This window comes from Maritalea sp. YIW29 (genome assembly GCF_057219265.1).
The window spans coordinates 286,160-401,502 of the sequence record NZ_JBXVVF010000001.1 but is presented as its reverse complement, the minus strand read 5'-3'; the positions used below and the strand labels follow the sequence as shown (position 1 = coordinate 401,502).

Sequence of the window (115,343 nt, the reverse complement as noted above, 5' to 3'; positions counted from 1 at the left end):
GCCCCATGGCGAGGCGTGTTGGAATGGAAAGACCAGCAGGCACACGCAACGCCCGCACCCGCACATCGGCAATATCCACTGTGGAAGCAAACACCTTGATGAGAACTTCTCCTGCTTCAGGTGTCGGCTTCGGCAGTTCTTCAACTTTGACATTTTCGGCGGGGCCGAATTTGCGATAAATAGCGGCTTTCATCTGATGTTCCTTTTGGTGCGGCATCCCCCAAAAGTAAGTGGCTTTGCCCTGGTTTCAAGCGCAAATACTCAATCTGGTCTCAATTGTGGAAATTCTTCGCAAGGATTGCGTGCACGCGCCCGCATTGAGGCAGCTTTGTTCGTCAACGCTTTTGCAAGTTTGGTTGTGGCAAGTGGTGAGCGCTGAGCATCTTTTTGGCTCAGCCGCACAAATGCATCAAGTGCCCAAACGCGCACGAGTGTTTTGTCATCAAATTCGCACGCATTGATAAATTGCGCCAATTGGAACGCATGATCATCAGTAACATCTAGAAACTGAACCGTTTGTAACAAATGGAGTTTTGGCTCCCACCCCGTCAGGAACATGGAACGAGCAATGAGCTGGTCCAACACTATTGAAGGCACTGCCCGATGCTGCTCAAGCGCAGCTTTCACCACCCAAGTAGAACTGGTTTGGTGTGCAACTTCCGCACTATCGAAATAGCTCCCAACTTGGTGCCATTCAGCATCCGAAATGCCAGCCTTAACCGCCTGTTTCAGCTCATTTACATGTTTGCCATCAAATGACAATATCGCATCAAGTGCCGACATTCCATGCATCTCCTAAATCCCAGCATGCACAAAACGTGAGCTGATCCAAGACCATCAGCCAACTCCCTTGTTCGACTTTATCAACTATTGAGGGCGCAACTTCACTTGGTGCGTTGCATATACAATTATTTGCTTGTGTCCTATAAAGAACAAAACAAGATTCGAGCGCGCGTAATGATAGCAAGACCTGGCAAAGCACCAAGTTCACAACCCGGCCCAATTACGTCCCAATTTGGCGGCTCTGCTCCCCGTTATCTAGAGGGCCTAAATGAAGAGCAACGTGACGCCGTAGAATCAATTGATGGTGCGCTGTTGGTGCTAGCAGGTGCTGGCACAGGCAAGACACGGGTGTTGACCACCCGCATTGCACACATTTTGGCAACTCGCCGCGCGCGGGGCCATGAGATATTGGCGGTGACGTTCACCAACAAAGCGGCCCGCGAGATGAAAGAGCGGATCGCCAAGTTCGTGGGCGGTTCGGTTGAAGGCATGCCGTGGCTTGGTACATTCCACTCGATTGGCGCAAAAATTTTACGCCGTCATGCCGAACTTGTCGGTCTTAAATCGGACTTCACCATTCTTGATACTGACGATCAGATCAGGCTGCTCAAACAATTGCTGCAAGCTGAAAATGTCGACGAGAAACGCTGGCCCGCCCGCCAACTCGCCCACATGATTGATGGCTGGAAGAATAAGGGCCTGCAACCCAAACAGTTAGACATGTCAGATGCTGGTGCGTTTGCCGATGGCAAAGGCGCAAAGCTATACGCAGCCTATCAAGCACGGCTGAAAACACTCAATGCTGCAGATTTTGGCGATCTATTGCTCGAATGTATACGTGTCTTGAAAGACAATCCAAGCGTTCTGCAAGAATATCACAAGCGCTTCAAATATATGCTGGTGGACGAGTATCAAGATACAAACGTCGCCCAATATTTGTGGCTGCGCCTGCTTGCACAAGGCAACTCAAACGTTTGTGTTGTTGGCGATGACGACCAGTCCATTTATGGCTGGCGCGGTGCCGAGGTCGACAATATTTTGCGCTTTGAGAAAGATTTTCCGGGCGCGAAAGTTATCCGACTGGAACGCAACTACCGTTCAACTTCAAAAATCTTGCGCGCCGCATCACACCTCATTTCGCACAATGAAGACCGTTTGGGCAAAACCCTACAAACAGATGTAGGTGAAGAAGGTGACCCTGTTTCAGTGACCTCAGTTTGGGATTCTGAAGAAGAAGCCCGCACGATAGGTGAAGAAATTGAGCAATTTCAACGCCAAGGTCATCATCTGAATTCAATGGCGATTTTGGTACGTGCGTCGTTCCAGATGCGTGAATTTGAGGAGCGCTTCATCAAACTCGGCCTCAGTTATCGGGTGATCGGCGGACCGCGCTTTTATGAACGCAAAGAAATTCGCGACGCCCTTGCCTATCTACGTGCGACAACGCAACAGGCAGATGATTTAGCATTTGAACGCATCGTCAATGTGCCAAAACGTGGGCTAGGCGACGCAACAGTTCGCTTGTTGCACGACGCTGCAAGAGCCGCCAATATTCCACTAATCCAAGCGACGCGGGACTTAATTGAAACAGACGAGCTGAAGCCCAAGCAACGTTCCACCTTGCGGTTTCTCATTTCCCAATTTGATGATTGGGCGTCACGGTTGAAAAATCTGCCCCACGCTGAAGTCGCAGAAGCCATTTTGGACGAAAGCGGCTACACTCAAATGTGGCAAAATGACCGTTCGGCCGACGCGCCGGGACGGCTGGAAAACCTGAAAGAACTCGTCCGCTCTATGGAAGAGTTTGAAACATTAGGTGGGTTCCTAGAACACGTCTCGTTGGTGATGGAACGCGATTCCGGTGATGGCGCGGACGATGCTGTGTCCATTATGACCTTGCACGCCGCCAAAGGCTTGGAATTCGACACCGTGTTTCTGCCAGGCTGGGAAGAAGGGCTTTTCCCACACCAGCGTTCGCTTGATGAAAGCGGAAAAACCGGATTGGAGGAAGAGCGCCGCCTCGCCTATGTCGGTATCACCCGCGCCAAAAAACGCGCCAAGCTCACCGTCGCACAAAACCGCCGTATTCATGGGCTGTGGCAAACCGCGCTGCCATCTCGCTTTTTGGACGAATTGCCCGCCGACGCAGTGGAAGTCAAAGACACAGGCTCAAGCTATGGCGGATACAATTATGGTGGGCGCAACACCGCTTCAAAGTTTGACAATAGCGACCCATTCGACAGTGTTTATGAAACCCCGGGGTGGCAACGTGCCCAAAAACAGCACAAAGCACGCGCCTATGACAGAGGCCCAACGATAGAAGGTGAGATGGTCGCCCGTTCCGGATCGACCACCCATTCTTCGTCGTCTTCATTCAGTCAAGGCGACAAAGCCTTGCACCTCAAGTTCGGTGAGGGCGTTGTCGCAAGCGTGGACGGCAATAAGCTAACGATTGATTTTCCGTCAGTCGGTCGAAAAAAGGTACTCGAAAGCTTCATCAAACGCGCTTAACTAGGCCTTGATGAGGCCGCCGAAATATTGAAGCTGATATGCGACGACATCACCAACGCGAATGATCTCTTTGCCTTGAAAAGATGAAACGTCTCCGGTCGAATTATCGACATAGTTTCCATGCGGTCCTGACCAATCAAATCCACCCAGAAAACGTCCCTGTGCATACATTTCGCTTAACGCAGCCAAAATTGTTTCGCCAGCACGTTCAGCATCGATCAAGTCTGGTCTCAAGATTTGCCCATAATAACACATTGACCAAGCAGGCTCGCCCTTGTGCCAAACAGTTTCCTGCCCAACAAAATCAGTGCCACCAAAATAGCTGTCCAAATAAGACCAATCCCCATTTTCATAGCTCAAATCATGTGATTTCAGCCGCGTTGAGGCACTCGCTGATCCACCTGATACATATGTGTGTGCTTTCGCCTCTACAATAAGCTTTTCCAGTTCCATAAATCCGACTCTCATTCACAAGAACAAACAAGGAACAACATAAATAGAGCCTTATTATTTGTCAGCAATTAAATTGACCAAACAGATCCAATAATTCATAACCGAGCTAAATTAGGAGCCTTTTGATGACCCTTGAGCAAATTACCGTCCCAATGTCCAAACAAGATGCGTTCGCCCTCGCGGACGCGGTGATGGAGGAATATGGATTGGCTTTGTCAACATCTGCATTTGAAAATGCTGATGGCGATTGGGTGTTTGAAGCAACCTGCGATCACAAACCAGATGTTGAACGCTTCAACGCGCTGGCAAAAACTGTTTTGAAAGGCGACGTGAAATTCACCCTTCAGCAGGTGCCGGATAAGGATTGGGTCGCCCACTCCCTAGAAGGATTGAGCGCCATTGATACGGGAGAGTTCTTCGTGCATGGCAGTCACGATGAGACGCCAATTCCCGTAGACAAAATTGCGATCAAGATCGACGCCGGGCAAGCCTTTGGTACCGGCCACCATGAAACGACGACCGGCTGCCTTCAAGCCATTTCTACCGTCGCAAATTCAGGCAAAATACCCACCAATATTTTGGATTTGGGAACCGGGAGCGGCATTCTCGCCATTGCTGCGGCGAAACGGTTTGAACAAACAATTCTTGCGACCGACATCGACAAGAAGGCAATCGAGGTTGCCCTAGAAAATGCAACGGACAATCATGTTGCTGATCAAATTGAAACGGCTGTTTCAACAGGAATGGATCATTCCATATTTGAGCAAAAAGGCCCATTTGACCTGGTGCTCGCCAACATTTTGGCTGGCCCGCTGGTCGAGCTTGCGCCAGACATCGCCAAGCACACGACCCAAGGCGGCATTGTCATATTGGCGGGTCTACTCACGCGACAGGCAGATACGGTGATTGAAGCCTACAAAACAAACAAAATCGCCCTTCTCGAACGCGTCGAAAAGGGCGATTGGACAATCCTTAGATTGCAACGTGAGGCTTAAGACGAAGTCTTAGATGCCGCCGTTTGAACGTTGCTCGTTCAACAAGTTGCGATAGCCGTGTGTTTCAACAAAGCGTGCAACTTCGCGTTCCGCATGCTTGCTGCGCGAAGTAACAATTGCGTCCATTACGTTGCGAAAGAAACCAGTTTTAGCCATTTTCATCATCCCAAAAGTGCGGCGTTAGCGCCTAAATCAAAATCCGTTCATACGATCATTGTTGATCGCATCATGTCCCTGCGTCTTCAAAAACTGAGCAACCTGGCGTTCGGCTTTCAACGTGCGAGAAGATATCATCGCATCAACAACACTACGGAAAAATCCAGCTGATTGTGTCATTTCAAAACTCCTTCACTTCCCACACATGTGGGTCCACAAATTGTGGGGTTGCTTTTTTGAATTTGTGAAATCAATGTAGCGCAGTAAAAAAATTTAGGTAGCCCTGAACGCGCACCACAGCCATGCGTTTTAGGTATGCCATACAGCATTCAAAAGGTAATTTCCGCATGTTCAATAATGACAGCACAACGCAATTGCAGCATTTCGACGACAAAACAGACCCGGCAACTGTTGCGCCTCGGCTGATCGCTTTGCGCAAGGCGATGGCGGACGCTCAAGTCGATGCGTTTCTCGTTCCGCGAGATGATGCCCATCGGGGCGAGTCGGTGCCCGCGGGCGACGAGCGCCTTGCCTACATGACAAGTTTTACCGGCTCAGCAGGCTACGCAATTGTAACTGACGATCGGGCAGCCCTTTGTGTTGATGGCAGATATACAATTCAAGCCCCCGCCCAAACCGATACCGACGTCGTAGAAGTTATCGAGATGAAGCCAAATGCCGCTTCTGCTTGGCTCACCGACGCACTATCTGCCGGGAGCAAAGTCGGATTCGATGGTTGGCTGCACACCCCAAACGCCATAAAGGCGCTTCGCAAGGCGCTTTCTGAGAGCGACATTGAGTTGGTTGAATGCGACAATTTGGTTGATCAGGTTTGGAGCGGCCGGCCAACGCCGCCAACTGACAAGATATTCACATTACCAATTGAGCAAACAGGTAAATCTGCCGCCGATAAAATCGCAGAGCTTGCTGGCCAAGTCAAAGAACGCGGTGCCGACGCCATCGTGCTGACACTGCCAGAAAGCTTTTGCTGGCTGTTCAATATTCGCGGCTCAGACATTCCCAACACACCTGTTACTTTAGGTTTTGCAATTATCGAGCAGTCCGGCGTTGCAAAGCTCTATGTGCAACCAGAAAAAATCACAGACCTGCTCAAAACTGAACTCGGTGACCCCATCTCGCTTCACCCAACTTCAGAACTCGCAACAGATCTAGCCGCACTCAGCCATGGCAAAACCATTTGGCTGGATGGCAATACCTGCCCGTCCAAGCTGTCAAATATCGTGCTGAAATCGGAGGGCAAACTGGTTCAAGAGTCTGACCCCGTGTTGCTCACAAAATCACGCAAAAATGCGGTGGAAGTTGAGGGCATGAAATCTGCCCAACGGCTTGATTCTGTAGCCATGGCGAAGTTCTTAGCATGGGTAGACGAGGAAGCCCCCAAGGGCGAATTGACCGAAATTGGCATTGTGAAACATCTCGAGCAAATTCGCCGCAATGCAAATTCCTTCGTCGATATCAGCTTTGAAACCATTTCCGGCTCAGGCGCGAACGGCGCGATGTGCCACTATCGCGTCACCGAAAGTTCAGATCGAAAACTGGTCCCGGGTGAATTGATGTTGGTGGATAGCGGCGGCCAATATCTTGACGGCACAACAGACATCACCCGCACTATGTTCACCGGCTCTGCAACCGCAGAGCAAAAGCGCCACTTTACTCTTGTCCTGAAAGGCATGATCGCGCTTAGTTTGGCCAACTTTCCGAAGGGAACGTCTGGCATTCAACTGGATGTTTTGGCTCGGCAGTTTCTTTGGGCTGAAGGCTTGGACTTTGACCATGGCACCGGCCACGGCGTCGGCGCATTTTTGAGCGTGCATGAAGGACCGATTGGCGTTTCGAAACGCAACACAGCGCCATTTGAACTGGGCAACATCATATCAAATGAGCCCGGTTATTATGTTGAAGGTGAATATGGCATTCGCATCGAAAATCTTCTTGTTGTCGTTGAAAGTGAACACAGCACAGATGAGACACCTTATTTCGCGTTTGAAACAATCACCTTCACACCCATTGATACGCGCTTGATCGACAAGGCCTTAATGACCGCATCCGAGATTTCTTGGTTGAATGAGTATCACCAAAAGTGTTTTGAGATGGCAGCGTCACAATTGGACGATAAAGCAAAGTCTTGGTTGGCCAGTGCAACAAAACCAATCTAAATTGATCGCGCGGCGTTTAAATTAGGATCATCTAGCAAATGTCGCGCCCAATATTTGAGATACTTGCAGCATTTGGCAAACTCGGCCTCACCTCTTTTGGGGGCCCGGTTGCGCATATGAGTTTTTTCCACGCTGAATTTGTGCAGAAGCGCAATTGGTTGACCGAGGCGGAATATGCCGACCTAGTAGGGCTTTGCCAGTTTCTCCCCGGCCCGTCCAGCTCGCAAGTTGGTTTTGCTTTAGGCTTGCAACGCGGCGGCATTGCGGGCGGCATAGCGGCCTTCACCGCGTTCACCATGCCATCTGTCTTGGCTTTGGTGCTGTTCGCACTCTACACAGACACGCTGACAGGCCTGTTCGGCGTTGGAATGATCCATGGTCTAAAGATTGTCGCAACTGCTGTTGTCGCGCAAGCGGTGATGGGCATGGCAACGTCACTGTGCAACACAAAGGTAACAGCGACTATTGCCATTATCGCCCTCCTCATTGTCACTTTCATCGCCGGGCCGTTTAGCCAAGTTGGTGCGATTTTGCTCGGTGCGGCAATCGGCGCAGCGTTAATCTCATCCCGAGATAAAACCGAGATCCCAAAACCCGACCCAATCAAAATCGCCAAACCGACGGCCCAATTTTCGTTTCTCCTATTCATCGTTCTGCTGCTGGGATTGCCCGTTTTCGCCCAAATGATGCAGAGCGACGGCATCGCGCTGTTTGATCGCTTCTATCGGGCGGGCGCATTGGTATTTGGCGGCGGACACGTAGTATTGCCGCTGCTGGAGGCAGAGATTGTTGGCAATGGATTGGTCAACAAAGATATTTTCCTCGCGGGCTATGGCATCACGCAAGCCATGCCTGGCCCCATATTCAGCTTCGCCGCATTCTTAGGTGCCGCAAGTGCACCAATCCCCTTGGCTTTCACCAATGCACTAATCGCCACTACCGCAATTTTCCTGCCGGGCTTCTTGCTGGTCTACGCCATCATGCCCTATTGGCAGCAATTGCGGACGGCAAGCAAAGCACGCTCGGTGCTGGCTGGGGCAAACGCTGCCGTTGTTGGACTGCTCGCTGCTGCGTTTTATGCCCCAATTTGGCAAAGTGCCATTCTTTCCGCGAGTGACTTTGCTTTAGCAGGTGCAGCGTTCTTGTTACTCACCATATGGAAAATGCCACCATGGATTGTTGTGATACTTGGTGCAATTGCAGGTAGTCTGTTTGGCTTGTTCTAAATTTCCCCAAGCACTGCCCGAAATGCCGCAGCGCTCACCACGCCGACCACTACAACCCCAAGCAATGGCAATCGAGTTGCCGCCAACATGGTCACAATCGCAGCCGCGGTTTCTGCAACGCCGGTGGCCAGCACCGTTGGCGCGATGACGGACATCAAAACAGCTACAGGCACTGCCTCAAGCGCCGCCCGCGTACGTCCACGGAGATCAACAAAACGCACCAAAACAAGGCCAGCAATACGGGTCAAGTAAGTGGCGATGCCCATCCCAAGAATGGCGAGCAGTACGGCGGGGTCTGTTTGAAAAAAAGACTGCATCTCTACACCCCCTCGGCTTCAGGGTCAGCAAGAAGCGCCGCCACTAGTACACCGGCTGCGGCGCCAGCGGCGATATACCAAGCGCCCGGAACTAGTGCCTTGCAAGCAATCGCACTAAGTCCACTTGCCGCCAAAATCATCCCGGTTTTTTTGCCTTGCCAAAATCCCATGATCAGGCCAATAAAAATAGCGGGGAAGGCAAAGTCCAAGCCCCATTTGGCAGGGTCCAAATCTGCCAGCAACGCGCCAAGGCTAGCCCCGACGCCAGTCATGACGACCCAATTGGTATAAAAGGGTAAGGCAAGCCCTATCATGAAGGCAAAGCTGGTTCCTTCTTTACGGGCACGGTGTTCAGACAAAGCCCACACCTCGTCGGCCAACAAACCAAAAGCAATCAGTTGTTTGCCAAACCCCATTTCTCGCGTTTTGCTGCCAAGCGACGCGCTCATCAAAATATGTCGAATATTCACCAGCAGCGCGCTGATGGTAATCGCTACCCAAGGCACAGGCGTTGACCAAAAATCGATTGCAACAAACTGTGAGCCGCCGGCAAATACAATGCCGCTCATCAACATGGTTTCAAACGGCGTAAGCCCTTTCTGCGCAGCAAGCGCACCAAAGACCAATGCAATTGGAAACGCTGCAACAACCAATGGTGCAATTGCCTTAAGCCCATCATAAAAATCGCCGCGAGATGATTGGCTGGTTTCAGATATACTCATAATTCTCCCCTACAGCGTCGACGCTATAGTAACTATTTGGATGTTCGCTTGGACAAAGGTGCGCCAGAATGGCTAGTGCGCACGCATATCTTTATATGCACCCGGCGTGATGCCAATTCGCCGCTTAAATTGTCGATTGAGGTGTGACTGATCAAAGAACCCACAATCTATCGCTACATTCATCGGGTCTCCGCCTTCATGCAGCATTTTTCGGGCAAAACGAATGCGGATGTCGGTGAGATAAGAATGTGGGGTTTGGTTCATGTGTTTCCTGAACACCCGCACAAAATATGCCCGGCTCATGCCCGCAATATTCGCCAACATTTCCAGATTTAGATCATCACCAAAATGCGCATGCATGTATTCGCAAACAAGTTCGATAGCCTTGGGTTCGCGCTTCTCCAAAATGTGGGTAGACCAACTACCATACTTGTCGATTAGCGCGCCAAATGAGTTGAAAATTGCATCGTCTTTTTCCAACTGATCGGGACTGCATTCAAGAATGTCGTGGGTATCGATAAGCGCCTTAGCAATTTGAGCGTCATTCAACATCAAATCCCGAAAGAACAGTGACCCTGATTGGCGAATGCCGGGCAAATCTGCTGCAATCTCATCCATCAGTTTGACGGAAGGATAAAACATCCGGTAGCTATAGCCCATCTCCAAGGGCCGCCCATCATGCACATCCTCGGGATTAAGCATAAAGACCGAACCTGGCCCGCCAACTGATTCTGACCCCTTTAGTTTATGGAGTTGATAACCAGAAACAACGGCACCAATCACAAACGTGTCGTGGGTGTGTGGAGAAAATTCGTGGCGCAAAAATGTGGCCTTCAAACATTCCAAACTGTCATAGCTTTCTTCGCGCCAAAACTTGGCCCGTTCTCCGCTAGATAGTTCGCTGCTCACAGCATCTTTTTGCGCAATCATCTCCATGATCAAAAGATTAGACGACTAAACTAAATTCGTCTTGGATAAAATTGCACATTTCGACTGAGTTGAGATCTGGGGTTAGCGCCCCACGAGATCAAACCAACCGTCTTCATCCATGGTTTCAACACCCAGATCTTGCGCTTTTTTCAGTTTTGAACCGGCGCCTGGTCCAGCAACCAACAAATCCGTTTTGGCTGAAACAGAGCCAGAAACTTTCGCGCCAAGCCGCTCAGCCATTGCTTTGGCTTCTGAACGTGACATCTGTTCCAATGAACCGGTGAACACGACGATCTTACCTGCAACCGGACTATCGCCATCCGACGCAACCACATATTCGACAGGTATCACTTGGTCCAACAATGCGTTCATAGCGTCCAAATTTTGCTCATTTGCAAAAAAGCCAACGACGGATTGAACTACGGTTTCGCCAATTCCATCAATGGTTAAAAGATTCTCGCGCGCCGCTGTGTCGCCAGATCCCGCATTGATGCAAGCCTGCATGAAATTTTCGAAAGTGCCAAAATTCTTCGCGAACATCGCGGCCGTTGTGCTGCCCACATGGCGAATGCCCAAGGCAAAAATGAATTTGTCCAACTCAGGCGCACGACACTCATCAATTGCATCAAACAGCTTACGCACAGACGTCGCGCCCCAGCCCTCTTGGTCCTTGAGCTTTTTAAAAGCCTCAGCATCCCGATCACGCAGCGTGAAAATATCAGCGGCGAACTTCACGCGCCCTTCTTCATAAAAGGCGGCGATTTGCTTTGATCCCAACCCATCAATATCCAACGCATCACGGGAAACGAAGTGCTTTAGCTGGTTCACCGCTTGCGCAGGGCAAATCAGTTCGCCAGTACAACGCCGCACCACATCGAGCTTACCCGTTTTCTCGTTCAACTCCCGCTCGGCAGGAGAATTGCAAATCGGGCAATGGGTAGGAAACTCAAATGCATACGCATCGGCTGGGCGTTTATCCAACACCGGGCCAAGCACTTGCGGGATCACGTCCCCTGCCCGCTGGATTGTCACCATGTCGCCAATCAATATGCCCTTGCGTTCAATTTCATCTTCATTGTGCAGCGTGGCGTTAGACACAACGACGCCGCCAACAGTAACCGGCTTCAATTTGGCAACTGGGGTCAACGCGCCCGTGCGGCCCACTTGAATTTCAATATCTTCCAGAATGGTCGTTGCTTGTTCGGCCGGGAACTTAAACGCTATTGCCCAGCGCGGCGCACGCGCCACAAATCCCCATCGCGCCTGCAAGTCGAGGCGATCAAGCTTAAAAACAACCCCGTCAATATCGTAGCCAAGCGTCGCCCGTTGTTCGCCAATCAAGCTGTGGTGCGCCACCATTTCTTCAACGCTATCAACGCGCTTCATCAAGGTGTTTACTTTAAAACCCCAACGCTCAAATGCTTCCACAACACCCATTTGGGTGTCGCTTGGCATCGCGGAATTGTCGCCCCAAGCATAGGCAAAGAATTTGAGGTTTCGACTGGCGGTGATGTTGGAATCTAACTGCCTTAAAGACCCGGCTGCCGTATTACGCGGATTGACGTAGGTTTGTTTGCCCTCTTCTTCCAACTTCTTGTTCAGCGCCTCAAAGTCAGCATGGGACATATAAACTTCGCCCCGCACTTCAAACACGTCAGGAACATCATCTCCGACAAGCTTTTGCGGAATATCTTTGATCGTTTTGAGGTTCTCGGTGATGTCCTCACCTTCTGTCCCATCACCCCGAGTTGCGCCTTGCACAAACACGCCATTTTCATAACGAAGACTTGCGGACAAGCCATCAATTTTGGGTTCTGCCGTGAACGAAAGCTTGAGGCCCTCATCTTTAGAAAAGAACTTTTGTGCCCGGCCCACAAAGTCAGATAGGTCATCATCCGAAAACGCATTGCCCAACGATAGCATTGGCACACGATGCGTGACTTTGGAGAAGCCATCTGCCACGGCAAATCCGACGCGTTTGGTTGGGCTGTCATCACGGATCAGTTTTGGAAACGCTGTTTCAATAGCTTCATTGCGGCGTCGCAAAGAATCATATTCAGCGTCGCTGACTTCGGGCGCATCCTTTTGATGATAAGCGGCGTCATGCTTTGCAATTTCACCAGCGAGTAAGGCGAGTTCATTCCGGGCTTCGTCTTCAGTCAAAGCCGCGACAGGTTTTGGGTCCGTCACGCTGATACCTCATCAATCAAGCGGTGCGCTGCTGCCCGCGCTTCTTCAGTTATGGTGGATCCCGCCAACATCCGCGCGACTTCTTCGCGTCTGCTTTTGTCGTCCAGCTCAGCCACATGGGTTCGGGTTAAGCTGCCTTCAGCAATCACTTGCTTTTCAATCAGCAAATGTTTCGTGGCCCTTGCCGCGACTTGGGGCGCATGGGTGACAGAAAGCACTTGCACCTTGGCCGACAATCGCGCCAAACGCTTGCCGATAGCGTCCGCAACAGCGCCACCAACCCCGGTGTCAATTTCATCGAAGATTAGAACTGGCGCTGAACCCTTATCCGCAAGCACCACCTTTAGCGCCAAAAGGAAACGCGACAGTTCGCCGCCGGATGCAACCTTCATCATCGGACCCGGATGGGTGCCCGGATTAGTTTGCACATGGAACTCAAGTACATCAAACCCATTGGCACTTTCTCGAGATTCGTCGATTTGGTGATCAACGATAAACCGGGCTTGCCCAAGCTTGAGGTCTGGTAGTTCGGCTTCCACTGCTTTCACAAGGGCGATTGACGCCTTTGCGCGTTGGTCTGAGAGTTTTTTCGCCGTGTTTTGATAATGTGCGCGTGCTTTATCTAAAGCCTCTTGTAGGGCGGTTAAATCATCTCCGCCTTTTTCAAGGTCAGCTATAGCTTGCTCATATTTTGCCAACAGTTCGGGTAGCTCGTCGCAAGACACCTGATGTTTTCGCGCTGCAGCACGAAGCGCAAACAAGCGTTCCTCTGTGCGCTCAAGTTCTAACGGGTCAAAGTCCATCTGTCGCTTGATCTCTTCAAGCGCCTCAGAACTTCGATCAAGCGCAATCAGCGATGCATCTAGGCTCTCAACGAGCGGCGTAAAGAGATTGCCATCGCTTTCGCCCTTGCGCATCAATTGCCGCATTAACCCAGCGAGCGCACTGGAGGCGGCATTTGGCCCATTCAGAACCTGATCAGCATCGCGCACCTCATCGGCAGCTTTTTCAAGAGCCATCAGGCTTTGGCGACAGGTGGAGAGTTCTTCTTCCTCACCCGCTTCAGTGTTGAGTTCTGCAAGTTCTGCAATTACATGCCGCGCAAAATCTTCGTCTTCCTGCGCTTTGTTTAGTTTTGCTTCCTGCCGGTTAAGCGCATTTTGTGCCTCACCCAACGCTTTGTAGCTGATGCCAACCCCATTTAGGGCTGGCTGGCAGTCACCAAAGGCGTCCAACAATGTCCGGTGGGTATTTGGGTCAACCAGTGCACGATCATCATGCTGACCATGAATTTCTATAAGATGCACGCCTAGCTGGCGCATGAACTTCGCAGAGACAGGTTGATCATTGATAAAGCCACGGGTGCGGCCATCAGCATATTGCACACGACGCAGTATGACTTCGTCGTCATCCTCAATCTCGTTTTCGCGCAACAGATTGCGTACCAAATGATCGTGGGGCAAATTTAGCACGGCCACGACTTGCCCGTGCCCGCAATTCTTGCGCACGAGCGACGCATCGCCCCGGCCACCAAGTGCAAGGGATAAAGAATCAAGCAGAATTGATTTACCTGCACCGGTCTCACCGGTGAGCGCGGTCATGCCGCGATCAAGCATAAGATCGAGCTGATCTATTAGAACAATATTGCGAATTGAAATGGCACTTAGCATGCCACGGAATCCATCACAAAATAGCGTCGCTGTCTAGCGATCTGATAGCCAATTCCCCTGTTGAACTTCAGGTGCTAGGCCCTGCTTTTGCAACAGTTTATAGGCATCATCATACCAGCGGCTTGATGGGAAGTTGTGCCCAAGCACAGCCGCAGCGGTTTTTGCCTCATTTACCAATCCCAATGCGAGATAGGATTCGGTTAAGCGAAGCAGCGCTTCTTCAACATGAGTTGAGGTTTCATGCTTCTCAACAACATTGCGGAAACGGTTGATTGCTGCCGTATATTGTTTGTTGCCCAAATAGTAGCGGCCAACTGAAATCTCTTTACCCGCAATCTGATCTCTCGCCACCAAAATTCTGTCTTTTGCATCTTTTGCATAACGTGAATTTGGATAGTTATTGATGATCAACTGGAACGTCGCAATTGCATCTTCTGCATTTTGCTGATCGCGGGTGATGTCTTTAATTTGGTTATATTGGGCGGCACCCTTCATATACATCGCATAAGGCGCGTCAGGCGATGAAGGGTAAAGCGCTAGGAAGCGATCTGCAGAAAGAATCGTTTTCTGATAATTTCCTGTGCGTGCGTGGATGAAAACGTTCATCAGGCGCGACCGCTCTGAATATTCAGAATAGGGGTGCTGGCGCTCAAGCTTTTCAAAAGTTTTCAGCGCAGAAATCAAACGGTCGCTTTCGACCTGCTCAATCGCCTTGTCATAAAGCGTTTCGGCTGGAATGATCTCTTCTTCGGTGATTTTTTGAGTGCCAAAAATGCTAAATCCGGAACAACCCGCAACAGAAATGGCCAAAACGCCAACCATTGACAGGCGTAGAAACGACTTTAATACACCAAACATTCGCTCAATTTCCTTACCCAAAACGCTAGCCAGCTCTGTAACCAATTTAAAACAAACTCTGTTCGCTCAGCGAGATATACCGCAAAACGATCAAAACTGTGGCACAAATTGTGATTTTATCCAACCGAACGAATATAGCCGTGAGAATCCATGCCTAGCGGCACATCTTCCAATGCATCGAATTCCAACGGCAGGTCTTTTGCATCAACGATTTCGTAGTTCTGCTCGCTCGCGAACAAGCCATTTAAAACGAGCGCATTCAACCCGTGACCGCCCTTATATGAACGGAACTTGCCATAAATCGGCAAACCGGCCAGTGCCAAATCGCCAACGGCATCAAGCAATTTATGACGAACAAATTCGTCTTCAAATCGCAATCCATCCGAATTCATGATTTTATCTTCATCAACTGCGATTGAATTTTCAAGCGAAGACCCAAGCGCATAACCAGCCTGGCGCAGAACTTTCGCATCGCGCAAAAAGCCAAATGTGCGGGCAGACGAAACTTCTGTCGCATATCGTGCTGGGGTCCAATCGAAAATCATGCGCTGGCGGCCGATTACGTCGCTTTCAAAATCGATCTCAACGTCAAATGCACGGCCGTTGTACGGCTCAAGCGCTGCAAACGCGTCATTCGAGCGAACGATAATTGAACGTTTGATTTTGATGAACTTCTTTTCCGCCGGTTGAACGGACAAACCGTTCTCAACAATGGCATCAACATATTTGCCTGCACTGCCGTCCAAAACGGGACATTCAGGACCATCAACGACCAACAAAGCATTATCAATGCCCAACCCAGATAGGGCGGAAACAACATGCTCGATCATAGAGATTGTGCCAGCATCACCAAGGTCCACAGCCGTGCACAAATAGGTACGCGCGACACGGTCATGCTCTAGGGGGAAAACTTCTGAAAGATGTCCGTCTTCAAACTTTCGACAAATCGAAAATCCTGAGTCGGGACCAGCTGGTTGAATTATGAGACTTGATGGCTGACCATTATGGACACCAATTCCGGTAAAACTCAGCGCAGCCGCAACGGTACACTGTTTTGTGGCAAGTTTCTTCATTCGTACTGTCCTGGCCTATGGCGCCCCGCGCGCTCCACCCTTTTTTTGGTACTATTAAACAAAAAGTACCCAGCGCGAAAGACGCACTGGGTACTTTTTTTATCAATTGCACAATTTGTTAGCCGTGCCGTTTCAAAAAGCTTGGAATTTCCAACTGCTCTTTTTTCGGTTGCTCCTTTGCAACCGGGCGACCGGTACGGTCCAAATCACCAGCGGCACCGGGCGTTTCAACGCGACGTTGAGGCGCACTCGCTTCAACGGCACTACGCGCAGCGGCGTCATCGGTAATCATATTTGGTGTTTCGTCTTCTTTTTTCTGCAACCCAACATTGCTGGCCAAGCGACGGAACAGTGCCCGCGCATTTCGCGGTTCATCGCTGGTGCCCGCCGCTTGAGAAACAGCTTCTCGCGTAGGCATAGGAAGCTCTTCAGCTTTTGGCATACGACGTGGGCCTGTTGGGCGTTGTGAAGATTGCGGAACATAAGTTTGTACCGGCTCAACATCCTTCACCCGAGGGCGCTCTTCAACTTGAGCACGCACTGGATCAGCCGTTGGGATATATGGCTCAACGGTCACTTCATTTTCTTCAGCAAGCTTGGTGTGTCCAACCTCAAGTGCCTCATTGACCGCCTGCTGCATTGCTGCATCCAAACCATCAATTGGGCTGGCCATTGTCGTTGGAGCCGCAATCTCGGCCTGTTCAACAGCAGTCGCTGTTGTTGAAGCTTTAACCGGCTCAGAAGCGCGAACTTCGCGTTTTACTTGAATAACGCGATCTGCATTCGGCTGAACTGGGTCCATAGCTTGAACCATGGCCGCCTCAGTACCTGTTGCAACAACAGACACCCGAATTTTGCCGTCAAGACTATCGTCAAACGTTGCGCCCAAGATGATGTTTGCATCAGAATCAACTTCTTCGCGAATACGGCTTGCAGCCTCATCAACTTCATAAAGGGTCAAGTCGCTACCGCCAGTGATGGAAATCAACAGACCGCGCGCGCCTTGCATTGAAACATCATCAAGCAATGGGTTGGCAATCGCAGCTTCAGCGGCGTGACGTGCACGATCTTCGCCTTCTGCTTCACCTGTGCCCATCATGGCTTTACCCATGCCACGCATAACAGCGCGAACATCAGCAAAATCAAGATTGATCAAACCTTCTTTGACCATCAAGTCTGTAATACAGGCAACGCCTGAGAACAGCACTTCGTCAGCCATCGAAAACGCATCAGCGAATGTCGTTTTGTCATTTGCGACGCGGAAAAGATTTTGGTTTGGAATAACGATCAGCGTATCAACGTGACGATGAAGTTCATCAATCCCGTCATCCGCTAGGCGCATACGTCGAGCGCCTTCGAACTGGAACGGTTTGGTGACAACGCCAACCGTTAAGATCCCCTGCTCACGTGCTGCGCGGGCAACAACCGGCGCTGCGCCAGTTCCCGTGCCACCGCCCATACCGGCGGTAATAAACGCCATGTGCGATCCGCTAAGGTGATCATTAATTTCGTCGATTGTTTCTTCGGCTGCTGCTCGCCCTACTTCTGGGTGCGAACCTGCGCCAAGACCTTCAGTCACTCCCACACCCAGCTGGACAACGCGCTGTGCTTTAGAAAGCGCAAGTGCTTGTGCATCGGTGTTAGCAACAACAAATTCCACACCCTCAAGGCCGGAATCGATCATGTTATTAACAGCGTTACCGCCTGCGCCGCCAACACCATATACAGTGATGCGTGGCTTGAGTTCGTGAATATCTGGAATTTGAAGTTTGATGCTCATTTCTGGCCCCATTGTTCTCCTGTACCCCAGAATTACGCCTAGATCGTTAAGCCATCCCTAACAATTGCATCATTTTCATTAACTTTGATGCAATTTGCATTCCAAATTAGCCTTGTTAAACAATATGTTTAGCTTAACGAAACGTTAAAAACTGGTGCGGAGCCAATTGCCAATGCGTGAGAAGTAGCCGTCCGTGCCTGTTAGTTTGCGCTGAACATTGGGCTCAACATATTCAAGCTCACAGACTTGCGGATAGATAAGCATGCCAACCACGGTGGAAAATGCTGGGCCCTTCGCAACGGCCGGCAAATTTGCCACACCCAAAGGTCGTCCCTGACGCACATTGCGGGCAAGAATACGTCGTGCGAGTTCAGACAGGCCAGTCAACTCGCTGCCGCCACCAGTCAAAACAAAGCGACGTCCGCAGACATCCATCATACCTGTTGCGACCATCCGGTCACGCAAGACGGTGAGGATTTCCTCGACACGTGGACGAACGATCCGGGTTAGAGCTGCACGCGGGATTTGAGTTGGTGCTTCATTTTGTTGAGATCCAACAGGCTGAATGGAAACCAAATCACGCTCGTCTGTTTGCCCAGGCAGAACGCTGGTATAAAGCGTCTTCAAACGCTCTGCATCTTCAATGCTAACTGAAAGCTGCCGCGCGATGTCCAACGTAATATTGTGACCGCCAATGGCCAACGCATCGGCATAAACCAAGTAACCGTCTTTAAAGACGCTCAGGGTGGTGGTCGCGCCACCGAAATCAATCGCAGCCACACCCAATGAGGCTTCATCATCCACCAAGGCAGAAAGTCCACTCGCATATGGCGTCGCCATGAAGGCCTGCACCTGAAGGTGGCAGCGGTTTAAAACAAGCTCCACATTGCGCATGGCGAGAGTTTCAGCTGTGATAACAGAAACATCAACGCCCAAGGTTTGGCCAACCATGCCGCGCGGATCACGAATACCGCTATGTCCGTCAAGTGCGTAACCAATGGGCAATGCATGCAATACGGAACGGTCATCGCGAATGGACCGGTCGTTGACAACGCGCAGAACCTTTTCAAGGTCTCGATCCTCTGCTTCGTGTCCATCAAGGGAAACACTGGCTGAGAAAGTTTCTGAGCCCAGACGACCCGACGAAATGTTCACGACAACCGACTGTACAGTCACCCCGGCATTGCGCTCGGCCATGCCGACTACAGATCGCACGGCCTGTTCGGCTTGTTCAATATCAGTGACCACGCCACCTTTAACGCCAGCCGATGGGCCATAGGCAAACCCAAGTACTTGGACACTATGTGTCCGCCCTTTGAGCGCTTGGCCTTCGTCACATGGACTAAGTCGTGCCACAACGCAGCAAATCTTCGTTGAACCGATATCCAAAACAGAAATCAAACTTGCCCGGCCCGGTTGGACTGGCTTCAGACGAGCTGTCATTGCTTCACTCATCATTGCGCGATTTCCTCTTCAACAGGTGTACGGTCAACGGCACGAACAGCAAAGTAGTCAGCAATCCGCATATCCAAAACTTCTATATCCCGCGCAAATAGCTGCTGTTCATTTTCGAGCTGCACAATTTTCGCCAAGGCTTGTTCGACGCCTGTTTCAGGCAACATAATGCGCAGACCAACATCATAAATGAGATCCCAGCGGCGATCACCGATCCGGCTCGACGCCAAAAGGCCCTCGTTCAAGGTCGGGAACTGATTGAGCATCTGGATGAAATTCGGCACATCGTCTGCGGCGCCATCACCGATAAACAGCGGCAGCCCTTCGATTGGTGTTTCAACCGGGGCGATACGGCTCCCATTTTGGTCAATCGCGAAATTGACCCCATCAACCGTCCAAATCGCAACCGGTGTTTTCTCGGTTAGTTCGACAATCAGCGAATTGGGATAAATCTTTCGGATTGTTGCCGTCTCAATGCTGGGCAGTGCTTCCAGCCGTTGCCGGGCCAATTCAGCGTCAAAATTGACGAGTGAAAGATTGGCTTCAAGTCCAACTGCCTCGAAAAGCAGTTCCTCATTGGTCAATGCATATCCGGAAAGCGAAAGTTCAGCGACAGACAGACCTGCTTGGGCAAACAAGGCAGATGTTCGCCCTGACATATCGCTCCAATAATTTGCAATATGGTTGCGACTGTAAAGCCCGACAGCACCAATTCCAGCAACAAGCAACAGTGCGATCAGGCGGACAAGCAATCGTTTGTGCAAAACCCACAAATTGCGCGAACGGGCAACAATTATGTTGGTTGCGCGCCGAACAACGAGATCGCCCCCGATTGGTTGGGCAATCGCGATGGATTTACCTGAACGATCCCGCTCTATCTGTTGCAACTCGCATCCTCCACAATCCAAGACACCAGTTCTTCAAAACTGTGTCCGGCATGTTCGGCCATCTCTGGCACCAAGGATGTCGGCGTCATCCCGGGCTGAGTATTGGTTTCTAGGCAAATCAACTCACCGTCTCCATTTGCCGTTTCCATGAAGCGAAAGTCCGTCCGCGAAATGCCGCGGCAGCCCAAAGTCTCATGCGCCTTTAGCGCTAGTTTTTGTACATTCTGGTAAATTTTCGGTGAAACTTGGGCTGGCAAAATATGCTCCGACCCACCTTCCGCGTATTTAGCTTCATAATTATAGAAATGAAGATCGGTCACAATCTCAGTGACACCAAGCGCCACGCCGCCCATAACCGCACATGTTAATTCGCGCCCCGGAATATAACATTCGACCATCAAATGGTCGCTGCCCTTCCAATCAGTACGCAGAATTTCTTGGGGCGGATGTGCTGTATCGTGTTTGACCAAAAACACCCCAACGCTAGAGCCATCATCGAACGGTTTCACCACATAAGGCGGTGGCATTTGGTGACGGGCAGCAATCTCTTCACGATGCGCAATAATATGATCGGTTACCGGAATACCGACGGCTTTAAACAGGATCTTTGATTGGTGCTTATCCATAGCCAACGAAGAAGCCAACACGCCCGAATGGGTATAAGGAATACCCATAATTTCGAGCATACCCTGAACCGTGCCGTCTTCGCCAAACTTGCCGTGCAACGCGTTAAACACAACGTCAGGTTTAGCCGCCTTTAGTTGGTCCGCCAAATTTCGATCCACATCAATTGTGGTGACATCATATCCGGCGCGTTCAAGCGCTGCGGCACAATCTCGGCCCGATGCAAGCGATACTTCGCGCTCGCTTGTCCAACCACCCATCAAAACGGTTACACGTTTGTCCATCGGACTACACCTGACCGGTGAAGACATCACCATCTAGAAACTCACGCACTTCTTGACCGGGCACAAAATGTCCCATTCGGCGAATTTCCCAACGAAACTCAATGCCGGAATTTTCCCGAACCCTATTGCGAACTGTTTCACCTAAAGTCTCGATATCGTGTGCCGTCGCATCGCCCAAATTTAGCAAGAAATTACAATGTTTTTCAGAAACCTGCGCATTGCCAAACTGCAATCCACGACAACCCGCCGCATCAACCAATTTCCAGCTGGAATGGCCTTCAGGGTTCTTAAATGTTGAACCACCGGTCCGCGCACGTGTCGGTTGCGACCCTTCGCGCGTTTCGGTGATCTCTTTCATTCTAACCTTAATATCATCCGTGTCGCCAGCAAATCCCTGATAGACAGCCGACGTAAATATCACACCGCGTGGGCCGTTATTTTTGCGATATTGATAGGCCATATCTTCGTTGGTCAAGGTGACAATTTCACCGTCACGATTTACGCCACGAAGTCCAACCACCCGGTCTTTGGTCTCTGTGCCATAACATCCTGCATTCATATAGAGTGCGCCACCAATGCCGCCCGGAATGCCGCGATAAAATGTCAGCCCATCAATGCCCGCATCCGCTGCTGCTGTCGCGACTTTAACGTCTGGCATGGCCGTACCGACGCGTATTTTGTGTTCTTCCAAAACTTCAGTGGTGCCAAAGCCTTTTGCCGAAAGGCGAATGACTACGCCATCCAAGCCACCATCACGAATGAGTAGGTTTGACCCCAAACCAATCACGGTAATTTTGATGTCTTTCGGCAAGTGTTTGAGGAAATATTGTAGATCTTCTTCGTCTTTGGGCTGGAAGAATAATTGTGCCGGGCCGCCGACACGAAACCAAGTGATTTCAGACATCAATTGGTTGGGCACCAAGCGCCCACGCACGCCGTCGATCCAGTCGGAAAATTGCGGCAAAAGATCTGAGAAACTCATTTATTTATCTCCAATAAGGGCTTCTAGTTCACTTGGCAGCTTTGCTGCCCATTGCGTAATTGAACCTGCCCCCAGGCACACAACATAATCCCCCTTCGAAACCCGCGACGCCAATATTGGCGCCAAGGCTTCTGGCCGATCCACAACGCGCGCATCTCGGTGTCCCTTCGCGCGCAATCGATCAACCAAACTTTCGTGGCTCACCCCATCAATCGGCTCTTCCCCAGCCGCAAAAACAGGCGCCACCAACACAGTGTCAGCATCGTTAAAGCTACTGGCAAAATCTTCAAAAAGATCATCCAACCTTGAATAACGGTGCGGTTGAACCACCGCCACAATGTCCCCCTTGGTCGCTGACCTTGCAGCACGAAGAACCGAAGAGATTTCGACTGGGTGGTGGGCGTAATCATCAATCACCCGAACACCCGCAACTTCACCCACAGTTGTAAATCGACGTTTAACGCCAGAAAACTCGTCCAAACCCTTACGGATATCATCCGGTTCAACATGCAATTGATGCGCCACAGCGATTGCGGCGGTCGCATTCAGAACATTGTAAATGCCCGGCATGGGTAAAACCAAATCATCAATCGAAATAGATGTTTCAGCCACACGATCGCGGATTTCTACCGAAAATACCGATTTACCATCTTCGTTGCGTACATCTTTGAGCAACACATCCGCCTGCGGGTTTTGCCCATAGGTGATGATCCGACGGTCGGTAACTTTGCCTACCAAATCCTGCACGGTTGGATGATCAAGACACATCACCGCAAAACCATAGAAAGGCACATTTTCCACAAAAGTCAAAAACGCGTTCTGCACGGCTTCAAAATCGCCATAGTGATCCAGATGCTCTGCATCAACATTGGTCACAATGGCCACATCTGCTGGCAGTTTGACGAATGTGCCGTCGCTTTCGTCTGCTTCAACCACCATCCAGTCGCCATCGCCTAATCGTGCGTTGGTACCGTAGGCATTGATGATACCGCCATTGATAACAGTTGGATCCACGCCACCCGCATCAAGCAGGCTTGCTACAAGAGAGGTGGTCGTTGTTTTCCCGTGCGTGCCGCCAATGGCCACCGCGTTCTTAAACCGCATAATTTCAGCCAGCATCTCAGCGCGACGCACAACCGGTAGCGAACGCTGGCGAGCGGCGATCAATTCTGGATTATCAGCACTAATTGCGGACGAAATCACCACGACGGCGGCATTGTCTAAATTCTCGGCGCGTTGACCAATGGCAACCTGGATGCCTTTATCTTGCAGACGTTGCACATTGGGGTTGAGCGACAGGTCGGAACCGCGCACCTCATAACCCTGATTGTGCAAAACCTCGGCAATACCGCTCATACCAATGCCGCCAATACCGACGAAATGAACTGGACCAATATTTTGTGGCATCTTCATCGCGATGCTCTCCTATTCTTCATTTGCCGCTTTTTCAGCAACTATCGCCAGCTGCTGCACGGCGTCGTCCATGCCAAGCGTTTTCGCGTTCACTGCCATATTGCGCAGCTTGTGCTCATCGCTCAGAATTATTGTGAGTTCTTTCGCCAACGAATGTGGCGACAATGCACTTTGCTCGACAATTATGCCTGCATCCGCTTCAACCATATTCTGCGCGTTATGCAATTGATCTTGATCTACAGACCCGGGAAATGGAACATAAATTCCAGGCCTGCCAATAACGGACATTTCCGCAATTGTGCTAGCGCCAGAACGACAAATTACCAGATGCGCATTGGCCATGCGGCGCGGCAGGTCTTTAAAGAAAGGCGCCAGTTCAACGTTCAATCGTGTCTCTGCGTAAACAGCGGTTGCACGTTTCATGTCTTCCTGTCGGCACTGCTGAACCAAGCGAATGCGGTTTTTCAACTCGTCCGGAATATTCATCATTGCACCGGGCAGCACATCCGAAAATATTTGTGCACCTTGCGAACCGCCGGTGACCAGCAAATGAATTGGCGATTCACTATCAATCGCCGGGTATGGTTTTTTCGCCGCCTCAAACACTTGATCGCGAACTGGATTGCCAGTCATTACGCATTTATCGGCGAACTTGTCAGCATATTTGGTTTTTGCAAATCCGAGCGCAACAATGTCGGCAAAGCGAGCAAGCGCTCTGTTGGCGCGGCCTAGCACGGAGTTCGCTTCATGCAAAACACTTGGAATGCCCAACAATGATGCGGTAAGCACAGGTGGAAATGTAGGGTATCCACCAAAGCCGATAATTGCGTCTGGGTCTTCCTTTTTCAGAATGCGATAGGCCTTGGCTAGACCCTGCACAATGGTCACGCCAGCTTGAAAGGTTTTGACTGGGCTGCGCAAGTTCGGCGTCGCGGCGGGGATAATGTGCATTTTGTCGGCAGGAAAGTCGTCGGCAAAATTGTTGGCACGTCGGTCGGTCATCAACTGGACTTTATGCCCGCGCCGGATCAACTCGTTTGCCAAGGCTTGGGCGGGGAACAAATGTCCACCAGTGCCACCAGCCACTAAGATAAACTTGCTCATGCAACCTCGTGGTTCATCGGTTGATGATTTGGCATTCCGCGAAACGCTGGAAGGCCTGATTGAATTGTCTGCTCAGGCTTACGACGCGATAGCCCCATCAAAATACCCATGCCAAATGCAATCGCCATCATGGACGTTCCGCCTGAGGAAACGAATGGCAATGTCATCCCTTTAGGAGGAATGAGATTGAGGTTTACCAGTAGATTTATTGAAGCTTGCATACCGAATTGAATTGCTATCGCACTAACCGCCAAACGCGAGAAGAGATTTTGTTGTTGTTGCGCCAGAAAAAGGCTTCTTGCAACTACAAACGCGATCAAAGCGACCAAACCAAGGCAAAATAAAATTCCAAATTCTCCAGCGGCGGCTGAAAATACGAAATCGGCATGCGCATCGGGCAAGGCGCGTTTTGCAACACCCTCACCCGGCCCCAAGCCGAACCACCCGCCCTCAAGCAAAGACTGAAGCGCCTTTTCCACCTGATAATTGTCGCCCGTCTCCGGGTTCAAAAACGCATCAAATCGGCGCGTAACGTGCGGAAACATAAAATAAGCGGCTGTGATCCCCGCAAGGGAAATCCCACCAAGCGCCAAGATAACCCACCATGAAATGCCAGAAATGAACAACAAACCGGCCCATGTCAGAACAACCAAGGCAGTTTGCCCAATATCTGGTTGCAACAGCAAAATTCCGACAATGCCACCCAAAATGACGACAGCCAAAATATGGCCTGGCACGCTTGGGGTTTTCATTTGCTCAGAGATAAGCCATGCCGAAATAATCGCAAATGCAGGTTTCACGAATTCTGAAGGCTGAATTGAAAATCCGAGCACTGAGATCCAACGTTGCGAACCCTTGATTTCTGTACCTATAAACAAGGTAAGCACCATCATGGCGCCCATAACCACTAGAACAGCTAGCGCTATGTGCCGGGCATGACGGGGCGTTAGAAAAGAGCCAACAACCAGAACAGCAATTGTCGGCACCAAAAAGATTATGTGACGAATGATAAAGTGCCATTCGCTTAACCCAATACGCACAGCAACGGCGGGGCTGGCGGCAAATGACATCATCACCCCGGCAGCAAGTAGGCCAATCAGTGCAGCCAGTAAGGGCCGATCAATCGTCCACCACCATTCAGCTAGGGGTGTTTTTCGTTCTCTTGAAAGCTCACGTAAAAACATGTGACAAATCGTGTTCCATCATTGGAGATCAACTTAGTGAATAAAAATACACTAAGATTGGTTACCAACTCGCAACGATTTGAAAGTTTGTTTCGGCTTTAGCGCAATTTGAGTGACGACAGACCGATCATCGCTAGCACGAATGAAATAATCCAAAACCGGATCACGATCTGGCTTTCGGTCCATCCCAAATGTTCAAAATGATGATGGATTGGCGCCATCTTGAAAATGCGCTTGCCCGTTGTTTTGAACGAAATCACTTGAACGATCACCGATACTGTTTCAAGCACGAACAGACCGCCAACAATCGCCAGAACAATTTCGTGCTTTGTAGCAACAGCAATTGCGCCCAGCATGCCCCCTAGTGCGAGCGAACCGGTATCGCCCATAAAAATAGAAGCTGGTGGCGCGTTAAACCACAAGAAACCAAGACCGCCACCGATTAGCGCGCCACAAAGAACGGCCAGCTCACCTGTTCCAGGCACAAAATTGATCAGCAAATAGCCAGAGAAAACTTCGTTACCCACCAAATAGGCAATAAGGCCAAACGAGCCTGCTGCGATCATAACTGGTACAATCGCAAGACCATCTAAACCATCAGTAAGGTTCACCGAATTGCCTGCGGCAACAATGATGAACCCGCCGAACACTACAAAGAAAATTCCCAAATCGATGGCAAAATCTTTGACAAATGGGAACGCGAGAGATGTTGAAAACGGCGCTTCCCCCAATTGGGAAACTACATAACACGCAATCGCAGCGATGAGAGATTCGAGCACCAAACGTTGCCGCCCGCCAAATCCAGAATTCGTCGCCTTGGTGACTTTTAGATAATCATCGTAAAAGCCAATAGCGCCAAAGCCAACAGTTACACCGAGCACAACCCAAACATAAGGGTTGGACAAATTTGCCCAGAGTAATGTGGAAACGATAACACTGAGCAAAATCATCAATCCGCCCATTGTTGGCGTGCCTTTTTTGGCAATCAGGTGACTTTGCGGGCCATCTTCCCGGATCGGCTGACCGTGTCCCTGGCGTGATTTCAGCTGAGAAATGAGCTGGGGGCCAAAAATGAAAACAATGAAAAGCGCCGTCATGGTCGCGCCGCCAGTTCTAAACGTTAGATAACGAAAAACGTTAAACGCAGCGAACTGATCGCCAAATTGCTGTAGAAAATAGAACATTCAGCTCTCAACCTTGTCTTCTAATGACGCTTGGAAAGCCCTAGATGCAGGTTTCCAGCGACCGGACCAAGTCCAATACCCTTAGACCCTTTGATCATAAGTATATCGCCGGGGGCAAGTGTCTCAACCAACAAATCTGTTAAGTTAGCCGCATCTTCAAAATGTTCAACGCTGAGTTTTGTGCTCAACCTGTCCCGTAAATGCTCCATCAATGGCCCAACAAGAATGACTCGATCTGCACTTGCCGCAACAACCGCATCGGTCAGCTCTTCGTGGAACTCCTGCGAGCGATCTCCAAGCTCAAGCATATCACCGAGCACCACAATTTTGCTTCCATCTGCGGTTCGCCGTGCAAATACCGCCAAAGCCGCCCGCATAGACAGCGGGTTGGCATTAAAGCTTTCATCCAAAAGGGTAATTTCACCAGTGGCCACTGCAATCTTTGTTACCGAACCGCGACCGATAGGCGCTGTAAATTTGGCAAGGCCTGCCGCAATTACGTCAGAGTGAACGCCGAGGCTCGATGCCACAGCAACTGCGGCGGCGGCATTTATCATTGCATGCTCACCATATTGCGGGACAGAAATAGGCAACGCAACATGACCTTTCACAATATCGGCAGATAAACCATCAGATCGGTGGCGCACATTCTGAACGCGAATATTTGACTGTTCAGCGGTACCAAATGTCAAAATATTGTTGATACCTAGTCCATCCGCTCGGATTTTCAGCGCCTCGAGATACGGATGATCCGCGCCTAAAACGACCAGACCATCGGGCTCCAGCCCTTCAAATATCTCTGCTTTGGCATCAACAATGCCATAAATGTCGTCAAAATGTTCGAGATGCACTTCGCCGACATTGGTAACCATGGCGATATGCGGACGGATCATTTTAACCAGTGGGCGAATTTCATCTGCATGGTTCATGCCGACCTCAAACACACCGAATTCGGTATCTTGCGGCATGCGTGCCAACATGAGCGGCACACCCCAGTGATTGTTGAACGACTTTATTGAAGCGTGAGTGCGCGCTGCACCCTCTAGCACCAAGCGGACAGCTTCCTTGGTTGACGTTTTGCCGACACTGCCGGTAATTGCGATGATCTTCGCATTTGTACGTGTGCGCGCAGCAACGCCCAGCTGTTCCAATGCCGCAAGCGGGTCGTCTACAATGATATGCGGGACTTTTGCTGAATTTGCATTTGCCCATTCAGCCGACACCAGCGCCGCAGCAGCGCCATTTTCTATCGCAATTTCAACAAATTGATGGCCGTCAAACCTGTCGCCCTTAATGGCAACAAATAGATCATTTTGGGCAAGATCGCGGCTATCGATGGATATACCACCAAAGTCCGTCGCCGCACAAAACCGTGCGTTGCCTTTTGTGGCCGCAAGGACTTCATCGAGCGTCCACAATGGCATGAGCTAGGCCCCCACCGCCTTCAGAACAACTTCATGGTCTGAAAAGTGATGCTTTGTTTCGCCAATAATTTGATAATCCTCATGGCCCTTACCAGCCACCAACAACACATCGCCGGCTTGCAACTGCCCGATGGCCTGCTGAATTGCATCTGCGCGACCAGCCACTTCAACAACACCCTTAGCTTCGGCCAACACTTCAGCACGGATTGCTGCGGCATCTTCTGTTCTTGGGTTATCGTCGGTTAAAATTGCAACATCTGAATATTGAACAGCGGCTTTACCCATTGGGCCGCGCTTGCCTTTATCCCGGTCACCGCCACAACCAAATACAGATATCAACTTGCCCTTGGCAAACGGACGCAATGCTTGCAGTGCCGTCTCTAGTGCATCTGGCGTATGTGCATAATCAACATAGATCGCAGCGCCGTTATGCTCTGCAACCAACTCAAGACGGCCCTTTGCGCCCTTGAGTTTTGAAAGGCTTTCCAATGCATCATCTTTATCAATGCCAGTGGAAACTGCCATCGCAAAAGCAACAAGCGCGTTGGTAACCTGAAATTTACCCGCAAGCGGCAGGTAAAACTCTGCAGGTTCCCCCACAAGACGCCCTGTCACACGTTGGCCATAGCCCTCGGGCTCAATATTTGTGACTTCAAAATAAGCGCCATTTTCGCCGACAGTGACAACCGTTGCGCCACGCTCAAGCCCAGCGAACATAAATGGCGTAGCTTCTTCGTCATCCATATTGATGACACAAGTGCCGCCGTCTTGCATGAGATCTTTGAACAAGCGCAGCTTCGCATCATGATACGCTTCCATGGTTTGATGGTAATCCAAATGGTCGCGCGAAAGGTTGGTAAAGCCAACGACTTTGAACTCCATCCCGTCTAGACGACGTTGGTCCAAACCATGGCTTGAGGCTTCCATTGCAATATGGTCCACATTGCCGCTTTTTAGCTGCTGAAGCGTTTGGTGCAGGCTCATTGCATCCGGCGTGGTTAGCTCGCCGCCCGTGGTCGTATCCCCGAGCGTTACACCGAGTGTGCCAATGCTCGCACCGCGCACCCCATTAAGCTCCCAAATCTGACGGATCATCGAAACGACAGAGGTTTTTCCGTTGGTACCGGTAACGGCGACGGCGGTTTCGGGATGCGGGTCATTTGCCATGCGTGCCGCTTTTGCAAAACAAGCGCGTACATCATTCACCAGAATAACAGGCACACCCAAATCCATGTTTAGACCACGGTCAGTAACAATTGCGACTGCACCAAGGCGAACAACATCACGCGCAAAATCATTGCCGTGAAATTTCGATCCGGGTAGTGCGAAAAAGGCAAAGCCAGGCGCAACCTTTTGAGAATTCGCAGTTATTCCAGTAACTGTTAATTCTTGATCACAATGGGCACCGTTTGTACCGCTAAGCAATTCCTGGAGGGAATACCCCATTTTATTGTCCCCTATCGCAATTCAGCTGGCACCAGCTGCGCATCTAGTTCTTCATCAAGATTAGGCACAATCCCTAGCATGGGTGCAACCCTCTCAACGATACGTCCGGTCACAGCGCCAGCATTCCATGCTGCGGTGTGACCACTCTGTGCATTTTCTTTTACTGGCTCATCAATCAAGATGACCATTGCATATTTTGGTGAATCCATTGGAAACGCCGACGCGAACACATTTAGGCGTTTATCAGACGAGTATTTGCCATCAACAACTTTTTCAGCCGTCCCCGTTTTCCCGCCAAGCCGATACCCATCTGGCGACGCTTTTCGGCCAGACCCTTCTAGCGCATTAAGGCGCAGCAAATACCTGATTTGGTCGCTTGTGCGGTCGCCAATGATCTTCTTGCTGTTGGCCAGCGCCCCAATTCGATCACGCGGCAACAATGTTGGGGTGATATAGTTCCCGCCATTGACCAATGCAGAATAAGCCGTCACCAATTGCAGTGGCGTGACCGAAAATCCGTGCCCAAAAGACGCCGTTGCTGCGCCCACTTCTGAGAATTTTGCAGCAATCTTACTCGATGTCTTTTCTGGCAATTCAACAACTGGCTTATTGTCCATGCCAACATCACTCAGAAATGCGCGGAAACGATCTTTGCCCATTGCCTGCATCATTTTGATCGTGCCGATGTTAGACGAGTATTTGATCACTTCCGGTAAGCTTAGAATACGCTTCTTGGCGTGGAAATCGCCAATAGAATGACGCCCAAACCGGACTGGATTTCTAGCATCAAATTCATCGGTGATCTGCACTAGCCCGGAATCCAACGCGGCGGCAGCGGTGATAATCTTAAGCGTAGAACCCAGTTCAAATTTGCCCGCTGTAATCCGATTGATCCGCCCTTCCTCAAGCGCACCTGAGGGCACATTGGGGTCAAAATCGGGTAAAGAAACCAACGCGACAATTTCACCCGTTCGGACATCCATCATGACGCCTGCGGCAGCAATCGCCTGATAACGGGTAAGCGCATCAACAAGTTCGCGGTGCATGGCGTGCTGCACCCGCAGGTCAATCGATAAATCCACCGATTGCAATGAGCGATCTCGGGCAAAACCCAAATCCTGCAACAGCGCCACTTCGCGGTTGTCCAAAAACCGTTCCATCCCCGCAATGCCGACATTATCGACATTAACCGCACCCAAAATGTGCGCGGCCACATTGCCGCCAGGGTAGAAACGACGAGATTCAGAGACAAAATCAATGCCCGGGATACCGAGGCGCAAAACACGTTCTTTTTGCTGCGGCGACAGCTCGCGTTTCAACCAAACGAACCCTTCGTCCCCGTCCAGCCGAGACCGCAGCCATTTGCGGTCCATATCAGGGAACTCTTTGCCAATTGCCTCAACCGCTTCATCAACATCAATTATGCGACGTGGTTCGGCAAATAACGAGGGAACTTGAATGTCGATGGCGAGCGGATTGCCATTTCTGTCCATTAGCGCAGGTCGAGTGGCGGTCAGCGCGGGTCGGGCTTGACCTTGATTGACCTGGTCAACTTCAACGGTCGCGAGCATCACCAAACGGCCAGCGACAATCGAAAATAAGACCATAGCCAAAATCATAGAAAGCCGAATTCGGCTTCTCGTCATATGGCCGCGAGACTTGCGCGCGCCATCAATGGCAATCGGGGTGCCCATGTCGTTGCTCACATCACTCATTGGCCAACCAATTCGTCTTGACCATTGGGGTCAATGCCAGCTTCTAACGACATTAAAAGCGCATCCAATCCGTCGCTATCCGGGAATTCTGGGCGCATTGGCGCGTCACTTAGTTGGCCATATTGGGCCACCACAATCGGCGCAATGCCAAGGGTTTCGGCATGCCGATCAACGATTGATTGAAGTCGTGCAGGCTGATTAAGATATGCCCAGTCCGCGTCCAATCCATTTAGCACCTGTTTTTGTGATGCTATTTCTCGTTGCAGTTCAATTACTTGAGACTGAACGTCCTCCGTGCGGTACTTTTGGCCATAGACCAAAATTAGCGCCACAAAACTTGTACAAAGCAATAGGAAATTAAAAGCGCGCATCAGGCAGAAAACTCCCGTCGCGCATATCCGGGCACACCCAATCCTTCAATGCTTAGTGGGCGTGCAGCTTCGCTATTTCGCGTCGCAAAACGCAAGGTTGCTGATCGCGCTCTAGGATTGTGCTCGAGCTCATTTTCACCTGATCGAATTGGTTTTGAAATATTATCCCAAGGCGACGCGGATTTGGCGTGCATAGGGGCGTGACGCGAGCCCTTTTCTTGCGGCTTGAAGAACCGCTTCACCATTCGATCTTCAACCGAATGAAAACTCACCACCGCCAACACACCACCTTCTGGCAACAGTTTTTCGGCGGCGAAAAGCCCACGAACCAATTGACCATATTCGGCATTCACCGCAATGCGCAATGCTTGAAAACTCTTTGTTGCTGGATGGCTTCCACCAGGCTTTCGACCAAGTTTGTCGCTGATCAGATCAGCGAGCTGCTTTGTCGAGGTAATGGGTTCGATTTCGCGCTGCGCAACGATTGCGCCGGCCACTTGGCGAGCACGTCGCTCTTCACCCAATTCAAACAAAATGTCAGAAATCTCACGCTCATCGCGTTCATTCACAATGTCGGATGCGCTCTCTCCGCTCTGCTCCATGCGCATATCCAACGGGCCGTCGCGCATAAAGGAAAAGCCGCGCTCGCCTTCATCCAGTTGCATTGAGCTCACCCCAATATCCAACACAATCGCATCTGGTGCGTTGAATTGATTCTCTTGCGCGAGCTCCTCCAGATCAGCGAACCTGCCTTGGACAAATTTGAACCGATCACCAAATTCATCCGAAAGGTTTTGAGCAAATGGCAAAACGTTTGGGTCTCGGTCGATGGCGGTAACACGAGCACCGGCTGCCAAGAATGTTCGCGAATACCCGCCGGCTCCGAATGTGCCGTCCACAATATGCTTGTTCTCTAGTGGAGAAATTGAGCGAACAACCTCATCCAAAAGAACTGAAATGTGTGGTGATTGATCCGCCAAACAAAATTACGCTGTGTGCAAAAAGCACGATCAGCTGTACTCCCTAGCGCCAATTTGGCGATACTACTCAAACAATAAACGCATCCAGACCTGATGCGAGACTTGTGCGCATTTTCCCCAATGAGCCTTAATTTTGTGTTGCTTTTGATGCAAATGAAGGAAAAAAGCCAGTTGGTCTATAAGCCGGATTTTGTAGGGCATAGTTAAACTATGCGTGGCAGCCATTCATCTGGGGCACCTGTTACCAGAATACCTCATGCAACCTACCCGGATGACTAACCTGAAAACCGATCGATCTTGCGATCACGCCATCCCTATTTGGTTTTGCTCTCGGTGGGGTTTACCTTGCCAAGCTCGTTACCGACCTCGCGGTGCGCTCTTACCGCACCTTTTCACCCTGACCACGCCGAAACGTGGCGGTTTGTTTTCTGTGGCACTTTCCCTGGGGTCGCCCCCGCCGGGCGTTACCCGGCACCGTGTTTCCTTAGAGTCCGGACTTTCCTCCATTGCATAAGCAACAGCGGCTGCCCGACCAACTGACTGCGGATGACTTATGGGGAGAACGCACAAACGTCAAGCAAGACGATTGGTTGTTACGCAGATCGCGAATCTAAAATTGCGTCATATGCCGAATTGATCGCGGCCATTTTTTTGTTGGTGACCTGCACCAATTCACTTGGCACGCCCTTGGCGATCAAGCGGTCCGGATGATGTTCGCTGACAAGTTTTCGATAGGCGATTTTCAATTCTTGATCACTGACAGAAGGATCAACGCCCAACAAAAAGTATGGGTCGCTATCTGAAAGCACCACATGTCGTGCTGCTAAACGGGAAAACTCTTCGTCACTCAGACCAAAAATTTCGCCAACCACCTGCAAATAGCGAAGTTCATCCTCATGGATCAACCCATCCGCTTCAGCAATGTGAAACAAGCCGTCCAAAACATGCTCGAGCGCGCCGTGATCATCCTGAAAAAGCCGAGCGATCCGCTTGGCGTAACTTTCAAAACCAGCGACGTCCTGCTGTGCTAGGTCAAAGATGCGTTCGACCTGATCTTCCGCACCGTAGGGTATTTGAACATTCTCGCGAAACGCACGAATTTCGTCTGCCGTTACAACGCCGTCAGCAGCTGCCATTTTGGCTGACAGAGCTACCAATGACAGTGTAAATGCAGCGTCTTTTCCGCCGAGCAACCAATTTTCGGGATCAAAAAGTTGGGCAAGCGATCCCGCAATGCCGGTTCCGCTTGAAAAGGAACCAATCTTTTCCGAAATGATTTGCCAAACTGACATGTATCGCCCCTCGCCAACCCAGCGCCGCGCTGGATTGGCATAGATATAGATGAAAATACGGCACTTTCTAGGGCGAAATCAAAATTTGCGACGATTTAGGCCGGGCGACGTCCTAGCAACCGCGCCAAAGCAAACACCAACGAAGACCGGTTCATGGTGTAAAAGTGAAACTCGGTCACCCCGCGGTCAACAAGCTCTGTAACCTGTTCCGCCGCGACTGCTGCTGCAACCAAAGCATGTGTTTCTGGATCGTCCTCCAACCCATCAAACCTGTCGGCCAACCAGTCTGGAACGCTCGTCCCACATCGTTTGGCAAAGTTAGCAACCTGTGTGAAATTATGGATCGGCTGAATACCGGCAACGATCGGTGCATGAATGCCCGCATTGCGCGCCCGATCTACAAACCGCAGATAGTCTTCATTGTTGAAAAACATCTGTGTAATCGCGCGGTCTGCGCCCGCCTCAAACTTGCGTTTTAAATTTGCAATATCTTCATGCCAATTTGGGCTTTGCGGGTGCATTTCTGGATAGCAAGCAACTGAGATATCAAAATTGCCTATCTCACGGATACCCGCAACAAGTTCAGCACCGCTTTTATACCCATCCGGATGCGCTTCAAAGGGCATACCAACACCTTCGGGTGGATCGCCACGCAAAGCAACAATTCGTGATATGCCCGCTTCTTGATAGCCACGAATAACATCGCCAACTTCTTCTTTGGACGCGCCAACGCACGTCAAATGCGCCGCAGCATTGACCCCAGTGTCTTTTTCAATCCGCGACACAATTCGTGTCGTCCGATCACGCGTGGTGCCGCCAGCGCCGTATGTCACTGAAACAAAACGCGGATTCATTGGCGCCAGCTTATCCATCGCTGTCCAAAAACGTTCTTCCATTTTGTCGGATTTTGGCGGGAAAAACTCAAACGACAATTGGAGTTTCTCAAACTCATAACCCGACTGGCGCGACAGGCGCTTGGGTTGGCTTGAAATTGGCGTATCACTCATAATTCTATTCCAGTCCGTTTCAGGATTGATCTGTTAAATGCCAAATGCATACCGTTAGTCCACCGCCCGGTTTGTTGTGCGGGATTTCTCGATGGTTTGACACGCGTAAATTTGAAGCGTTTGCCCATGCTTCGACTTGAGCGTGGGATAGGCCAAGTCGTCTATGGGCCTGTTCTTCACGCAAAAACTCAAGCTTATGCGGCATGAAATCGACAACGGCGATTTTCCCGCCAGGTCTTAAAGTTAGTCGTGCGTTTTGCAGCGCCTGCCCGGGATCATCAAAATGGTGCAACACTTGGTGCAGCATGACAAAGTCTGCGCTTTCACGATATTCATCCAATTGGCCAATATCGCCGAGTCGGACAAATACGTGCTGTTGGCCAGAATTTTCAAACTTCGAACGTGCGACCGAAATCATTTCGCGACTAGAGTCGATACCAACACCTTTTTTGAAATGGCCATCCAAAAGCTCCAGCATGCGACCGGTGCCCGTGCCCAAATCAATGAATAGTTCGGCCTGCTGCCCGTCCATCATCTCCAAGATCGCTTGCTCAACTGCAGATTCAGGCGCATGCAACGAGCGAACCCGGTCCCAATCTTTTGCGACTTTAGAAAAGTATGTCGCAGCGCGGGCACGATGATCTCGGCGAACGGCATCTAGCCGTCCAACATCTGCTTCAAGTACAGGATCAGTCCGATCCAATTGCTCTAACAAATGCTCAACCAAAATTGACGCACCGGGCTCATCTGAAAGCCGAAAAAAGGCCCAGGCGCCTTCAGCGTGCCGCGTGACTAGGCCCGATTCGGCTAAAAGTCTTAGGTGGCGTGAAACACGAGGCTGACTTTGATCCAGAATCTCGGTAAGATCTTTTACCGAAAGCTCACTTTCAGAAAGCAACGCGAGCAAGCGTAGCCGAGTGATTTCACCCGCCGCTCGCAAGATTTCTACAAATTCAATTAGCGCCGTCACAAGTTGCCCCAAGCAAAAATAAGATATAAAGCTATCTTTATATCCCAATTACAGAATTTGGCAACGAAATAGGTTAAACCAATCAAGTTGAGTTAAAACGACCACATTTCTAAAACCTCAATTAAATCAAAGATTAAGTAAGAGTCGTAAATTAGATGACAAAAAAAGGTCACGCAACGGTGCTGGAAAATGATGCCAATAAGCTCAGGCTTTGCGGCATCCTCAATGCCTTATCTGATCCAATTCGGATCTCTATTGTCGAACAACTTTCGTCAAAAGGGGAGCAGTCGGTTGGCGCGTTAAGCGAACCATATGCTATCACAGCCCCAGCAATATCAAGGCATTTGCGGGTTCTCGAAGCCGCAGGTGTGATTGAAAGAAGAATAGACAGGCAGTGGCGAATTTGTTCGCTAGATAAAACTGCCCTGTCCCAAATATCTGACTGGCTTCGGCTGAACGGTTAATCCGTTCAGCTACCAGTTCCTATCTCTGCCAAAAGCTAAGCAACATTTACTGACTGTTGCCGCTCAGGGTTACCCTTTTTCGTGAAGGAATGTGCCCGCCACATTTCAAAAATATCGTGCGCATCTTCTTGCGAAAGCAAATCATATTTGATTGCGGACTGTTCTGCATCTTCAGCTGTAACCTTGTCGCGCCACGGTAGCGTTGAAAAAATCTGCTTGAACAAATCTGGCTTAAAGTTCATTGCGCGAACCGCAATTGTGACTGCACCAGTATCTTGCATCGCAAGCCATTTAATCAAAACTTCAGGTTTTATCCGCAACAGGATCGCAAGTGAACTTGCGACATGGTGCCCATAACCAAACCTACAAAAACGTTCAATTGAGCTCAGATTGAATTGACGACGGTCTGCGAGTGCTTTCACCTGACCCCACGCCATTTTCCATTCCGTGGCGTTAAATCCAACATCGTTGCGCACTCTATTTAGAACAACCGACTGCGCTTCAACGATTTTTTCTTCATCCACCTCAACATCTGCTTCTGTGAGATTGCGCGCGGCACTTCGACCGGCGACAGACAAACGCGAGTGAATTTCTTTCCAATTAACGTCTTTTCGATTGCCCATACTGGCGGCGACCGTCTTGTCATTCGCCGCGCGAGCAATCAATCCAGAGCCAGTTTGATCGCCGATTTCAGCGTTTTCATTTTCAACTAAGCGCTGAATTACGTCGGTGTCGGCACATTCAACAATTTTTGATCCAACGCGATCCGTCACTGGATTACGTCCAGCAATCAACAATTGGTGCTCGCTTGACTGCCCTTTAACAATCTCGATCAAGTCATCATCAGAAAGTACGCTTGAAAACTCAAGCAGTGGCGCAGCAACTTCAATTTCATCATTCGCCAACTTCATAACCACGGCGCCCGGCGCCCGACTTAGAGGGGCCAACAATTTGGCCACATCTGCACGCGCCTCAGCTTCAACGATTTCCGCCAGCTTACACAATACTTCGTCATATTTCGCGATTTGTTCATCATCGCAACGGTCAACCACGTGGTTGAACAGTTTCGCCATATTGCGCATGAGTGCAGCGCATTCGATGCTATCTGAGCGGTTATTTAGAACATGAAAGTTCGAAAATGCCGACCCTTTGCCTGTAGTGCTTTCCACGATGCTACCTCCAAAAATCCCTGTAATTGAGGATCCAGTATGGGGAACAAGTGTGCGAGGGCGCTGAAACAATTAGTTCAATTTTATCTCTAACTGAACGAATGAAACGTGTTAATTGTTAACCATTGAGTTCGGCAACAACGTGCCGAACTCAGGTTTGATATTTGCCCTAGTTAAAGAGCGGCCTTAATTCCAGCGGCATAGTCTGGATGCACCTGCTCAAAAAGCGCGAGCTGCCGGTCGATTATTTCCTGCGGCACACCGGCCATTGCGCCTGCAATGTTTGCGCAAAGGCGCTGCCTCTCCCCAGCGTCAAACAATTCAAACAATGCCCGTGGCTGCGAAAAATCGTCATTGCCAACCCGATGGTTATATCGATCCGCATTGCCCTCAACAGGCAATGGAGGCTCCGCAACGTTCGGGTCTTCATGTGCACCGCCAAAACTATTCGGCTCATAATAGGCATCCACATTGCCCGTTTTCTGGCCAACGAAATTCATCTGCCCATCTTTGTGATAGTGATGAACTGGACTCTTAGGTTGATTGACCGGCAGCGCTTCATAGTGCGTTCCCAACCGATAACGGTGCGCATCGGCATAAGAGAATACACGCGCCTGCAACATTTTATCGGGGGAATAACCAATGCCCGGCACAACATTTGAAGGCGAAAATGCCGCTTGCTCGATCTGAGCGAAGTAATTGTCTGCGTTGCGGTTCAACTCCATCACCCCAACATCGATCAGCGGATAGTCACCATGCGGCCAGACCTTCGTTAGATCAAATGGATTGAACGGTGTGTTTTTCGCTTGCTCTTCGGTCATCACCTGAATGCAAACGCGCCACTTTGGAAACTCACCGCGATCAATAGTGCCGAAAAGCTCCTCTTGATAAGTCTCGCGGCTCTCACCCACAATCTTAGTGGCCTCTTCATTGGTGTAATGTTTATGGCCCTGATGGGTTTTGAAATGAAACTTCACCCAAACACGTTCGCCGTCCGCATTCCACATAGAATAGGTGTGAGAGCCATAGCCATTCATATACATTGGGGCCACAGGCAAACCACGATCCGACATCAATATAGTTACTTGGTGCAGACTTTCAGGTGACAAAGACCAGAAATCCCACATCGCCGTAGGAGAGCGTAAATTGGTTTTCGGGTGGCGCTTTTGCGTATGAATGAAGTCAGGAAACTTTAGTGGATCGCGTACAAAGAACACAGGTGTATTATTGCCAACCAAATCCCAATTGCCCTCTTCGGTGTAGAACTTGAGCGCAAAACCGCGAACATCACGCTCCGCATCCGCAGCACCCATTTCCCCCGCTACAGTGGAAAAGCGTGCTAACATATCGGTCTTCACGCCTTTTTGCAGCACTGCAGCGCGGGTGTATTTAGAGATATCTTCAGTGACCGTAAGCGTGCCAAACGCGCCCCAACCCTTGGCGTGAACTACGCGCTCAGGAATGCGTTCTCGGTTTTGGTGCGCCAATTTTTCGATGAGCTGATAGTCCTGCATCAAAACTGGACCGCGTTCTCCGGCGGTTTGAGAGTTCTGATTGTCTGAAACTGGTGCGCCACCTGTCGTCGTTAATCTAGGCGTTTTGGTCATGTTCAATCCCTTCCTTAAATTATGGACCCAGCCTAAATTTCAAAACCCGAACAATCAAATTGATTAATATTACCAAATCGATTAGAAAATCTAATTACCATGATGTCATTGAAACAAATGCGCTACGCGCTTGCGGTCGAGCAACACGCCCATTTTGGCAGAGCAGCCGCAAGCTGCTTTGTCACTCAACCTGCCCTTTCCCAACAAATTACATTGCTCGAAGAACATCTTGGATGGACAATATTTGAGCGCATGGGGAAAAGCGTTCTCCCCACCCCGAGAGGCAAACTCCTCCTAAAAGACATCAAACGTATTGTCGGTATGACCACTGAAATGGAAGAACAGTTCGCCCGAAACCCCAATCAAATGCAGATGACGGTCTCAATGGCGCTTATCCCAACCATCGCCCCATATTTGCTGCCCAAATTACTACCCGCTCTTATGACCCAAATGGATCCTATTCGGTTTTCGGCCAGTGAAAGAACGACTGACGATCTTGTACGTTCAGTGAAAAGTGGGGAATGCGACTTTGGCATTCTCGCAACGGATGTGGGCGACGATCGGCTCGTGCAGACTCAGCTTTTCGCAGATCCATTCGTTTTAGCGACACCCTCGACCAGCAAAATTATTGGACCTGTCGACTTGTCCCAAGTGGAACGCGAACAGATGCTTTTATTATCTGAGGGTCACTGCCTGCGGGATCAAACAGTTGACGCCTGTCGGCTGGGCGCAGACCTGGGGCAAAAGACATTCGCAGCGACATCACTCTCAACAATTGTGGAGCTCGTCGCGAACGGTCTGGGCATGACGCTGCTGCCTGCTATCAGTTTGCGACGTGAGGGACAGGGAAACCGGTTAAATCTTGTCACTCTGAAACAACCCGGAGCTGGCCGCACCATATCGATGATCTGGCGACGCTCTTCGCCGCTTTCGAACGTGTTTCAAGACATTGCAGAAATTGTAGGCGACGTCGGCAGGCAAACTCTCGTCGAAGAGAACGAACTACCCGCTAAACAACATAAAGTTCCTGCGGCCAAATACGCACTTTGATCTCATCGCCAACATTGATAATGCCGGGCCGCTCTACCCAACCCACGATACCGCGGGTTTTTTTAGCCGCTTTGACAAACCCAAACTCTATATCATGGCGATCTTCCTGCGCATCCTGCAGGCTTTTACCTGATATCTTACAAGGTGCATTGTAGCCATCGATGCGAACGACTGCACCAGAGGGGAAAAAGAACAATGTCCGAGCGGGCACCTTTGACAGGTTGGGAATGTCTTTTGTAACGAAATTTGCGCCTATCCGCCCCGCATCCAACTGGTCCAAATTCAGTGCTTCGCCAATCTCTGCTAACTCTTCTTCAGACAGAATTGAAATGTGACGCTCATTGCGCATCTCCGTGCCGCGTTCATACCACGGCTCCCGCCCGCCCGACTTGCGCGTAAGGCCATAATGGTGGTCACCAACAATACCGTTTAGCTCCAGCTCGACCCGATCGACAGGCCTCGACACAAAACTTTCCCCGTCGGCAATAAACAGCCCTTCGAGTTTTCCAACCAGTTTTTGTGCACCAATACTCGTCATGCTCGCTTCGCTTTTCTTTCTTTTGCCTGTTTAGAAACAGAATCATAGGTGAATACGGCCAACGATACCCAAATCAAAACAAAGCTCAACAAGCGGGATTGGCTAAGTGGCTCGCCAAGCAACCAAACAGCCATAATGAAATGAATTGACGGCGCAATATATTGAAAAATGCCAATGGTCGTCAGCCGCAATCGTCGAGCGCCGATTGAGAAAAGGACAAGCGGCACCGCAGTTACGGGGCCAAGCAACATCAACAATATCCAGTTTACAGGCGTGCTATCGCCAACAGGAATTGGATTGGTCGGGCCCAACCAAATCAGAAGTATCACCGCAAACGGCACCAACAATAGCGTTTCAATCAACAAGCCTGGCGCAGCTCCAACCGCCACTGTCTTTCGAAAATAGCTGTAAAATCCGAAACTGAACGCCAACGTTAGCGAAATCCAAGGCAATCCGCCAAGGCCAACGGCTTGAATTGCGACGGCGATTACCGCAATGCCGATCGCCAGTGCTTGCATTTTGTTTTGCCGTTCACCCAAAATCACCATCCCGATAGCCACATTGACCAGCGGATTGATGAAATATCCAAAGCTGACTGCGAGCAATTGGTCATTATCGACGGCCCAAACAAAGAGTCCCCAATTGACGGTGATCATAATGGTCGAAAAAACAAGCCAGACCATCGATTTTTTCGATTGGAAGACCGGGAAAATCTCCCTAATTCTGTTGACGATGATGAGGAACAAAGCGACGAAGAGTGCCGCCCAAATCACCCGGTGTGCGATGATTGTATAAACACTGATCTCGCCAACCAGCTTAAAATAAAGCGGCGCAACGCCCCACAAAACATAGGCCGACACAGCACTTATTCCGCCGAGTTTGATCTCGCGGGCTGCATTCTCATTTGTCATACAAGTTTCTTTTCATACGGTAGGAAAAGAAAGCTAGCACGCAAGCGAGGCGCAAACCAACAAAACAAATCAATGATGGTGATCACCAATATTGATCGCTCTGCTAATAGGAACCCAGAAACTGCGACAGAAATGGATTGAAAAGCTCAGGTTTTTCCATACTCAAAAGGTGTGCGCACCCTTCAATCATCACATCTGCCGAGTTGATCAACTCTTCGGCCAAAATGCTATGACGCTCAATTACATGTGCGAAATCATGTTCTCCACAGACCAACAATGTGGGTGCATTGACCTGAGACAACAACTCCCAAGCATCATTGCGATCTTCTTCTTGCGGCAAATCAGGATGACGTAGCGCTTGACCATTCATATCCAAGAACAGGTCCCGCATCGCACCCGTTACCCGCCCGTTTTGCTGCAAAGGTCCGTCCAGCCAAGCGTGGGCTTCAATCAGATTGATTTGGTTCACATCGTCAGTTTGATCTGCATGATCAAGCGCCAACATAATCGGATCATATTCTGGTGGAAAATCGGGCGATGGCGCGCCTGAAACGGCACTTGAGATCAACACCAAACCGGCTGTTCGATCAGGATGCCGTAACGCGAAATCAATCGCCAAGCGCCCACCCTGCGAGCAACCAACAAAAATCGCCGCGCCCACACCGAATTGGGAAAGCACAGCTTCAAGGTCGTCAATCTCGTTATATTCAACATCTTCGCTGGTGGTTTTGCCGAACCCACGCCGATCATAGGCAATCGCATGAATATCAACATCTAAATCGTCAAGCTGCGGCTGCCACATCCGGTGATCGGCAACACCTGCATGCAAGAATACGACAGGCAATCCTTCGCCATGCTCCACACCGAAAATGGTTCCACCATCGACCGATACTTGAAAATTCGCCATAAACTCATCCCGAACATTTCAATTAGACTATATGAGTCGCAAAAATTCGAAAGCAAACAATGCGTTCTTAAATCCGTTGCAAAAACGAGTTCAAAATTGGGTTAAAAGCCTCTGGTTTTTCAAACGCTGGCAGATGTGCACAATCTTCCAGGTAGTGGCTCTCAATGTTCAAAAACTGTTGCTCGAACCGTTGATGCAAAGCCACCACATAGGGAAGATCTAAAAGCCCACAGACAGACAGTACTGGCATTTTCAATTCACCCAACCGTTCAACCGCGCTGTCGGGCACAACTTCATTGCTCGGCTTGTCGTTGGTTTGGGCCAGACGGTCCATCGCCGCAAACAAGTCTCGCAACTCACCAACAACGCGACCTTCTTGGGAAAGCGGCCCATCAATCCAAACCTTCAAATCAGACTGGATCTTTTGTTCGAGTGTGCCCTCAGCCTGAACGCGCTTCCATTCCAGCCAAATATTTTTAAATTCAGTCGGATCATTGGCTTCGTCGTACCAGCTTCCATCGTCGCCCGTCACCGCGCTCCCGAGTAAGCAAATGGCGCGAACTCGATCCGGGAGCGCCAGTGCAAAATCTATCGAAAGACCGCCCCCCAGCGAATTACCGACCAAAGTGACTTTCTCATGACCAAAATGATCCATGATCGCTTTAAGATCATCAATTTCAGAGAACGCTCTATCGTCATGTTGGGTCTCACCATATCCCCGACGCGAAAATGAAATGCAGTGGTGGCTTGCTGAAAAAGCATCCAATTGGGCGCGCCATTGGCGATGATCGGCGACACCACAATGGAGAAAGACGAGCGCATCACCAGCACCCGCCTCTTCACCAACAAAATTGGCGCCGTCAAGTTCTAGACGAAACTCGCGCATCATCTCACCAACTAACGCGTCAGCGGTTTGTACGTCACACGTTTTGGGTTAACCGCATCGGCACCAAGACGACGGATTTTGTCTTCTTCATAATCCGCGAAGTTACCCTCAAACCATTCGACATGGCTATCGCCTTCAAACGCCAGCATGTGCGTCGCCAAGCGATCCAAGAACATCCGATCGTGAGAAATCACCACGGCGCAACCAGCAAATTCTTCCAATGCCTCTTCCAGCGCGGAAAGTGTTTCCGTGTCCAAATCGTTGGTTGGCTCATCGAGCAATAGAACGTTAGAACCCGACTTTAACATTTTTGCCAAATGTACTCGGTTGCGTTGTCCGCCAGACAGGGATCCAACTTTTTGCTGCTGATCGCCGCCCTTAAAGTTAAATGTCGACGTGTAGGCGCGGCTGTTCATTTCTCGCTTACCGAGCATGATAATGTCGTTGCCTTCAGAAATTTCTTCCCAAACGGTTTTGTTTGCATCAAGCGCATCACGGCTTTGATCAACATACCCAAGCTTCACAGTATCGCCGATTTTGATCGTGCCGCTATCTGGCTGCTCTTGACCTGTGAGCATTTTGAACAAGGTCGATTTACCCGCGCCGTTCGCGCCGATAATGCCAACGATACCACCAGCTGGTAGTTTGAAATTCAAATCTTCGATCAACAAACGGTCGCCAAAGCCTTTGTTCAGCCCCTCAACATCAATCACCTGATCACCCAAGCGCTCGCCGGGTGGAATGATGATTTGCGCATTATTGGACTGTGTCCGCGCTTCGTTGATTTTCACCAACTCGTCATAAGCTTTAACACGCGCTTTTGATTTGGTCTGACGTGCCTTGGGCGAAGCCGCAATCCACTCTTGCTCGCGGTTCAACACGCGTTCGCGGGCAGCGTCCTCACGACCCTCTTGTGCGAAGCGTTTTGCTTTTTGCCCGAGATAGGCTGAATAGTTACCTTCGTACGGAATGCCCCGACCACGGTCGAGTTCCAAAATCCAGCCAGTAACATTGTCCAAGAAGTAACGATCGTGAGTAATGATCAGCACTGATCCTGTATATTCGCGCAGGTGCTTTTCAAGCCACGATGTTGTTTCCGCATCCAAGTGGTTGGTTGGCTCATCGAGCAACAACAAGTCAGGCGCCGCCAACAACAATTGGCACAGCGCAACTCGACGTGCTTCACCACCGGAAAGATTTTCAACAGATGCGTCACCCGGAGGGCATCGGAGTGCTTCCATCGCCATTTCGACTTTACTGTCGAGATCCCAAAGGTTTTCCGCATCGATCTGATCCTGAAGCGCGGCACCTTCGTCGGCCGTCTCTTCAGAATAGTTCATCATCAATTCGTTATAGCGCTCAAGAATGTCTTGCTTCTCTTTAACGCCAAGCATCACGTTGCCTTTAACATCAAGGCTCGGATCAAGTTGCGGTTCCTGTGGCAAATAGCCAACCTTTGCGCCTTCCGCCACCCAAGCTTCGCCTTGAAATTCGGTGTCTAGGCCCGCCATGATTTTAAGAAGCGTTGATTTACCAGAACCGTTGGGCCCAAGCACACCAATCTTGGCGTCGGGGTAAAAACTTAGGTGAATGTTATCCAGAACCTTCTTGCCACCAGAATAGGTCTTGGACATGCCATGCATGTGATAGATGAATTGCCGTGCCATGAAATGTGCAGCTCCGAAAACAAGTAAAATTTGGTTTCCACTCTGTTATTCGATGTTGCCCATTTGAGCAATGGTTGAGCGATGAAAACTCGTTTCGAACAAACGCTAATTCATTACCACAACATTGCGGCACCATGAACAAAGCTTAAGTTGTTCCAGCTTTCCAACTTGCCTAGGTTTGCTGCCAAGGGGCGCGTAAAATCGTAAAAGGAAACAAAATGACATTCGCAAAAATTACACTGGGCGTCGCACTAGCTGCCATCATCTCCACAGGTGCATTCGCTGCCGGGTCAGGCAAGTTGGACAATGATCCAAAACGACCTGTCGCATCTATTGCAGCGGCGTTGGAAATTACCCCGCAAGAATTCGTTGCGTGTTTTAAGGACGTAAACCCTGCGCCAAAAGGCACGAAAGCCAGCGGCGCAAGAGAGCATGCAAACAAAGCAATCCTTTTGCCCTGCCTGCAGGAAGCAAATGCAGACATTACAAATGATTGGCTGGACCAAGTAATGGACGCCCATCGACCAGAAGGTCGAGTTGCTGGCAATTAATCCAATGAGGTGGTGCCTTTATGAAGGCACCAATCCACTTATCCGTTAGACCGGCAATCCGCTCAAAGGCTTCACAATTCGGATAGCGAGGTTAGATTGAATTTTTGCAACATGCGGCAAGCGAGACAAACGGGTCCTATGCACGCGCTCAAAGTCTTCAGCATCTTCGCAAACTAGACGCAATAAATAGTCCGCCGCACCTGCCACAAGAGCACATTCCAAAATCTCTGGGGCAGAACGCACCGCGCCTTCGAATTCTTTTAACGTCGTGTCGCTCTGGTCAGTCAGGCTAATCTCTACATAGAAGTTCATGCCGAAACCCAGTTTGTCAGAATTGAGGTGCGCATGATAACCAGAGATAAGCCCACGTTCTTCCAGAAGCTTCACCCGTCGGTGGCAAGCCGACGACGACAGGCCAACTTCATCTCCGAGTTCCTGCATCGGTGTTCGGCAGTCTTTTTGCAACGCACGCAAAATACGCCGATCCAACTGATCAAGCATGATCATCCTGAAATTCTCCAATTTTCTCGAACTGTATCCGAATATCGGACTAATTTACATGATACTTGCAATTTTCTCCATCCCAATTCGGCATAAACTCTTCCAAAATCAACATTTGAGGAGGTTCTGAAATGCGCATTGGTGTTCCCAAAGAAATCAAAAATCACGAATATCGTGTCGGCCTTACGCCAGAAAGCGTTGCTGAATTGGTGGCGCATGGCCACGAGCTTTTCGTACAAACACAAGCTGGTGCTGGCATTGGCGCAGCTGATGATGTTTACAAAGCAGCTGGCGCAAATATTCTGCCGACCGCGGCCGAGGTTTTCGATACCGCTGAAATGATTGTGAAGGTGAAAGAACCGCAAGCTGGCGAACGCGCTATGCTTAAACCTGGTCAAATCCTCTACACATACCTGCACTTGGCGCCCGATCCTGAGCAAACCAAAGACTTGGTCGATAGCGGCGCAGTATGTATCGCATACGAAACTGTGACCGACGATCAAGGCGGTTTGCCGCTTCTCAAGCCAATGAGCCAAGTCGCTGGGCGCATGTCCATTCAGGCAGGCGCGGCAGCATTGGAAAAAGCCCACGGCGGACGCGGCGTATTGATGGGTGGCGTACCCGGCGTTGCACCAGCGAAAGTTGTCGTTGTTGGCGGCGGGGTCGTCGGTTTCAACGCAGCACAAATGGCCGTTGGCATGCATGCTGATGTGACCATTTTGGATCGTAATCCAGCGCAACTAGAACGCTTGTCTAATCACTTTGAAGCCAGCGCGAAAGTTATCTACTCGACAAAGGCTGCTCTAGAAGAGCTTGTCACCACGGCTGACCTTGTGGTCGGCGCGGTGTTGGTTCCGGGCGCTGCCGCACCAAAACTTGTTAGTCGCGACATGTTGAAAACCATGCAGGCTGGCGCAGTACTTGTGGATGTTGCAATTGATCAGGGCGGCTGCTTTGAAACATCAAAAGCAACAACCCATGCCGAGCCAACTTATGTTGTTGATGATGTTGTCCACTATTGCGTGGCAAACATGCCCGGTGCCGTTGCCCGCACGTCAACATATGCGTTGAACAATTCAACCCTACATCACGCGGTTCAAATCGCGAACAAAGGTTGGAAAAAGGCACTTAGCGATGACGCACATCTGAAAAATGGACTAAATGTTTGCGAAGGAAAGATCACTTGCGAACCGGTAGCCAATGACCTTGGCTATGACTATGTCCCAGCGGATGCGTTTTTAAATTAAGACACTTCGCTGATCCAGACTTGAAGCCGGCCCCGTGTTGATACGCAGGCCGGCTTTTCAATGTCGAAAACAGAAATGGGCGCAATTGACGCCCAGGTTAACAAATCTAGTGGATTTTACTTACCTTTGGTGATACAGACCGTATGCAATTTAACAACAATCGAGCCAGATACGCACAACACACTATAAATTCTTAATAAAAAATTCAGTTCGGTTGTCGTCAGTTTTATTACCTAATTGACGATCGTTTATAAATTTGATGATAATAAAGTTAAAAGCGGAGGTTTGTTTGAAGGGGTGATAAAATGGATATGCTCAACGCGATGCAAACATTCGTGGCCGTTGCCGAAAATAGTGGAATCACTGCGGCAGCCGATAAATTAGGGTGTTCCAAGGCGATTGTATCGCGGACACTAAGTCTTTTAGAAGAGCGACTTGATGTTCGCCTTCTCAATAGAACAACACGAAGAGTTTCGCTGACGGAAGTTGGTGCCGAATATCTAGACCATTGTCGCGCTATCCTGGAACAGAACGCCGAAATCGAAAGCCGTTTTGCCGAAAAGGGACTTGAACCGCAAGGATTGTTGCGCATCAGTTCACCAATGACATTTGGCACACAGCGCATTACCCCCCTCCTGCCCGAATTCATGGAAAAACATCCAAAGGTTCAGGTGGATATTCAACTCAGTGACCGATTTGTCGATATTGTTGAACAGGGCATGGACCTCGCCATTCGCATCGGCGCCACAGGGTCAGACTCTCTCATCGTACGGAAATTTGCCGAGACGAAACACGTCATCGTTGCCGCCCCAAAACTAATTGAAAAGTTTGGTGGTGAACCTACGACCGTTGACGGGCTAAAGCACTGGCCGTCAATTGGATATAGCCTAAGAACAGCAACGCCAGTTTGGCAATCAATTCGTGCCAACTCCGAATATGAACGCGCTCGGTCTAACAATGGCGAAGCAATTTTACGCCTTGCAGAAGCTGGTGTCGGGATGGCTTATCTGCCACGCTTCATCGCCAGCGACTCTGTAAAATCTGGCAAGCTAAAAATTCTCTTACCCGGATTGGCAGAAGAAACGACGCCGCTCTATGTCCTATATCCGCATAGACGCCGCCTTGCCCTAAAGACCCGGGTTTTCATCGATTTCTTAGTGCAAAAATTCTCTAATATTTAGCCGTTTGATGCCAAGAAATACTTGGAAAATGCAAAAAAGACCCACCGTCCAGAGCAAGCCTTTTTCACTTCAATTCCAACACTTTTGAAAGACGATTTACTCAAAGAATGTTGAAATCTCCTGGAGAGGTTTCTTCTGCATGGCATGCTTGGGGATAGTGGCATCGGAAGCCGGATACCCTGCAACAAGCAGAATGTACGGTTTGTCCGTTGATGGTCGATTGCACAATTTCGTCAAAAAGCTCATTGGATTTGGCGTATGCGTCAGCGTAACCAAACCGGCTTCATGCAATGCCAGCAACAAAAATCCTGTCGCTATCGAAACCGATTCAGGTACATAATAATTCTTATACTTTTGCCCATCCGCACCGATTGATTTTCGTTGTCCAAAAATGGAAATCAGCCAAGGTGCAGTTTCCAAAAATGGCTTTTTAGGATCTGTGCCAATTGGCTTGAGCGCCCGCAACCATTCTTCCCCTGCCCGACCCTCGTAAAAGCTTGCCTCTTCTTCCTCAGCCGCAACACGAATTTTGGATTTCATTTCGGGGTTGGATATGGCGCTAAAATGCCACGGTTGGTGGTTGGCTCCGTTTGGAGCTGTTCCAGCCGCCAATAGACATTTTTCAATGATATCCCGCGGGACCGGCCGATCTGAAAATTCCCGAACAGTGTGACGCTCTTTCACCCGTAGGTAAAAAGCATCAGCTGCGGCACGCATTTGTGCCAGAGATTTTTCTTGATAATCTGGCAGCCCTATGGGCTCAAATTCTTTACCAAATTGATGTTCAATCACAACACTTCCCCATATTGTCTGATCACATTGTCAGACAATATTAAAGTTCGTCAATTGTCAAATTGATTCTACAACACCCATTTGGCGGGTACCAGAAATCAACAAGCCGTACTCGGCCACAGGAACGATCTAAATGTCAGGCATCAACGCGGAAATAGTCGTCATCCAACGCCTGCACAAGATCCCCGGCCTTTAGGATGTGCTGTATCATCGCTGCTTCGGCGGCCTCTGCATCCCCCCTAACCATCGCATCCACGATGATACGATGGTCATCGTTGGTGGTGAAAACGGCGTTTTGCCCAACGAGCACCCGGAATTGAAGCCAAAAAATTGATGTTTCGAAACGCTTGATTGCTTCAAGCAGATAGATATTGTCCGCCGATTGTGCGACCAAACTGTGAAATTGCGTGTTCAGGGTTGAAAACAGACTAAGGTCAGACTGCGCGACAGACGCATCAAGTTGCTCTTGAATTTTTACAAAAGGCCTTGGATTAACTGTCGCCTTTGTTGTTGCCAGCCGAACGGCCAACCCTTCAAGATTTGCCCGCACGCAATAAACATCCGCCGCCTGTTTGCGGGTCAACTTGCAAACCGAAACGCCTCGATGACGCTCAAAGGTCAGCAAGCCAGTTGAGATAAGGCGTTGAAACGCCTCGCGCACGGTGCTTCGACTGAAACCTAAATCCTTCGTATAGTCAGCCTCAACCAACCTTGTGCCCGGCACCAGCCGCCCTTTGCGGACAGACTCAGTTATGATTTCGACAACCGCCTCAACATTTGAACCCATGAATTCACGCCTTCCGTACCATTGCCCTGTCACGTTCTAGTTAATTAAGCAGTCGACCAAAAGCCGTATTTGGCCAAATTGGACCCGACAGACAATTTTGTCTGACAAAGTACGATTTACTTTGACTTGCACGCAACAATTTTTAATGCTCGCGGACACAGGAGGAAATATGGCTTGGATCAATACAATCAAATTTGCAGATGCAACTGGTAGACTAAAACAGCTTTACCAACGGGTTACAGGCCCGGACAACAATGTCGACAATATAATGATGATGCATTCGCTCCGCCCCCACACAATGGAGGGGCATATGGCGATTTACAAATATGTTTTGCACCATTCCAACAACACAATACCGAAATGGTTTTTAGAAACGATTGGCACCTATGTCAGTTATCTCAACAAATGCGATTATTGCTTTGAACATCATTATGTTGGACTGAAGCGCAACCTTGGTGACGATGAAGAAGCTGCACTAATCCGCACTGCAATCGTTCAAGACAATTTGGCCAACGCACCTCTTGATGAGAAACAATTGGCGGCCCTACAATATGCGCAAAAGCTCACCATTTCCCCAGCCGCAATGATCGAACAAGATGTAAAAACCTTACGAAAATCTGGGTTTGACGACGGCGAAATATTGGAAATCAACCAGGTCATTGCCTATTTTGCCTATGCGAACCGGACGGTACTTGGCCTTGGATGTTCAACGGATGGCGATGTAATCGGCTTGTCGCCCGGCAATTCAGAAAACCCTAACGACTGGTCGCATCAATAGTCGAACAAGCGAACAACGCCCTGCTTTGACCAGCAATAAAGCGAGATATTGGCTTCGTCCGCCTTATCTAGCGCAAATCCAGTTGGCGCAGAAATAGAAGCAACGGCGCGAACCCCATGTCGTGCCGCTTTCTCTATGATCTCATATGAGCAGCGGCTGCTGACGAGCAAAAATCCATCCTCCAAATCAGCCAAACGAGCACGAGCGCCCAGCAATTTGTCAACTGCATTATGCCGACCAATATCTTCGCGCGCCAAAACAATATCGCCATCAATTTTCACCCAAGCGGCGCCATGCACCGAAAATGTCTGCGCATTGAGTTGTTGATGGTTTGGCAAAGCCAGAATTGCGGCCTCTATTGAGCTTTCTGCAAGTTCGAGTTTGCCACTTGCTACTTTTGGCAGCGGGGCCAACAGGCTATCGGCATTTTCCATGCCGCACAGGCCACAACTTGCTGACCCAACCATGTTGCGGCGCTTTTGCCTAATATCCAACCGGTCCAGTCGGCGTTGATCAATCTCGATTTTCAGGTCGTGCCCAATGCCGACATCGTCCGACTTGATAGATTTAATCTCATCATGGGAATTGACAATATGCTCTGAGATTGAAAAGCCAACGGCGAAATCTTCTAGGTCACTTGGCGTGGCTAACATCACCGCATAGTTGCGTTGATTGAAAATCAAGGCAACAGGGCATTCCTCAGCAATTTGCCAAGTCGCGCCCTCGCCGCCAACCGAAACGTTCAGTTGGCGAGAGGTATTTGATTTGGATGGTCGATCTTTACTCACTCAGCAGGCTCTGCCGGTGTTTTCTCAACAATCTTGCGCAAAGACGGTGTCTCCAGCGCATAATGCTCCTGCCACTCAGACTTATGATTGGCCGGGGTCACTTCAACTGCCGTCACCTTATATTCAGGGCAATTTGTCGCCCAATCCGAGTTCTCGGTAGTGATCACGTTCGCACCGCTCTCCGGGTGGTGGAATGTTGTGTAAACAACGCCCGGCGCCATCCGCTCTGATATTTGCGCACGTAAAGTGGTTTCCCCTTTGCGCGAACGAATGGAAACCCAATGCCCTTCGCGGATACCTTTGGCTTCTGCGTCCGACGGGTGAATTTCCAACACATCTTCTTCCCACCAATCGACATTGTCCGTACGGCGGGTTTGAGCGCCCACATTGTACTGGCTCAATATCCGACCCGTTGTGAGGATAAGCGGGAACTTGCGGTTTGTTTTCTCGGTTGTTGGCACATACTCAGTGATGATGAAGGCACCCTTGCCACGAACAAACTCTTCCTCATGCATGATCGGCGTGCCGTCCGGCGCATCATCATTACATGGCCATTGCACTGAACCCGTTTCATCCAAACGCTTAAAGCTGACGCCAGAAAATGTCGGCGTGAGCGCTGCGATCTCATCCATGATTTGTGAGGCGTCGGTATAGCTCATTTCGTTATAGCCCATTGCATTGGCCAAACGCTGGGTGACTTCCCATTCTTCCAGCCCAGTTGCCGACTTCATCACCGGGCGCACTCGGTTGATCCGACGTTCCGCATTGATGAACGTACCGTCCTTCTCAAGGAAAGACGTACCAGGCAAGAACACATGGGCAAAGCGCGCGGTTTCGTTAAGGAAGAGATCTTGAACGATCAAAATGTCCAAGGCTTTAAGCGCTGCTTCCACATGAAGCGTATTAGGATCGGATTGAGCGATGTCCTCACCCTGCACATACATGCCTTTATAATTACCTGAAATGGCCTCATCAAACATGTTCGGAATGCGGTAGCCAGGAACACTATCCAGCTCACGCTGCCATGCCGTTTCAAACGTACCGCGCACCTCGTCGTCTCCAACTGGACGATAGCCAGGAAGCTCATGCGGGAACGACCCCATATCGCAAGAGCCTTGCACATTGTTCTGGCCCCGCAATGGATTTACACCCACGCCACGCCGCCCGATATTACCAGTGGCCATAGCAAGGTTTGCCATGCCCATCACCATGGTGGAGCCTTGGCTGTGCTCAGTCACGCCCAAACCGTAATAAATCGCTGCATTTCCACCGGTTGCGTAAAGACGTGCCGCTGCGCGAATTTCGTCAGCATCGACCCCACATTCCTCAGCGATGGTTTCAGGCGCATTCACATCATCAAGAATGAAATTGCGCCACTCCATAAAGCTTTGCAGGTCACAGCGCTCTTCAACGAATTTTTGATCGATCAAACCCTCTTTAGCGATCACATGTGCAATCGCATTGATCACCGCGACATTAGTGCCTGGCTTAAGCGGCAAATGATGTTCTGCCTCGATATGAGCAGACTTCACCAAGTCGATTTTGCGCGGATCAACAACGATCAGTTTAGCGCCTTCGCGAAGGCGGCGCTTCATTTGCGATGCGAACACAGGGTGCGCATCAGTTGGGTTCGCCCCAATCACGATCATCACATCGGCTTCTTCCACCGAGTCAAAATCTTGCGTACCAGCAGATGTGCCAAATGTTTGGTTCAATCCATATCCGGTTGGCGAATGGCAAACGCGGGCGCATGTATCCACATTATTGTTGCCAAATGCCGCGCGGATCATTTTTTGCACAACCCAAATCTCTTCCGCCGTGCAGCGAGAAGACGTGATGCCACCAATCGACTTCGGTCCATGGTCGGTTTGCGCTTTTTTCAATTTTTCAGCCGAAAACGAAATCGCCTCATCCCACGAAACTTCCCGCCATGGGTCAGTAATATTTTCACGGATCATCGGCTTAGTGATCCGATCATTATGGGTTGCATAGCCCCACGCGAAGCGGCCCTTAACGCATGAATGGCCATGGTTTGCCTTACCGTCCTTATACGGCACCATGCGGATGACTTGATCACCCTTCATTTCCGCTTTGAACGAACAACCAACGCCACAATAGGCACAAGTGGTCAAAACTGACCGGTCAGGCGTACCGTGCTCGATGACAGAGTTTTCCTGCAATGTTGCCGTTGGGCAAGCCTGAACACAGGCACCGCATGAAACGCATTCTGATGAGAAGAAATCTTCAGTACCAACCGCGACCTTGCTGCCAAATCCACGCCCATCAATGGTCAATGCTAACGTGCCTTGCACCTCGTCACATGCTCGCACACAACGCGAACAAACGATGCATTTTTCAGGATCGAAAGTGAAATAGGGATTGCTTTGGTCTTTAGGCGCGTCGAAATGGTTTGCCCCCTCATAGCCGTACCGAACATCACGCAAGCCAACTGACCCTGCCATATCCTGCAATTCACAATCACCATTGGCCGCACAAGTTAGGCAATCCAGTGGGTGATCCGAAATGTAAAGTTCCATCACTCCGCGGCGAAGCTTTTCAAGCCGTGGCGTTTGAGTTGAAATTTTCATGCCCGGCGCAACCGGTGTTGTACAACTCGCCGGGGTACCCTTGCGACCCTCAACTTCGATCAAGCAAAGCCGGCAAGAACCAAATGGGTTTAGAGCGTCGGTGGCGCAAAGTTTTGGAATATCAATGCCAATTTCAGACGCCGCGCGCATAACGCTGGTGCCTTCTGCAACCTCAACCTTAAACCCATCAATCTCGACCTGAACTTTTTGGCCAGATTTGGACTTTGGGGTGCCGAAATCTTTTTCTTTTAAGATAGCCATTGTCTATCTCCTATTCTGCTGCTTCGCGAGAAACACGCGGCGCAAAATCTTGAGGAAAATGTTTAACTGCACTCATAACCGGAATGGGAGTCATGCCACCCATCGCGCAAAGCGATCCATCAACCATCAATTCGCAAAGGTCTTCAAGCAAGACCATGTTTTCATCATAATCGTTATTGGAGGCGAGCTTGTCGATCACCTCTTCGCCGCGCACCGCGCCTACTCGGCATGGTGTGCACTTGCCGCAACTCTCTTCAGCACAAAATTCAAATGCATATCGAGCCTGCGCCATCAGATCGGCAGTGTCATCAAAGACCACAATACCACCATGGCCAACGCCCGCGCCGTTTTCGGCCATCACCTCATAATCCATAGGTAACTCGAGCATATCCTTTGGCAGATATGCGCCCAACGGGCCGCCAATTTGCACGGCCTTAAATGGTTGCCCAGATCGGGTCCCGCCGCCATATTTTTCAACGAGGTCACCTAATTTAACACCAAATGCGGTTTCAAACAAACCACCCTGCTTGATGTTGCCAGCAATTTGGAAGGCCAATGTGCCTTTGGATCGACCTTGTCCATAATTGGCATATGCATCACCGCCATGCGCCAAAATCCATGGCGCAGCACAAAGTGAAAGCACATTGTGCACGAGCGTTGGTTTGCCAAAAAGGCCTTCAAGCGCTGGAATGGGTGGCTTAGCCCGCACCACACCACGCTTGCCTTCTAGGCTTTCCAACAGCGACGTTTCTTCGCCGCAAATGTAAGCACCTGCGCCAATGAATACACTCAGTTCAAATGCCTTGCCGGAACCCAGTACGTTGTCGCCGAGCAACTGGTTTGAATTGGCAATCTCAATCGCCTCATTCAAGATGCGCGCCGCAATCGGATATTCAGACCTGAGATAGATGTAACCTTTGGTTGCACCGACGCCCAGTCCAGCAATAACCATGCCTTCAATCAGAAGGAACGGATCGCCCTCCATGATCATCCGGTCAGCAAATGTACCGCTATCACCCTCGTCCGCGTTGCAGACGATGTATTTTTGATCGGCCTGCGCCCGTTGAACTGTGTCCCACTTGATCCCAGCCGGGAACCCAGCGCCACCACGCCCACGAAGTCCCGAAGACTTCACCTCTTCAACAATATTCTCTTGGGTTGATGCCGCCGCCTTGCGTGCACCTTCAACCCCGCCATGTGCTTCATAGTCTGCAATAGAAAGCGGATCAGTCACACCGCACCGCGCAAATGTCAGCCGCTGCTGATCTTGCATAAACGGGTGTTCGTCCACTACGCCAATATTTTTGTCATGTGCACCACCGTCTAAAAAACCAGCATCGAAAAGCGAGGCAACATCTTCGGCAGCAACTGGGCCATAGCCCATGCGTTTTCCATCGACTTCGACTTCAACCAAAGGCTCTAGCCAATGCATGCCGCGCGAACCATTGCGCACCACTTCGATTTCTGCGCCGCGCTTTTCAGCTTCCGTTGATATTGCCAGCGCCAACTCGTCTGCCCCCAGCGCCACGGCAGCACTATCAAGCGGCACGTAAATGCGTTGTTTGCTCATGATGATACCTCATCAGCAATGCGCTGCCCGTCGACCCGAGCTATCAATTTCCCGTTGACTTCTGCGGCTGGCGCGCAGGAACAAAGTCCTAAGCAATATACAGGTTCAATGGTGACGAAATCACTGGCATCGGTTGTGCCCATTTTCGTGGCAAACCGCTGTTCCAAATCAGCTTCAATCGCGCGTGCGCCAACAGACTGGCACGCCTCCGCAACGCATAGACGAACATGATTTCCACCGGGCTTTTTGTCGCGAAAATCAGCATAAAAGCTAATAACGCCACGCACTTCTGCCTGGCTAATGTTAAAAAGTTCTGCCGCGATCCTAACGGTGTCGACTGGCACGAACCCGCATCTTTCCTGTACATGGCGTAAGCCGGTGATTAGACCACCTGTTTCTCCAACATGACCGGAAAGAGCCTCCTCGATAATCTTTTCCATACCCAATCGTTCCCTCAATGCGCTCCGAAGGTCAAGCACGTTGATGTAAATCTTTAGTCATAAACCAACTCAGCCGCGCAAACCTTGTGTAATTACTAAATGAGGATGCCGGGCGATCAAATGTAAAACAAATGAAATGCGCATCAATTAATTTGAATTTTGAGTGCAATCGCCAAGTAGCTTTCTCATCTGTTAACGCCACAAACTTCATCAGAAAACCAGTTGTCTTTCGTCACGCCGCCACTATGATCCGGGAAATGAAAAGCAAATATACAGGAAATTGCCTTTGCGGCGCGGTCACCTACGAAGCACAAGGGCAGCCAATTGTGGTGGCGCAATGCCACTGCGAAGAATGCCGCAAACTGAGCGGAACAGGCCACACAATTGGCGCCATGTTCCCGGTTGCTGCACTCACCATTAACGGTGATTTGGGTGAATATAGCTATCAGTCGAGCAAAGATTCTATCGTCACGAAAAAGTTCTGCGCACAATGTGCAAGCCCGATCTACGGCACAAATTCCCGCACACCAGAACATTTGACGCTAACGCTGGGGTCAATTGATGACGCAACTGGGCTTGCCGTTGAGGTGATTATATTCGATCGCGACAAACAGAGTTGGGACCAACTTGGGCCAGACGTCATGACCTTTGATACTCAACCCGACTGGAAACCCCAGAAGTAGGTACGCGGATTAGCCACGTACTACATTTATTGACTTACAAAATGTCGGCAATCGCATTTTTCTAAATTGAACGAATATTGACCCGTTTTGACAATTCCTCGGCGCTTTCAACCCGCTCAGAATATCGATCCACCAGATAGGCGGAACGCCCACGGGTAAGAATGGTGAATTTCATCAATTCTTCCATCACATCCACAACACGATTGTAAAACGGCGAAGATTTCATGCGCCCATCATCGTCAAATTCAGTAAATGCCTTTGGCACAGAAGATTGGTTGGGAATGGTGATCATGCGCATCCAGCGCCCGAGGATTCGCATTTGATTGAGTGTATTAAAGCTCTGAGAACCACCGCAAACCTGCATCAACGCCAAGGTACGGCCTTGGGTTGGGCGAAAACCGCCGATCGGTGCCAAAGGCAACCAATCAATTTGGGTTTTCATTACCCCGGTCATCGCCCCGTGGCGCTCTGGCGAACACCAAACTTGCGCCTCAGACCAAATCGAAAGCTTCCGTAATTCTTGGACCTTGGAGTGCGCTTGGTTTTCTTCGTCAACCAACGGCAAATCCCTAGGGTCGAATATCTTCACCTCGGCACCAAGGGATGTTAAAATTCGGGCCGCTTCTTCGGTGAGAAGTCTTGAATAAGATCGCTCACGCAAAGATCCATAAAGCATGAGAATTTTGGGCGCGTGATCAGGTTCTCCAGGAAGCCGCAAAGCCTCTTTATCAATGGGCTGGAGCTCCTCATCCACGAGATTGGGCATTCCGTCGTTCCGGTCGTAGCTCATGTCATCACTCATGGCGCTACAATCACTTCACCGTCTTCTTTTGTGTAAGATTGACCCGATGGCACATCTATCAGTTCAAACACGCGCTCCGATGGACGACACAGGGCGACACCCTTTTTGGTGCATACAATTGGGCGGTTGACCAGCACAGGATGCTCAACCATCGCGCTAAGCAATTCTTCATCCGTAACGTCATCGCGCGTCAATCCGAGCTCCACGGCTGGTGATTTTGACACCCGCAAGGCCTCTTTCGGCGACAAATCAGCAGCCGCGAAAAGGCCAAGCAATTGCCCGCGGGTCCAACCTGTTTGTTGATACTCAATAACAACTGGCTCTTCAGCAAACGCGCGAATGATTTCCAAAACATTGCGAGAGGTCCCACAACCCGGATTGTGGTGGATAACGATACTCATATTAGTCCTCTTGAGAAAGATCGTGTTCAGAATTTGGAATTTCATCCAACAGGTTTTGGCAAAGTTCAGGTCGTCCGCCACAGCAATCCTGCATCAGAAATGACAGAAGGCCGCGCACAGCTTCGAAGTCGGCAAAATAGCGAACGACACGCCCCTCCCGCTTATTATGCACAAGCCCAGAATTAAGAAGAATGGAGAGGTTGGCCGACATCGTGTTTTGGCGAACATCAAGTGCGTCGCCAATTTCACCCGCTGGCATGCCATTTCCGCCCGCCTTCACAAGCAGGCGAAAAACATCTAGCCGCGTTTGCTGGCTAAGGGCTGAAAAGGCACCAATTGCGTTTAATGAATCCATATATCATGATTAATTGATATATGGATTCAGATCAACAGTTGCTTCGAAAAATGGCTTCAATTAGTCAAGGTTCTTTTGTGGTTCCAAAAGGCCTAAACGCTCTCGACGGAAGAAGCGAATATTTAGAATTACGGCGACAATCGTCAGCCCCCCGGCCAAACCAAGCCAAATCCCCACGCCACGCAGATCAACAACAAACCCGAGCAAATATGCAATGGGCATACCCATAATCCAATATCCAAATATAGCAGCGTACATTGGCACTTTGGTGTCACTCAATCCGCGAAGTGAAGCCGCGGCCATAGCCTGTGCCCCATCAACCAACTGGAACAGACCTGCAACGGCAAGATACGAAGCCGCCAAGCCAAACACCGCAATGTTTTCAGGTTTTGCAGGGTCTAAGAATAGCGTCACAAACGCCGCCGGAAACAACACGAATAACATGCAAGTGATCGCCATAAAGCCGGTACCCAGTACAATTGACGTCCAGCCAGAAATGCCAACACCATCTCGCGATCCACGTCCATATTGCAGCCCGACACGTATGGTCGTCGCCTGCGATAAGCCAAGTGGCACCATGAATGAAATCGAGGCCAATTGAAGCGCAACAGCATGAGCCGCAAGCTCCTGAGTACCCAACCATCCCATCATTACCGTCGCCACACTGAACATGCCCACTTCGGCGGTCAGCATCAAACCAATCGGCGTACCCACTTTGATGATTTCGACAAAGCGCGGCCAGTCAGGACGCCAAAACCGGATCAGCAATTCGTAATGTCTATATTTCTGACGAACAAGCACATAACCCAACCCAAATAGGAAGGTCACAGAATGTACAAGGATGGTGGAAATGCCAGCACCGGCCAATTCAAGCCGCGGAAATCCGAAATTGCCAAACATAAGCGCATAATTGCCGATTCCGTTGACAACAATGCCGATAAGCGTGGCAATCAGCACGATTTTCGTGTCCTCATGTGCCGACAAAAAGCCACGCAAAACGGTGAACACCAAGAACGGATAAAACTGAAATGCAGCGAACTGAATATAGGTAGCAGCAAGCACACCCAAGTCGGGGTCCTGCCCCAGCATTTGAAAAATCCATTCAATCTGCAAAATGAACGGCACGAGAATTGACGCAAACAGAATCGAAACCCAAAAGCCCTGCCGAACCGTCCGTCGAACAGAACGAAAATCTTCACGCCCAATGGCCTGCGCCATCATCGGCGAAACTGCTGTGACAATGCCAATGCCGAACACTAAGAACAAAAACATGAGCGACGTTGTAAGCGTTCCGGCCGCCAAATATTCAGGGCCCAACCAGCCCATCATAATAACGTCCGTCGTGCTTAACCCAATTTGCGCGATTTGCGCAGCAATCAAGGGCCACGCGAGAATCAAAGTCGATTTTGTTTCGTGCTGCCAGCTTGGCTGCGTCGCCTGAACAGATTGTGCCCCAGACATTATCTCACCTCATAAGAATTTCCGGCAAGAGGCTATTCACCATTCAAACGCAAGTTCGTTAGAATTAACGAAGAAGAGCGAACAGAAAAACCACACATGCAATTGCCGACGCGAAGAAGTCGCGATTTACCAATATGGTTCGCACCACTTCACTGATTTGGCAAGATATTCTTATGGAGTTAGAAATTTCGATTTGGCGCTGTGACCAATTTGTCGATGTCACTATTTTTCGTTTTGAGGAAGGCCATCTGCGATTTCGTAGTAATCGCCTTTTTCAGACGTAAAAATATGCTTTTCCATTTTGGTATCCGTTGGCTTGTCGAATGCGCCCATGGATACACCAATCCAATCTTTAAAGATCGCGTCAAAAAACAATGTGGAACCACACATCAAACAAAACCCACGTCGCACTTTCTCAGACGATTGGAACCAGCTGATGTTTTCCTCGCCGCTAATCTTCAAATTGTCTTGCTGCACATCTGTTGAGACCAAATAATGGCCTGTTGATTTGCGACACGCATCACAATGACAACCATCCGGCGCCTCCAGCTCTGCGGTTACTTCAAACTCAACAGCACCACACAAACAACTTCCACTGTGCATAATTCTCTCCTAGCAGATCAGACAATAATTTCGCGACCGCTACATATTTGGGTAATTGGGTCCTTCACCACCTTGCGGTGTCGCCCAAGTTATGTTGCGCGCAGGATCTTTAATATCACACGTCTTGCAATGCACGCAGTTTTGGGAGTTGATCACAAATTTTGGCCCCAACCCATCAGATTGCTCCACAATCTCATAAACACCAGCAGGACAATATCTTTGTGCTGGCTCATCAAATTCGGCCAAATTTTGACTTATCGGCAAGTTCGGATCAGCCAATTTTAGGTGGCAAGGCTGTTCTTCGGCGTGGTTGGTGAAACTAAACGATACATTGGTCAAACGATCAAAAGACAGTTTTCCATCCGGTTTTGGATAATCGATCTTTTGATGTTGAGAAGCAGGTTCCGTTGCCATCGCATCAGACTTTGCATGACCCCAAGTACCAAAAAGCGGCGTACCAAACAACGAAGCAAACCACATGTCTGCACCAGCAAGTAATGTGCCCCAGACGGCCCCGAGCTTGGAACTCATCGGCTTGACGTTGCGCACTTTGTTTAGCTCTTTTGCGATTGCGCCGGTGCGAACATTGGTCTCATAATCGCTTAACTCATCGCCTTGTCGGCCAGCTTTCAGCGCTGCCGCTGCGGCCTCTGCTGCTTCAATGCCGCCTAGCATCGCATTGTGATTGCCTTTGAGGCGCGCAAAATTCAACGTGCCTGCAGCGCAACCTAAAAGCGCACCGCCCGGGAAAACCATTTTAGGAAGTGACTGAATGCCGCCACTTGCGATCACACGTGCGCCATAAGCGGTACGTCGGCCACCCTCTAACAGCTTGGCGACTTGTGGATGGTGCTTGAATTGTTGGAATACCATGTAAGGAAACACATATGGATTTTTATAATCCAAGTGCACAGTGAAGCCGACATAAACTTGATTGTCTTCAAGGTGATAGATGAAAGATCCACCACCTGCTTCGCTGCCCAAAGGCCACCCAAGGGAATGTTCAACATGCCCAAGCTTATGTTTGGACGGGTCAATTTCCCAAATTTCCTTCATGCCCAAACCGAATTTGGGATGATCGGCATCTTTGTCCAGCTCAAAGTTGGCAATGACTTGCTTGGACAACGACCCGCGCGCGCCTTCACTCAAAAAGACATATTTGCCGCGCAGTTCCATACCCGGCTCGTAGCCGTCACTTTGTGTGCCATCTGGGTTCAACCCAAACTCACCCGCGACAACGCCAACCAATTCGCCATCGTCACCATAAACAAGCTCAGAGGCTGCAAATCCAGGGAAAACCTCCACACCGAGTTCTTCAGCCTGTTCCGCTAGCCAACGACAGACATTACCCATCGAGACGATGAAGCAGCCCTTGTTGGACAAAAGCGGCGGCATCAAAATGTGCGGAATTGTGAAGCCGCCAGACTTAGAAAACACATTGAAATGATCGCTGGTCACTTCGGTTTTGATTGGGGCGCCCTTTTCTTTCCAGTCAGGGATCAACTTGTTGATGCCAGAAACATCAAGGATCGCACCGGAAAGAATATGCGCGCCAACTTCTGAGCCTTTTTCCAGCACAACGACAGAAATGTCATCGCCACCGATTTGCTTCAGGCGAATTGCTGCTGACAGGCCTGCTGGTCCCGCACCAACAATAACCACATCATATTCCATGGATTCGCGTGCGACTTCACTCATTCCAATTCCCCTTACAAATGCTCAAAAACGGCCCACTGGTAGCGGGCCGTTCAATTCATGTTAGCGATGTTCTAAACACAAAATAGCTAAGTGCAAAATCAGCATTTCGCATAATACGATCACCAAATCGTATCATCGAAAACTTACCGACTAGACTTTTGCAGCCGTAATCATGATTTCAACAAAGAAATCACTCGTTGCCAATTTGCTTTCGCCTGTCGCACGCGCTGGTGGGTTAGCTGGATCAATCCACGCATCCCAAACAGCATTCATCTCGCCGAAATACTGCATGCTTGATAGCCAAATTTCAGCCTTCAGAACATTCGATTTTGATGTCCCAGCTTCGGCCAATAGTTTGTCGATATTCGCCAAGATGGTTTTCGTTTGCTCCGCAGGATTATCGCCAGCGTTGCCAACTTGGCCTGAAAGATAAACCATATCGCCAAAAACGACAGCTTGGCTCATACGTGTGCCGGGGTTAATGCGTTGAATGCTCATAATCTTTTCCTATTGTGTAAGTGTTGCCCGGTCGGGCGACAAATCGTCTATCAATTCTTGATCAGCAAATGATGGCAAGCTTGTTCCAAGAACCATTTTCGCCGCCAACAAACTCAGTGCGGGCGACGTCTGGATGCCATATCCGCCCTGTCCTGCCAACCAGAAAAATCCTTCAACCGATGATGCATAGCCACATACCGGCGTTTTGTCGGGCGCAAAGACCCGAAGCCCTGCCCAACTGCCTTCGACATGGGCAACTTCGTATGTAGTCGCTTCAGAAAACCGGAATAGACCTTCGGCCAAAACCATATCATCCACAAATACATCATGGGGCGGAACAGGGTCTTCGTCCGCCGGCGAAACCAAAAAGCTGCCTGCATCCGGCTTCATGTACCAATCTTCGACCGCACTAAGCAGCATTGGCCATTTGTGTGACTGTTCAGGATGAGACGATGGCAAGGTCGCGATAGAACGTCGCTTGGCAACCAACCCGACCGGCGAAACCCCAAACATTTGCGCCACTTCATCTGCCCACGCACCGGCTGCATTAACAACAATCGGCGCTTCAAAAACACCCTGCGGCGTTTCAAGCTGCCAAACGCCGTCTGCGAATTCTGCTGTGGTAACGCCTGCATTGCAGATAACCAACGCGCCGTTCTTTTTGGCTTCCTTTAGCCAACCCTGATGCAGCGCAGCGACATCCAAGTCTTTTGCCTCGCGCTCAAACCCAACGCCAGCACATTCACTCTCATCAATAATTGGAACTAGTTTCTTGGCCTCAACCGAAGACAAAAACTCAATGTCATCAGCATTTGCAACCAACTCATCCAGATGCGGTTTGCTGTCCGCGTTGGCATAATACAGGACACCGCGATCCGACAAAACGGAGTGCGGGAAAAATGCAGCAGGCAAGTTTTGGAACATTTCCCAAGAGGCTTTATTGAGCTTCTTAATTGGATCATTGCCATAATTCATCGCGAACATCGCGGCGGATCGGCCTGTCGAATGATAGCCGGGCCGCTCTTCCATATCCAAAATGATCACGCGCTTTGACTTCGCCAATTGCGCTGCAACTCCAGCACCAGCGATGCCAGCACCAATCACCAAAATATCTGCTTGCTGATTCATATTTAGAGAAACCAATTCGAACTAGTGCAGCTATGATCGCTATCCATCAAGCAAAAAGCAAGTATGAATCATCAGATTAAGTCTTTGAATTTTGCTTTTCGCAACTCACGATAAACCACTGAAAACAAACTACCTTCCAACGGCATACCCTTGCATAAACCGTGCATTGGCACCGGCTCTTAAAAAACCATCTGTTTTTGAAGCAGCGGTCATGCGGCCCAAGGTCCAGTCTCCATCAACCTGCACCCGATGGCCTTTACGTTTGAGTTCATCCACTGTTGAACTCGGGAAACGCCCTTCAACAACAAGGTGCCCAGCATCTGCCTCGCGTGGATAAAATGAACTTGGAAAATGATTGGTATGGAAGCCCGGCGCGTCGATCGCTTCTTGTAGATTTTGCCCAAAATGCACATAGCGCAAAAAGTGGTGCAACGACCATTGATCCTGCTGATCTCCGCCTGGGGTTCCGAAAGTTGTTTCCGGTTTCCCGTCCTTCATCGCCATGGAAACTGACAATGTTGTGCGCGGACGTTTGCCCGGTGCAATGCACGTAGGTGAACGTTCATCCAGCCAGAACATTTGCGCACGGTTGGTCAAACAAAAACCGAGCCCCGGCACAACCGGAGAACTTTGCAACCACCCGCCCGATGGCGTTGCAGTGGCCATGTTTCCCCACTGATCGATAATGTCAAAGTGGCAAGTGTCGCCTTTTGTGCGACCGTCTGCGCCTGTCGGTAATTCATCAAATCGCGCCACGGTAGGCTCACCAATATCTTTGTTGTTTCGCCCCTCTTCCGTTTCACCCAAAGGACGATTGACCACTGGTCCACCAGCCCCCTCAATATGCCCTGGACGCAACTCCATTGAGGCTTCTTTGCCGATCAGTTTTCGGCGTTCATCATTGTAAGCATCACTCAACAAGGTTTCCATTGGCACATCTACAAAGTCTGGGTCGCCGTAAAACGCTTCCCTGTCTGCAAATGCTAATTTTGAAGCTTCAATAACAACATGAACAAATTCGGGATCATTAGGCGACATTGCGTCCAAATCAAGAGCTTTGAGCAATGCTAGTTGCTGCAAGAACGCAGGCCCCTGCCCCCAAGGGCCCGTTTTGAGCACATCATAGCCTTTATAGTGATAACTCAAGGGCTCTTCATACGAAGCACTCCAACTGGCCATGTCAGCGCCCGTTAAAAACCCGGGTTGAGGCCGGCCCGTCGTATCCATCACTTCATTCTGCGTAAAGAATGTGTCGACAGCTTCGGCAACAAACCCTTCGCGCCAGACGCGACGGGCCTTTTGAATCTGCTGCTCGCGATTTCCCCCAACAGCTTCTGCCTCTTCGATAATCCGCATGTAGGTTTTCGCAAGGATCGGGTTAGCAAACCGACTGCCAACTTTGGGTACATTCCCGCCGGGCAAAAACACTTCAGCAGAGCTAGGCCAGTGATCGTTAAACTGAGTTTGCACCTTTGATATGGTGCCCACGATATTTGGCACCAACGGCACACCGTTTTGCGCATAGCCTACGGCATATGAAAGAACGTCGCGCAAGTGCAACGTTCCATAGTCGAGCAGCAACATCATCCACGCGTCAAACGCGCCGGGCACAACGGTCGACAAAAATCCGGTGCCGGGGACAATATCGAGACCTAGGGATTTGTAGGCCTCAAAAGTCGCTTTTTGTGGCGCAACGCCCTGACCACAAACAACACGTGGCGCTTCACCTGCCTTCGCAATTAGCATCGGCACTTCACCGCCGGGGCCATTCAAATGAGGTTCAACAATTTGCAATGTAAACCCTGTGGCCACTGCCGCGTCAAACGCGTTGCCCCCGCGCTCCAAAACAGACATGCCGACCCCAGATGCAATCCAATGCGTCGATGCAACCACACCAAAATCGCCAACAATTTCTGGACGCGTTGTAAAATTAGTCATATTCCCCCCAAACACTTAAGCGGCATTTTAAGCTGTTTCTCCGATCATGCAACAAATGGTTGTACCAATTCAAAGATTGTTTCGCGGACCACCTCACCTTCAGGATATCAACCAATTTCTTGGCTCTCGCTTCAATTCACTGTTGATTTTACGGGCTTTTTCGCGCTTAAAATCACATCAGCAACAAGAATTGGTTGAACATGGCCGTAATTGATAAGAATACATCTAAGAATGCGCCCAAAAGCACGCTCGAGGGTGCTCCACTGGCGGACAAGCAAGCAAACGTCGCAAGCCAAGCCACCACCATGCGCGCTTATGAAACCGTGGTGGCAAAGATCCGCATTCTCATTGAAGAAGAAAAGCTTGGACCCGGCGATATGTTGCCGCCGGAGCGACAACTCGCGGAGCTATTTAAAGTTTCTCGACACTCGCTGCGCGAGGCTATACGGGTCATGCAGGAGCAAGGTGTACTTGCTGCACGTCAGGGCAGCGGCAACTATATTCAAGCGACCAGCAAGGCCGATTTGGTCCGCGCTCTCGGGTTTTCGACCAAAGGCAATACAAGAAAAGTATTTGACCTGTTCCAACTGCGCGACATGCTGGAGCCACAAATTGCAGGGCTTGCCGCAGAATTGGCGACCGAAGAACAGCTTGCTGTCATTAAGGATTTTGACGCTCGGCTGGAAGCAAATGAAGATTTCGACGAAGGACAGAAACTAGATCGTTCTTTCCACGAAGCAATTGCCGCTGCGACGGGAAATGAACTTCTTTTTGACGTCTTGCGCGAAATCAATTTGCATATTTTACCAACGGCATCTTCTGACACAGAAAAGGCACGGCGCAAGACCGTTTCCAACGAAGGCCATAAACGCATAATCGACGCGCTGGAAAAACGCGATGCTGACGCAGCGCGGCAAGCGATGCATCAGCATATTTCTGAAGTACGTTCTGAAGTGTTGTAGCGGCTAACATTTGAGCCGCTAACAGGATTAAACCACGACTCGCAAATTACGTAGCGGACGGCCTTCCACGAGGTTTTGCGCCACAGAAACAATAGTATCTGCATCAATGCCGAAGTGAGAATAGAGATCGCCAACCGTGCCAGTTTGTCCGAAGTGCTCGACGCCAAGTGGCACCGTTTGATGCCCAGCCACAGCACCTAGCCAGCTAAGGGTCGCTGGATGGCCATCTGTTACGGTTATGATTTTGCAATGTGGCGGCAAATCCGCCAACATGCGCTCAACATGTGACATTGCGCCTGCGTTTCCACGACGACGTGCCCGTTGTGCGGCAGTCCACCCCGCATTTAGCCGATCTGCTGATGTGCAGGCCAAAACGCCGATATCGCGGCGATCTTCGCCAATGCGGCCCGCAGCTTCCAATACTTCAGGACCAACGACGCCTTGATAGGCAATAACAACTTCACAATTTGCGCCGGGCTTGCGCCACCAATATGCACCATCGATTACGCCCTGCTTAAACGCGTCATCTTCTCGCCAAACAGGTTGTTCCAATGGACGCGTTGAAAGCCGCATATAGATCGAACCACCTGTTTCGTCACGCAACCACGTGCGCTCGTCAGGGTCGCCTTCACCATCGCGCTGCATATAGTCGAACGCCCAGTTCATAATCACTGACAATTCGTCCAAATAGGCAGGTTCAAACGCAGCCAAACCATCTTGGCTCATCCCGATCAGTTGAGAACCAATTGATTGGTGCGCGCCACCCTCAGGCGCAAGGGTCACCCCAGATGGTGTACCAACAATCATAAACCGGCTATCTTGATAACAGGCGTAGTTCAAAGCATCGAGACCACGTGCAATGAACGGATCATAAACCGTTCCAACCGGTAACAACCGCTCACCAAACAAGCCGTGGGAAAGGCCAGCAGCACCAAGCATCAGAAACAAGTTCATTTCCGCAATGCCGAGTTCAATATGCTGTCCGTCTGGTGAAAATGACCATTTTTGAGCTGACGGAATAGATTCGTCTTTAAACGTATCGCCCATCACTTCGCGCGCAAACAAACCTTTACGGTTTACCCAACCGCCAATATTGGTGGACACAGTAACGTCGGGAGACGTGGTGATAATACGTTCTGCAAGCTTGTCGTCCCGTTTGGCAATGGCATCAAGAATTTTACCGAAACCAGCCTGCGTTGATTGGTTGCGATCAGTGAGCTTAATGCCCTCGCCGACAGGAATGGCCTCCGCCTTATAGCGGCGCGTCCCCTTCGCAAAGAAGGGCACCTGATCCAGAAAGCTTTGGGTTTCTTCAACATTGTCAATTGCGCCGAATTTTTCCCATTCGTCGCCTGTTTTCACGCCAACATTATTGCGGAAAAATTCCATTTGAGTAGGTGTCATCAAGCCAGCATGATTGTCTTTATGGCCCGCAAGTGGCGTGCCCCAACCCTTAATTGTGTAAGAAAGGAACATGGTGGGTTTGTCGTGGTCAATACTATCGAACGCTTCTACCAACGTCTCCATACATTGGCCGCCAAGATTGTTCATCAGTGCTGACAATTCTTCGTCAGAGCGCTTTTCAACCAACGCGGTCACATCACCTTGATCACCGATTTCGTCCAGCAAACGTTTGCGCCACGCGCCACCGCCCTGGAATGTCAGTGCTGAATAAAGCTGGTTCGGGCAGCTATCGATCCAGTCGCGCAGCTTGTCGCCACCTGGCTCAGCAAATGCAGCGCGTTGCAGCGAACCATGTTTGATGCGCACAACTTCCCAGCCAAATGCTTTAAAAATGGTTTCAAGCCGTTCCCAAAGACCTTCTTTGATAACGCCATCCAAGCTTTGGCGGTTGTAATCGATAATCCACCAGACATTGCGCAGGTCGTGTTTCCAACCTTCTTGCAAACATTCAAAAATGTTACCTTCATCCATTTCTGCGTCGCCGATCAACGAGATCATGCGGCCCATTGGCTTGTCTTTTGCCCATTTCTTGGCCTGCAAGTAATCTTGGATCATCGAGGCAAACGCAGTTACCCCAACACCAAGGCCAACTGAACCAGTTGAAAAATCAACATCGTCAATATCTTTGGTGCGACTTGGATAGCTTTGCACCCCGCCAAAACCGCGGAAATTTTCCATTTTCTCACGCGTTTGGTTGCCCATCAAATATTGGATTGAGTGAAAAATTGGCGACGCATGCGGCTTTACGGCCACTCGGTCTTCAGGGCGAAGCACATGGAAATATAGCGCAGTCATGATCGAAACGATCGAAGCCGAAGAAGCCTGGTGTCCACCAACTTTAACGTCACCATCTTCTTTTTTGCGGAGATGGTTTGCGTTGTGGATCATCCAGCAGGCGAGCCATAACACTTGGTTTTCCAACTGCTTCAGCTGATCAATTTCGTTTTTCATCGCGCTTCTCCTCGCTTGCAAAGGTAGGTCTTTAAAACTTCTATATATCGCGTCGCTCACAAAGAGAAGACGTCAGACGTATGATGTATATGTTAGATGGCAATTTATTTCAACAAACAGATGCCTTGTTAGATCATGCTCAATTCTCAGGTTCGTCCAGCGTACAAAAGAAGAGAAACGTCCAGATTACAAGTTGTCCGACATCTTACACATCCAAAAACCGAAAACAAGTCGCATTCTGGCAAAACAGCACACCGCAGTCGTGGTCGCACCATTAAGATGCGACCGCCGTCTATCCCTATTAGGCGACTTTTTGGTTTGTAGTTGGCAATGCCTGCACAATATCAGCGATAATGTCATCAGGTTCTTCAAGGCCGACAGACATGCGAACCAAACCTTCGCTGATCAAATGTGCTGCTCGTTCTTCTGGCGTATATGTCGAGTGTGTCATGCTCGCCGGATGCTGAATTAATGTTTCAGCGTCACCCAAGCTCACTGCTCGCTTGATCATTTTCAAGCGGTTCATCGTTGCTTTTCCGGCTTCAATACCACCAATGACTTCAAAGGCGATCATGCCGCCAAAGTCTTTCATGGTGCGCTTCGCCAAGGCATGCTGGGGAAAGCTCTCAAGACCGGGGAAATGCACTTCGGAAACCATCGGATGTGCTTCTAGTGCTTGAGCCACTTTCATCGCACTCGAACAATGTCGATCCATCCGCAATTGCAAAGTTTTTAGGCCGCGTAAAATCAACATTGCATTGAAGGGCGCCATCACCGCGCCCGTCATGTCTTTCATGCCGACGAGGCGAATTTGACTTATGTCTTCTAGCGATCCCGCAACAAGACCTGCAATCACGTCGCCATGACCGCCCAAATATTTGGTCGCTGAATGCACAACAATGTCCGCGCCCAACTCAATCGGTCGCATCAAATATGGCGTAGTGTATGTGTTATCAACGACAACTTTTGCGCCCGCCTCATGGGCGATACCTGAAACAGCAGCAACGTCGACCAAACGCATGTTCGGGTTGGCTACAGTTTCAAAATACACAATTTTGGTTTTTTCACTGATCGCTGCCCGCACATTTTCGGGGTTGGTCATATCCACATGGGTGATCTTTATGCCAAACTTCGCCAAGCCATGCTGGAAGTAAGCAAACGTGCACCCATAAAGCGTTTCATCACAAATGACCTCGTCGCCCGGTGACAGAAACGTCCACATCACAGAAGTAATCGACCCCATGCCAGAAGCGTTTGCCAATCCGGCCTCAGCTCCTTCCAAAATCGCAATTCGGCGCTCCAAAAGATCACATGTCGGATTAGATATCCGGGAATAAACATGGCCCGGCTGCTCGCCAGCGAAGATATCACCACCATGTTCTGCAGACTCAAATGCGAATGTTGACGTGAGGTGAAGTGGCGGCGTCAATGCCCCCTCTTCGTCCAGAGGATCATATCCATGATGGATCGCATTTGTTGAAAAACCCAATGGGCGTCCTAGGGCGTCTTCTTTCATTTCGCATTCCTCCAAATGATAAGTGGCGAACATTGCGCCAAATCTGACACCATGATACTGCTTATTTGAAGGCATTTTATGACCAATATTGATCAAGAACTTGTCACTATTAGCATTTAATTGCGCGGTGGAGCCAAAAATGGATAAAACGGATCAAAAGATCATACGTGAATTGCAAGCGAATGGTCGCCTGACCAACCAGGAACTAGCAGAGCGTGTAAACCTGTCCCCGTCCCCATGTTTGCGTCGTTTGAAAAACCTTGAAAAATCCGGTGTGATAAAGGGCTATTGCGCAATCGTTGATCAAGGAAAATACGGATTGCCGGTCACCGTTTTCGTGAGAATCAAGCTGCAACATCACACTGAAAATGTTGTGAACGAATTCGAAACCGCGGTCCTTCGGATCGATGAAATTCTTGAATGCCATCTCATGACGGGTGACTGGGACTATCTATTGCGTGTTGTTGTTGGCAGTTTGGAAGACTATGAACGTTTCACGCGCCAACGCATCCATAAAATTTCAGGTGTCGCAGCGATTGAAACTAGCTTTGCTTATGGCGAAGTAAAACGCACCAACACCTACCCAGCCATTTAAAGCTGCTATCTAGTGATAAGACAAAGAACTGAACCATCAATTCCGGTGCGCGCGCGCGCGATCATCCAGAGCGCCAACGACGCAAGGAAATTCGCCGCCGCATAGCTGAGTGCAATGCCATAAATACCAAATTCAGCGTAGCTCAACCAGCTACCAACTATAGACAATAGAAGCGCTGCACCCATTATGATTGCGGTCGGCACTTGCTGCCCATTCATGGACAAAATCGCTGGTGCTGGCCCAAAAATGGCCCGAACGAAAATGGTAGACGATACTGCGAGTAGAATTGGTTTGGCGTTGCTGAATGCGTCACCAAAAAGCGCCAACAACAGATCGCCGATCAAGGCAAATCCCAACATCACCGCAACGCCATATCCGATGGCATAAACCGAAGTCCGCTTCAGTTTCGCCAGAACTCCAGCGCGGTCAGCGAGCGCGTTGGCGCTAACAATATCAGGCATCAGCAATGCGTATAGTGTGCGCATGCCGAACCCTGCAAGAACCCGAAAGCGGAAACATACATGCAACACTGCAACCTCAACTGGCGCAACCAGCAGCCCGGCCAGCAAAATATGGACTTCAATAAAGTAGTCCCAGACCAACGTCGTGATTGTCCAAGGATAAGCATTCTTGCGCCAGCGGGATTTTTCATCTTTGGGCACGTCAACAAGCTTGGACGCACCAATATCAAGAGACGCCAAAACCAGCACAATCAGCGCCATTCCGGCGCTCAATATTGCGACATAAAAGATCATCTCGCCATCAAACTGCACACCCATATAGGCAGCAATACCGAGCGCTAATAAGAACACGAAGGGTCGAATTATCGATTCTGGCAACATGCCAGCAACTTGCCGACCAAGCCCAATAAGCAAACCCGAATAAAGCGAAACAAGCGCAACGACTAAACCGAACGCGACAACAAGAAGCGGCAGCGTGAATGACTTGCCGACAAACAGGCCTGGATAAAATGCAAATGCACAGGCCGCCAAGGTGCCAACAAGCAAACTTGCGACCAAAATCTCCTGCCGCGCATTCATCACATATGCTGCGAGCAAGGATTTGACTTTGCCTTTGGCCTGATATTCAGCAGCAAAAATTGTCGCAACAGAACCAAACCCAAGCGACAACAATACGCCCAGCAGCGCCCCAATCGATAGAATAAAGGAAAATTCGCCAAGGCTCTTCGCACCGAACGATCGCGCAATCAAAATATTGGCAGCGAACGCCGCCAGTGCTCCAGCAAGCCGCGCAAGCGTGAGCAAGGAGAACTTAGCGAAGAAGCGCGAATATATTGGAGTGGCCACGACCCGACCGCCTTATCTGAATTTGAATTGAAACAGCGATTTGACCCGTCGTGTGATGCCGTCAAACGAGGGCAGTACAGCACCCAGCGCCATAAAGGCAGGTTTTGGGTCGCGCCACGAAAATACCATGTGTATGTCCGCAACAATTCCCCAAAAAACAGCACGCAACATCCAGCCAACGGCTTGCAACATATTCAAGTCGCCACGGATCCACCCAACTTTTGCCCCAACAAATGCGCCAGTCGTCCAAACATATCGCAAACCGGTACGTCCCTCGCGACGAACAAAATCTAGTGGCTGCTCAAACGCCAGTAACATTGGAATGTTTGTCAGGCTTAGACCTGCCGCTTCAGGTACTTTATGGTTGCCAGCAATCCGGGAATTAATTTCAAGGAAACTAATTTCGCCCGTTTCTGGGTCAACCAAATATTGCGCACAACCGATACCTGTATAGTTTAGATCACTGCAAAGGGCTTGGGTAAATTCACGCAATTGCTCATCAGGTTCAACCGTGATGCCTTCCGTCGCGAGCCCTGAGCCATCAGGGATATCGGTTTTGATGATACGCGCTTCCAAATATTGAAAAATTTGACCGCGATCAGCCGCAAAATAGATATTATGACGTGGTCCAGACGCATGGCGTTGACACAGCAAGGCTGTCTCTTCAGGCGCCCAATATTCAATAAACCACTTTAAGTCATCATCATCACGGATGGTGAAAACCTTCTTATTGTCAAATCGCCCGTTTGGACTTTCCGGCCGAATAACCAACGGCGTGCCAAGGCTCTTAAGGGTGGTTGTGAGCTGATCAACATTCTCCACACGTGAAAACAACAAGGTCGGCACGCCCACGCGTTGAGCCCGCTCATACATGCCAAATTTATCTAGACATGCACGAATTTGCTCAGGTGCATTCATTGCAACCGGCGGCAAGTTTTTCACCCATTCAGGATGATCCATAAATGCGGTGACGAAACTTTCGCTCACCGGATAGATCAACGAAATTTGCTGCTCTGCAACAAAATCTGACAAGCCTTCAAAAAATTCTACTTTATCCGTGGAGATAGAAGGATGCTGCCACATGCTATGTACCGCGCGGCTGAACTGAGCCCCGCCTTCCCAACCTTCATCGCCGGAAAACACCACATGCCCTTGGTTTGTCAAAATTCGAGCAAGTGTCAATGTCGGCCGATAATTGCCAAGTAACAAAATGCGCTGTTTCTGTGCTGGATCATAGGCATTTTTAGTGGATGGAGAGGTTGTAGTCTCGACTTGATCATCCGGCCTTGCCGCACTGACATTGTTCGATTGATGTTTAGGAACAGCGTTCATCAAAGCTCTCTGCAAAAGTAATCCCGGACTTTGTTGCCCGGCACAGTTAACTCAACTTTACGCAAATCTCGTTGCAGATAGGTTACTGCGCGGAACGAATGTTTAAACTCATGAATTTTCCTGCAGTCAGCGCGTGGAAACTAAACCAACAAAATATGCCAACAAATTTGGCACTGTCTTCGATGTAAACTAGTTGGGGTGCAAGGCTGTGAAAAAGACTATCGACACCAACAGAAGTCGCTAACGCGCCGCCGCCAATCAGCAATATCCAAAATTCACTTTTTGCGATTATCCGCCAGCTAGTAAGAACATATATTGCTGTCAGCCCGATATAGATCGCCATCACCACCAATTGCGGCACACCCAATGTGGGTAAAACCAACTCATGCAACAGATAGAGATCGTCGAGCGCCAGCCAACCGGAAAGCGCGCCGCCGGCGATTGCAAATCGGGTGTTTATTTTTCAGATTTGCTGGCGAACAGCACAAATCCTGTAAACATCATGATCGCAGCTGTTGCCGCCCAAAGCAAAATACCAAGGTTGGACACCGCGCCATAATATGAATGACAACAATCTTTCGACAACTGAGCAGCAGTCAACGCATCCAAAAACATCCATTTCGGCTCGTAAAATGGCTGCAGTAATACGATGAGCATCAATAAAGTCGGCAAACCAAATGTGCCAACATAAACCGCTACCCGTAATTTCCCTTGAAAATTTAAATTCTGTGACATCACGTTCCCCACTCGCTTTGGAATCTAGCAAAATGAGGTTGCGTTATGATTACCAATTTAAATGGTCAGCCAAACATCTCAGAACTAATTTCCGCATACCAGTCCAATGATTGGGCAAAAGTCTGGGCGCGTTCTTCTGGCGTTTCTTCTAACTGAGAAACATGGCTTGAAGTTGGCACAATCTTTTGCATTTCTGCCTTGAATGTCGCGCTAACGACCGCTCCATTATCATCCGAAATCAAACTGTAGCACGCATTGCCAAACTCGGCCGCACCGCGGTCACTACCCGATAGGTCCGCGACAACATTTCGAGCACACACTTTTGCTTGGCTATTTGCCGAAAAGGCCGATTTCGGCATTTTCCCTGCAATGCAGCTATCACCAATGACATAGATATTTGGGTCCATTTGCGAACGCATCGACGTCCCGTCAATTTCACAAAAACCTGTTTCGTTCACCAATTGGGCCGTGCTGGCGATCTTCCCGGCCAACTGACCGGGAATGATATTGAGCAGATCGCCTTCAAAATCATCGAAATCTGTTTCTACAATTCCAGATTTCGCATCAATATTGGTAATGCCACCATGAATATCTGGTCCCAACCATTCGATCATACCCGGATAATGCTGTTCCCAGCCTTGCGAAAACAAAGCTTGTTTGGAGAAGCTTGGCTTAGGGTCAAGAATAGTAATTCGGGAATTCGTATGCCCTTTTGCCGTCAGCAAATGCGCCATCATGGAAGCACGCTCATATGGGCCTGGTGGGCAACGATATGGGTAATCCGGCGGGACGATGATGATCTCTTGACCATCTTCAATGCCATCCAGCTTCCGCCTTAACAACTGGGTTTGTTCACCAGCCTGCCAGGCATGTGGTGCAATCTGAACATCCTCTTTCGAGTATCCAGGCGTCGTTTCAAAATCCAGTTCGATACCGGGAGAAAGAACAAGCCGATCATATTCGACAATGTTACCAGACGCAAAAATCACACGCTGCCGGTCGCGGTCAATCTGCGCTGCGTATTCGTGAACGACACTGATCCCATCAACTTCCTGTAGTGAAGAATATGAGTGTGTGATGGAAGAGAAGCTACGAAAATTAGCCAGATACAAATTGGAGAAAAAGCAGGTCGTATAAGTCTTTTTCGGCTCAACAAGCGTTATGTCTAACTCCCCATTTGCAAGCCCCGCCATAGAGCGAGCGGCGGACGCACCGCCTGCTCCCCCACCGATCACGACAACACGTGGCTTAACCTGTGCACGTGCAATTGCTGGCATTGCCAAAGTTGCAGCACTGGCGGCGCCCAACGCGATAAATCCCCGACGATCAAAACTCATTGTTTCCTCCGACATTTACCGCATAAATTGTGCGCGAGCTAACTACCCTCGTCTGGCGTCACATCCAAAACTTGTGCCCGTTTTGTAATCTCTACCGGGCCAGGTTTACATTCGCTCATACAGGGTTCTACACTTGTACCATAACTTGGCTCATCCGTCCGATCATCCGTATAAAAGCTCGCGCTATTCGGCATTTCAACGGACAAAAAGTTTTCATTTGAAAGCTCAAACTCTTCATCATCAACAATGTCGTTTAAATAAAGCAAATAGGCCGTGAGCGCATAGGTGTCATCGTCGGACAGACTGCCCACATCACCGAATGGCATCGCCCGTTGTACATAATCGTAAACCGTTGAAAGATAAGGCCAATATGACCCAATAGTTTTAACAGGCCTCTCGTCTTGCAATGTGTCTTGCCCGCCAGCAAGCACCGGCCATCTGCCAACGCCTTCGCCGAAATCACCGTGACAAGAAGCACATTTATCAATGAAGATTTCTTCGCCATCAAGAACATTACCACGCCCTGCTGGCAAACCCACGCCGTCCGGTCTCACGTCATGGTCCCATGCCAAAATTTCGTCGGCAGTTGCCACCCGCCCCAGATGAAAAATGCCGTGCGTTGGCACTTCCATTTCCATCGGAGTGGCCACGGTTGCGACTTCCTCGACAACCGGAGCTGTCGTCACTTCCTCGACCACAGCTTCTTCTTGTGGTCCAGAAAATGTTCGCAAATAGGCCAACAAGTTATCAGTGTCTTTTTGCTTTCGTAAACCAGCAAACGACATCTTCGTGCCTTTGATGAATGCTTTAGGTTTTTTGAGGAATTCCGCCATATTGGCGTCATCCCACACCAAACCCGCTTCACCTTTCCCAAGCATTGCTTTGGAATATTTGAACCCTTCAATCGAACCCGCAAGGCGGCCGAAAACCTCATTAAGATGAGGTCCAACTTTGTTCTTCGCACCATCACCCACCGCGTGGCAGGCCTTGCATTTTTTGAATACTTTCGCCCCAGCAGCCGCGTCGCCCTGTGCAAGCGCCGCGCCTGACAATGCAATAGCGGCAACAGCGCTGAGCGCGGCAAATTTAAGAAACTTCAACATTTTCCGTCACTCCGTCTTTTGCCACATACCATGTCTGAATACCGTTATTGTGATAGATCGAATTCACTCCGCGTACAGCACGCAATGCGTCTTTGGTTGGCTGTAGATTGCCATCTTCATCCATCGCTCGAGACTGCAAATAAAGCGGCTCACCGTTCCATTCATAATCAAGATAAAATCTGTGTACCGATCGAGAAAAACTAGGGCCATCAATCCGCGCAGGCAGCCAATTACGACCACCATCAACAGAAACATCCACGCGCGATATTTTACCCGCGCCAGACCAAGCGAGCCCAGTGATGACAGTGCGTCCTTTGCCATGTGTAATCGGCACTTGCGGACTAGGACTTGTAATCACAGACTTCACATCCATTTGCCAAGTAAACCGACGCGAACGGCCGTCTGGCATCAAATCTGTATATTTCGACGTCTCTTCGCGCTGCTGCCATGGCTGGTCACCAACTTCGATCCGTCGCAACCATTTGATCCACATGTTGCCTTCCCAACCCGGCACGACAAGCCGCATTGGATATCCCTGTTCCGGACGCAGCGCTTCACCATTCATTTTGAAGGCAATCATGCAATCGTCCAACGCTTTTTCCATCGGAATAGAGCGCGTCATTCCAGAAGCGTCGCCACCTTCAGCCAACAGCCATTTGCCGTTCGGCTTGATGCCTGCTTCTTCCAATACGTGCCGCAATTTCACACCGGTATACATTACATTGTGGATCATACCGTGGGTGAACTGCACGCCATTAAGTTGCGCGCCACGCCATTCCATCCCGGAATTGGCTGCACATTCAAGAAAGTGAACGCGGTTCTCGCGCGGGAAGCGCTTCAGGTCTTCGAGGGTAAAAACCAATGGCGTATCCACCAACCCATGGATCATCAACCGATGAGCCGTTGGGTCAATCTCGGCGATACCGCCATGATGCCGCTCAAAACAAACCCCGTTTGGTGTAATAATGCCGTCCAATTCATGCAATGGCGTAAAACTAACAGAGCTGATTGGGTCAGCCGTCAGCCATTCCACATTCCGGCGGATAACATGCTTTTCATGTTCGGACGGAAACCCATATGGCCGTTCACCAACACCGTCGCCCAATGTGGTGCGCCAATCTTGCTTTTGCAAAATGACATCTTCACCTGAAGCGTTGGCTACGCCAGCACTCGCTGCGCCAATTGCAGCAGCGCCGCCAACCATAAGACCATTCTTCAAGAAAGCACGCCGCCCTTGATTCAATTTCTTACCAGCTTCATTTGCGTTTTTCGGTTTTGCTATTTCACTCACCCCGATGACGCCTTTCTCTATTCATATGGTTTTTCATATGTATTTGAACAGATTCCTACGCATAAATCAAAACAATCTCTAAATCTTTGATTTATCAGGAAATTACTTTTACTGACCGGTTTGCTTCTAGCGCGACAACCGGGTTCTTTTTCAGATGATCTTCCACAACATCCCAAATTGCAGGACCCTCGACGTCCTCGCTAACCGACGCCCATCCGGCTACAATATAGGTACTGTCTGGAGCAATTCTCTCGCCCGTTTTCAGCATGGTCATGTCCGTAATGCGGTTGCCGATAGTCTTGGCCGGGTCAATCGTGTACCCCATGCCGCCCACACGCACCATGTCACCACCTTGCTGGTAATATGGGTCAACATTGAACAGATTGTCCGCGACGTCTTCCAAAATGTCGTGAATGGTTTTGCCGGTCATTTCTGAGCGATAAGCGGACGGATATGTCATCGCACACGCATTGTGTAAATCTTCAACCGTGATCGCTTGACCGGGCAACACACTCGTACCCCATCTAAAGCCGGGTGAAAGCGAAATGTCCGCATCTCTTTCCTCGATCAATGCCTGACAAATCAAATCATCGAAGGTGCCGTTGAAGTTCCCACGGCGATACAAAAGACTATCCGTTGTGCCCAATTCTCGGGCCAACTCTTCTTTGTAAGGCGCACGGACTTTATCAACCAGCGCCGTCATGGACGCATCGGGTGCAATTACATCAGAGAAAATCGGCACCAAACGGTATTTGAAGCCTTTGACTTCGCCGCCCTGCACATCCAAATCAAGACGCGAGACAAACTTCCCATGCGATCCTGTCGCAACAAGTAATGTGCCATTCACCAATAGCGGCTCTGGCAATGCATCGTGGGTGTGACCGCACAAAATGACATCGATGCCGTCGACGCGTTTCGCCAATGCACGATCAACGTCAAACCCGTTGTGGGAAAGCAAAACAATAAGTTCAGCCCCATCTGCTCGCGCCGCTTCAATATTGCGGACAATATCTTCTTCGCGAATACCGAACGACCAGTTCGGGAACATCCAACGTGGATTTGCAATTGGCGTATATGGGAAAGCTTGCCCAACAACGCCGATTTTTACGCCACCGCGTTCAAAGATCTTATATCCTTCAAATGCTGGCTCATTCCATTCCGCGTCGTAGATATTGGAACCCAAAAATGAGAATGGCAGCTCGTCGACGATTTCCGTAACCCGGTCAACGCCATAAGTGAATTCCCAGTGCCCGGTCATTGCGTCAGGTTGCAAGGAATTCATAACCTCAACCATATCCGCGCCTTGGGTCTGGTTCGAGGTGTAACTGCCCTGCCAAGTATCACCGCCATCAAGCAGCAGCATGTTGTCAGAACGTTCCGAACGAATGGAATTCACGACAGTTGCGATGCGGTCCATACCGCCCATTTTGCCGTATCCATGCGCTAGGCTGACATAATCTTCAGAAGTCAGCGCGTATGCATCGGCAGAACCGGGAACAATATTGTACAGATCGAGAAAATCTTTCCCCGTAACATGGGGCGGTAAGCCGTTAACATCGCCAACGCCCAAATTAATTGACGGCTCGCGGAAATAAACAGGCTTTAGTTGGGCATGTAGATCAGTGATATGCACGAGAGTAACATTCCCGTAGCCATCCATATCCAGCAAATCGCCCTGAGTTAGTTCTTGGCGTGCTGCCGCCCGAGCCCATTGCCCAGACATGCCAACTCCACCAATTGCTGACGTTGCTACGGCCGCCATCAAAAACTCACGACGAGAAAGCATATCAAACACCCCTATTTTATGAAATCGCCCAAACTGGGCTTACAAAAAGGCGACGGCACTCAAATAGCGCCGTCGCCATAACTAAACGTTACTAGTTCCGCACAGACGGTCCTTCAACCGCCAGGCCAGCACCACGTGACGCCACATAGGCTTCAAGGGCGATAAACTCATCAGATCCACGCTTAAACGGTGTTGCACGAATATTTTGCATACAACCTTTGAAGCGACGATGGATGGAACCTAGACCTGCCCACTTCAGTCGATAAACAGGGAAACCATTGGTTTGTCCTTGGCTCAAGTGATCTGAACGAATTTGATTGCCGTAATTGTCTTCATGGCAATTCGAACAGGACATGTTGAGTTGGCCAACACGAGTGTAATAAAGGTCTTTACCCTTTTCCATCCACTCAGCCATTGGTCCGTCAGTTTGAATGTTTACCGGCATGCCGCGAGATTGAACGCTGATCAAAGCGGTCATGTTCAGCATTTCTTTTGCTTCCCAACCCCAAGGCTCAGCGCCCATGCGATCCTGACGACAACGATTGATCAAATTTTCCATCGTTGCTGGCTTATTGGTTGCCTCATCCCATTTTGGAAGTTCTGCACGTAATCCAGCTAAGCTCGAAACGTCTTCATGACAAGATGCGCAGGACTTGCCTTCGCTGCCTTCTGCCCTCTCCCAGGTTTCCGCTGCATCATCAACTGCAACAAATCCTGGATTTTCAAAGTCATCCATTTGCAATGACTGCGTTTCTGGTGAACGGAAACGCCAACCAGAATAGATATGGTCAAGTGGTGAACTATCGGGTGCAGCCACATCAGTAATGATAAGCTCGCCTTCAATGATCAGTTGATTATTGTCCGGATCGGCCAGCGCCGGCGACATCAAAGTCGCAACGATTGCACTAAGACCAAGAGCGGCAATTATCCCCCCTTTTTTGATCATCTGTCTCCTCCTCTAAACAACAGATTTCGAGCCTCCCAGCCCGTCGTCTATCTAATTAATTTACCGCGATATCTTTGCTCGACGAATATTCAGAACCATCATCATCAACCCACGTGAAGTTAAATGTGCCACTCTCAGTGACCTTCACATTGAACTCGATGAACGGGTTCGCCGCTACGCCCGGCTCGATATCAGCTGAAAATACCGTCGTGCCGTTGAAGTCCGCTGTAAACTTGTTGATGATTTTACGTGGGATCAGATTTCCATCTTTTCCTTTACGTTGCCCGCTTTCCATAGCGTGGCTGATCAATGTTTTAATCGTAATAACATCACCAGCGGCAGCTTTTTTAGGCACTTTAACGCGAGGTTTTGAAGCCATAATTGTCTCTCCTAATTTCTCGGCCGCTTAGCCGCCACAACCGCCAATTGTTACTTTGACGAGTTTCTTATCCATGAACACCGAGCCATCGCTCATCTTCGCCACAGCGATCACATTTTGTGTTTTCGCTAAACGAATACGTGTCGTGGAAGAAGCAACGCCACTCATTGGGGTGAAATTCATCGTGACAACGCCGGGGTTCGGGTTGCCTTCTGCCAAAATCATAACAGACACAACATAGTCCGCTTCGGTCATTGGGCTTTCAACATCTACCGACACTGGAACTGTGTTGCCGTTCTCTGCGATCTCCGGTGCAGTAAGTGAAATTCTACCTTCGCCAATGGTCGCGCCACCTGCAAACGCATCAATAGCTGCTTGCGATGCTGCATCATCTCCAAATGCAATGCTAGACTGGAACCCAGTCACTGCAATCGCACCAAGGCCGGCAGCACCCAGCGCAATCACTTTGCGTCTTGATATGCTCATTCTTGTCTCCTTGTTCATGGCTTTACCTATTCGTCTTTCAACGTCATCAAGTAGGCCAATACATCTTCAACTTGCTGGGGCTGCAAAATTGTTTTGCCAGCAAATTTCTCCGCCACGCGAACACCAAGGTCTAGACTGTAAAATGAGGGCATAATTGAATCTGGATTCATTGCCTCTTTTACATTCACCAAGATCGCGCGCATTTCGCCTTCGCTCCAACGACTTGCTACACCGTCCAATGGAGGACCAACTTCGCCATGAAACGGCTGTTCTGGAATTTCAGAATTCATATGGCAGGCAAGGCAATTGCCCAACTTGCGGTTGATCATGATATCCCGACCCGCAACAGGATCACCCGTTTGCCCAGTCAATGAATTTTCAATAACCGCGTCGACCATTTTTACGTCATTTGGTCCAACCGCGTCTGCAAACACAGAACCCGTGCTGCACAATATCGCCACTGAGGTAGCGATAATCAGTTTTCTCATACCAGTCCCCTCCCTGAGATGGATCGCAAGATCTCATTCACATTATCGTGAGCTTAAATCGATAATTCCTTACAATCAATGTATTAATTCAAATGTTCATATGTTTCATGCAAATTCTCGCTTTTTCGACGCTTTTCATTAGTGTCAAAGTCGCCCTTCAGCCCGCAGTTTCTCTATGATTCGTGCATGATATTTTTGGAAATGTTCGTCGCCTTCATAGCCCCGTTCATTCACCCATTTGAACATATTTAGGAATGTCCACTTGCCAAATGCCCCAGGCATTGTCGCCACTGCAGCTTTTGAAACTCTGGTGGATTCGGCAGGAACTACATCCGGCAAAAACACCAAAGTTGGGGTGAAAACGTAGCCCCATTTGCGTGCAGCTGTCTTCTCGGTCAGCTCTTCGCCATCAAGATCCGTAACCCCTTCATCCCCGAACATGTTGTACTGAACAACCATAAAATTCTCTTTGAGATAGTCCGCCACTTCTGGGTCCGACAAGAGATCCTCATGCATTTTGGCGCAATAGATACAGCCGCGTTGTTCAAAGATCAGCACGAGGCGCTTGCCTTCGTCGGCGGCAGTTTCGATGTCCTCGGCGATGTCTCGAAATGTCAGCGCAAACCAATCTTGCTTATGAAGTCCGTCGTCGCCGATCGTTTCAGCATGCGCTACGCCTCCCAAGATCAAAAAACTGAATATCACCAAAACTCGAAGCATAATTGTCTCCTATCCAACAGTGCCAAAAACCGGGAATGTATCTAAAAGCCACTGTGCAATTGCACTCATGCTGCCTGTCACAAACAAAATGCCGGTGATGATCAACAAAAAACCCATCGCGATTTCTAATTTGCGCATGTGCCGTTTTAACCGCCCAGCAACTTTAATAAATTTGGCAGCAAATGCGCCCGCCAGAATAAACGGAATGCCGATGCCTGCAGAGTAGGCCAACAACAGGCTCATGCCGCGCCAAGCGGTGTCTTCGGAACCCGCCACAAACAAAATGGTCGCTAGAATTGGCCCAACACATGGCGTCCACCCAAATGCAAAAGCCAGGCCCATGATAAACGCGCCAAGCAACCCAACCGGCTTGGAATTCACCTGCACCCGCGCTTCCCGGTAGAGAACCGAAAGGCGCAAGATCCCGACAAAATGCAGCCCCATCGCGATGATAATCACCCCGGCGATGATCGACAGAATATGGTAATATTGGGCAATTGTTTGCCCCAACAGGCTGGCCGTTGCCCCTAAGGCGACAAAGACAGTCGAAAAGCCAATAACGAACGCAATTGAAGCCAACAGAATCTGCCGCGCTGCGCCGGCATCCATATCTTCGTCGCTAAGTTGCTCAAAGCTTACCCCGGCCAGATACGCCAGATATGGCGGCACAATGGGAAGAACACACGGGGAAAAGAAAGAAAGCACGCCCGCAATTAGCGCTCCCCAAATAGTAACATCCAACATACTGGCCCCAACATATAGCAATTTACATATCTATCTCACCTTAACTCAAATATATTTGATTTCCACTATATATTTTCAATGGTACAATCAGAATTGCGCTCAGGTTCAGGAACACACGATGAAAACCGCCATTTTAAGAATGCTATTAGCCACATTGATGGCTACTCTGTTGTTCGGCAACACGGCGCGAGCGCAGCAACTGCTGATGCTTGAGCAAGCTGGCTGCACATATTGCGAACAATGGAATTCAGAGATTGGCGAAATTTATCCCAAAACATGGGAAGGCAAGGCTGCGCCCTTGAGGCGAGTTGACATTCATGAGCCTTGGCCTCAAGATTTGTCAGAAATAAAGTCGGATGTCTTCACGCCAACATTTGTGCTAGTTGACGGCGGCAAAGAGATCGGCCGCTTGCGCGGGTACGCTGGAGATGAATTTTTCTGGTTTTTGCTCGATGAATTGATGGAAAAACTTGAAAACTGAGCAATTCTTTGACATCTAAGCACGTAATATAACCAAATTGATAAATGTGAACCATATGGTATTGCCAAAACTGAGCGAAAATTCTTCTCCAGAAGAAATGCGCGACATGATGGAACAGGCACGAAAAGCAAGCGAATTGCTCAAGGCACTTTCGCACGAATCGCGCATGCTCATCCTTTGCATTCTATCTGAGGGCGAAAAATCTGTGTCGGATTTGGAGCGTGTTATGTCCATGCCACAAGCATCTGTATCACAGCTATTGGCGCGGTTGCGGTTTGACAAATTGGTAAATACCCGGCGCGAAGGCCGCACAATTTACTATTCAATTGCAAGCGACGAAGTGTCGAACATCATCGGTCAACTATATGAGATGTTCTGCGCCGACGAGAAGCCAGACCAAAACGAATAGCTCCGGTACGGCTTGCTAGCGCACTAAATCATTTATCCACACCCAATTGTCTTTTTGCTGATTTGCGTCTTATGATGATGCAGGGGACAGGGAGATGATAAGATGATCGAGCCACTATATGGCTTGCCTCTGGCAGGTATCGCCGTTGGTATTTTGTTAGGATACGTCGCACGCGTAAACGTGTTTTGCACACTCTCCGCATTCGAGAAGGCATGGTATTCTGGCGATTATGGTGGATTGCGCACCTGGGGTTTAGCGGCACTTGTCGCCGCGATCGTCACCCAAATAGCCATTTCAACAGGAACCTTGGATCTCAGCTCAAGCTTTTACCTAACCACCGACTTTGCAATCGGCGCCTACATTATCGGCGGCGTGTTTTTCGGATTGGGCATGGCCTTAGTTGGAACCTGCGGGTTTGGTGCACTTATCCGCCTGGGTGGCGGAAGTCTAAAGGGCTTTGTTGCATTCCTTGTTATTGGCATCACCGCACTCGCAACCAGCCGCGGCACGCTTTCCCCTGTCCGCACATTCATTGAGCAGAATGCATCAATTGATTTAGCCTTTGCCGCAAACCAATCAATACCCACCCTTGTTGCCAGCGCGCTGGGTGGTTGGGCGCAATTCCCAGCTTTGATCCTCATATTAGTCATTGGCGCATATTGGATTTTCAAATCCAAAGAATTTCGTCAAAACAAGGTTGGCTTGCTGACGGGGACTATTGTTGGTGGAGTTATCGCCAGCGGCTGGTGGATCACTTCATATTTTCAAGAACACTCATTTGCCCCGGTTCAACTCGAATCAGCCAGCTTTGTGCTGCCGCTCGGTGATGGCATTTTGCAATTCATCGCAAACACAGGCGTAGGACCAGATTACGGCGTTGGTTTGGTGTTTGGCACAATTTTGGGCGCTGCAATCGGCGCCATCAAACAACATTCTGTCCGCTGGGAAGCATGCGACGACGCACGCGAATTGGGACGCCATATAACAGGCGCTGCCTTTATGGGATTTGGCGGCGTACTGGCGCTAGGGTGTACGATTGGTCAAGGTTTAAGCGCAGCTTCCCTACTCACCGTAAGTGCACCAATCGTAATTCTATCCGTCGCCTTGGGCGCTCGCATTGGCCTCGCCTACTTACTTGGCGGTCGAATATTTCAATTGGGAACCCAATAGGTCAGCTCGCGCCGATAAACCGATAAGCCGTGCCGGATTTCTCGACATGCCCCACACCATTGTTGGTGAGGTGATACCCGATAACGCGCATCTGATCGTGTGAAAGGCGATCCAAGAGTTTAAGACGCGTCGCAATCCCCTGCACTGGGTCATGGTCTGATCCAGTGGGCCAATTTGGTTTTTCAAAAGATATGATCGGATGGGTCAGCGCATCACCCAAGATCATTGTAGGCTGGTCACCACCGTGAACAATAAACGAAGCGTGACCAATCGTGTGCCCGCTCGTATCTACCGCTTCGACGCCACTCACTATTTCATCACCGAACTCGAAGAAACTAAACTGATCAGCAAGCTCGCCCAATCGGTTCTTCGCGCCCACCGCGAACGATTGCCGTTCTGGATTCATCAAAGAGATTGTGTCGTCATCCATCCAAAAATCAAATTCAGGCCGCGCGATATGCATACGCGCTTCAGGAAAAATCACTTCATCAAAATCATCGATTATGCCCCATAAATGATCTGGGTGCGCATGGGTGAACACCACATCGGTTACGCGTTCAGGATCAAACCCAGCTTCAAGGAACGCATCGAAAAATCCGCCCAGAGAGGAAAGGAAATTCGTGCCGCCGCCAACATCAAAAACAACTAAGCCTTTGTCTGTTTCAAGCACGGTCACATTGCATGGTGGCGAAACGGCGTCTAACGCGAACCCATTTGAGGTGAGCAATGCATCCCGCTCCGCTTGTGGGGCATCACCAAACACAAACCCCATCGGCAACTGCATAAACCCGTCATTGATGACGTGAAGCTTCGCAGCGCCCATTGAAAGCGTTGCTTGAGTTTGCGCCCGCGCAAGGCCTGGCAAACCAACAGCCAATCCCGCCACCGTCGTCAATTTCAAGAATTCTCGCCTCGTGAGCATCGTGTGCACCTCCCATATACATATTAATATCCATATGTAATTCTTGGGCTGCGCACAAGCACATTCCGAACATCGCCTATTTTGGCATCGCGTCTTTGGGAATTATTGCCCCAGCATATCTGATCACTTGTGCTGCCAATTTTTGCCCGGCCCGCACGCAATCTTGTGCGCGCAAACCATTTAGATGAGCATGCAAATATCCTGCGCTAAAACTGTCACCCGCCGCGGTACTGTCGACCACTTCGGCGACCTCTTCAAATGCCACATCTTGAGTTTCAGTCCCGTCAAAAACCGAAATTTGTTCGCCACCATCTGTCACAACCAGTTGGCCAGATCCAACTGAACGCAGCATTTCGATCAAGTCAGAGGATGTGACCGTTCCAAACAATGCCTCTCCTTCATCCCTGCCGATTTTTACAATGCTGGAAGTTGCGATAAATCGCTGCACCATTTCTGGCACATCGACTTCTGGCGAATGACTTTGCCAAAGGTTAGGTCTAAAATTGACATCAAACATAACGTCTCTGCCATTCTGCAAGAATGTTTGGGCAATTTCCCAAAGTGTTCGACGCCCCTCGTCCGAAAGGACCGCCAATGTAATGCCCGACAAATAAAGGCAATCAAACCCTGCTAGAAACTGCTTTTCCTGTGCCGCACTTGCACCAGTCAACAACTGGCGAACCGCAGCACTTTCGCGCCAATAAGTGAAAGAGCGCTCGCCCGTCTCGTCGGTGCTAATCGCATATAGCCCCGGCGTGCCACAGTCTGCCTGCACCTGAGGTGACAGCACCACTCCTTCTTCGCGCAGCGATGAAACAACATCATCGGAAAACCGACTTTGCCCGAGCCGCGTTAAATATCCGACCTGACCATTGTCGCCGAACAGACGCGCCAAATAAATCGCCGTATTTCCTGTATCGCCACCAAAGCCAAGTTGTGCCGAACCGTCTGCTTGAACGCCGGAAAGCTCAAGCATAATTTCCCCAACGGCGACAACGCTTTTCATTTCAGGCATTTTTCAAGAACTCCAATTCAATCGACCACCCTCATTAACGTGTGCCGCTCTATTGCGAAAGTTGATTGGCGCAAAATCAGTCTAATTTTCAACATTGATCAGTTGCCAATTCCAAAAATTGATGATCCTATCGGCGATCGCGAGGAGGAATTATGACGTCTTCATGGCCATCAAATCAGCCATCAACAAGCCAAGCTAGCAAGCAAAAGCTCGAAGATTACCGACAGAAGTTTTCAGAAATTGACCAACTTCTTGGCATTGAGACTAACGAAGATTTCGCCCAATTCAGTCAACGAAATGACATGTTCACCCGCGCCTTTTGGGATGAATCGATCCGCTCCAAACACACAGACGCATTTTTTAACAGCTATCGGGTGGACGCAGAACCTCGCCGCGGTGAAGGCTTTAGCCAAAAAGACTTTGCGTTGCGAAACGCCGCGTGGTCAATTTCAGACATCATCTCCTCGCGCAAACAGGAACAAGGCATTCGCGAAGGTTTTCAGGCAGCTATCCAGTCAGATACAGGCATCGCGCCGACAAAGTTTGAGATTGAGGACAAGGCCGAGTTCTCGGAAGAAATTAAGAAGGTCGCCAAACTTTTTGGCGCGGATTTGGTCGGCATAACAGAAATTGACGAGCGTTGGCATTATTCCAAGCGTGTGGACACGAGAACATTTGACGAAGCCGACTTGGACCTGCCCGAAGGCATGACCCACGTCATCGTTATGGGCCACGCCATGGACCATGAACTGGTGCGCACTTACCCTTCCGCTTTGGCAGGCGCATCGACCGGTCTTGAATATTCCCACGAAGCATCAATTGTTATTCAATTGGCGACTTACATTCGCAACTTGGGCTATCAAGCCGTCGCTTCAATGAATGATACGGCCCTCGTGATCCCCTATGCCGTCAAGGCAGGATTGGGCGAATATGGTCGCAACCAGATGGTGATCACACCAGAATTTGGTCCACGTATTCGCTTTTCAAAGATCTTCACAAATCTAGATTTGATCGCGGATATTCCCAAACCATTGGGCATCAAACAATATTGCGACATCTGCACTAAATGCGCGGATGCATGCCCACCCAAGGCCCTGCCACATGGCCCGCCGACTTATCCGAAAGACCAAAAATCCACAATTTCTGGGGTAAAAAAATGGTCCGCCAACTGCGAAAAATGCTTCGGTTATTGGGCGAAACTGCGCACAGACTGCGCCATTTGCATGCGGGTTTGTCCGTTCAATCGAACATATGACAATTGGGTTGATCGCTTGTTCCGCAAATTGGCGACCGGCAAATTTCGAAAGTTCGCAGTGAAATTTGAGCCACAATTTGGTAAAATGGCACGGCTGAAACCCAGCGAATGGTGGAAGAAATTCGCCGGCCATGAGACGGGTTAGTTCGCCGGTTTCTCGCAATTCCAATTGACGGCTTCAACACCGCCAAACTTTGCAAATCGCGCAAGCTCCTTGTCTAACGCTTCATATCTTTTCGGCGTCCACTTCACCCTTCCTTCAATCCAAAACGCAGTGACAGTTAACTCAGATTTCTTGCGGTCTGCTTTCAGCTCAATCCGGCCAACAAACCGATCATCTTGCAAAAGCGGATAAACATAATAACCCCACTTTCGTTTGTGGGCTGGCACAAAGATCTCAATTGTATAGTCAAACCCAAATAGTCGTCGTAGCCGATCCCGATCCCTGATCGCTGGATCAAACGGGTTGATAATCCGCAGCCGTGAAGTCGGCTTTGTGATCGCATCCAAATGCGCTTCAATATCTGAGGGGGCAAACATTTCAGCCCAACTGCCGTCAGATGATTGCACTTTAACCGGCATTGCGTCAGCCTTCGCAGACCATTCTTTCACTTCGGCAGGCGTCACTGCATCCCAAAATTTTCTAACCTCGCTCAAATTCGCAATGCCCAACCGCTCCAGCGCAGCATTGCACAACCAATTAACTTGCTCCTGATCGGACAGGACCTCGCTTAAAACCGACGCTGGCACAACCCGTTCGGTCAAATCGTAGTACTTGCGAAAACCCTTCCGGTGGGACGTCGACAGCTCACCCGCATACCACATAAAATCAAGCATGCGCTTGTGCGGCGGGCGAGCCCACATCCTCTTTTCGCCTTCAATTTTGGTGTCAAATGCCTCGGTGGAAAGCGCACCTTCCCGAGAAATGCGATCACGGATCTGCGCGCGCAAATCTGTTTCCAAGATGTCTTCGTGCCATCCGCGCTTCAAAATATAGGCTTCCATACGCGCAAACTGTCGCTTCCACATGGGGTAGAAAGCTGTGGGGATCATCGAAGCGTCATGTGTAAAATGCTCAAACAAATCACCTGCCTGCCCCAAATGCTTATCGATCACCTTGGAGCGATAATTTTGATTTCGGCTCCACAAAATATGATGATGCGCCCGGGCGACATTTTGGATCGTGTCGATCTGCACAAAGCCCAAATCCTTGACGGTTTGCACCAGATCGAACGCGCCGGTGGGCGGTTTCGCTAGAAGGTTCTTGTTCAACCAAAACCAACGTGCCTGTTTGTTGTTGATTTCCAACATTTTGCCCCCAAATCGCTCAACTCAATTTCGAACAAAAGAAGAACAAATTCAAGCGAAATTTCAATCTAGTCAGCGTTTTGTTCGATTGAGCTTGTCCAGCTGCGCACAAATGTTTCGCGCCGCAATTGGTCTAGGAACACCAAGAGACCAGGGCCAAGCCGGATAGGTCGCAATACCGTGCCGGTTGATTGCGCGACCCTCTCGATAGGTGGCAACCCTGTTTGCGCGGAGAGCTCCGGCCGCCCTTCAAGTCGAACCAGAAAATCAATCATACGCCCGGCTGCATTAGCGTTTTTGGCATTTGTTGGGATTAGCGCGGTGCGCAACATAACGCCCACAAAATCGTCAAGCGGCACGATCTCTAGCTCGTCAGTTCCCGCCAATTGGCTTTCCGCATAGCTGCCCAACACGTTGTAAGCGAGGGCCAATTTGCCGGACGCGACGTCAGCTATCATCCCGCCGGAGCAACAATAAAGTTGCGTATCGAGCCGCCCCATCACTTCCGTTAGTCGCCAAAAGCTTTCCGTGTTGCGCGAATCTTGGGTTGCGAACAAATAGCCCAAACCCGATTTACGCACATCATATGTGCCTACACGTCCCGCAAAAGTCTCGGGATTGTTTCGCAATGTCTCGATCAGTTCCTGACGCGTACGGGGCACCGCCAGATTGGCGAACGCCGCTTTGGAAATCACCATCACTGCGGGTTCTTGGGTAAAGCCAAACAGCTGATCTCGCCACACCGCCCAGTCTGGCAATGAAGAAGTCGCATCCGAAGAATAGTCCTGCGCAAAACCATCATTCGTGAGCTTGGTTTGCAAATCCATTGCAGATGAAATCACCAAATCAAATTCGGCATTTTCAACATAAATTGCCTTCATCACGTCAGTACTGCCCGTCGTGACATATTGAATGTTGATCGACGGGTTTTCACGCTGAAACGCCAAAATGATCGGCTCGAAAACATCGATGTCCGCCGTGGAAAGAACTGTCAAAACTTCTTGGCCGTTTTCTGCCGCGTAATATTTGCGCTCCTCTTCTTCAAAGCCGTAGCTTAGTGAAAAAGGGAGCACAAAAATGGCCAACAAAATCGCTAAGACAAGTCGAATATCAAAGATACGCATGCGCCCTTGCCCTTTATGTTTTCACCAACTTGCAACCGGCCATTATGTGCCCGCGCCACTTCGTCCGCAATTGTAAGCCCGAGCCCAGAACCAACAACGTCATCCACATTGGAGCCGCGCGAAAAGCGCTTGGTCAGCTTGCTGGCATCCATACCGCCAAATCCGCGCCCCTCGTCGGATATCGACAGCGTCATTGTGTTGTTTGCCCTCAATATTTGAACATTGATGGCACTTTCCACCGGCGAATATTTGATCGCATTGTCCAAAATATTGCGCACAGCGTTCTGGATGAGTATCCGGTCCGCCAAAATCGGCACTTCGTCCGGCGAAGGGTCTAGAACGATATCGATATCCTTCAGCTCCGCGGTTGGCATCAAACGTTCGCAAATCTCTTTGGCGACATCACCCAACACCACCTCGCTTTTTTCAAGTTGATCGGTCCTAAATGTCACCATGGCATGGTCTAGCAACTGCCCCGCAGATCGCGAACTTTCATCAACCGCACGGATCATTTCGCGCAACGACTTACGATTTTCATCCTTTTTCATTTGCCGATAAACAACTTCTGCTTGCGTACGCACCGTGGCCAAAGGGGTCCGCACCCTATGTGCTGCCTCGGCGATAAAATCTTCTGAACGAGTTAGTGAGGACCTGAGCCGGCCCATAAAATTATTCAACGCATCCACCAGCGGCACCAGCTCGCCTGGCGTTTTCGTAACAACAGAACGCAAGTCTTTTGGGCCACGTCGCGCCACGGACTGGGCAAGACGCTTCAACGGCGCCACGGCGCTTTGAGCTGCCAGCAAACTAAGCGCCGTTGCCATCAAAAAGAAACCAATCGCAACGGCCATCGCGGTTGTTGTGATTTGTGAAGATGTGGCGGCGAGTCCACGCTGCGTTTGCGCCACAATAACGCGCACTTCGGCCGCCCGCTCTCCACTGCTCACTGCGCGAGCAAGCGAAACAATGCGCACTTCTTCGCCTTTATATTGATCCGTCACAAATTGAGCGTCGCGCCGATCTGGTCCCAATTCGGGGACTTGCAAATTGTCATATCCTGTCACCGTTTCTCCATCGGCGACGATGCGGTAAAACACTCGATCTTCTGAGATAGCGCCAAGCATCGAAAGTGCTGAATAGGGCAACTCTACCCGAACATTACCCCGTTCAGAATATAGCGCATCCGCGATTGAAGTCGCCGAAGCCGCAAGCACATTGTCTTGCGTGTCTGCTGCTGCGCCTTCAGCCACCGAACGCACAGCCAGAAAGAAAACAATTGATAATAATGCGGCAATGAAACTGAGTTGAACCACCAACCGTCGGCGTATTGAATTGGTGGTGAGAAACCGGATCATGATTGCTGGATCATCCGATATCCAAGCCCGCGAACGGTTTCGAGCCGTACCTCGGAACCTTCTAGCTTCTTGCGCAACCGTCCAACATAAACCTCGATGGCATTTTCGGACACTTCTTCATCAAATGAGAATAGGCGATCCATCAAATAGTTTTTGGAGAAGATCTGCCCCGGCGCGCCAAAAAACACCTCCAGCAACCGCAACTCTCGGTTGCGCAAGGCACGCTCTTGCGAACCGACCTGTAAAATGCCGGTTGATGGGTCAAAGACGAGGTCGCCAAATTCTCTGGCATTGTTGACGCTGCCGCCTTGCCGCCGCAAGACCGCACGACACCGCGCTTCCAGTTCTGAAAAGTCGAACGGTTTAGTGATGTAGTCATCCGCGCCCAGATCGAGAAGCCCTACCCGATCGGACACTTCCGAGCGTGCTGTCAGAACAATCACTGGGGTACGTTCGGCTTTCGAGCGGTGGGTTTTCAAAAACGAGCGACCATCGCCGTCTGGCAACATGATGTCGAGCAAGATCAAATCATAAGCAACAGTTGACGTGCTGGTTGCCGCATCACGAAGGTCTTGCGCGTGGTCCACAACATGACCATCCAGCGCAAACCTCTTTTTAAGAGCTGCTGCCAGTTGCATATTGTCCTCAACCAACAAAAAACGCACTATAAAGCCTCAATTTTTACTTGATAAATGCTCGCGCAAATATTCAATAAAATATACGCGTAACGTGGCTTGCGTGCAATCAATGCTGCCCGATTATTCAAAAAAGGTCATACCCTTGCTCCACCTTAAGAACCATCACCCACTAATTGCCGCTATTCTTATTCCCCTTGTTGCCGCAATCATTGGAAACACTACAATTCCAGCCACGTCAATCGAGTGGTATGAACAGCTAAATCACCCATGGTACAAATTACCACTATGGGCCTCAATTGTTGTGGCACTCTCGATCTATGTGGGCTATGGCGTTGTTATTTTCCAAGGTTGGACGCAGAAAAACTGGGGTGCAACTGCCCTCGCGGCAGCCGTGCTATTCGCTAATGAAGGTTGGAATTATGTCATGTTCGGAATCGGCAATCTCAGCCTGCTATTCTATGTAACAATTGCTTTTGCAGCGCTGGTTGCAGTGCAAACATTGTTCGCACGCAAATTGAACCGCGTTTGCTTTGTCATCAGTTTGGCTTATCTCGCCTGGGTCACATTATATGATCTGCCTTGGATGTATTTCCTAATGACAAACAACTAATCACCCACATGATGAAGGGGCTAAATCCCCTTCGTCGCGCCTCCGTCGCAGCGGACCACGGACCCGTTGACATAACTTGCCCGCTCAGAAACCAAAAACGCCGCCAAATCACCAAACTCTTCAGTTCGTCCATAACGTCCCGCGGGAATTTGTGCTTCGTTTTCTGCTCGCACATCTTCCAATGTTCGCCCGGTACGTTCAGCATTTCCGCCATCCAATTGATCAAGCCGCGCGGTCAAAATGCGTCCGGGCAGTTGCATGTTCGACGTGATGCCATCTTTGCCGACCTCATTAGCCAGCGATTTGCTCCATCCAACCAGCGAAGCACGCAACGTGTTCGACATGGCCAAATTCGGAATAGGCTGCTCAACACCAGAAGAAGCAATAGTTAGCACTCGCCCCCAGCCATTTGCCTGCATGTCCGGCAAGCAGAGATTGGTAACCTCAATCACCCGCAAAATCATGGTGTCAAAATAGGCGCGCCATGTCTCAGCATCTGGTGTGGTTGTTGCCCCCGGAGGCGGACCACCTGTATTGTTGACCAGAATATCCACTTGGCCGAGTTTTGATTTAGCGTCAGCATAAAGGTTGGCGGCAGCACCTTGAACCGACAAGTCCGCTTCAACGAAATCAGCTTTTCCTGGGCCCATCGCGTTTAGCTCTTGAACCACTGCTTCAAGTTTTTGCGCCGAACGCCCACAAATCACCACATGCGCACCTTCACCAATCAAAGAAGTGGCAACGGCAAGGCCTAACCCTTGACTAGATGCCAACACCAGCGCTCGCTTATTGCTTAATCCTAAATCCATAATCGCCTCCCTGAATTTACCAGATACACCAATCCCATCCCCCATCTGCCGTTCCTGAACAGGCTCAGCACAGACCTTCTTGGGGATGCGATCAGCAACTCACATTATTGCCGCAAATTGATCTCTAACAAACTATGCCAGAGTGCACCAAGATAAGGTAGCAAAACATTGTGGAAATTGAGCCGAACAATTGACGGTTTTTGTCATGCTACTTGCATGTCTCTCACTTGCTCTGATTTAGGAGAAAAGGCATGCAAAAGAAGAACGAACAGCGGCGCGAAGAACACACGCCAGCATTCTTGTCCATTGGTTTTCGTCCGTTTTTCTTTTTCGGTGCCCTTTATGCCGCCATCAACATTTTGATTTGGCTGCCGCTCTACTTCGCCCACATTGAATTGCCGCTCGTCATTAGCGCGGTGGATTGGCATATTCACGAACTGATCTTCGGCGTTCTGCCGGCAATCATTGCGGGTTTCTTGCTCACCGCCGTTCCAAACTGGACCGGTCGGTTGCCTGTTAAGGGCGTGCCCTTATTGCTCCTGACGTCAATGTGGCTGGTCGGCCGAATGGCGTTTAGCCTTTCGGCCTATTTAGGGCTAACGATTACCGCTTTTGTCGATTGCTCATTTTTGCTTATTTTGTTTGCTGTCATCGCCAACGAAATCATCTCCGGCAAGAATTGGCGCAATTTGCGGGTACTGTTGCTCATCGGAGCACTGGCCGCCAGTCACATTGCGTTTTATGTAGAAATCGCATTTACCGGATCTGCAGACCTGTCGATCCGCTTCGGCATTTCAACAATTGCCCTGCTGGTGATGGTGATCGGCGGACGCATAATCCCTAGTTTCACCCGAAATTGGTTGGCACAAAACACCCCCGGGCGGTTGCCCGTGCCGTTCAACAATACTGACAAACTCATCCTCGGGTTTACTTTGATTACCTTGCTTGGTTGGACATTTGCACCCAACAACTCAATTGCCGGATATATGTTTTTCGCCGCTGCTGGCTTCAACCTATTTCGTCTCTCAAGATGGGCGGGCGACCGCGTCATAACCAATTTCATCTTGCTCGTTCTTCACATCGCCTATGCATTTATTCCCCTCGCATTCCTGCTGATGGGCGCGCATATTTTGTGGCCGGATATGGTCGGTTCTGCTGCCGGCATACACGCCCTCACTATGGGCGGGTTTGGTGGCATGATTATCGGTGTCATGGTTCGGGCCACGCGCGGCCACACTGGTTACCCGCTTAAGACCGACCTCGCCGCAAAAGTTGCATTCACGCTGGTTGTGTCCTCAACATTGCTTCGGATAATCGTTGGCTTGGACTTGTTGGGCGACCTGAATGTTCCACTTCTATACGCTGCACAAATTGGATGGTGTTTGGCCTTCTTATGTTTTGCGATTTTTTATGGGCCAAAGTTGTTTCGCCCTAAACGTAGATAGAGCATCCTTCCTGTGTCCCGCCGCAGCAAAAAAATAATGTCTTGAAACTTTCTCTAGAACTGGCGAAGTTGAAGGACAATTAATTTTACCACTCAACTGAGAAGCCGAACATATGGACGCGCATAAATCTATGTTTTCGCCGCTTGAACATGGCTCCGTCGTCGATGCGATTGTCGAGCAGATTGAAGGCCTCATTCTAAACGGCGTGTTGCGTGACGGCACCAAACTCCCTTCTGAACGGGACTTGGCCGAGCAAATGTCTGCTTCCCGGCCAAAAGTCCGCGAGGCACTGAAGCACTTAGAAGGCAATAACCTGATCATTTCACGCCATGGGGAAGGCACATTTGTTGCCTCCCTTATTGGCTCTGCAATGTCTCCCGCACTGATTGATTTGTACGCGCGACATTCGAACGCCTTCTTGGACTATCTTGAATATCGCCGCGAGCAAGAGCAGTTCGCCAGCGCGCTTGCGGCAGAGCGCGCGACATCTGTCGACAAGCAAATCCTTTCTGCCATCATGAAAGAGCTCGAAGCGGCCCATGAAAATGGCGATTTTGATGCATCAGAAGAAGCGGATATGCGCTTTCATTCTGCAATCGTTGATGCGAGCCACAACACATTATTGGTCCACACAATGTCCTCAATCTATGCGCTTTCCCGGCAAAACCTGTTCTACAATCGACGTGTTTTACGGGTGTCTGACGGCAGCGCTGCTAATGGTCTGCTTTTGGATCAACATCGCGCGATCTATCAGGCGATAATTGACGGCATTCCCGAACGCGCACGTACAGCTGCGCGTGAGCATATCGACTTCCTCGAACGCTCATATTTGCTAGACCAAGATCGCACACGCCGGGAGCAGATTGCAAAACATCGACAAGCGAACTCGTGAGGAATGTACTGATTTTCTGGAAAGGTAAATAAACTTGACCTCTACCATTCTTTCGCGATAGCTTGCCGCCAAATAATGTCGGGAGAAATCAATGCGCCTAAAAGATTGTCACAATTTCCAAGATTTCCGGAAACTCGCCAAGCGCAGATTGCCCTCGCCGATTTTCAATTACATAGACGGCGCCGCCGACGATGAGGTTACTTATCGGCGCAACACATCCAGCTTTGATGATTGCGACTTGGTGCCAGATGTACTGAACGGCATTACGGATGTTGACATGTCCGTAACCGTGATGGGCCAAAAGCTCGACATGCCAATTTACTGTTCGCCCACAGCGCTCCAGCGTCTATTCCATCACGATGGCGAGCGCGCGGTTGCTGCAGCGGCCAACAAATTTGGCACGATGTTCGGGGTTTCTTCACTTGGTACCGTTTCCATGGAAGAGCTGCGCGAAAAATACGACACGCCGCAGGCCTACCAATTCTATTTTCATAAAGACCGAGGGTTGAACAAGGCGATGCTGCAAAGGGCAAAAGACGCGGGCATTAATGTGATGATGCTCACCGTTGATGCCATTGTTGGCGGCAATCGCGAACGAGATTTACGCACGGGCTTTTCCATTCCGTTCAAATTAAATCTGGCGGGTTTGAGTCAATTCGCGCTTAAACCAATGTGGGGCCTGAACTACATCACCCACGAGAAATTCAGCCTGCCCCAACTCGACTATCATGTTGATATGGGCGGCGGCGCGACCTCGATCAGTTCCTATTTTACCGAAATGCTTGATCAATCCATATCTTGGGATGACGTTGCTGAAATGGTCAAAGAGTGGGACGGCGAGTTTTGCATCAAAGGGATTATGTCCGTTGAAGATGCCAAGAAAGCCGCAGACATTGGATGTACCGGCATCATCATCTCTAACCATGGCGGCAGACAACTCGACGGTTCGCGCTCATCCTTCGATCAATTGGCCGCAATTGTTGATGCTGTTGGCGATCGTTTAGACGTCATCATGGATAGTGGCGTGCAAAGGGGCACCCACGTGCTCAAAGCACTTGCACTCGGCGCAAAGGCCGTTGGCGGCGGACGGTTTTATCTTTTCCCATTGGCCGCAGCTGGCCAACCCGGCGTCGAGCGGGCGTTGGAGTTAATGCGTGCGGAAATCCGACGTGGCATGATTTTGATGGGTGCATCGTCAGTCAGTGAACTCACACCAGATAAGCTCGTCTATAGATAAGGGCACCGACCAAATCAGATCGATGCCCCCCAATTCTTCTCGTTTCGAGTTCTGCCTATCCGCCTTCACCAGCGCGATCTGCATTCTTACGCCATTTCTGAACAAGCGGCATAAGCATCGGTACGAACAAGGTCAAACCAGCAATGACAAGAATTGAAAGGGTCAATTCACGTTCCCAAAGGAATGACCAGCTATCATCGTTGATCAGCAATGCTCGACGCAGGTTTTCTTCCATCATACCGCCAAGGATAAATCCAAGGATCATCGGTGCCAGTGGGAAGTCCAGCAGCCGAAGCACGACGGCGGCCACAGCGAATATGATCATCAGCTGAATATCGAACGTATTGAAGCTGACGAAATAAACCCCAATCAATGAGAAGAACAGGATCAATGGCAACAGGAACCGTGCCGGAATTGCCAAGACTTTCGCGATGTAAGGAATAAGCGGCAGGTTGAGCACCAACAGGATGATGTTGCCAATCCACATCGAAACAATAACCGCCCAAAACACTTCAGGCTGATCGATATAAAGCCGTGGACCCGGTTGAATGCCGTACCCAATCAAAGCACCAAGCATAATCGCTGTTGTACCGGACCCTGGAATACCCAACGTAAGCAATGGCACAAACGATCCCGTCGCAGCAGCGTTATTGGCCGTCTCCGGTGCAGCAAGTCCGCGAACAGAACCCTTACCAAATAGCTTGCCTTTTTTTGGCCCAGCTAAGCGCTGTTCTGTACCGTAAGCCAAGAAGCTAGCGATGGTAGCGCCGGCGCCCGGCAACACGCCGATTAAGAAGCCCATGATTGAAGACCGGCCGATGACAGGTGCCATTTCTTTCACTTCATCGCCGCTTATTTTCATCGATCCAAGATTGGCGGACGCCTCTTTTTCCTTCAGCCGGCTTTCGTCATCCTTGGGTTTCAAAATGGCCATTAATGCTTCAGACAGCGCGAATGTCGCCATAACCAACAGCAAGAACGAGACACCATCCAGCAAATCAATCATGCCCAATGTAAATCGCTGAATACCTTGCGTCTGATCGGTCCCCACGGTCGAAAGCATTAATCCGATAATGGTCATCAGCATGGCTTTTAGAACATTTCCTTGTCCAGCAAATGCCGCCACCGCGGTTAGGCCCAATACCATCAACGCAAAATAGTCGGTTGAATGGAAGGAGAGCGAAACGCTGGCCAAAAACGGAGCCGCGATGAGCAACAAAATTGCGCCGATTACACCACCAGAGAATGACGAATAAGCTGCGATAGCCAATGCCTTGCCGGCTTTGCCCTGTTTGGCCATGGGATAGCCATCAAACGAGGTCGCAACTGTACTGGCGACCCCCGGCGCATTGATCAAAATCGACGACGTCGATCCGCCAAATATCGCGCCGTAATAGACAGCAGCCATCAAAATGATGCCTGCCGCCGGGTCCAACCCTGCTGCAACCGGAATCATAAGAGCGATCGCAGACATTGGGCCAAGACCCGGCAACATGCCAATGAATGTCCCCACAAGACATCCAGCGACAACGAACATTAAATTCGTCGGAGTTAGGGCGGTGGTGAGCCCGATTAAAATGCCTTCAAGCATGATCCATCACCCTTTCAAAAACCAAGGAAGCGGTTCAATGAACACGCCTAAACCAAGTGTCATCAACGCCCAAAATGCAATTGCAATCGGCACTGAAGTGAGGAGCAGCAACCAAATTTTGCGCTCGCCTAAAATCCAATATCCAACACCCAGCAAGATCGATGACGATAGGATGAAACCCAACGGACGGATGGTCATGCCGTAAAACGACATCAACACCAAAAACGAGATCACAGTGCCCCAGTTCTTGCCCGTTAAATCCACAAATTCTTGCGGTGATGGCAGCACGATAATCGCGATGCTTAAGCCAATGCCCAATACGGCTAAAACCTCTGGCATGGTGCGCGCATGAAATGCGACATTCGCTTGAAATGGCAATAATGGAATGCGCTGGCTGAGCACTGCGTAGGTCACGCAAAATGCTAGCAATAACAAACCGCCAATTCGTCTGTTGGAAAAAAACACGATTGGCCTCCCCGACCGACCTTCAAAGAAGCAGCCAATTAGATGGCCGCTCTTTATTTTATCTGCAATAAAATGGCCGCAGCCCATTGGGCTACGGCCTGTTTAGTCAAGATGGCTTAAAGGAAACCAAGTTCGCGCATTAGAGCACCAATTTCTTCTTCTTGGCCTTCCAAGAACTTCACGAAATCAGCGTCAGCGTTGAAGATTTCAACCCAACCCATGCGATCACGAACGGCTGCCCATTCGTCAGTGCTGTACATTTCTTCAAGCGCATGAACGAACTGAGCCTTTTTCTCATCGGACAAACCCGGTGCGCCGAAGAAGCCGCGCCAGTTAACGAAGGCAGTTCCTGGCGAACCAGCTTCAGCACATGTTGGCGTATCAGGTGCAGCAGCCAAACGTTCGGTTGCTGTGACGCACAAAATGTTCACTTCACCCTGGCGGGCCAATTCAATCGCCTCGCCGAAGCCAGTTGTTAGCGCAGCAATTTCGCCTGACAGCAATCCAGCCATCGCCTTACCGCCCGCATCATAAGGTATGTACTTCACTTCGATTGGGTTCGCGCCGGCATTTTTCATAACCAAGGCTGCAATCAAGTGGTCCATGCCGCCGGCAACTGAGCCGCCGCCAATAGCCACGCTACTTGGGTCGCTCGTGTAAGCAGCCAACAATGCCTGCATTGTTTCGATGGAGCTGTCTTTATGCACGACCATCGCGCCATAATCTCCAATCGTGCCGGCGATCGGGGTCAGATCACGGAATGATTGGGGGAATACCCCTTGCAAAGACCGGATCACGATCGGAGTGGAGTTGACCATCAATGTGTCTTGGTCATTGGTTTCGATAATATGCGCGATGGCTTTACCGCCGCCGCCGCCCGACATATTTTCATATGTTGCACCGCCAGCAATACCTGATTTGGTTAGGGCTTCGCCCGTACCGCGCGCTGTGCCATCCCAGCCGCCGCCAGCGCCACCTGGAATAAGAAACTTAATTTCGTCGACGACCTTATGGCCGTCGGCCATTGCTACGCCTGCCGCACCAAGCATGAGTGAAGTAGCTGCCAAAGCAGCCGTGATTTTCTTGAACATCGATGTCCTCCCAATTAAACAAAACCGTTTTCCGGTTCGTGTTCTATGGCATCACGGCAAACTGACACCAACCTGACATGGGAGAAATGCGAATTTATACTTTTAAAATCAGCGTGTTATGCAGAGGCTCCTTTCAATTTGGAAACAAGCTCTGCGACTCGCGCAGCATTATCTCGAGCAATATGGTTGTCTTCCATATAAAGATTATTCTCAAACCCAATGCGACAATCGCTGCCAAAAGACGCGGCGTGGACCAAGCTCTGCGTCTCTTTTTCACCAAAAGCACAGGTCATATATTTTGCATTTGACGAGAATGGTGAGGCCATCAGCGCGCTGTAAAACGGATCAAAATGCAACGGGTTTGACCTTTGCCCCGTCGTGTAGCGTCCCAAAACAAACAACAATGATGGCGCGTCAAAAGGGATCACACCTTGGTCCACCAATTGCTCAAATTGCTGCACTTCTGCGGGATCATATAAGATGTGTTGAACATCTACTCCCTCATCTGCAAGCGAGTGATAAAACTTGGTCAGTTCTTTTTGGCTTTCATGACGGCTTAGTTCTGCCAACGCGATTGAAACAAATTTCGGACGCACCTCCCGGACGACATCCATCTGCTGTTTTGGCGCATAAATGCCAACTGCCTCGGTGGTGATTTGCACATCCATTTTCGGCACAGCATTTGATAGTTCAGCTATGAGTTCGCGATAAAGCCCTGCATCCAGAACGTGCGCTCCATCCGGATCGCGCACATGAGCATGGATACCGTTTGCACCAGCAGCAAAACAACTCTTCGCAGTTTCAACAATCTCAGGAATGCTTATTGGCAAATCTTTATGGTCTGCCTTCGTGCGCCTCGCGCCATTTGGTGCGACCATAATATAAGGCAAGCTCATGCGTATCCCTGAACGTCAGCAAAAACATCGTCCAGCGCAATCGCTAGTCGATCAACAAGCAAATCAATATGCTCATTTTCATAGATGAATGGCGGTGCGAGCAAAATGTGATCTCCATTTTTCCCGTCGACCGTTCCACCCATCGGGTAAATCATCAGACCACGTTCGAACGCTGCCTTCTTGGTTTTGCCAGCAATACCCAGTTTTGGATCGAATGGCGATTTAGTTTGCCTATTTTCCACAAGTTCTAGACCCCAGAACAAACCCTTACCTCGAATGTTGCCAACAAAAGGGTGTTGCCCAAACTTCTTGTGCAATGCGGTTTCCAACTTTTCCCCTAGCTCTGCAACACGCGGCAACAACTGGTTCGTTTCAATTTCTTCAAGCACGGCTAGTCCTGCAGCGCATGCAGCCGGGTGACCCAAATAGGTGTGGCCGTGTTGAAAGAAGCCACTGCCATTTTTCACAGCGCCATAAATCTCGCCCGAACATATCATCGCTGCAAGCGGCTGTACCCCGGCCGCAATCCCCTTGGCGATGCAGATCATATCCGGCTTGATGTCGTAATGCTCGGAGGCAAAATATTTACCCGTTCGCCCACAGCCAACCATCACCTCGTCCATGATCAACAACACACCATATTGGCGGCAAATCTCCTGAATACGGTCATAATAGCCCTCAACGGGCGGCACCGCGCCCATTGTTGCGCCGACAATCGGTTCCGCCATAAAGGCCGCAACATTTTTCGGGCCAAGCCGAAGGATCATTTCCTCCAACTGATTTGCCATGCGTTGACCATAGTCAAACTCGCTTTCGCCATCCTGAGCGAACCGCCAATAATGACATGCATCGATATGGACCATGGAAGGCACCATAAGAGGCTCGAACTGAGCCTTGCGCCACATATTACCGCCTGCAGACAATGCCCCCAGCGTGTTGCCATGGTAGCTTTGTTTGCGCGCGATAATGTGCTTTCGTTCTGGCTGTCCAATTTCCAAGAAATACTGCCTCGCCAGCTTAATCGCACTTTCAGTGGCTTCGGAGCCGCCAGAAACCAAATAGACGCGTTCCATATTGTCAGGCGCAAGTTCAATCAGCTTATCTGCCAACTGTTCTGCCGGATCTGATGTAAAGAATGAGGTGTGGGCATAGGATATATTATCAAGCTGATCTTTTACAGCTTCAATAACCCGCGTGGGCGAATGTCCTAAGCACGACACCGCCGCGCCGCCGCATCCATCGAGATATTTCTTTCCATTGGCATCAAAGAGCCAAGGCCCGTCGCCAGACACGACAACAGGCAGTTCCACACGCGAATGGCGTGGAAACACGTGATCAGCACACATTTTTTTCGTTCCGCTAAAGCGTTTTAGTTTGGTCTTACAACAAAGACCGATTGCTTGGCATGTCGAACCACCCGCGCGGCATTTGGGCCGAGCAAATAGTCTTGCAATGCCGGTCTATGCGATCCCATTACAATGATGTCGCAATTGATTTTATCCGCATATTGCAGAATTTCGTCATAGATTGTGCCTTGGGCGAGGTGCAGTTTCACTGAGCCCGGATTCGCGCAATGTGTTTGCGCGAACTCCTTGAGGGCCAACGAAGCAGCACTTTCTGCTTTTTTCTCAAACCCCTCCGGGAAATACTGAGAAACCGCAGGCAAACCAAACGTTGGCAAAACGCTCATCATTGTAAGCTTCGCACCATAGTCCTTTGCGATTTGCTCAGCAGCAGGTAGTGCCCTATCCCAGGAGCTTTCCTGCCCTAAATCAACCGGCAACAAAACAGATTTAAACATTCTAGTTCTCCTTAAAACGCGGGTTGAGTTTGACGGCGACGTTGCAGCATAATCACAAATCCAAGCAGCAAGAGTGCTGGAATGTAGAAAATTTGCTTCGGCATACGATCAGCAGCAGTTTGCACTGATTTGATTTCAACCGGCTCGTCTAGATAGAAGTCAAACCCACCAAGTTTCTCGAAATATGGTGTTCCAGGGAATGGTTCGTCCAGTTTCACAATCTCGCCCTCTGGGAAGGTTGTGATACCAGCACCCGTCAGCCTTGTTGCGCCATCGCCGTCTTCAGTTACGGGCAATATGACCGTCACATCTTTGAGTTCGCCCGTATCGAAGTCGGGTCCACTGACCACAATCCGAATGTCGCTACCAACTGGCGCTGCCCCAACAACTTCTTCCAACTGCGTCGCCGCAGAAGTTTGATAAGGCTGTTGCACGTAATCAAGGAAGAAACCGGGTCGGAACAATGTGAACGCAATCAGGATTAGCAATGCGCTTTCCCACTTGCGAGACTTCGCAAAGAAATAACCCTGCGTCCCCGCCGCGAATAAGAGCATCGCAACTGTGGCCACAATGAAGATGAATATGCCGTCAATCCACCCCACATTAATCAACAACAAATCAGTGTTGAAGATGAAGAGGAAAGGCAAGGCAACGGTGCGCAAACTGTAGAAGAATGCAGTAAAGCCGGTCTTGATTGGGTCGCCGCCGGAAACGGCTGCTGCGGCAAAACTGGCGAGCCCCACCGGGGGCGTCACGTCAGCCATAATGCCGAAATAGAACACAAACATATGAACCGCGATAAGGGGCACGATCAATCCGCTTTGTGCACCAAGTTCTACAACAACAGCCGCCATCAGCGATGACACTACGATATAGTTGGCGGTGGTGGGCAAGCCCATGCCCAGGATCAAACTGATCACGCCAACACACATCAACATGATGATCAGGTTGCCACCGGATAGGAATTCAACAAGCTCAGCCATAACTTGGCCAACGCCCGTCAATGTAACTGTACCAACAATAATACCCGCCGTGGCGGTTGCGACACCAATCCCGATCATGTTACGTGAACCAGCAATCATGCCCGCGATCAAATCGTCGAAACCCTCTTTAAACTCAGCCGCTACATCACCCGATTTGCGGAACAGAGCCTTAAGCGGCTTTTGTGTCAGCAGAATAATGATCAAAAGCGCCGAGGCCCAAAATGCAGATAGTCCCGGCGACTTCCGCTCGATCATCAAGAACCAAACAAGCACCACAATTGGCAGAATGTAGTGAAGGCCAGTACCCTTAATGTCGTCATATACTGGTAGTTTTACAATCTCAGAATTTGGATCATCCATTGCTAGATCAGGCTTACGTGCAGCCATCGCAACCATGCCAACATAAATTGCTAATGTCGCCAATGTGAGGATAATCGAAGCGTTCTCACCGAATAGATCCCGCATCCAGCCAATGCCATAATAGATGATAAAACAAAGGGCGCCGAAAATTGCAAAACCAATGAAGGTTGATAGCAACTGCTGGATCAACGTTTTGGTTTGCTGCACAGGCTTAGGCAGCGCTGTCATACCTTTCTTCAAGGCTTCCAAATGCACAATGTACAAAAGCGCGATGTAAGAAACGACGGCCGGCAAGAAGGCATGCTTGATCACTTCGACATATGAAATGCCGATATACTCCACCATCAGGAACGCCGCGGCGCCCATAACCGGTGGCATGATCTGACCATTTACTGACGAAGCAACTTCAACCGATCCGGCTTGCTCCGAGGTAAACCCAACACGCTTCATCAAAGGAATGGTGAAAGTGCCGGTGGTTACCACGTTGGCAATCGAAGAGCCTGAGATCAACCCGGTCATCGCAGAGCCAACAACTGCAGCTTTCGCGGGTCCACCGCGAAGGTGACCCAATAGCGAAAAGGCGATTTGAATGAAGTAATTGCCGGCACCCGCTTTATCGAGCAGCGAGCCGAACAATACGAACAAAAACACAAAGCTTGCCGACACGCCCAAGGCAATGCCGAACACACCCTCGGTCGTTAGCCACATATGGCTCATGGCTTTAGAAAAGCTTGCCCCTTTCCAACGGATAACGTCGGGGATGAAGCTTTCAGAACCAAAGAAAACATAGACGAGGAAAATCAAGGCCACGATGGCCAAAGCTGGCCCAAGTGCGCGTCGTGCAGCCTCAAGCAAGATCAATAGACCAACACCAGACATCACCAACTGAAGGGTCGTTGGTAGGCCTTGTGCGCCCGTATCGGACAAAGTTTGATAAGCGTAAAATGCATAGCCAGCACAAAGCGCTCCAACAATGCCCAACACCCAATCATAAATGGGAATGCGGGATCGTGAGCTCGATTTGAATGCCGGATAGGCCATGAAGGCCAAGAACACAGCAATCGCTAAGTGTAGCGAGCGCGTTTGTGTGTCATTTAGAACAGGGATAATACGACCAATCGCCGTATAGGGCAGCGGTGAAGCGATCCACAACTGAAAAAGTGCCCAGAATAACGCAATGCCGGCGATTAATTTGCCGACTGCCCCAGCTGGATTGCGCGCACCGCTATCCGTGGAGGCAACCAGATCTTCTAGTTCCTCATCGCTCAATGGTGCGTTCTTATTTTGATTTGTGTCGCTCATATGCCCCTCCCAGAACCCCTAAAATATGTGCCTAATAGGCAAGAGGTGGCGCAAAGTGCGCCACCTCAAACATTCTGGCTTACATGCCATTCTCTGCGTAATATTTCGCAGCGCCGGCGTGGATCGGTGCTGAAAGACCGTCTTTAGCCATTTGCTTTGGATCAAGGTTAGCAAATGCAGGGTGCAGTTTGCGGAAGCCGTCAATGTCGTCAAACACTGCTTTTACAACTTCGTAAACAACGTCATCTGCAACAGCAGCTGATGAAACAAATGTCGCGCCAACACCAAATGTTGTGGTGTCTTCGTCATTTCCGCGATACATGCCACCTGGAATTGTTGCTGTCCGGTAGAATGCGTTGTCTTCAATCAACTTGTCGATCTCAGGGCCAGTAACATTCACCAATACTGAATCACATGAAGTCGTTGCTTCAGAAATCGAACCGGAAGGGTGACCAACTGTGTAGATCATTGCGTCAATTTTGTTGTCGCAAAGTGCTTGAGATTGCTCAGAAGCTTTCAATTCAGACGCCAAAGCAAAATCCCCGGTTGTCCAACCAAGTGCGTTCAACACAACATCCATTGTGCCGCGCTGACCCGAACCTGGATTACCGATATTTACGCGCTTACCCTTAAGGTCTGCAAAGTTTTTGATGCCCGAATCTGCGCGTGCCACAACTGTAAATGGCTCTGGGTGCACAGAGAATACAGCACGTAGATCTGTAAACGCACCAGCTTCTTCAAATTTTGAAGTGCCGTTAAACGCGTGATATTGCCAATCAGATTGTGCAACACCAAACTCAAGCTCGCCCTGGCGAATTGTGTTAATGTTGTAAACTGAACCACCTGTAGATTCCACAGCACAACGAATACCGTGCTCTTTGCGGTTCTTGTTGACCAAACGACAGATCGCGCCACCAGTTGGGTAGTAAACACCTGTTACGCCACCAGTACCGATGGAGATAAACTGTTGTTGTGCAAAAGACGGCACCGCCGCCCCTACAACCATTGCTGCGCCAATCGCAGCACTCATAATTATTTTTTTCACGTCGTGTTCTCCCTTTAGACGTTTCAGTTATTCATACCTTGTTGGGCATGTATCTTACGCTGACCGAGCAAACTCGTGGCTGTTTGAAACAGCACTCTTTTCATTTGCCTGATCAATCGTATCTATTGTGCGCAAACTGGCAACACCGCCAAAATGCGTACAAATTTCTTCCGCCAGTTGCACCGCACATGCAGCGGCCATGGTCCAGCCAAGCGTGCCGTGTCCGCAATTGACAAATGCATTTTCGAGTTTTGATTGCTTAACGATGGGCTGCGAGTTTGGCGTAACTGGTCGATGACCGATCCAAGGCTCGCCATCACCTTGCATTTCAGCCGCGCCCGGAAATCGCGTCGTCAGCACGTTTTTCAATTGTGCAAGACGGTCATTCAGAACCCGCATACGCGTCTCACCGATATCCGCAAGACCTGCTATACGCACTTTGTCACCCAGCTGGCAAAGAACAACTTTGCCCTTCACATCCGTGATGCTGTTTTCAGGGGCGTTTGGCCCTATAGGATACGTCAAGCTGTAACCTGCAACCGGCACAATCGGCAGATCCAAACCAAGCGATTTGGCGAATTTGGGCATCCAATGGCCCGTCGCAAACACATATCCATCAGCACTCATCTGGCCGCGGCTCGTATTCAACCCGGAAATTTTGCCATTATCATCAAGCACGTCTTCAACTGTACATCCGCGCAACAACCGATTGTTAGATGAGAGCGACAGGATGTGTTGGATTACCGCTTCAGCAAAACGCCGTGGATCACCGACCTCTTCACATTCGGTAAAAATTGCCCCGGCTATTTTGCCGCCAAAATGAGCAAGTGACGGCTCAACAACCAAAGCTTCTTCTGGCGACAACAATGTCTGCTTAATGCCAAACTGACACTTTAGCGTCATTAATTCTTTTGCGCCCTCAACTGCACTTTGGTCAGGCAGGATATGAATCTTGCCACCGATATTGTGATCAAACTCAAAGTTGTACCGTTCGCGCCATTTGCGCATTTGCTCTTTTGAACGAACCGCAATTTCTAAACTAGCCGCAGTATTGCGCATAAAGCGCCGTTTGGAACTTTGAGCGACAAACTGCGAAAGCCAAGAATAGTTATGTAGACTGGGCCTTAGGCGAAACTTCATGCCCGGTTCTTGCCCAATCAATATGCGGCTCGCCATGCCGATCAAACCCGGCGAAGCCATCGCGTCAGCATAGCCATAGCTCAACTGCGCGCCATTTGCTTTGCTTGTTGCACTCGCAACATGCTCATCGCGTTCGATGATTGTGACGTAAAACCCACGTTCCACAAGAGCCAATGCGGTCGTTGCGCCCACAATACCGGCACCTACGATCAAAATCGTTGGTTTGTGAGGCTTTGCATTAACTTCAGGATTGTTGGGAAAGTTCATTATTTGCCACGCCGCCACGACGTTTCGCGCAAATAAGATGAGGCACCAAAATGCCGCCAAAGCATAACGTTTCGACTTTGAATACTCGCCGGAAGAAACATCAATTTAGTACGCCCTATTCACCCTCATTGAGTCGAGCCTATGAAATTTCTAACCAAAAGGTAAATAATAATACATTGGCTTCATATAATCCTGAGTTATATATGAAGCAGGGTGAATTCCAATTTTGGGAGGCGAGGCACTATGAACTTACGGCACATAGAACTATTTCACACGATCATGGTGGAAGGCACAATCAGTGGCGCTGCTCGGGCCCTAAACATTTCCCAACCAGCCGTTAGCAATGCGCTTCGGCACGCAGAAGACCAATTGGGCTTCCAGCTATTTCACCGCTTAGGAAAACGCATCGTGCCGAGTGACGAAGCAAAGCTTCTCTTTTCGCACACAGAAAGCGTGATGCAACAAGTGGAACGAGTCACCCAAATTTGTGAAAACATGGACGAAGGCGTTGGCCTTTCCATCCGCATCGGTGTTGTGCCTGCGCTATCATTTCAACTCTTGCCTTTGGCGCTTGCCGCGCTCAGGCAGTCCTTCCCTCACGTCGCGATTAAGGCGAGCGTGATGCGTTACGACACGATGCGCGAAGCATTGTTGCGCCAGGATATCGACTTAGCCCTGTCCTTCTATGGTGGAGAATTGCCCGGAACAAGAACCAGTAAACTCGGGCGTGGGCGGTTTGTCATTGTCAGTCAACAAGATCGGATGGACGTAAAATCGACCCCCGATATTTCTTTGGTCACAAAAGATGACTTTGTTTCAATCGCTGATAGTGGACCGCTGGGGAAATTGCTTGATCAAGCTAAGGAAAATGCTGGACTTATGGCCAGTCCCGTCTTGGCAACTGAAACCTATCACACTGCCATTTCGCTGGTCCGGGTTGGCTTAGGGATTGCCATTGTGGATATCTTTTCCGCGCGCGCAAACGCTGGAACCGATATCGAAATCACAGAAACCATAAACCTACCTGGTTTTGATATCTCAGCAAGTTACTTGCCGGAAAACGAAAAATCTTCTGTTCTGCGCATTTTTCAAGAACTACTCACTCGAACTGCACTTCAAGTCATATAGATCCCCCACATTGGTTCATTTGATCAAATATTGATCATTGAAATGTTCGAATGAACATCATAGGGTGTAGCTCAAACAAACAATCCCGTGCCTGAGTCACCAATGACAAGAACTGACAAAATCATTGAGCAGCTTAATGCAGCTGGACAAGTCGATGTGATCGAGCTTGCCAAAAAGTTCGCTGTCACCGAACAAACGATTAGGCGTGACCTTGCCTCCCTGTGCCAACGCGGCCTAGCCACGAGAATGCATGGAGGCGCTCGGCGGCTTAAATCAACTGCCTCTTCAAGCTACGAAGCACGAAGGCAAGACAATATGGCCGCCAAAAACGCCATTGCAGTTCACGCCGCAAAATTGATCCCAAATGCCAGCGCAGTGTTTCTAAACATTGGCACTACAACCGAACAAGTCGCCACCGCCCTTTTGGGCCACAAGGATCTTCATGTCATCACCAACAACACCAACATTGTTGGCATTATGCAGTCGGCGACACTGCGCACCCTCACCCAAATTGGCGGCACCGTACGCCAAAAAGACGGGGCAATAGTTGGCGAGGACGCCGTTGAGTTCATCGCACATTACAAAGCAGACTATGCTGTCATCGGCGCCTCATCTATTGACGATGATGGTTCGGTGCTGGATTTTGATCCACGCGAAGTCGCCGTCGCCAAAGCCATTCTGGACAATGCCCGGACGCGTATTCTTGTCATTGATCACACAAAATTTGAAATCAATGCACCGGTGCGCATCACGACGTTGGAACATCTGGACTTCGTTGTAACCAGCAGGCAACCCTCAGAAGCATTTACCCAGGCCGCACTTGATGCAAACACGCAAATCTTAGTCACAGGACCAAACGAATGAGTGAACAAAAAGCTGAAAAAATCTATGATCTTTTCGTCGTTGGCGGTGGCATCAATGGTTGTGGCATTGCCCGGGACGCAGCAGGGCGTGGACTGTCGGTTGCCCTAGCTGAAATGAATGATTTGGCCTCTGCCACCTCGTCTGCATCCACTAAATTGTTCCATGGCGGTCTACGCTATTTGGAGTATTTTGAGTTCCGGTTGGTCCAAGAAGCACTGATTGAGCGGGAGAACCTATTGGTCGCCATGCCACACATTTCTTGGCCGATGCGCTTTGTATTACCCTACCATCCTGATATGCGCTTTGAGGGTGAAACCCCAACGTCTAAGCTACTCAACTTCACGATGCCCTGGACCAAAGGCCAACGGCCAGCATGGCTAATTCGCCTTGGTTTATTCCTTTACGACCATATGGGTGGACGCAAAATATTGCCCGGCACCCAAACCGTCAAACTACAATCGGCCGCCGTTGGCGCTCCCCTCAAATCGAAATTTGAACATGCCTATGAATATTCGGATTGTTGGGTCGAGGATAGTAGATTGGTTGTACTAAACGCGCGCGACGCAAAACGCCTCGGTGCAAAAATCATGACCCGCACAAAGGTAATTGACGCAACGTCTAAAGCCGGCGAATGGACCATCACCACTAAAGATCAAATCACGGGCGAAGAACTGACGTTCAAGTCAAAACTGCTGGTCAATGCAGGCGGTCCGTGGGTTGAGCACATCATCAAAGATCTCGCCCACATCAAAACCACTGAGGGTGTTCGCCTGGTTCGTGGAAGCCATATTGTTACGAAAAAACTGTTTGCCCACGACAAAGCATATTTCTTCCAAGGTGAGGATGGGCGAATAATTTTTGCGATTCCATATGAGCAAGATTTCACCCTGATCGGCACCACCGACCAGGACCACGATCATGTTTCGACAAAACCTGAATGTAGCGAAGAAGAAAAAGAATATTTGTGCAAATTCGCCTCGAAATATTTTGAAAAAAGTATCACGCCGAACGATATTGTCTGGACCTATTCCGGCGTCCGCCCGCTCTATGATGATCACGCATCCTCAAGCACCGCTGCGACCCGCGAATATGTGTTGAAGCTTAACCAAACGGGCGAAGCACCTGCGCTCAACATTTTTGGCGGCAAGATCACCACATATCGACGCCTTGCCGAGTCGGCCATCGCCAAATTCGCGCATTTCTTCCCCACGATCAAAGACGAATGGACAGAACGCGCTCCCCTTCCCGGCGGAGATTTTGCGCATGATCAATTCGACAATCTTGTTGATAAACTTATTGAACAATTATCCTTCTTAGAACACAAAACCGCCCGTCGATTGGTCCGCGCCTATGGCACGGACACCGACCACATATTTGCGGGCATGTCAGAGGAGCCAGCACTCGGCACACATTTCGGTCACGGCGTATATGCTGCAGAGTTAGACTGGGTCGTCGAAAATGAGTGGGTGATGACGGCACAAGATTATCTCTGGCGCCGCACCAAAATGGGTCTACGCGTAGACGAACAACAAACGCAACAAATCGAAGATTACATCGTTCAAAAACTGAAAAGCCGTTGACAGTTTCTTGTCCTCATTCAGTATGCATTTTTGCATGAAGATTTGAGTGATTATGGGCATTCAGTTTACAACAGCAGATCAAGTTGATCGACACCAATTGCACGACGCGATGTGCGATGCATTTTCGGATTACGATATCCCTCTGCAGCCGACGTTTGAACAGTTCAATGACATGTTGGATCTTCGGCATTTCGTGCCCGAATTGTCCGCAATAGCGATCGAGGATGATCAAGTAATTGCATTTTGGGCGATTGCCCAACGCAACAACCGTGGCCACCTAGCAATGAGTGGTACACGGCCCCAAGCCCGTGGCAAAGGCCTGGCGAAAAAGTTGTCAAAAACCAGCGACCAACTGATGAGAGATGCGGGGATAGCGTCACTACAATTTGAAGTGCTCACCACCAACATGCGCGCAAAACTACTCTATGAAAAACTGGGCAATCGACCAAAACGAGAACTCGATTGTTACCGCTTTGACGCACCAATTAGCACGGGTGAAAGTCAGTTCGATTTTGTTCAAACTGATTGGGCAGCGATCTGCGAATTTATCGCCCCTTTCAAACAATTTGAACCCAGTTGGCAGGCCGCAGACGAGGCCATCCAAATTGCCGGCCTAAAAGCCATATGCCTCACCGCACAAGTTGACGGCAACATGGTCGCATTTCTTACGGCAACTGCCTCGGGCGCCATTATGCAATTGGCCGTTGACCCCAAATATCGGCGCAAGTCCATCGCAACGCAACTACTGGCAGAATTCGCTGCCCAGCAACAGCTCGAACAGTTTTCCTACACAAATGTCGATAGCGATGACCAAGCCACTAAAGCGCTAATGGATAAACTAAAAGCAACAATCGTCGCCCGCCAATTTGAAATGTTCAAACAGCTCTAACGAATTTGTAAAAAATGGTGGGCCCGGTAGGACTCGAACCTACGACCAGACCGTTATGAGCGGTCGGCTCTAACCAACTGAGCTACAGGCCCAACCCGGCCCAGCTAATAGCAAGCTGATCGAGAATTTAAAAGCACAAAATGCGCGCTTGCTCACATTTGAGAATTTGAATAACATTATATTTAGTTGGGTTCCTCAAACTGGCCTTGATTGCCACGAGAATTTGAGGAAATTTTTTTATCTATGTTTTAAGTGAATATGCTGCCTGACACATATTCTCATTTTTTATTAATACAAATAAGAGGCAGTATACGCCTCGATCGGGTAGGTTTATGTCAATACAAGCAATTGAAATCAGCTCCAAAACCCCAATAAGCAACGACCTGCATTACTCTGCAGCTGAAGCGTCTGCTTTTCTTAAGGCGATTGCACACGAAGGGCGGTTGATGATTCTATGCCGTCTTTCAGAAAGTGAAGCCTCTGTTTCTGAACTTGAAGATCTATTGGAGGCGCGCCAGGCTGCGGTATCGCAACAGTTGGCGCGCCTGCGTCAAGAAGGTCTGGTTCAAACCCGAAGGGACGGAAAAGCCATCTATTATTCCTTGGCTGATGACCGCGTTCGGGCAATCATAAATACGGTGCACGGCACTTTCTGCTAACTAGCAATTATAAAAATTCACGGCTCCTCAAGTGCGGCAATTGATGGCATTGCCGCA

110 protein-coding genes, 1 tRNA gene and 1 other RNA gene (1 of these 112 cut by a window edge) are annotated in these 115,343 nt (G+C 49.8%); 26 read left to right on the top strand and 86 right to left on the bottom strand.

Annotated elements, in window-relative coordinates:
• Positions 1-193, bottom strand: the start of a protein-coding gene (locus tag AC2D8L_RS01980) for an NAD(P)-dependent alcohol dehydrogenase (RefSeq protein WP_484683776.1). Its footprint begins 779 nt before the window's first position; 193 of the gene's 972 nt are visible here — the first part of the coding sequence; it begins with the start codon at positions 191-193; its stop codon lies off the left edge, out of view.
• 68 nt (positions 194-261) lie between these two features.
• Entirely contained in the window at positions 262-783 is a 522-nt protein-coding gene (locus AC2D8L_RS01975; protein WP_484683775.1) for a hypothetical protein, read from the bottom strand.
• A 174-nt stretch (positions 784-957) separates the two neighbouring features.
• Between AC2D8L_RS01975 and AC2D8L_RS01970 the strand changes: the two genes are divergently transcribed.
• Positions 958-3,294: an ATP-dependent helicase gene (locus tag AC2D8L_RS01970; RefSeq protein ID WP_484683774.1), complete on the top strand. Its 2,337-nt coding sequence runs from the start codon at positions 958-960 to the stop codon at positions 3,292-3,294.
• Here AC2D8L_RS01970 and AC2D8L_RS01965 read toward each other — a convergent pair whose 3' ends face one another.
• Positions 3,295-3,747: a DUF5680 domain-containing protein gene (locus AC2D8L_RS01965; protein ID WP_484683773.1), complete on the bottom strand. Its 453-nt coding sequence runs from the start codon at positions 3,745-3,747 to the stop codon at positions 3,295-3,297.
• A 125-nt stretch (positions 3,748-3,872) separates the two neighbouring features.
• On the opposite strand from AC2D8L_RS01965, the gene AC2D8L_RS01960 reads away from it, so the two are divergent.
• Positions 3,873-4,742, top strand: coding sequence for a 50S ribosomal protein L11 methyltransferase (locus tag AC2D8L_RS01960; protein ID WP_484683772.1), 870 nt, complete (start codon positions 3,873-3,875; stop codon positions 4,740-4,742).
• Between the two features lie 9 nt (positions 4,743-4,751).
• Here the strand turns inward: AC2D8L_RS01960 and AC2D8L_RS01955 are convergent, their stop codons facing one another.
• A complete protein-coding gene (locus AC2D8L_RS01955) occupies positions 4,752-4,898 on the bottom strand; it encodes a hypothetical protein (RefSeq protein WP_484683771.1) in 147 nt (48 codons plus the stop codon).
• Positions 4,899-4,934: 36 nt separating this feature from the next.
• Positions 4,935-5,078 (bottom strand): hypothetical protein, encoded by a 144-nt coding sequence (locus AC2D8L_RS01950; protein ID WP_435667378.1) that lies wholly within the window; start codon positions 5,076-5,078, stop codon positions 4,935-4,937.
• A gap of 167 nt (positions 5,079-5,245) precedes the next feature.
• Here AC2D8L_RS01950 and AC2D8L_RS01945 point away from each other — a divergent pair, with 167 nt between their 5' ends.
• Together AC2D8L_RS01945 and chrA are read left to right on the top strand one after the other, a co-directional pair.
• Positions 5,246-7,075, top strand: a complete 1,830-nt coding sequence (locus tag AC2D8L_RS01945; RefSeq protein WP_484683770.1) for an aminopeptidase P family protein — start codon at positions 5,246-5,248, stop codon at positions 7,073-7,075.
• Positions 7,076-7,113: 38 nt separating this feature from the next.
• Positions 7,114-8,301: a chromate efflux transporter gene (chrA, locus tag AC2D8L_RS01940; protein ID WP_484683769.1), complete on the top strand. Its 1,188-nt coding sequence runs from the start codon at positions 7,114-7,116 to the stop codon at positions 8,299-8,301.
• Here chrA and AC2D8L_RS01935 read toward each other — a convergent pair.
• From AC2D8L_RS01935 to AC2D8L_RS01815, 25 genes are all read right to left on the bottom strand, one after another.
• The gene (locus AC2D8L_RS01935; RefSeq protein ID WP_484683768.1) at positions 8,298-8,618 is read right to left on the bottom strand and encodes an AzlD family protein; all 321 of its coding nucleotides are present in this window, start codon (positions 8,616-8,618) and stop codon (positions 8,298-8,300) included. The two genes, chrA and AC2D8L_RS01935, sit on opposite strands and share 4 nt — an antisense overlap.
• Before the next feature lie 2 nt (positions 8,619-8,620).
• Positions 8,621-9,340 carry an AzlC family ABC transporter permease gene (locus tag AC2D8L_RS01930; protein ID WP_484683767.1) on the bottom strand — a complete coding sequence of 240 codons (720 nt, stop codon included), beginning with the start codon at positions 9,338-9,340 and terminating at the stop codon, positions 8,621-8,623.
• A 72-nt stretch (positions 9,341-9,412) separates the two neighbouring features.
• Positions 9,413-10,270, bottom strand: coding sequence for a helix-turn-helix domain-containing protein (locus tag AC2D8L_RS01925; RefSeq protein WP_484683766.1), 858 nt, complete (start codon positions 10,268-10,270; stop codon positions 9,413-9,415).
• 81 nt (positions 10,271-10,351) lie between these two features.
• Entirely contained in the window at positions 10,352-12,460 is a 2,109-nt protein-coding gene (gene ligA, locus AC2D8L_RS01920; protein ID WP_484683765.1) for an NAD-dependent DNA ligase LigA, read from the bottom strand.
• Positions 12,457-14,130, bottom strand: coding sequence for a DNA repair protein RecN (gene recN / locus AC2D8L_RS01915; RefSeq protein WP_484683764.1), 1,674 nt, complete (start codon positions 14,128-14,130; stop codon positions 12,457-12,459). Before recN ends, ligA begins: the two co-directional genes overlap by 4 nt.
• A gap of 33 nt (positions 14,131-14,163) precedes the next feature.
• Positions 14,164-14,988 (bottom strand): outer membrane protein assembly factor BamD, encoded by an 825-nt coding sequence (locus tag AC2D8L_RS01910; protein WP_484683763.1) that lies wholly within the window; start codon positions 14,986-14,988, stop codon positions 14,164-14,166.
• Positions 14,989-15,104: 116 nt separating this feature from the next.
• Positions 15,105-16,061 (bottom strand): UDP-3-O-acyl-N-acetylglucosamine deacetylase, encoded by a 957-nt coding sequence (gene lpxC, locus AC2D8L_RS01905; RefSeq protein ID WP_484683762.1) that lies wholly within the window; start codon positions 16,059-16,061, stop codon positions 15,105-15,107.
• A gap of 118 nt (positions 16,062-16,179) precedes the next feature.
• Entirely contained in the window at positions 16,180-17,841 is a 1,662-nt protein-coding gene (ftsZ, locus tag AC2D8L_RS01900; protein ID WP_484683761.1) for a cell division protein FtsZ, read from the bottom strand.
• Between the two features lie 144 nt (positions 17,842-17,985).
• Positions 17,986-19,284, bottom strand: a complete 1,299-nt coding sequence (ftsA, locus tag AC2D8L_RS01895) for a cell division protein FtsA (RefSeq protein WP_484683760.1) — start codon at positions 19,282-19,284, stop codon at positions 17,986-17,988.
• Positions 19,285-19,295: 11 nt separating this feature from the next.
• Positions 19,296-20,183 carry a cell division protein FtsQ/DivIB gene (locus tag AC2D8L_RS01890; protein WP_484683759.1) on the bottom strand — a complete coding sequence of 296 codons (888 nt, stop codon included), beginning with the start codon at positions 20,181-20,183 and terminating at the stop codon, positions 19,296-19,298.
• Positions 20,171-21,091, bottom strand: coding sequence for a D-alanine--D-alanine ligase (locus tag AC2D8L_RS01885; RefSeq protein WP_484683758.1), 921 nt, complete (start codon positions 21,089-21,091; stop codon positions 20,171-20,173). The genes AC2D8L_RS01890 and AC2D8L_RS01885 overlap by 13 nt, the downstream gene beginning before the upstream one ends.
• Positions 21,092-21,095: 4 nt before the next feature.
• Positions 21,096-22,073, bottom strand: a complete 978-nt coding sequence (gene murB / locus AC2D8L_RS01880) for a UDP-N-acetylmuramate dehydrogenase (protein WP_484683757.1) — start codon at positions 22,071-22,073, stop codon at positions 21,096-21,098.
• Complete coding sequence (gene murC / locus AC2D8L_RS01875; protein ID WP_484683756.1) at positions 22,074-23,486, bottom strand: UDP-N-acetylmuramate--L-alanine ligase; 1,413 nt, start codon at positions 23,484-23,486, stop codon at positions 22,074-22,076.
• A 12-nt stretch (positions 23,487-23,498) separates the two neighbouring features.
• A complete protein-coding gene (gene murG / locus AC2D8L_RS01870; protein WP_484683755.1) occupies positions 23,499-24,590 on the bottom strand; it encodes an undecaprenyldiphospho-muramoylpentapeptide beta-N-acetylglucosaminyltransferase in 1,092 nt (363 codons plus the stop codon).
• The gene (locus AC2D8L_RS01865; protein WP_484683754.1) at positions 24,587-25,774 is read right to left on the bottom strand and encodes an FtsW/RodA/SpoVE family cell cycle protein; all 1,188 of its coding nucleotides are present in this window, start codon (positions 25,772-25,774) and stop codon (positions 24,587-24,589) included. Before AC2D8L_RS01865 ends, murG begins: the two co-directional genes overlap by 4 nt.
• Positions 25,775-25,872: 98 nt before the next feature.
• Positions 25,873-26,958, bottom strand: a complete 1,086-nt coding sequence (gene mraY, locus AC2D8L_RS01860; protein ID WP_484683753.1) for a phospho-N-acetylmuramoyl-pentapeptide-transferase — start codon at positions 26,956-26,958, stop codon at positions 25,873-25,875.
• 20 nt (positions 26,959-26,978) lie between these two features.
• On the bottom strand, positions 26,979-28,382 hold the full coding sequence (locus tag AC2D8L_RS01855; protein ID WP_484683752.1) for a UDP-N-acetylmuramoyl-tripeptide--D-alanyl-D-alanine ligase: 1,404 nt from the start codon (positions 28,380-28,382) through the stop codon (positions 26,979-26,981).
• A gap of 3 nt (positions 28,383-28,385) precedes the next feature.
• The gene (locus AC2D8L_RS01850) at positions 28,386-29,828 is read right to left on the bottom strand and encodes a UDP-N-acetylmuramoyl-L-alanyl-D-glutamate--2,6-diaminopimelate ligase (protein ID WP_484683751.1); all 1,443 of its coding nucleotides are present in this window, start codon (positions 29,826-29,828) and stop codon (positions 28,386-28,388) included.
• Between the two features lie 11 nt (positions 29,829-29,839).
• Positions 29,840-31,543, bottom strand: a complete 1,704-nt coding sequence (locus AC2D8L_RS01845) for a peptidoglycan D,D-transpeptidase FtsI family protein (protein WP_484683750.1) — start codon at positions 31,541-31,543, stop codon at positions 29,840-29,842.
• Positions 31,540-31,914 (bottom strand): cell division protein FtsL, encoded by a 375-nt coding sequence (gene ftsL, locus AC2D8L_RS01840; protein ID WP_484683749.1) that lies wholly within the window; start codon positions 31,912-31,914, stop codon positions 31,540-31,542. Before ftsL ends, AC2D8L_RS01845 begins: the two co-directional genes overlap by 4 nt.
• Positions 31,914-32,894 (bottom strand): 16S rRNA (cytosine(1402)-N(4))-methyltransferase RsmH, encoded by a 981-nt coding sequence (rsmH, locus tag AC2D8L_RS01835; RefSeq protein ID WP_484683748.1) that lies wholly within the window; start codon positions 32,892-32,894, stop codon positions 31,914-31,916. Before rsmH ends, ftsL begins: the two co-directional genes overlap by 1 nt.
• Positions 32,895-33,057: 163 nt before the next feature.
• Positions 33,058-33,434, bottom strand: an RNA gene (gene rnpB, locus AC2D8L_RS01830) — RNase P RNA component class A.
• 53 nt (positions 33,435-33,487) lie between these two features.
• Positions 33,488-34,186 carry a TerB family tellurite resistance protein gene (locus tag AC2D8L_RS01825; RefSeq protein WP_484683747.1) on the bottom strand — a complete coding sequence of 233 codons (699 nt, stop codon included), beginning with the start codon at positions 34,184-34,186 and terminating at the stop codon, positions 33,488-33,490.
• Positions 34,187-34,281: 95 nt separating this feature from the next.
• A complete protein-coding gene (gene metF, locus AC2D8L_RS01820) occupies positions 34,282-35,193 on the bottom strand; it encodes a methylenetetrahydrofolate reductase [NAD(P)H] (protein WP_484683746.1) in 912 nt (303 codons plus the stop codon).
• A gap of 19 nt (positions 35,194-35,212) precedes the next feature.
• Positions 35,213-36,163, bottom strand: a complete 951-nt coding sequence (locus tag AC2D8L_RS01815; protein WP_484683745.1) for an ArsR/SmtB family transcription factor — start codon at positions 36,161-36,163, stop codon at positions 35,213-35,215.
• 155 nt (positions 36,164-36,318) lie between these two features.
• Here AC2D8L_RS01815 and AC2D8L_RS01810 point away from each other — a divergent pair, with 155 nt between their 5' ends.
• Complete coding sequence (locus tag AC2D8L_RS01810) at positions 36,319-36,627, top strand: ArsR/SmtB family transcription factor (protein ID WP_484683744.1); 309 nt, start codon at positions 36,319-36,321, stop codon at positions 36,625-36,627.
• A gap of 35 nt (positions 36,628-36,662) precedes the next feature.
• Here the strand turns inward: AC2D8L_RS01810 and AC2D8L_RS01805 are convergent, their stop codons facing one another.
• Positions 36,663-37,796: a DUF2336 domain-containing protein gene (locus tag AC2D8L_RS01805; RefSeq protein WP_484683743.1), complete on the bottom strand. Its 1,134-nt coding sequence runs from the start codon at positions 37,794-37,796 to the stop codon at positions 36,663-36,665.
• A 173-nt stretch (positions 37,797-37,969) separates the two neighbouring features.
• Entirely contained in the window at positions 37,970-39,403 is a 1,434-nt protein-coding gene (locus AC2D8L_RS01800; protein ID WP_484683742.1) for a catalase, read from the bottom strand.
• 99 nt (positions 39,404-39,502) lie between these two features.
• Between AC2D8L_RS01800 and AC2D8L_RS01795 the strand changes: the two genes are divergently transcribed.
• Positions 39,503-40,453: a LysR substrate-binding domain-containing protein gene (locus AC2D8L_RS01795; RefSeq protein WP_484683741.1), complete on the top strand. Its 951-nt coding sequence runs from the start codon at positions 39,503-39,505 to the stop codon at positions 40,451-40,453.
• Here the strand turns inward: AC2D8L_RS01795 and AC2D8L_RS01790 are convergent.
• The 5 genes from AC2D8L_RS01790 to ettA form a co-directional block, all read right to left on the bottom strand.
• The gene (locus AC2D8L_RS01790) at positions 40,413-40,991 is read right to left on the bottom strand and encodes an MOSC domain-containing protein (RefSeq protein ID WP_484683740.1); all 579 of its coding nucleotides are present in this window, start codon (positions 40,989-40,991) and stop codon (positions 40,413-40,415) included. The two genes, AC2D8L_RS01795 and AC2D8L_RS01790, sit on opposite strands and share 41 nt — an antisense overlap.
• On the bottom strand, positions 40,988-41,902 hold the full coding sequence (rarD, locus tag AC2D8L_RS01785; RefSeq protein WP_484683739.1) for an EamA family transporter RarD: 915 nt from the start codon (positions 41,900-41,902) through the stop codon (positions 40,988-40,990). Before rarD ends, AC2D8L_RS01790 begins: the two co-directional genes overlap by 4 nt.
• Positions 41,903-42,005: 103 nt before the next feature.
• Positions 42,006-42,809, bottom strand: coding sequence for an alpha/beta fold hydrolase (locus tag AC2D8L_RS01780; protein ID WP_484683738.1), 804 nt, complete (start codon positions 42,807-42,809; stop codon positions 42,006-42,008).
• Positions 42,810-42,876: 67 nt separating this feature from the next.
• On the bottom strand, positions 42,877-43,695 hold the full coding sequence (locus AC2D8L_RS01775) for an alpha/beta fold hydrolase (protein WP_484683737.1): 819 nt from the start codon (positions 43,693-43,695) through the stop codon (positions 42,877-42,879).
• An 11-nt stretch (positions 43,696-43,706) separates the two neighbouring features.
• Entirely contained in the window at positions 43,707-45,362 is a 1,656-nt protein-coding gene (gene ettA / locus AC2D8L_RS01770; protein ID WP_484683736.1) for an energy-dependent translational throttle protein EttA, read from the bottom strand.
• Positions 45,363-45,580: 218 nt separating this feature from the next.
• Between ettA and AC2D8L_RS01765 the strand changes: the two genes are divergently transcribed.
• Positions 45,581-45,913 (top strand): hypothetical protein, encoded by a 333-nt coding sequence (locus AC2D8L_RS01765; RefSeq protein WP_484683735.1) that lies wholly within the window; start codon positions 45,581-45,583, stop codon positions 45,911-45,913.
• Positions 45,914-45,958: 45 nt separating this feature from the next.
• Here AC2D8L_RS01765 and AC2D8L_RS01760 read toward each other — a convergent pair whose 3' ends face one another.
• Positions 45,959-46,420: an Lrp/AsnC family transcriptional regulator gene (locus AC2D8L_RS01760; RefSeq protein ID WP_484683734.1), complete on the bottom strand. Its 462-nt coding sequence runs from the start codon at positions 46,418-46,420 to the stop codon at positions 45,959-45,961.
• Between the two features lie 125 nt (positions 46,421-46,545).
• On the opposite strand from AC2D8L_RS01760, the gene ald reads away from it, so the two are divergent.
• Both ald and AC2D8L_RS01750 read left to right on the top strand, forming a co-directional pair.
• Positions 46,546-47,661 (top strand): alanine dehydrogenase, encoded by a 1,116-nt coding sequence (ald, locus tag AC2D8L_RS01755; protein ID WP_484683733.1) that lies wholly within the window; start codon positions 46,546-46,548, stop codon positions 47,659-47,661.
• A gap of 305 nt (positions 47,662-47,966) precedes the next feature.
• Entirely contained in the window at positions 47,967-48,842 is an 876-nt protein-coding gene (locus AC2D8L_RS01750; protein ID WP_484683732.1) for a LysR family transcriptional regulator, read from the top strand.
• A gap of 96 nt (positions 48,843-48,938) precedes the next feature.
• Here the strand turns inward: AC2D8L_RS01750 and AC2D8L_RS01745 are convergent, their stop codons facing one another.
• Positions 48,939-49,634 carry a nitroreductase family protein gene (locus AC2D8L_RS01745; RefSeq protein WP_484683731.1) on the bottom strand — a complete coding sequence of 232 codons (696 nt, stop codon included), beginning with the start codon at positions 49,632-49,634 and terminating at the stop codon, positions 48,939-48,941.
• Positions 49,635-49,770: 136 nt separating this feature from the next.
• On the bottom strand, positions 49,771-50,421 hold the full coding sequence (locus AC2D8L_RS01740; RefSeq protein WP_484683730.1) for a GntR family transcriptional regulator: 651 nt from the start codon (positions 50,419-50,421) through the stop codon (positions 49,771-49,773).
• A 169-nt stretch (positions 50,422-50,590) separates the two neighbouring features.
• Between AC2D8L_RS01740 and AC2D8L_RS01735 the strand changes: the two genes are divergently transcribed.
• Complete coding sequence (locus AC2D8L_RS01735) at positions 50,591-51,199, top strand: carboxymuconolactone decarboxylase family protein (protein WP_484683729.1); 609 nt, start codon at positions 50,591-50,593, stop codon at positions 51,197-51,199.
• Here the strand turns inward: AC2D8L_RS01735 and fdhD are convergent.
• From fdhD to AC2D8L_RS01715, 4 genes are read right to left on the bottom strand one after another with little or no spacing between them, the layout of a single operon-like run.
• A complete protein-coding gene (gene fdhD, locus AC2D8L_RS01730) occupies positions 51,193-51,987 on the bottom strand; it encodes a formate dehydrogenase accessory sulfurtransferase FdhD (RefSeq protein WP_484683728.1) in 795 nt (264 codons plus the stop codon). The genes AC2D8L_RS01735 and fdhD overlap by 7 nt on opposite strands.
• Positions 51,984-54,836: a formate dehydrogenase subunit alpha gene (fdhF, locus tag AC2D8L_RS01725; RefSeq protein WP_484683727.1), complete on the bottom strand. Its 2,853-nt coding sequence runs from the start codon at positions 54,834-54,836 to the stop codon at positions 51,984-51,986. Before fdhF ends, fdhD begins: the two co-directional genes overlap by 4 nt.
• A 10-nt stretch (positions 54,837-54,846) precedes the next feature.
• The gene (locus AC2D8L_RS01720) at positions 54,847-56,406 is read right to left on the bottom strand and encodes a formate dehydrogenase beta subunit (protein WP_484683726.1); all 1,560 of its coding nucleotides are present in this window, start codon (positions 56,404-56,406) and stop codon (positions 54,847-54,849) included.
• Complete coding sequence (locus AC2D8L_RS01715) at positions 56,403-56,846, bottom strand: NAD(P)H-dependent oxidoreductase subunit E (RefSeq protein ID WP_484683725.1); 444 nt, start codon at positions 56,844-56,846, stop codon at positions 56,403-56,405. Before AC2D8L_RS01715 ends, AC2D8L_RS01720 begins: the two co-directional genes overlap by 4 nt.
• Before the next feature lie 257 nt (positions 56,847-57,103).
• Here AC2D8L_RS01715 and AC2D8L_RS01710 point away from each other — a divergent pair, with 257 nt between their 5' ends.
• The gene (locus tag AC2D8L_RS01710; protein ID WP_484683724.1) at positions 57,104-57,529 is read left to right on the top strand and encodes a GFA family protein; all 426 of its coding nucleotides are present in this window, start codon (positions 57,104-57,106) and stop codon (positions 57,527-57,529) included.
• Between the two features lie 61 nt (positions 57,530-57,590).
• Here AC2D8L_RS01710 and arsH read toward each other — a convergent pair whose 3' ends face one another.
• From arsH to AC2D8L_RS01665, 9 genes are all read right to left on the bottom strand, one after another.
• Positions 57,591-58,295, bottom strand: a complete 705-nt coding sequence (gene arsH / locus AC2D8L_RS01705; protein ID WP_484685136.1) for an arsenical resistance protein ArsH — start codon at positions 58,293-58,295, stop codon at positions 57,591-57,593.
• Between the two features lie 32 nt (positions 58,296-58,327).
• Positions 58,328-58,732 (bottom strand): arsenate reductase family protein, encoded by a 405-nt coding sequence (locus AC2D8L_RS01700; RefSeq protein WP_484683723.1) that lies wholly within the window; start codon positions 58,730-58,732, stop codon positions 58,328-58,330.
• Position 58,733: 1 nt separating this feature from the next.
• Positions 58,734-59,087 (bottom strand): ArsR/SmtB family transcription factor, encoded by a 354-nt coding sequence (locus AC2D8L_RS01695; protein WP_484683722.1) that lies wholly within the window; start codon positions 59,085-59,087, stop codon positions 58,734-58,736.
• 60 nt (positions 59,088-59,147) lie between these two features.
• The gene (locus tag AC2D8L_RS01690) at positions 59,148-60,548 is read right to left on the bottom strand and encodes an MATE family efflux transporter (RefSeq protein WP_484683721.1); all 1,401 of its coding nucleotides are present in this window, start codon (positions 60,546-60,548) and stop codon (positions 59,148-59,150) included.
• A gap of 222 nt (positions 60,549-60,770) precedes the next feature.
• Positions 60,771-61,151: a GFA family protein gene (locus AC2D8L_RS01685; protein WP_484683720.1), complete on the bottom strand. Its 381-nt coding sequence runs from the start codon at positions 61,149-61,151 to the stop codon at positions 60,771-60,773.
• Between the two features lie 39 nt (positions 61,152-61,190).
• On the bottom strand, positions 61,191-62,849 hold the full coding sequence (locus tag AC2D8L_RS01680) for an electron transfer flavoprotein-ubiquinone oxidoreductase (protein ID WP_484683719.1): 1,659 nt from the start codon (positions 62,847-62,849) through the stop codon (positions 61,191-61,193).
• Between the two features lie 150 nt (positions 62,850-62,999).
• Positions 63,000-63,347 (bottom strand): RidA family protein, encoded by a 348-nt coding sequence (locus tag AC2D8L_RS01675; protein ID WP_484683718.1) that lies wholly within the window; start codon positions 63,345-63,347, stop codon positions 63,000-63,002.
• A gap of 9 nt (positions 63,348-63,356) precedes the next feature.
• Positions 63,357-64,475, bottom strand: a complete 1,119-nt coding sequence (locus tag AC2D8L_RS01670; protein WP_484683717.1) for an NAD(P)/FAD-dependent oxidoreductase — start codon at positions 64,473-64,475, stop codon at positions 63,357-63,359.
• Positions 64,476-64,604: 129 nt separating this feature from the next.
• Positions 64,605-66,413 carry a gamma-glutamyltransferase family protein gene (locus AC2D8L_RS01665; protein WP_484683716.1) on the bottom strand — a complete coding sequence of 603 codons (1,809 nt, stop codon included), beginning with the start codon at positions 66,411-66,413 and terminating at the stop codon, positions 64,605-64,607.
• A gap of 200 nt (positions 66,414-66,613) precedes the next feature.
• Here AC2D8L_RS01665 and AC2D8L_RS01660 point away from each other — a divergent pair, with 200 nt between their 5' ends.
• Positions 66,614-67,375 carry a FadR/GntR family transcriptional regulator gene (locus tag AC2D8L_RS01660; protein ID WP_484683715.1) on the top strand — a complete coding sequence of 254 codons (762 nt, stop codon included), beginning with the start codon at positions 66,614-66,616 and terminating at the stop codon, positions 67,373-67,375.
• A gap of 27 nt (positions 67,376-67,402) precedes the next feature.
• Here AC2D8L_RS01660 and AC2D8L_RS01655 read toward each other — a convergent pair whose 3' ends face one another.
• On the bottom strand, positions 67,403-69,790 hold the full coding sequence (locus AC2D8L_RS01655) for a 1-deoxy-D-xylulose-5-phosphate synthase N-terminal domain-containing protein (RefSeq protein ID WP_484683714.1): 2,388 nt from the start codon (positions 69,788-69,790) through the stop codon (positions 67,403-67,405).
• A 301-nt stretch (positions 69,791-70,091) separates the two neighbouring features.
• Positions 70,092-71,306 carry a methionine gamma-lyase gene (locus AC2D8L_RS01650; protein ID WP_484683713.1) on the bottom strand — a complete coding sequence of 405 codons (1,215 nt, stop codon included), beginning with the start codon at positions 71,304-71,306 and terminating at the stop codon, positions 70,092-70,094.
• A gap of 139 nt (positions 71,307-71,445) precedes the next feature.
• Between AC2D8L_RS01650 and AC2D8L_RS01645 the strand changes: the two genes are divergently transcribed.
• Positions 71,446-71,901, top strand: coding sequence for an Lrp/AsnC family transcriptional regulator (locus tag AC2D8L_RS01645; protein ID WP_484683712.1), 456 nt, complete (start codon positions 71,446-71,448; stop codon positions 71,899-71,901).
• A 5-nt stretch (positions 71,902-71,906) separates the two neighbouring features.
• Here the strand turns inward: AC2D8L_RS01645 and AC2D8L_RS01640 are convergent, their stop codons facing one another.
• From AC2D8L_RS01640 to AC2D8L_RS01575, 14 genes are all read right to left on the bottom strand, one after another.
• Positions 71,907-73,208 carry a lipopolysaccharide biosynthesis protein gene (locus AC2D8L_RS01640; protein WP_484683711.1) on the bottom strand — a complete coding sequence of 434 codons (1,302 nt, stop codon included), beginning with the start codon at positions 73,206-73,208 and terminating at the stop codon, positions 71,907-71,909.
• 12 nt (positions 73,209-73,220) lie between these two features.
• Positions 73,221-74,540, bottom strand: a complete 1,320-nt coding sequence (locus tag AC2D8L_RS01635; protein ID WP_484683710.1) for an ATP-binding protein — start codon at positions 74,538-74,540, stop codon at positions 73,221-73,223.
• Between the two features lie 82 nt (positions 74,541-74,622).
• Positions 74,623-74,922: a hypothetical protein gene (locus AC2D8L_RS01630; RefSeq protein ID WP_484683709.1), complete on the bottom strand. Its 300-nt coding sequence runs from the start codon at positions 74,920-74,922 to the stop codon at positions 74,623-74,625.
• Positions 74,923-74,996: 74 nt separating this feature from the next.
• Positions 74,997-75,275 carry a hypothetical protein gene (locus AC2D8L_RS01625; RefSeq protein ID WP_484683708.1) on the bottom strand — a complete coding sequence of 93 codons (279 nt, stop codon included), beginning with the start codon at positions 75,273-75,275 and terminating at the stop codon, positions 74,997-74,999.
• 65 nt (positions 75,276-75,340) lie between these two features.
• Entirely contained in the window at positions 75,341-76,612 is a 1,272-nt protein-coding gene (locus AC2D8L_RS01620) for an FAD-dependent oxidoreductase (protein WP_484683707.1), read from the bottom strand.
• Between the two features lie 38 nt (positions 76,613-76,650).
• Positions 76,651-77,715 (bottom strand): c-type cytochrome, encoded by a 1,065-nt coding sequence (locus AC2D8L_RS01615; protein ID WP_484683706.1) that lies wholly within the window; start codon positions 77,713-77,715, stop codon positions 76,651-76,653.
• Positions 77,699-78,919 carry a sulfite dehydrogenase gene (gene soxC, locus AC2D8L_RS01610; RefSeq protein ID WP_484685135.1) on the bottom strand — a complete coding sequence of 407 codons (1,221 nt, stop codon included), beginning with the start codon at positions 78,917-78,919 and terminating at the stop codon, positions 77,699-77,701. The genes AC2D8L_RS01615 and soxC overlap by 17 nt, the downstream gene beginning before the upstream one ends.
• A gap of 181 nt (positions 78,920-79,100) precedes the next feature.
• Positions 79,101-80,792 carry a thiosulfohydrolase SoxB gene (gene soxB, locus AC2D8L_RS01605; RefSeq protein ID WP_484683705.1) on the bottom strand — a complete coding sequence of 564 codons (1,692 nt, stop codon included), beginning with the start codon at positions 80,790-80,792 and terminating at the stop codon, positions 79,101-79,103.
• 91 nt (positions 80,793-80,883) lie between these two features.
• Positions 80,884-81,738 carry a sulfur oxidation c-type cytochrome SoxA gene (gene soxA, locus AC2D8L_RS01600; RefSeq protein WP_484683704.1) on the bottom strand — a complete coding sequence of 285 codons (855 nt, stop codon included), beginning with the start codon at positions 81,736-81,738 and terminating at the stop codon, positions 80,884-80,886.
• Positions 81,739-81,793: 55 nt separating this feature from the next.
• Positions 81,794-82,117: a thiosulfate oxidation carrier complex protein SoxZ gene (gene soxZ / locus AC2D8L_RS01595; RefSeq protein WP_484683703.1), complete on the bottom strand. Its 324-nt coding sequence runs from the start codon at positions 82,115-82,117 to the stop codon at positions 81,794-81,796.
• 27 nt (positions 82,118-82,144) lie between these two features.
• The gene (gene soxY, locus AC2D8L_RS01590) at positions 82,145-82,603 is read right to left on the bottom strand and encodes a thiosulfate oxidation carrier protein SoxY (protein WP_484683702.1); all 459 of its coding nucleotides are present in this window, start codon (positions 82,601-82,603) and stop codon (positions 82,145-82,147) included.
• 26 nt (positions 82,604-82,629) lie between these two features.
• The gene (gene soxX / locus AC2D8L_RS01585) at positions 82,630-83,091 is read right to left on the bottom strand and encodes a sulfur oxidation c-type cytochrome SoxX (RefSeq protein ID WP_484683701.1); all 462 of its coding nucleotides are present in this window, start codon (positions 83,089-83,091) and stop codon (positions 82,630-82,632) included.
• 144 nt (positions 83,092-83,235) lie between these two features.
• Positions 83,236-83,811 carry a SoxW family protein gene (locus AC2D8L_RS01580; RefSeq protein ID WP_484683700.1) on the bottom strand — a complete coding sequence of 192 codons (576 nt, stop codon included), beginning with the start codon at positions 83,809-83,811 and terminating at the stop codon, positions 83,236-83,238.
• 9 nt (positions 83,812-83,820) lie between these two features.
• Positions 83,821-84,555: a cytochrome c biogenesis CcdA family protein gene (locus AC2D8L_RS01575; RefSeq protein WP_484683699.1), complete on the bottom strand. Its 735-nt coding sequence runs from the start codon at positions 84,553-84,555 to the stop codon at positions 83,821-83,823.
• A 118-nt stretch (positions 84,556-84,673) separates the two neighbouring features.
• On the opposite strand from AC2D8L_RS01575, the gene AC2D8L_RS01570 reads away from it, so the two are divergent.
• The 3 genes from AC2D8L_RS01570 to AC2D8L_RS01560 all read left to right on the top strand — a co-directional run bounded on the left by AC2D8L_RS01570 (position 84,674) and on the right by AC2D8L_RS01560 (position 86,615).
• Positions 84,674-85,036 carry a thioredoxin domain-containing protein gene (locus AC2D8L_RS01570; protein ID WP_484683698.1) on the top strand — a complete coding sequence of 121 codons (363 nt, stop codon included), beginning with the start codon at positions 84,674-84,676 and terminating at the stop codon, positions 85,034-85,036.
• A gap of 55 nt (positions 85,037-85,091) precedes the next feature.
• Positions 85,092-85,445, top strand: a complete 354-nt coding sequence (locus tag AC2D8L_RS01565) for an ArsR/SmtB family transcription factor (protein WP_484683697.1) — start codon at positions 85,092-85,094, stop codon at positions 85,443-85,445.
• Between the two features lie 102 nt (positions 85,446-85,547).
• Entirely contained in the window at positions 85,548-86,615 is a 1,068-nt protein-coding gene (locus tag AC2D8L_RS01560) for a YeeE/YedE family protein (protein ID WP_484683696.1), read from the top strand.
• Position 86,616: 1 nt separating this feature from the next.
• Here AC2D8L_RS01560 and AC2D8L_RS01555 read toward each other — a convergent pair whose 3' ends face one another.
• Together AC2D8L_RS01555 and AC2D8L_RS01550 are read right to left on the bottom strand one after the other, a co-directional pair.
• On the bottom strand, positions 86,617-87,537 hold the full coding sequence (locus AC2D8L_RS01555; RefSeq protein WP_484683695.1) for an MBL fold metallo-hydrolase: 921 nt from the start codon (positions 87,535-87,537) through the stop codon (positions 86,617-86,619).
• Positions 87,538-87,613: 76 nt separating this feature from the next.
• Positions 87,614-88,552 carry a sugar kinase gene (locus tag AC2D8L_RS01550; protein WP_484683694.1) on the bottom strand — a complete coding sequence of 313 codons (939 nt, stop codon included), beginning with the start codon at positions 88,550-88,552 and terminating at the stop codon, positions 87,614-87,616.
• Positions 88,553-88,704: 152 nt separating this feature from the next.
• Between AC2D8L_RS01550 and AC2D8L_RS01545 the strand changes: the two genes are divergently transcribed.
• The gene (locus AC2D8L_RS01545; protein WP_484683693.1) at positions 88,705-89,952 is read left to right on the top strand and encodes a 4Fe-4S double cluster binding domain-containing protein; all 1,248 of its coding nucleotides are present in this window, start codon (positions 88,705-88,707) and stop codon (positions 89,950-89,952) included.
• On the opposite strand, the gene AC2D8L_RS01540 is transcribed toward AC2D8L_RS01545, so the two are convergent.
• The 4 genes from AC2D8L_RS01540 to AC2D8L_RS01525 form a co-directional block, all read right to left on the bottom strand.
• Positions 89,949-91,118, bottom strand: coding sequence for a winged helix-turn-helix domain-containing protein (locus AC2D8L_RS01540; RefSeq protein ID WP_484683692.1), 1,170 nt, complete (start codon positions 91,116-91,118; stop codon positions 89,949-89,951). The two genes, AC2D8L_RS01545 and AC2D8L_RS01540, sit on opposite strands and share 4 nt — an antisense overlap.
• A gap of 65 nt (positions 91,119-91,183) precedes the next feature.
• Positions 91,184-92,239, bottom strand: a complete 1,056-nt coding sequence (locus tag AC2D8L_RS01535) for an ABC transporter substrate-binding protein (protein WP_484683691.1) — start codon at positions 92,237-92,239, stop codon at positions 91,184-91,186.
• The gene (locus AC2D8L_RS01530; RefSeq protein WP_484683690.1) at positions 92,209-93,594 is read right to left on the bottom strand and encodes a sensor histidine kinase N-terminal domain-containing protein; all 1,386 of its coding nucleotides are present in this window, start codon (positions 93,592-93,594) and stop codon (positions 92,209-92,211) included. The genes AC2D8L_RS01535 and AC2D8L_RS01530 overlap by 31 nt, the downstream gene beginning before the upstream one ends.
• A complete protein-coding gene (locus tag AC2D8L_RS01525) occupies positions 93,591-94,259 on the bottom strand; it encodes a response regulator transcription factor (protein WP_484683689.1) in 669 nt (222 codons plus the stop codon). Before AC2D8L_RS01525 ends, AC2D8L_RS01530 begins: the two co-directional genes overlap by 4 nt.
• A gap of 115 nt (positions 94,260-94,374) precedes the next feature.
• On the opposite strand from AC2D8L_RS01525, the gene AC2D8L_RS01520 reads away from it, so the two are divergent.
• On the top strand, positions 94,375-94,842 hold the full coding sequence (locus AC2D8L_RS01520) for a TspO/MBR family protein (protein ID WP_484683688.1): 468 nt from the start codon (positions 94,375-94,377) through the stop codon (positions 94,840-94,842).
• A 20-nt stretch (positions 94,843-94,862) separates the two neighbouring features.
• On the opposite strand, the gene AC2D8L_RS01515 is transcribed toward AC2D8L_RS01520, so the two are convergent.
• Positions 94,863-95,651, bottom strand: a complete 789-nt coding sequence (locus AC2D8L_RS01515) for an SDR family oxidoreductase (protein ID WP_484683687.1) — start codon at positions 95,649-95,651, stop codon at positions 94,863-94,865.
• Between the two features lie 251 nt (positions 95,652-95,902).
• Between AC2D8L_RS01515 and AC2D8L_RS01510 the strand changes: the two genes are divergently transcribed.
• The 3 genes from AC2D8L_RS01510 to AC2D8L_RS01500 all read left to right on the top strand — a co-directional run bounded on the left by AC2D8L_RS01510 (position 95,903) and on the right by AC2D8L_RS01500 (position 99,225).
• Positions 95,903-97,096, top strand: a complete 1,194-nt coding sequence (locus AC2D8L_RS01510; RefSeq protein WP_484683686.1) for an NnrS family protein — start codon at positions 95,903-95,905, stop codon at positions 97,094-97,096.
• Between the two features lie 112 nt (positions 97,097-97,208).
• On the top strand, positions 97,209-97,988 hold the full coding sequence (locus tag AC2D8L_RS01505; protein WP_484683685.1) for a FadR/GntR family transcriptional regulator: 780 nt from the start codon (positions 97,209-97,211) through the stop codon (positions 97,986-97,988).
• Between the two features lie 91 nt (positions 97,989-98,079).
• Positions 98,080-99,225, top strand: a complete 1,146-nt coding sequence (locus tag AC2D8L_RS01500) for an alpha-hydroxy acid oxidase (protein ID WP_484683684.1) — start codon at positions 98,080-98,082, stop codon at positions 99,223-99,225.
• Between the two features lie 55 nt (positions 99,226-99,280).
• On the opposite strand, the gene AC2D8L_RS01495 is transcribed toward AC2D8L_RS01500, so the two are convergent.
• The 9 genes from AC2D8L_RS01495 to AC2D8L_RS01455 form a co-directional block, all read right to left on the bottom strand.
• Positions 99,281-100,816: a tripartite tricarboxylate transporter permease gene (locus AC2D8L_RS01495; RefSeq protein WP_484683683.1), complete on the bottom strand. Its 1,536-nt coding sequence runs from the start codon at positions 100,814-100,816 to the stop codon at positions 99,281-99,283.
• Between the two features lie 6 nt (positions 100,817-100,822).
• Positions 100,823-101,281 carry a tripartite tricarboxylate transporter TctB family protein gene (locus AC2D8L_RS01490; protein ID WP_484683682.1) on the bottom strand — a complete coding sequence of 153 codons (459 nt, stop codon included), beginning with the start codon at positions 101,279-101,281 and terminating at the stop codon, positions 100,823-100,825.
• Positions 101,282-101,397: 116 nt separating this feature from the next.
• Positions 101,398-102,372: a tripartite tricarboxylate transporter substrate binding protein gene (locus AC2D8L_RS01485; RefSeq protein ID WP_484683681.1), complete on the bottom strand. Its 975-nt coding sequence runs from the start codon at positions 102,370-102,372 to the stop codon at positions 101,398-101,400.
• A gap of 116 nt (positions 102,373-102,488) precedes the next feature.
• Entirely contained in the window at positions 102,489-103,268 is a 780-nt protein-coding gene (locus tag AC2D8L_RS01480) for a beta-keto acid cleavage family enzyme (protein ID WP_484683680.1), read from the bottom strand.
• Positions 103,265-104,614, bottom strand: a complete 1,350-nt coding sequence (locus tag AC2D8L_RS01475) for an aspartate aminotransferase family protein (RefSeq protein ID WP_484683679.1) — start codon at positions 104,612-104,614, stop codon at positions 103,265-103,267. The genes AC2D8L_RS01480 and AC2D8L_RS01475 overlap by 4 nt, the downstream gene beginning before the upstream one ends.
• A gap of 23 nt (positions 104,615-104,637) precedes the next feature.
• Entirely contained in the window at positions 104,638-105,069 is a 432-nt protein-coding gene (locus tag AC2D8L_RS01470; RefSeq protein ID WP_484683678.1) for a universal stress protein, read from the bottom strand.
• 11 nt (positions 105,070-105,080) lie between these two features.
• Positions 105,081-107,714 carry a TRAP transporter permease gene (locus AC2D8L_RS01465; RefSeq protein WP_484683677.1) on the bottom strand — a complete coding sequence of 878 codons (2,634 nt, stop codon included), beginning with the start codon at positions 107,712-107,714 and terminating at the stop codon, positions 105,081-105,083.
• Positions 107,715-107,793: 79 nt separating this feature from the next.
• A complete protein-coding gene (locus AC2D8L_RS01460) occupies positions 107,794-108,744 on the bottom strand; it encodes a TAXI family TRAP transporter solute-binding subunit (RefSeq protein ID WP_484685134.1) in 951 nt (316 codons plus the stop codon).
• Positions 108,745-108,813: 69 nt separating this feature from the next.
• Positions 108,814-110,166: an FAD-dependent oxidoreductase gene (locus AC2D8L_RS01455; RefSeq protein ID WP_484683676.1), complete on the bottom strand. Its 1,353-nt coding sequence runs from the start codon at positions 110,164-110,166 to the stop codon at positions 108,814-108,816.
• A 243-nt stretch (positions 110,167-110,409) separates the two neighbouring features.
• On the opposite strand from AC2D8L_RS01455, the gene AC2D8L_RS01450 reads away from it, so the two are divergent.
• The 4 genes from AC2D8L_RS01450 (at position 110,410) to AC2D8L_RS01435 (ending at position 114,627) form a co-directional block, all read left to right on the top strand.
• The gene (locus tag AC2D8L_RS01450; RefSeq protein WP_484683675.1) at positions 110,410-111,294 is read left to right on the top strand and encodes a LysR family transcriptional regulator; all 885 of its coding nucleotides are present in this window, start codon (positions 110,410-110,412) and stop codon (positions 111,292-111,294) included.
• A gap of 102 nt (positions 111,295-111,396) precedes the next feature.
• Entirely contained in the window at positions 111,397-112,158 is a 762-nt protein-coding gene (locus AC2D8L_RS01445) for a DeoR/GlpR family DNA-binding transcription regulator (RefSeq protein ID WP_484683674.1), read from the top strand.
• Positions 112,155-113,738 carry a glycerol-3-phosphate dehydrogenase gene (gene glpD / locus AC2D8L_RS01440; RefSeq protein WP_484683673.1) on the top strand — a complete coding sequence of 528 codons (1,584 nt, stop codon included), beginning with the start codon at positions 112,155-112,157 and terminating at the stop codon, positions 113,736-113,738. Before AC2D8L_RS01445 ends, glpD begins: the two co-directional genes overlap by 4 nt.
• A 52-nt stretch (positions 113,739-113,790) precedes the next feature.
• Positions 113,791-114,627, top strand: coding sequence for a GNAT family N-acetyltransferase (locus tag AC2D8L_RS01435; RefSeq protein ID WP_484683672.1), 837 nt, complete (start codon positions 113,791-113,793; stop codon positions 114,625-114,627).
• Positions 114,628-114,642: 15 nt separating this feature from the next.
• Here AC2D8L_RS01435 and AC2D8L_RS01430 read toward each other — a convergent pair.
• A tRNA-Ile gene (locus AC2D8L_RS01430) sits at positions 114,643-114,719 on the bottom strand.
• Between the two features lie 240 nt (positions 114,720-114,959).
• Between AC2D8L_RS01430 and AC2D8L_RS01425 the strand changes: the two genes are divergently transcribed.
• A complete protein-coding gene (locus tag AC2D8L_RS01425; RefSeq protein ID WP_484683671.1) occupies positions 114,960-115,286 on the top strand; it encodes an ArsR/SmtB family transcription factor in 327 nt (108 codons plus the stop codon).
• Positions 115,287-115,343: the final 57 nt, after the last annotated feature.

What these genes read in the sequence shown, in the direction of transcription:
- AC2D8L_RS01975 (WP_484683775.1), bottom strand. Translation starts at nt 783, where the DNA reads ATGTCGGCACTTGATGCGATATTGTCATTTGATGGCAAACATGTAAAT.
- AC2D8L_RS01970 (WP_484683774.1), top strand. Translation starts at nt 958, where the DNA reads ATGATAGCAAGACCTGGCAAAGCACCAAGTTCACAACCCGGCCCAATT.
- AC2D8L_RS01965 (WP_484683773.1), bottom strand. Translation starts at nt 3,747, where the DNA reads ATGGAACTGGAAAAGCTTATTGTAGAGGCGAAAGCACACACATATGTA.
- AC2D8L_RS01960 (WP_484683772.1), top strand. Translation starts at nt 3,873, where the DNA reads ATGACCCTTGAGCAAATTACCGTCCCAATGTCCAAACAAGATGCGTTC.
- AC2D8L_RS01955 (WP_484683771.1), bottom strand. Translation starts at nt 4,898, where the DNA reads ATGGCTAAAACTGGTTTCTTTCGCAACGTAATGGACGCAATTGTTACT.
- AC2D8L_RS01950 (WP_435667378.1), bottom strand. Translation starts at nt 5,078, where the DNA reads ATGACACAATCAGCTGGATTTTTCCGTAGTGTTGTTGATGCGATGATA.
- AC2D8L_RS01945 (WP_484683770.1), top strand. Translation starts at nt 5,246, where the DNA reads ATGTTCAATAATGACAGCACAACGCAATTGCAGCATTTCGACGACAAA.
- chrA (WP_484683769.1), top strand. Translation starts at nt 7,114, where the DNA reads ATGTCGCGCCCAATATTTGAGATACTTGCAGCATTTGGCAAACTCGGC.
- AC2D8L_RS01935 (WP_484683768.1), bottom strand. Translation starts at nt 8,618, where the DNA reads ATGCAGTCTTTTTTTCAAACAGACCCCGCCGTACTGCTCGCCATTCTT.
- AC2D8L_RS01930 (WP_484683767.1), bottom strand. Translation starts at nt 9,340, where the DNA reads ATGAGTATATCTGAAACCAGCCAATCATCTCGCGGCGATTTTTATGAT.
- AC2D8L_RS01925 (WP_484683766.1), bottom strand. Translation starts at nt 10,270, where the DNA reads ATGATTGCGCAAAAAGATGCTGTGAGCAGCGAACTATCTAGCGGAGAA.
- recN (WP_484683764.1), bottom strand. Translation starts at nt 14,130, where the DNA reads ATGCTAAGTGCCATTTCAATTCGCAATATTGTTCTAATAGATCAGCTC.
- AC2D8L_RS01910 (WP_484683763.1), bottom strand. Translation starts at nt 14,988, where the DNA reads ATGTTTGGTGTATTAAAGTCGTTTCTACGCCTGTCAATGGTTGGCGTT.
- lpxC (WP_484683762.1), bottom strand. Translation starts at nt 16,061, where the DNA reads ATGAAGAAACTTGCCACAAAACAGTGTACCGTTGCGGCTGCGCTGAGT.
- ftsZ (WP_484683761.1), bottom strand. Translation starts at nt 17,841, where the DNA reads ATGAGCATCAAACTTCAAATTCCAGATATTCACGAACTCAAGCCACGC.
- ftsA (WP_484683760.1), bottom strand. Translation starts at nt 19,284, where the DNA reads ATGACAGCTCGTCTGAAGCCAGTCCAACCGGGCCGGGCAAGTTTGATT.
- AC2D8L_RS01885 (WP_484683758.1), bottom strand. Translation starts at nt 21,091, where the DNA reads ATGGACAAACGTGTAACCGTTTTGATGGGTGGTTGGACAAGCGAGCGC.
- murB (WP_484683757.1), bottom strand. Translation starts at nt 22,073, where the DNA reads ATGAGTTTCTCAGATCTTTTGCCGCAATTTTCCGACTGGATCGACGGC.
- murC (WP_484683756.1), bottom strand. Translation starts at nt 23,486, where the DNA reads ATGAAGATGCCACAAAATATTGGTCCAGTTCATTTCGTCGGTATTGGC.
- murG (WP_484683755.1), bottom strand. Translation starts at nt 24,590, where the DNA reads ATGAGCAAGTTTATCTTAGTGGCTGGTGGCACTGGTGGACATTTGTTC.
- AC2D8L_RS01865 (WP_484683754.1), bottom strand. Translation starts at nt 25,774, where the DNA reads ATGTTTTTACGTGAGCTTTCAAGAGAACGAAAAACACCCCTAGCTGAA.
- mraY (WP_484683753.1), bottom strand. Translation starts at nt 26,958, where the DNA reads ATGTTCTATTTTCTACAGCAATTTGGCGATCAGTTCGCTGCGTTTAAC.
- AC2D8L_RS01855 (WP_484683752.1), bottom strand. Translation starts at nt 28,382, where the DNA reads ATGCCATTGTGGACGCTCGATGAAGTCCTTGCGGCCACAAAAGGCAAC.
- AC2D8L_RS01850 (WP_484683751.1), bottom strand. Translation starts at nt 29,828, where the DNA reads ATGGGGTATTCCCTCCAGGAATTGCTTAGCGGTACAAACGGTGCCCAT.
- AC2D8L_RS01845 (WP_484683750.1), bottom strand. Translation starts at nt 31,543, where the DNA reads ATGAGTGATGTGAGCAACGACATGGGCACCCCGATTGCCATTGATGGC.
- ftsL (WP_484683749.1), bottom strand. Translation starts at nt 31,914, where the DNA reads ATGCGCGCTTTTAATTTCCTATTGCTTTGTACAAGTTTTGTGGCGCTA.
- AC2D8L_RS01825 (WP_484683747.1), bottom strand. Translation starts at nt 34,186, where the DNA reads ATGTCAGTTTGGCAAATCATTTCGGAAAAGATTGGTTCCTTTTCAAGC.
- metF (WP_484683746.1), bottom strand. Translation starts at nt 35,193, where the DNA reads ATGAGTGATACGCCAATTTCAAGCCAACCCAAGCGCCTGTCGCGCCAG.
- AC2D8L_RS01810 (WP_484683744.1), top strand. Translation starts at nt 36,319, where the DNA reads ATGACAAAAAAAGGTCACGCAACGGTGCTGGAAAATGATGCCAATAAG.
- AC2D8L_RS01800 (WP_484683742.1), bottom strand. Translation starts at nt 39,403, where the DNA reads ATGACCAAAACGCCTAGATTAACGACGACAGGTGGCGCACCAGTTTCA.
- AC2D8L_RS01795 (WP_484683741.1), top strand. Translation starts at nt 39,503, where the DNA reads ATGATGTCATTGAAACAAATGCGCTACGCGCTTGCGGTCGAGCAACAC.
- AC2D8L_RS01790 (WP_484683740.1), bottom strand. Translation starts at nt 40,991, where the DNA reads ATGACGAGTATTGGTGCACAAAAACTGGTTGGAAAACTCGAAGGGCTG.
- rarD (WP_484683739.1), bottom strand. Translation starts at nt 41,902, where the DNA reads ATGACAAATGAGAATGCAGCCCGCGAGATCAAACTCGGCGGAATAAGT.
- AC2D8L_RS01780 (WP_484683738.1), bottom strand. Translation starts at nt 42,809, where the DNA reads ATGGCGAATTTTCAAGTATCGGTCGATGGTGGAACCATTTTCGGTGTG.
- AC2D8L_RS01775 (WP_484683737.1), bottom strand. Translation starts at nt 43,695, where the DNA reads ATGCGCGAGTTTCGTCTAGAACTTGACGGCGCCAATTTTGTTGGTGAA.
- ettA (WP_484683736.1), bottom strand. Translation starts at nt 45,362, where the DNA reads ATGGCACGGCAATTCATCTATCACATGCATGGCATGTCCAAGACCTAT.
- AC2D8L_RS01765 (WP_484683735.1), top strand. Translation starts at nt 45,581, where the DNA reads ATGACATTCGCAAAAATTACACTGGGCGTCGCACTAGCTGCCATCATC.
- AC2D8L_RS01760 (WP_484683734.1), bottom strand. Translation starts at nt 46,420, where the DNA reads ATGATCATGCTTGATCAGTTGGATCGGCGTATTTTGCGTGCGTTGCAA.
- ald (WP_484683733.1), top strand. Translation starts at nt 46,546, where the DNA reads ATGCGCATTGGTGTTCCCAAAGAAATCAAAAATCACGAATATCGTGTC.
- AC2D8L_RS01750 (WP_484683732.1), top strand. Translation starts at nt 47,967, where the DNA reads ATGGATATGCTCAACGCGATGCAAACATTCGTGGCCGTTGCCGAAAAT.
- AC2D8L_RS01740 (WP_484683730.1), bottom strand. Translation starts at nt 50,421, where the DNA reads ATGGGTTCAAATGTTGAGGCGGTTGTCGAAATCATAACTGAGTCTGTC.
- AC2D8L_RS01735 (WP_484683729.1), top strand. Translation starts at nt 50,591, where the DNA reads ATGGCTTGGATCAATACAATCAAATTTGCAGATGCAACTGGTAGACTA.
- fdhF (WP_484683727.1), bottom strand. Translation starts at nt 54,836, where the DNA reads ATGGCTATCTTAAAAGAAAAAGATTTCGGCACCCCAAAGTCCAAATCT.
- AC2D8L_RS01720 (WP_484683726.1), bottom strand. Translation starts at nt 56,406, where the DNA reads ATGAGCAAACAACGCATTTACGTGCCGCTTGATAGTGCTGCCGTGGCG.
- AC2D8L_RS01715 (WP_484683725.1), bottom strand. Translation starts at nt 56,846, where the DNA reads ATGGAAAAGATTATCGAGGAGGCTCTTTCCGGTCATGTTGGAGAAACA.
- AC2D8L_RS01710 (WP_484683724.1), top strand. Translation starts at nt 57,104, where the DNA reads ATGAAAAGCAAATATACAGGAAATTGCCTTTGCGGCGCGGTCACCTAC.
- arsH (WP_484685136.1), bottom strand. Translation starts at nt 58,295, where the DNA reads ATGCCCAATCTCGTGGATGAGGAGCTCCAGCCCATTGATAAAGAGGCT.
- AC2D8L_RS01700 (WP_484683723.1), bottom strand. Translation starts at nt 58,732, where the DNA reads ATGAGTATCGTTATCCACCACAATCCGGGTTGTGGGACCTCTCGCAAT.
- AC2D8L_RS01695 (WP_484683722.1), bottom strand. Translation starts at nt 59,087, where the DNA reads ATGGATTCATTAAACGCAATTGGTGCCTTTTCAGCCCTTAGCCAGCAA.
- AC2D8L_RS01690 (WP_484683721.1), bottom strand. Translation starts at nt 60,548, where the DNA reads ATGTCTGGGGCACAATCTGTTCAGGCGACGCAGCCAAGCTGGCAGCAC.
- AC2D8L_RS01685 (WP_484683720.1), bottom strand. Translation starts at nt 61,151, where the DNA reads ATGCACAGTGGAAGTTGTTTGTGTGGTGCTGTTGAGTTTGAAGTAACC.
- AC2D8L_RS01680 (WP_484683719.1), bottom strand. Translation starts at nt 62,849, where the DNA reads ATGAGTGAAGTCGCACGCGAATCCATGGAATATGATGTGGTTATTGTT.
- AC2D8L_RS01675 (WP_484683718.1), bottom strand. Translation starts at nt 63,347, where the DNA reads ATGAGCATTCAACGCATTAACCCCGGCACACGTATGAGCCAAGCTGTC.
- AC2D8L_RS01670 (WP_484683717.1), bottom strand. Translation starts at nt 64,475, where the DNA reads ATGAATCAGCAAGCAGATATTTTGGTGATTGGTGCTGGCATCGCTGGT.
- AC2D8L_RS01665 (WP_484683716.1), bottom strand. Translation starts at nt 66,413, where the DNA reads ATGACTAATTTTACAACGCGTCCAGAAATTGTTGGCGATTTTGGTGTG.
- AC2D8L_RS01660 (WP_484683715.1), top strand. Translation starts at nt 66,614, where the DNA reads ATGGCCGTAATTGATAAGAATACATCTAAGAATGCGCCCAAAAGCACG.
- AC2D8L_RS01655 (WP_484683714.1), bottom strand. Translation starts at nt 69,790, where the DNA reads ATGAAAAACGAAATTGATCAGCTGAAGCAGTTGGAAAACCAAGTGTTA.
- AC2D8L_RS01650 (WP_484683713.1), bottom strand. Translation starts at nt 71,306, where the DNA reads ATGAAAGAAGACGCCCTAGGACGCCCATTGGGTTTTTCAACAAATGCG.
- AC2D8L_RS01645 (WP_484683712.1), top strand. Translation starts at nt 71,446, where the DNA reads ATGGATAAAACGGATCAAAAGATCATACGTGAATTGCAAGCGAATGGT.
- AC2D8L_RS01635 (WP_484683710.1), bottom strand. Translation starts at nt 74,540, where the DNA reads ATGAACGCTGTTCCTAAACATCAATCGAACAATGTCAGTGCGGCAAGG.
- AC2D8L_RS01625 (WP_484683708.1), bottom strand. Translation starts at nt 75,275, where the DNA reads ATGTCACAGAATTTAAATTTTCAAGGGAAATTACGGGTAGCGGTTTAT.
- AC2D8L_RS01620 (WP_484683707.1), bottom strand. Translation starts at nt 76,612, where the DNA reads ATGAGTTTTGATCGTCGGGGATTTATCGCGTTGGGCGCCGCCAGTGCT.
- AC2D8L_RS01615 (WP_484683706.1), bottom strand. Translation starts at nt 77,715, where the DNA reads ATGTTGAAGTTTCTTAAATTTGCCGCGCTCAGCGCTGTTGCCGCTATT.
- soxC (WP_484685135.1), bottom strand. Translation starts at nt 78,919, where the DNA reads ATGGTTGGCGGCGCTGCTGCAATTGGCGCAGCGAGTGCTGGCGTAGCC.
- soxB (WP_484683705.1), bottom strand. Translation starts at nt 80,792, where the DNA reads ATGCTTTCTCGTCGTGAGTTTTTGATGGCGGCCGTAGCAACGTCAGCA.
- soxA (WP_484683704.1), bottom strand. Translation starts at nt 81,738, where the DNA reads ATGATCAAAAAAGGGGGGATAATTGCCGCTCTTGGTCTTAGTGCAATC.
- soxZ (WP_484683703.1), bottom strand. Translation starts at nt 82,117, where the DNA reads ATGGCTTCAAAACCTCGCGTTAAAGTGCCTAAAAAAGCTGCCGCTGGT.
- soxY (WP_484683702.1), bottom strand. Translation starts at nt 82,603, where the DNA reads ATGAGCATATCAAGACGCAAAGTGATTGCGCTGGGTGCTGCCGGCCTT.
- soxX (WP_484683701.1), bottom strand. Translation starts at nt 83,091, where the DNA reads ATGAGAAAACTGATTATCGCTACCTCAGTGGCGATATTGTGCAGCACG.
- AC2D8L_RS01580 (WP_484683700.1), bottom strand. Translation starts at nt 83,811, where the DNA reads ATGCTTCGAGTTTTGGTGATATTCAGTTTTTTGATCTTGGGAGGCGTA.
- AC2D8L_RS01575 (WP_484683699.1), bottom strand. Translation starts at nt 84,555, where the DNA reads ATGTTGGATGTTACTATTTGGGGAGCGCTAATTGCGGGCGTGCTTTCT.
- AC2D8L_RS01570 (WP_484683698.1), top strand. Translation starts at nt 84,674, where the DNA reads ATGAAAACCGCCATTTTAAGAATGCTATTAGCCACATTGATGGCTACT.
- AC2D8L_RS01565 (WP_484683697.1), top strand. Translation starts at nt 85,092, where the DNA reads ATGGTATTGCCAAAACTGAGCGAAAATTCTTCTCCAGAAGAAATGCGC.
- AC2D8L_RS01560 (WP_484683696.1), top strand. Translation starts at nt 85,548, where the DNA reads ATGATCGAGCCACTATATGGCTTGCCTCTGGCAGGTATCGCCGTTGGT.
- AC2D8L_RS01555 (WP_484683695.1), bottom strand. Translation starts at nt 87,537, where the DNA reads ATGCTCACGAGGCGAGAATTCTTGAAATTGACGACGGTGGCGGGATTG.
- AC2D8L_RS01550 (WP_484683694.1), bottom strand. Translation starts at nt 88,552, where the DNA reads ATGCCTGAAATGAAAAGCGTTGTCGCCGTTGGGGAAATTATGCTTGAG.
- AC2D8L_RS01545 (WP_484683693.1), top strand. Translation starts at nt 88,705, where the DNA reads ATGACGTCTTCATGGCCATCAAATCAGCCATCAACAAGCCAAGCTAGC.
- AC2D8L_RS01540 (WP_484683692.1), bottom strand. Translation starts at nt 91,118, where the DNA reads ATGTTGGAAATCAACAACAAACAGGCACGTTGGTTTTGGTTGAACAAG.
- AC2D8L_RS01535 (WP_484683691.1), bottom strand. Translation starts at nt 92,239, where the DNA reads ATGCGTATCTTTGATATTCGACTTGTCTTAGCGATTTTGTTGGCCATT.
- AC2D8L_RS01530 (WP_484683690.1), bottom strand. Translation starts at nt 93,594, where the DNA reads ATGATCCGGTTTCTCACCACCAATTCAATACGCCGACGGTTGGTGGTT.
- AC2D8L_RS01515 (WP_484683687.1), bottom strand. Translation starts at nt 95,651, where the DNA reads ATGGATTTAGGATTAAGCAATAAGCGAGCGCTGGTGTTGGCATCTAGT.
- AC2D8L_RS01510 (WP_484683686.1), top strand. Translation starts at nt 95,903, where the DNA reads ATGCAAAAGAAGAACGAACAGCGGCGCGAAGAACACACGCCAGCATTC.
- AC2D8L_RS01505 (WP_484683685.1), top strand. Translation starts at nt 97,209, where the DNA reads ATGGACGCGCATAAATCTATGTTTTCGCCGCTTGAACATGGCTCCGTC.
- AC2D8L_RS01500 (WP_484683684.1), top strand. Translation starts at nt 98,080, where the DNA reads ATGCGCCTAAAAGATTGTCACAATTTCCAAGATTTCCGGAAACTCGCC.
- AC2D8L_RS01495 (WP_484683683.1), bottom strand. Translation starts at nt 100,816, where the DNA reads ATGCTTGAAGGCATTTTAATCGGGCTCACCACCGCCCTAACTCCGACG.
- AC2D8L_RS01485 (WP_484683681.1), bottom strand. Translation starts at nt 102,372, where the DNA reads ATGTTCAAGAAAATCACGGCTGCTTTGGCAGCTACTTCACTCATGCTT.
- AC2D8L_RS01480 (WP_484683680.1), bottom strand. Translation starts at nt 103,268, where the DNA reads ATGAGCTTGCCTTATATTATGGTCGCACCAAATGGCGCGAGGCGCACG.
- AC2D8L_RS01475 (WP_484683679.1), bottom strand. Translation starts at nt 104,614, where the DNA reads ATGTGTGCTGATCACGTGTTTCCACGCCATTCGCGTGTGGAACTGCCT.
- AC2D8L_RS01470 (WP_484683678.1), bottom strand. Translation starts at nt 105,069, where the DNA reads ATGTTTAAATCTGTTTTGTTGCCGGTTGATTTAGGGCAGGAAAGCTCC.
- AC2D8L_RS01465 (WP_484683677.1), bottom strand. Translation starts at nt 107,714, where the DNA reads ATGAGCGACACAAATCAAAATAAGAACGCACCATTGAGCGATGAGGAA.
- AC2D8L_RS01460 (WP_484685134.1), bottom strand. Translation starts at nt 108,744, where the DNA reads ATGAGTGCTGCGATTGGCGCAGCAATGGTTGTAGGGGCGGCGGTGCCG.
- AC2D8L_RS01455 (WP_484683676.1), bottom strand. Translation starts at nt 110,166, where the DNA reads ATGAACTTTCCCAACAATCCTGAAGTTAATGCAAAGCCTCACAAACCA.
- AC2D8L_RS01450 (WP_484683675.1), top strand. Translation starts at nt 110,410, where the DNA reads ATGAACTTACGGCACATAGAACTATTTCACACGATCATGGTGGAAGGC.
- AC2D8L_RS01445 (WP_484683674.1), top strand. Translation starts at nt 111,397, where the DNA reads ATGACAAGAACTGACAAAATCATTGAGCAGCTTAATGCAGCTGGACAA.
- glpD (WP_484683673.1), top strand. Translation starts at nt 112,155, where the DNA reads ATGAGTGAACAAAAAGCTGAAAAAATCTATGATCTTTTCGTCGTTGGC.
- AC2D8L_RS01435 (WP_484683672.1), top strand. Translation starts at nt 113,791, where the DNA reads ATGGGCATTCAGTTTACAACAGCAGATCAAGTTGATCGACACCAATTG.
- AC2D8L_RS01425 (WP_484683671.1), top strand. Translation starts at nt 114,960, where the DNA reads ATGTCAATACAAGCAATTGAAATCAGCTCCAAAACCCCAATAAGCAAC.